Annotated in this window: 111 protein-coding genes (2 of these 111 only partly in view); 58 read left to right on the top strand and 53 right to left on the bottom strand. The window is 67.5% G+C overall.

From position 1 onward, the window contains the following. The 5 genes from AC5Y7E_RS08635 to AC5Y7E_RS08615 all read right to left on the bottom strand — a co-directional run. Positions 1 to 2,106, bottom strand: the 5' portion of a protein-coding gene (locus AC5Y7E_RS08635; protein ID WP_499948505.1) for an MMPL/RND family transporter. Its footprint begins 723 nt before the window's first position; 2,106 of the gene's 2,829 nt are visible here — the first part of the coding sequence; its start codon is at positions 2,104 to 2,106; its stop codon lies off the left edge, out of view. After that, positions 2,103 to 2,546, bottom strand: coding sequence for an MmpS family transport accessory protein (locus tag AC5Y7E_RS08630; protein WP_499920065.1), 444 nt, complete (start codon positions 2,544 to 2,546; stop codon positions 2,103 to 2,105). The genes AC5Y7E_RS08635 and AC5Y7E_RS08630 overlap by 4 nt, the downstream gene beginning before the upstream one ends. Before the next feature lie 206 nt (positions 2,547 to 2,752). Then, positions 2,753 to 3,178, bottom strand: coding sequence for a hypothetical protein (locus tag AC5Y7E_RS08625; protein ID WP_499948504.1), 426 nt, complete (start codon positions 3,176 to 3,178; stop codon positions 2,753 to 2,755). Between the two features lie 123 nt (positions 3,179 to 3,301). After that, positions 3,302 to 4,726, bottom strand: coding sequence for a hypothetical protein (locus AC5Y7E_RS08620; RefSeq protein ID WP_499948813.1), 1,425 nt, complete (start codon positions 4,724 to 4,726; stop codon positions 3,302 to 3,304). A gap of 109 nt (positions 4,727 to 4,835) precedes the next feature. Next, the gene (locus AC5Y7E_RS08615; protein WP_499948503.1) at positions 4,836 to 5,159 is read right to left on the bottom strand and encodes a DMT family transporter; all 324 of its coding nucleotides are present in this window, start codon (positions 5,157 to 5,159) and stop codon (positions 4,836 to 4,838) included. A 104-nt stretch (positions 5,160 to 5,263) separates the two neighbouring features. Between AC5Y7E_RS08615 and AC5Y7E_RS08610 the strand changes: the two genes are divergently transcribed. The 3 genes from AC5Y7E_RS08610 to AC5Y7E_RS08600 all read left to right on the top strand — a co-directional run bounded on the left by AC5Y7E_RS08610 (position 5,264) and on the right by AC5Y7E_RS08600 (position 7,568). Then, entirely contained in the window at positions 5,264 to 5,707 is a 444-nt protein-coding gene (locus tag AC5Y7E_RS08610) for a DoxX family protein (protein WP_499948502.1), read from the top strand. A gap of 103 nt (positions 5,708 to 5,810) precedes the next feature. Then, positions 5,811 to 6,608: an SDR family NAD(P)-dependent oxidoreductase gene (locus tag AC5Y7E_RS08605; protein ID WP_499948500.1), complete on the top strand. Its 798-nt coding sequence runs from the start codon at positions 5,811 to 5,813 to the stop codon at positions 6,606 to 6,608. Further along, positions 6,609 to 7,568 carry a phosphotransferase family protein gene (locus AC5Y7E_RS08600; protein WP_499948497.1) on the top strand — a complete coding sequence of 320 codons (960 nt, stop codon included), beginning with the start codon at positions 6,609 to 6,611 and terminating at the stop codon, positions 7,566 to 7,568. It begins immediately after the preceding gene. A gap of 13 nt (positions 7,569 to 7,581) precedes the next feature. On the opposite strand, the gene AC5Y7E_RS08595 is transcribed toward AC5Y7E_RS08600, so the two are convergent. Continuing rightward, positions 7,582 to 7,791, bottom strand: coding sequence for a hypothetical protein (locus AC5Y7E_RS08595; RefSeq protein ID WP_499920071.1), 210 nt, complete (start codon positions 7,789 to 7,791; stop codon positions 7,582 to 7,584). Between the two features lie 252 nt (positions 7,792 to 8,043). On the opposite strand from AC5Y7E_RS08595, the gene AC5Y7E_RS08590 reads away from it, so the two are divergent. Further along, the gene (locus AC5Y7E_RS08590) at positions 8,044 to 8,691 is read left to right on the top strand and encodes an MspA family porin (protein WP_499948495.1); all 648 of its coding nucleotides are present in this window, start codon (positions 8,044 to 8,046) and stop codon (positions 8,689 to 8,691) included. 14 nt (positions 8,692 to 8,705) lie between these two features. Here the strand turns inward: AC5Y7E_RS08590 and AC5Y7E_RS08585 are convergent, their stop codons facing one another. Continuing rightward, positions 8,706 to 10,001, bottom strand: coding sequence for an acyl-CoA dehydrogenase family protein (locus AC5Y7E_RS08585; protein ID WP_499920072.1), 1,296 nt, complete (start codon positions 9,999 to 10,001; stop codon positions 8,706 to 8,708). 101 nt (positions 10,002 to 10,102) lie between these two features. Beyond that, positions 10,103 to 10,885, bottom strand: coding sequence for an enoyl-CoA hydratase/isomerase family protein (locus tag AC5Y7E_RS08580; protein ID WP_499948493.1), 783 nt, complete (start codon positions 10,883 to 10,885; stop codon positions 10,103 to 10,105). 487 nt (positions 10,886 to 11,372) lie between these two features. Between AC5Y7E_RS08580 and AC5Y7E_RS08575 the strand changes: the two genes are divergently transcribed. After that, positions 11,373 to 12,329 (top strand): LLM class F420-dependent oxidoreductase, encoded by a 957-nt coding sequence (locus AC5Y7E_RS08575; protein WP_499948491.1) that lies wholly within the window; start codon positions 11,373 to 11,375, stop codon positions 12,327 to 12,329. 10 nt (positions 12,330 to 12,339) lie between these two features. Here AC5Y7E_RS08575 and AC5Y7E_RS08570 read toward each other — a convergent pair whose 3' ends face one another. The 5 genes from AC5Y7E_RS08570 to AC5Y7E_RS08550 all read right to left on the bottom strand — a co-directional run bounded on the left by AC5Y7E_RS08570 (position 12,340) and on the right by AC5Y7E_RS08550 (position 19,026). Continuing rightward, positions 12,340 to 13,005 (bottom strand): nitroreductase family protein, encoded by a 666-nt coding sequence (locus AC5Y7E_RS08570; RefSeq protein ID WP_499948811.1) that lies wholly within the window; start codon positions 13,003 to 13,005, stop codon positions 12,340 to 12,342. 14 nt (positions 13,006 to 13,019) lie between these two features. Beyond that, complete coding sequence (locus AC5Y7E_RS08565; RefSeq protein WP_499948490.1) at positions 13,020 to 14,537, bottom strand: Hsp70 family protein; 1,518 nt, start codon at positions 14,535 to 14,537, stop codon at positions 13,020 to 13,022. A gap of 181 nt (positions 14,538 to 14,718) precedes the next feature. Continuing rightward, a complete protein-coding gene (locus AC5Y7E_RS08560) occupies positions 14,719 to 15,006 on the bottom strand; it encodes a hypothetical protein (RefSeq protein ID WP_499948489.1) in 288 nt (95 codons plus the stop codon). 145 nt (positions 15,007 to 15,151) lie between these two features. After that, positions 15,152 to 17,431, bottom strand: coding sequence for a carbon starvation CstA family protein (locus AC5Y7E_RS08555; protein ID WP_499948487.1), 2,280 nt, complete (start codon positions 17,429 to 17,431; stop codon positions 15,152 to 15,154). Positions 17,432 to 17,484: 53 nt separating this feature from the next. After that, entirely contained in the window at positions 17,485 to 19,026 is a 1,542-nt protein-coding gene (locus AC5Y7E_RS08550; protein WP_499948485.1) for an ATP-dependent DNA ligase, read from the bottom strand. A gap of 111 nt (positions 19,027 to 19,137) precedes the next feature. Between AC5Y7E_RS08550 and AC5Y7E_RS08545 the strand changes: the two genes are divergently transcribed. Beyond that, the gene (locus AC5Y7E_RS08545) at positions 19,138 to 19,905 is read left to right on the top strand and encodes an SDR family NAD(P)-dependent oxidoreductase (RefSeq protein WP_067354384.1); all 768 of its coding nucleotides are present in this window, start codon (positions 19,138 to 19,140) and stop codon (positions 19,903 to 19,905) included. 173 nt (positions 19,906 to 20,078) lie between these two features. Next, complete coding sequence (locus AC5Y7E_RS08540) at positions 20,079 to 22,244, top strand: acyl-CoA dehydrogenase family protein (RefSeq protein WP_499948484.1); 2,166 nt, start codon at positions 20,079 to 20,081, stop codon at positions 22,242 to 22,244. A gap of 11 nt (positions 22,245 to 22,255) precedes the next feature. Here AC5Y7E_RS08540 and AC5Y7E_RS08535 read toward each other — a convergent pair whose 3' ends face one another. Continuing rightward, on the bottom strand, positions 22,256 to 22,591 hold the full coding sequence (locus AC5Y7E_RS08535; protein ID WP_499948483.1) for a Zn-ribbon domain-containing OB-fold protein: 336 nt from the start codon (positions 22,589 to 22,591) through the stop codon (positions 22,256 to 22,258). 53 nt (positions 22,592 to 22,644) lie between these two features. On the opposite strand from AC5Y7E_RS08535, the gene AC5Y7E_RS08530 reads away from it, so the two are divergent. The 3 genes from AC5Y7E_RS08530 (at position 22,645) to AC5Y7E_RS08520 (ending at position 26,449) form a co-directional block, all read left to right on the top strand. Beyond that, entirely contained in the window at positions 22,645 to 23,838 is a 1,194-nt protein-coding gene (locus AC5Y7E_RS08530; protein ID WP_499948482.1) for a thiolase family protein, read from the top strand. Positions 23,839 to 23,860: 22 nt separating this feature from the next. Continuing rightward, the gene (locus AC5Y7E_RS08525) at positions 23,861 to 25,318 is read left to right on the top strand and encodes a FadR/GntR family transcriptional regulator (RefSeq protein ID WP_499948481.1); all 1,458 of its coding nucleotides are present in this window, start codon (positions 23,861 to 23,863) and stop codon (positions 25,316 to 25,318) included. A gap of 138 nt (positions 25,319 to 25,456) precedes the next feature. Next, complete coding sequence (locus AC5Y7E_RS08520) at positions 25,457 to 26,449, top strand: anti-sigma factor RsbA family regulatory protein (protein WP_499948480.1); 993 nt, start codon at positions 25,457 to 25,459, stop codon at positions 26,447 to 26,449. A gap of 106 nt (positions 26,450 to 26,555) precedes the next feature. Here AC5Y7E_RS08520 and AC5Y7E_RS08515 read toward each other — a convergent pair whose 3' ends face one another. Continuing rightward, positions 26,556 to 28,037 (bottom strand): cytochrome P450, encoded by a 1,482-nt coding sequence (locus tag AC5Y7E_RS08515; protein WP_499948479.1) that lies wholly within the window; start codon positions 28,035 to 28,037, stop codon positions 26,556 to 26,558. Between the two features lie 112 nt (positions 28,038 to 28,149). Here AC5Y7E_RS08515 and AC5Y7E_RS08510 point away from each other — a divergent pair, with 112 nt between their 5' ends. After that, positions 28,150 to 28,785, top strand: a complete 636-nt coding sequence (locus tag AC5Y7E_RS08510) for a TetR/AcrR family transcriptional regulator (protein WP_499920086.1) — start codon at positions 28,150 to 28,152, stop codon at positions 28,783 to 28,785. 30 nt (positions 28,786 to 28,815) lie between these two features. Next, complete coding sequence (locus AC5Y7E_RS08505) at positions 28,816 to 29,748, top strand: SDR family oxidoreductase (protein ID WP_499948478.1); 933 nt, start codon at positions 28,816 to 28,818, stop codon at positions 29,746 to 29,748. On the opposite strand, the gene AC5Y7E_RS08500 is transcribed toward AC5Y7E_RS08505, so the two are convergent. Together AC5Y7E_RS08500 and AC5Y7E_RS08495 are read right to left on the bottom strand one after the other, a co-directional pair. Further along, a complete protein-coding gene (locus AC5Y7E_RS08500; RefSeq protein ID WP_499948477.1) occupies positions 29,683 to 30,726 on the bottom strand; it encodes a DNA polymerase IV in 1,044 nt (347 codons plus the stop codon). The genes AC5Y7E_RS08505 and AC5Y7E_RS08500 overlap by 66 nt on opposite strands. Beyond that, complete coding sequence (locus AC5Y7E_RS08495) at positions 30,723 to 31,331, bottom strand: TetR/AcrR family transcriptional regulator (protein ID WP_499948476.1); 609 nt, start codon at positions 31,329 to 31,331, stop codon at positions 30,723 to 30,725. Before AC5Y7E_RS08495 ends, AC5Y7E_RS08500 begins: the two co-directional genes overlap by 4 nt. Before the next feature lie 91 nt (positions 31,332 to 31,422). Between AC5Y7E_RS08495 and AC5Y7E_RS08490 the strand changes: the two genes are divergently transcribed. The 6 genes from AC5Y7E_RS08490 to AC5Y7E_RS08465 all read left to right on the top strand — a co-directional run bounded on the left by AC5Y7E_RS08490 (position 31,423) and on the right by AC5Y7E_RS08465 (position 37,810). Beyond that, positions 31,423 to 31,977, top strand: coding sequence for an NAD(P)H-dependent oxidoreductase (locus tag AC5Y7E_RS08490; protein WP_499948475.1), 555 nt, complete (start codon positions 31,423 to 31,425; stop codon positions 31,975 to 31,977). A 504-nt stretch (positions 31,978 to 32,481) separates the two neighbouring features. Next, positions 32,482 to 32,721 (top strand): redoxin NrdH, encoded by a 240-nt coding sequence (locus AC5Y7E_RS08485; protein WP_067124347.1) that lies wholly within the window; start codon positions 32,482 to 32,484, stop codon positions 32,719 to 32,721. 27 nt (positions 32,722 to 32,748) lie between these two features. Further along, positions 32,749 to 33,195 carry a class Ib ribonucleoside-diphosphate reductase assembly flavoprotein NrdI gene (gene nrdI, locus AC5Y7E_RS08480; protein WP_499948474.1) on the top strand — a complete coding sequence of 149 codons (447 nt, stop codon included), beginning with the start codon at positions 32,749 to 32,751 and terminating at the stop codon, positions 33,193 to 33,195. Then, complete coding sequence (gene nrdE, locus AC5Y7E_RS08475) at positions 33,165 to 35,330, top strand: class 1b ribonucleoside-diphosphate reductase subunit alpha (RefSeq protein WP_499948472.1); 2,166 nt, start codon at positions 33,165 to 33,167, stop codon at positions 35,328 to 35,330. The genes nrdI and nrdE overlap by 31 nt, the downstream gene beginning before the upstream one ends. A gap of 61 nt (positions 35,331 to 35,391) precedes the next feature. After that, complete coding sequence (locus AC5Y7E_RS08470) at positions 35,392 to 36,129, top strand: TetR/AcrR family transcriptional regulator (protein ID WP_499948470.1); 738 nt, start codon at positions 35,392 to 35,394, stop codon at positions 36,127 to 36,129. Between the two features lie 139 nt (positions 36,130 to 36,268). Then, positions 36,269 to 37,810: a flavin-containing monooxygenase gene (locus tag AC5Y7E_RS08465; RefSeq protein ID WP_499948469.1), complete on the top strand. Its 1,542-nt coding sequence runs from the start codon at positions 36,269 to 36,271 to the stop codon at positions 37,808 to 37,810. Positions 37,811 to 37,825: 15 nt separating this feature from the next. On the opposite strand, the gene AC5Y7E_RS08460 is transcribed toward AC5Y7E_RS08465, so the two are convergent. Then, positions 37,826 to 38,371, bottom strand: a complete 546-nt coding sequence (locus AC5Y7E_RS08460) for a TetR family transcriptional regulator (RefSeq protein WP_499948467.1) — start codon at positions 38,369 to 38,371, stop codon at positions 37,826 to 37,828. Beyond that, positions 38,355 to 38,801 (bottom strand): SRPBCC family protein, encoded by a 447-nt coding sequence (locus AC5Y7E_RS08455; protein ID WP_499948465.1) that lies wholly within the window; start codon positions 38,799 to 38,801, stop codon positions 38,355 to 38,357. The genes AC5Y7E_RS08460 and AC5Y7E_RS08455 overlap by 17 nt, the downstream gene beginning before the upstream one ends. A gap of 178 nt (positions 38,802 to 38,979) precedes the next feature. Between AC5Y7E_RS08455 and nrdF the strand changes: the two genes are divergently transcribed. The 3 genes from nrdF (at position 38,980) to AC5Y7E_RS08440 (ending at position 41,967) form a co-directional block, all read left to right on the top strand. Then, a complete protein-coding gene (gene nrdF, locus AC5Y7E_RS08450) occupies positions 38,980 to 39,954 on the top strand; it encodes a class 1b ribonucleoside-diphosphate reductase subunit beta (RefSeq protein ID WP_009954743.1) in 975 nt (324 codons plus the stop codon). A 132-nt stretch (positions 39,955 to 40,086) separates the two neighbouring features. Next, positions 40,087 to 40,371, top strand: coding sequence for a hypothetical protein (locus tag AC5Y7E_RS08445; protein WP_499948463.1), 285 nt, complete (start codon positions 40,087 to 40,089; stop codon positions 40,369 to 40,371). Between the two features lie 813 nt (positions 40,372 to 41,184). Then, positions 41,185 to 41,967, top strand: coding sequence for an alpha/beta hydrolase (locus AC5Y7E_RS08440; RefSeq protein ID WP_499948462.1), 783 nt, complete (start codon positions 41,185 to 41,187; stop codon positions 41,965 to 41,967). A gap of 39 nt (positions 41,968 to 42,006) precedes the next feature. Here the strand turns inward: AC5Y7E_RS08440 and AC5Y7E_RS08435 are convergent, their stop codons facing one another. Together AC5Y7E_RS08435 and AC5Y7E_RS08430 are read right to left on the bottom strand one after the other, a co-directional pair. After that, positions 42,007 to 42,255 (bottom strand): hypothetical protein, encoded by a 249-nt coding sequence (locus AC5Y7E_RS08435; RefSeq protein ID WP_499920099.1) that lies wholly within the window; start codon positions 42,253 to 42,255, stop codon positions 42,007 to 42,009. Positions 42,256 to 42,292: 37 nt separating this feature from the next. Further along, on the bottom strand, positions 42,293 to 42,619 hold the full coding sequence (locus tag AC5Y7E_RS08430; RefSeq protein WP_499948461.1) for a hypothetical protein: 327 nt from the start codon (positions 42,617 to 42,619) through the stop codon (positions 42,293 to 42,295). 246 nt (positions 42,620 to 42,865) lie between these two features. Here AC5Y7E_RS08430 and AC5Y7E_RS08425 point away from each other — a divergent pair, with 246 nt between their 5' ends. Next, on the top strand, positions 42,866 to 43,291 hold the full coding sequence (locus tag AC5Y7E_RS08425) for a DUF3349 domain-containing protein (protein ID WP_499920101.1): 426 nt from the start codon (positions 42,866 to 42,868) through the stop codon (positions 43,289 to 43,291). 15 nt (positions 43,292 to 43,306) lie between these two features. On the opposite strand, the gene AC5Y7E_RS08420 is transcribed toward AC5Y7E_RS08425, so the two are convergent. Next, positions 43,307 to 44,347 carry an NAD(P)-dependent alcohol dehydrogenase gene (locus AC5Y7E_RS08420; RefSeq protein ID WP_499920102.1) on the bottom strand — a complete coding sequence of 347 codons (1,041 nt, stop codon included), beginning with the start codon at positions 44,345 to 44,347 and terminating at the stop codon, positions 43,307 to 43,309. A 119-nt stretch (positions 44,348 to 44,466) separates the two neighbouring features. Continuing rightward, a complete protein-coding gene (locus AC5Y7E_RS08415) occupies positions 44,467 to 45,573 on the bottom strand; it encodes an iron-siderophore ABC transporter substrate-binding protein (protein ID WP_499948460.1) in 1,107 nt (368 codons plus the stop codon). 313 nt (positions 45,574 to 45,886) lie between these two features. On the opposite strand from AC5Y7E_RS08415, the gene ctaD reads away from it, so the two are divergent. The 8 genes from ctaD (at position 45,887) to AC5Y7E_RS08375 (ending at position 54,373) form a co-directional block, all read left to right on the top strand. Then, positions 45,887 to 47,647 (top strand): aa3-type cytochrome oxidase subunit I, encoded by a 1,761-nt coding sequence (ctaD, locus tag AC5Y7E_RS08410; RefSeq protein ID WP_499920104.1) that lies wholly within the window; start codon positions 45,887 to 45,889, stop codon positions 47,645 to 47,647. A 15-nt stretch (positions 47,648 to 47,662) separates the two neighbouring features. Further along, a complete protein-coding gene (gene serB, locus AC5Y7E_RS08405; protein WP_499948459.1) occupies positions 47,663 to 48,901 on the top strand; it encodes a phosphoserine phosphatase SerB in 1,239 nt (412 codons plus the stop codon). Positions 48,902 to 48,946: 45 nt separating this feature from the next. Next, complete coding sequence (locus AC5Y7E_RS08400) at positions 48,947 to 49,792, top strand: ABC transporter ATP-binding protein (protein ID WP_499948457.1); 846 nt, start codon at positions 48,947 to 48,949, stop codon at positions 49,790 to 49,792. Next, complete coding sequence (locus AC5Y7E_RS08395) at positions 49,789 to 50,604, top strand: NUDIX hydrolase (protein WP_499948456.1); 816 nt, start codon at positions 49,789 to 49,791, stop codon at positions 50,602 to 50,604. Before AC5Y7E_RS08400 ends, AC5Y7E_RS08395 begins: the two co-directional genes overlap by 4 nt. An 8-nt stretch (positions 50,605 to 50,612) precedes the next feature. Continuing rightward, complete coding sequence (locus AC5Y7E_RS08390; RefSeq protein ID WP_499948809.1) at positions 50,613 to 51,377, top strand: enoyl-CoA hydratase; 765 nt, start codon at positions 50,613 to 50,615, stop codon at positions 51,375 to 51,377. Between the two features lie 10 nt (positions 51,378 to 51,387). Then, positions 51,388 to 52,359, top strand: coding sequence for a class I SAM-dependent methyltransferase (locus AC5Y7E_RS08385; RefSeq protein ID WP_499948455.1), 972 nt, complete (start codon positions 51,388 to 51,390; stop codon positions 52,357 to 52,359). Between the two features lie 75 nt (positions 52,360 to 52,434). Then, complete coding sequence (locus AC5Y7E_RS08380; protein WP_499948807.1) at positions 52,435 to 53,619, top strand: class I SAM-dependent methyltransferase; 1,185 nt, start codon at positions 52,435 to 52,437, stop codon at positions 53,617 to 53,619. 70 nt (positions 53,620 to 53,689) lie between these two features. Continuing rightward, positions 53,690 to 54,373 (top strand): esterase, encoded by a 684-nt coding sequence (locus AC5Y7E_RS08375; protein WP_499948453.1) that lies wholly within the window; start codon positions 53,690 to 53,692, stop codon positions 54,371 to 54,373. A gap of 5 nt (positions 54,374 to 54,378) precedes the next feature. On the opposite strand, the gene AC5Y7E_RS08370 is transcribed toward AC5Y7E_RS08375, so the two are convergent. Continuing rightward, the gene (locus AC5Y7E_RS08370; protein ID WP_499948805.1) at positions 54,379 to 54,771 is read right to left on the bottom strand and encodes a DUF6264 family protein; all 393 of its coding nucleotides are present in this window, start codon (positions 54,769 to 54,771) and stop codon (positions 54,379 to 54,381) included. An 18-nt stretch (positions 54,772 to 54,789) separates the two neighbouring features. Continuing rightward, positions 54,790 to 56,064: an outer membrane protein assembly factor BamB family protein gene (locus AC5Y7E_RS08365; RefSeq protein ID WP_499920229.1), complete on the bottom strand. Its 1,275-nt coding sequence runs from the start codon at positions 56,062 to 56,064 to the stop codon at positions 54,790 to 54,792. Between the two features lie 184 nt (positions 56,065 to 56,248). Between AC5Y7E_RS08365 and AC5Y7E_RS08360 the strand changes: the two genes are divergently transcribed. Beyond that, positions 56,249 to 56,986: an acyltransferase gene (locus tag AC5Y7E_RS08360; protein ID WP_499920110.1), complete on the top strand. Its 738-nt coding sequence runs from the start codon at positions 56,249 to 56,251 to the stop codon at positions 56,984 to 56,986. Here the strand turns inward: AC5Y7E_RS08360 and AC5Y7E_RS08355 are convergent. The 4 genes from AC5Y7E_RS08355 to AC5Y7E_RS08340 all read right to left on the bottom strand — a co-directional run bounded on the left by AC5Y7E_RS08355 (position 56,983) and on the right by AC5Y7E_RS08340 (position 61,681). Continuing rightward, a complete protein-coding gene (locus AC5Y7E_RS08355) occupies positions 56,983 to 57,534 on the bottom strand; it encodes an anti-apoptotic protein (RefSeq protein WP_499920111.1) in 552 nt (183 codons plus the stop codon). The genes AC5Y7E_RS08360 and AC5Y7E_RS08355 overlap by 4 nt on opposite strands. A gap of 257 nt (positions 57,535 to 57,791) precedes the next feature. After that, entirely contained in the window at positions 57,792 to 59,120 is a 1,329-nt protein-coding gene (locus AC5Y7E_RS08350; protein WP_499948452.1) for a cryptochrome/photolyase family protein, read from the bottom strand. 3 nt (positions 59,121 to 59,123) lie between these two features. Beyond that, entirely contained in the window at positions 59,124 to 59,603 is a 480-nt protein-coding gene (locus AC5Y7E_RS08345; RefSeq protein ID WP_499948451.1) for a TspO/MBR family protein, read from the bottom strand. Further along, entirely contained in the window at positions 59,600 to 61,681 is a 2,082-nt protein-coding gene (locus AC5Y7E_RS08340) for an MMPL family transporter (protein ID WP_499948803.1), read from the bottom strand. Before AC5Y7E_RS08340 ends, AC5Y7E_RS08345 begins: the two co-directional genes overlap by 4 nt. Before the next feature lie 148 nt (positions 61,682 to 61,829). Between AC5Y7E_RS08340 and fni the strand changes: the two genes are divergently transcribed. Both fni and AC5Y7E_RS08330 read left to right on the top strand, forming a co-directional pair. Continuing rightward, positions 61,830 to 62,876 carry a type 2 isopentenyl-diphosphate Delta-isomerase gene (fni, locus tag AC5Y7E_RS08335; RefSeq protein WP_499948450.1) on the top strand — a complete coding sequence of 349 codons (1,047 nt, stop codon included), beginning with the start codon at positions 61,830 to 61,832 and terminating at the stop codon, positions 62,874 to 62,876. An 11-nt stretch (positions 62,877 to 62,887) separates the two neighbouring features. Beyond that, entirely contained in the window at positions 62,888 to 64,138 is a 1,251-nt protein-coding gene (locus tag AC5Y7E_RS08330; protein WP_499948448.1) for a glycosyltransferase, read from the top strand. Here the strand turns inward: AC5Y7E_RS08330 and AC5Y7E_RS08325 are convergent. The 13 genes from AC5Y7E_RS08325 to AC5Y7E_RS08265 all read right to left on the bottom strand — a co-directional run bounded on the left by AC5Y7E_RS08325 (position 64,135) and on the right by AC5Y7E_RS08265 (position 74,111). Further along, positions 64,135 to 64,704, bottom strand: coding sequence for a MarR family winged helix-turn-helix transcriptional regulator (locus AC5Y7E_RS08325; protein WP_499948446.1), 570 nt, complete (start codon positions 64,702 to 64,704; stop codon positions 64,135 to 64,137). The two genes, AC5Y7E_RS08330 and AC5Y7E_RS08325, sit on opposite strands and share 4 nt — an antisense overlap. Before the next feature lie 188 nt (positions 64,705 to 64,892). Then, positions 64,893 to 65,225: a DUF3140 domain-containing protein gene (locus AC5Y7E_RS08320; RefSeq protein ID WP_499948444.1), complete on the bottom strand. Its 333-nt coding sequence runs from the start codon at positions 65,223 to 65,225 to the stop codon at positions 64,893 to 64,895. A 27-nt stretch (positions 65,226 to 65,252) separates the two neighbouring features. After that, complete coding sequence (locus tag AC5Y7E_RS08315) at positions 65,253 to 65,468, bottom strand: hypervirulence associated TUDOR domain-containing protein (RefSeq protein ID WP_499948443.1); 216 nt, start codon at positions 65,466 to 65,468, stop codon at positions 65,253 to 65,255. Further along, positions 65,465 to 65,902 carry a hypothetical protein gene (locus AC5Y7E_RS08310; protein WP_499920119.1) on the bottom strand — a complete coding sequence of 146 codons (438 nt, stop codon included), beginning with the start codon at positions 65,900 to 65,902 and terminating at the stop codon, positions 65,465 to 65,467. The genes AC5Y7E_RS08315 and AC5Y7E_RS08310 overlap by 4 nt, the downstream gene beginning before the upstream one ends. A 312-nt stretch (positions 65,903 to 66,214) precedes the next feature. After that, entirely contained in the window at positions 66,215 to 66,604 is a 390-nt protein-coding gene (locus AC5Y7E_RS08305) for a DUF2784 domain-containing protein (protein WP_499948441.1), read from the bottom strand. 25 nt (positions 66,605 to 66,629) lie between these two features. Next, entirely contained in the window at positions 66,630 to 67,640 is a 1,011-nt protein-coding gene (locus tag AC5Y7E_RS08300; RefSeq protein WP_499948440.1) for a Rieske (2Fe-2S) protein, read from the bottom strand. Continuing rightward, complete coding sequence (locus AC5Y7E_RS08295; protein WP_499948438.1) at positions 67,637 to 69,163, bottom strand: FAD-dependent oxidoreductase; 1,527 nt, start codon at positions 69,161 to 69,163, stop codon at positions 67,637 to 67,639. The genes AC5Y7E_RS08300 and AC5Y7E_RS08295 overlap by 4 nt, the downstream gene beginning before the upstream one ends. Further along, positions 69,160 to 69,879, bottom strand: a complete 720-nt coding sequence (locus AC5Y7E_RS08290; RefSeq protein WP_499920123.1) for a class I SAM-dependent methyltransferase — start codon at positions 69,877 to 69,879, stop codon at positions 69,160 to 69,162. Before AC5Y7E_RS08290 ends, AC5Y7E_RS08295 begins: the two co-directional genes overlap by 4 nt. Next, entirely contained in the window at positions 69,866 to 70,177 is a 312-nt protein-coding gene (locus tag AC5Y7E_RS08285; RefSeq protein ID WP_499948436.1) for a lycopene cyclase domain-containing protein, read from the bottom strand. Before AC5Y7E_RS08285 ends, AC5Y7E_RS08290 begins: the two co-directional genes overlap by 14 nt. Further along, complete coding sequence (locus AC5Y7E_RS08280; protein ID WP_499948435.1) at positions 70,174 to 70,497, bottom strand: lycopene cyclase domain-containing protein; 324 nt, start codon at positions 70,495 to 70,497, stop codon at positions 70,174 to 70,176. Before AC5Y7E_RS08280 ends, AC5Y7E_RS08285 begins: the two co-directional genes overlap by 4 nt. Beyond that, positions 70,494 to 71,447: a phytoene/squalene synthase family protein gene (locus tag AC5Y7E_RS08275; protein WP_499948434.1), complete on the bottom strand. Its 954-nt coding sequence runs from the start codon at positions 71,445 to 71,447 to the stop codon at positions 70,494 to 70,496. Before AC5Y7E_RS08275 ends, AC5Y7E_RS08280 begins: the two co-directional genes overlap by 4 nt. Beyond that, the gene (gene crtI, locus AC5Y7E_RS08270) at positions 71,444 to 72,964 is read right to left on the bottom strand and encodes a phytoene desaturase family protein (protein WP_499948432.1); all 1,521 of its coding nucleotides are present in this window, start codon (positions 72,962 to 72,964) and stop codon (positions 71,444 to 71,446) included. Before crtI ends, AC5Y7E_RS08275 begins: the two co-directional genes overlap by 4 nt. A gap of 28 nt (positions 72,965 to 72,992) precedes the next feature. Further along, complete coding sequence (locus AC5Y7E_RS08265) at positions 72,993 to 74,111, bottom strand: polyprenyl synthetase family protein (RefSeq protein WP_499948430.1); 1,119 nt, start codon at positions 74,109 to 74,111, stop codon at positions 72,993 to 72,995. A gap of 307 nt (positions 74,112 to 74,418) precedes the next feature. Here AC5Y7E_RS08265 and AC5Y7E_RS08260 point away from each other — a divergent pair, with 307 nt between their 5' ends. After that, positions 74,419 to 74,919, top strand: a complete 501-nt coding sequence (locus AC5Y7E_RS08260) for a MarR family winged helix-turn-helix transcriptional regulator (RefSeq protein ID WP_499948429.1) — start codon at positions 74,419 to 74,421, stop codon at positions 74,917 to 74,919. Between the two features lie 23 nt (positions 74,920 to 74,942). On the opposite strand, the gene AC5Y7E_RS08255 is transcribed toward AC5Y7E_RS08260, so the two are convergent. After that, on the bottom strand, positions 74,943 to 75,374 hold the full coding sequence (locus AC5Y7E_RS08255; protein ID WP_499948427.1) for an STAS domain-containing protein: 432 nt from the start codon (positions 75,372 to 75,374) through the stop codon (positions 74,943 to 74,945). A gap of 418 nt (positions 75,375 to 75,792) precedes the next feature. On the opposite strand from AC5Y7E_RS08255, the gene AC5Y7E_RS08250 reads away from it, so the two are divergent. From AC5Y7E_RS08250 to AC5Y7E_RS08240, 3 genes are all read left to right on the top strand, one after another. Next, positions 75,793 to 76,521, top strand: a complete 729-nt coding sequence (locus AC5Y7E_RS08250; protein ID WP_499948425.1) for an Rv1815 family serine proteinase — start codon at positions 75,793 to 75,795, stop codon at positions 76,519 to 76,521. Positions 76,522 to 76,599: 78 nt separating this feature from the next. Next, positions 76,600 to 77,283: a phosphodiesterase gene (locus AC5Y7E_RS08245; RefSeq protein ID WP_499948424.1), complete on the top strand. Its 684-nt coding sequence runs from the start codon at positions 76,600 to 76,602 to the stop codon at positions 77,281 to 77,283. A 24-nt stretch (positions 77,284 to 77,307) separates the two neighbouring features. Continuing rightward, complete coding sequence (locus AC5Y7E_RS08240; RefSeq protein ID WP_499948422.1) at positions 77,308 to 78,387, top strand: NAD-dependent epimerase/dehydratase family protein; 1,080 nt, start codon at positions 77,308 to 77,310, stop codon at positions 78,385 to 78,387. A 9-nt stretch (positions 78,388 to 78,396) separates the two neighbouring features. On the opposite strand, the gene AC5Y7E_RS08235 is transcribed toward AC5Y7E_RS08240, so the two are convergent. The 4 genes from AC5Y7E_RS08235 to AC5Y7E_RS08220 are packed head-to-tail and all read right to left on the bottom strand — an operon-like array spanning position 78,397 to position 83,428. Further along, on the bottom strand, positions 78,397 to 79,752 hold the full coding sequence (locus AC5Y7E_RS08235; RefSeq protein ID WP_499948420.1) for a TIGR01777 family oxidoreductase: 1,356 nt from the start codon (positions 79,750 to 79,752) through the stop codon (positions 78,397 to 78,399). A gap of 16 nt (positions 79,753 to 79,768) precedes the next feature. Then, complete coding sequence (locus AC5Y7E_RS08230) at positions 79,769 to 81,013, bottom strand: glycosyltransferase family 4 protein (protein WP_499948418.1); 1,245 nt, start codon at positions 81,011 to 81,013, stop codon at positions 79,769 to 79,771. Positions 81,014 to 81,026: 13 nt separating this feature from the next. Beyond that, complete coding sequence (locus AC5Y7E_RS08225) at positions 81,027 to 82,607, bottom strand: 1,4-alpha-glucan branching protein domain-containing protein (RefSeq protein ID WP_499948416.1); 1,581 nt, start codon at positions 82,605 to 82,607, stop codon at positions 81,027 to 81,029. Then, the gene (locus AC5Y7E_RS08220) at positions 82,604 to 83,428 is read right to left on the bottom strand and encodes a class I SAM-dependent methyltransferase (protein ID WP_499948414.1); all 825 of its coding nucleotides are present in this window, start codon (positions 83,426 to 83,428) and stop codon (positions 82,604 to 82,606) included. The genes AC5Y7E_RS08225 and AC5Y7E_RS08220 overlap by 4 nt, the downstream gene beginning before the upstream one ends. Positions 83,429 to 83,715: 287 nt before the next feature. Here AC5Y7E_RS08220 and AC5Y7E_RS08215 point away from each other — a divergent pair, with 287 nt between their 5' ends. Both AC5Y7E_RS08215 and AC5Y7E_RS08210 read left to right on the top strand, forming a co-directional pair. Beyond that, positions 83,716 to 84,507, top strand: coding sequence for an electron transfer flavoprotein subunit beta/FixA family protein (locus tag AC5Y7E_RS08215; RefSeq protein ID WP_067356298.1), 792 nt, complete (start codon positions 83,716 to 83,718; stop codon positions 84,505 to 84,507). 35 nt (positions 84,508 to 84,542) lie between these two features. Continuing rightward, positions 84,543 to 85,499 (top strand): electron transfer flavoprotein subunit alpha/FixB family protein, encoded by a 957-nt coding sequence (locus AC5Y7E_RS08210; protein WP_067356295.1) that lies wholly within the window; start codon positions 84,543 to 84,545, stop codon positions 85,497 to 85,499. Between the two features lie 169 nt (positions 85,500 to 85,668). Here AC5Y7E_RS08210 and AC5Y7E_RS08205 read toward each other — a convergent pair whose 3' ends face one another. Together AC5Y7E_RS08205 and AC5Y7E_RS08200 are read right to left on the bottom strand one after the other, a co-directional pair. After that, positions 85,669 to 86,046 carry an SRPBCC family protein gene (locus tag AC5Y7E_RS08205; protein WP_499920231.1) on the bottom strand — a complete coding sequence of 126 codons (378 nt, stop codon included), beginning with the start codon at positions 86,044 to 86,046 and terminating at the stop codon, positions 85,669 to 85,671. Further along, positions 86,046 to 87,542, bottom strand: coding sequence for a cryptochrome/photolyase family protein (locus AC5Y7E_RS08200; protein WP_499948411.1), 1,497 nt, complete (start codon positions 87,540 to 87,542; stop codon positions 86,046 to 86,048). Before AC5Y7E_RS08200 ends, AC5Y7E_RS08205 begins: the two co-directional genes overlap by 1 nt. A 193-nt stretch (positions 87,543 to 87,735) precedes the next feature. On the opposite strand from AC5Y7E_RS08200, the gene AC5Y7E_RS08195 reads away from it, so the two are divergent. Genes AC5Y7E_RS08195 through mnmA form a run of 4 tightly spaced genes read left to right on the top strand, consistent with a single transcriptional unit; the run spans position 87,736 to position 91,757 of the window. Continuing rightward, the gene (locus AC5Y7E_RS08195) at positions 87,736 to 88,572 is read left to right on the top strand and encodes a GNAT family N-acetyltransferase (RefSeq protein ID WP_499948409.1); all 837 of its coding nucleotides are present in this window, start codon (positions 87,736 to 87,738) and stop codon (positions 88,570 to 88,572) included. Next, on the top strand, positions 88,569 to 89,459 hold the full coding sequence (locus AC5Y7E_RS08190; RefSeq protein ID WP_499948408.1) for a lysophospholipid acyltransferase family protein: 891 nt from the start codon (positions 88,569 to 88,571) through the stop codon (positions 89,457 to 89,459). Before AC5Y7E_RS08195 ends, AC5Y7E_RS08190 begins: the two co-directional genes overlap by 4 nt. A 33-nt stretch (positions 89,460 to 89,492) precedes the next feature. After that, a complete protein-coding gene (locus AC5Y7E_RS08185) occupies positions 89,493 to 90,680 on the top strand; it encodes a cysteine desulfurase family protein (protein ID WP_499948407.1) in 1,188 nt (395 codons plus the stop codon). Then, positions 90,681 to 91,757: a tRNA 2-thiouridine(34) synthase MnmA gene (mnmA, locus tag AC5Y7E_RS08180; protein WP_499948405.1), complete on the top strand. Its 1,077-nt coding sequence runs from the start codon at positions 90,681 to 90,683 to the stop codon at positions 91,755 to 91,757. Between the two features lie 6 nt (positions 91,758 to 91,763). On the opposite strand, the gene AC5Y7E_RS08175 is transcribed toward mnmA, so the two are convergent. Then, entirely contained in the window at positions 91,764 to 92,408 is a 645-nt protein-coding gene (locus tag AC5Y7E_RS08175) for a sensor domain-containing protein (protein ID WP_499920143.1), read from the bottom strand. Positions 92,409 to 92,507: 99 nt separating this feature from the next. Between AC5Y7E_RS08175 and AC5Y7E_RS08170 the strand changes: the two genes are divergently transcribed. The 6 genes from AC5Y7E_RS08170 (at position 92,508) to AC5Y7E_RS08145 (ending at position 101,043) form a co-directional block, all read left to right on the top strand. Then, positions 92,508 to 93,533 carry a uroporphyrinogen decarboxylase/cobalamine-independent methonine synthase family protein gene (locus AC5Y7E_RS08170; protein WP_499948404.1) on the top strand — a complete coding sequence of 342 codons (1,026 nt, stop codon included), beginning with the start codon at positions 92,508 to 92,510 and terminating at the stop codon, positions 93,531 to 93,533. A 138-nt stretch (positions 93,534 to 93,671) separates the two neighbouring features. Further along, positions 93,672 to 95,753 (top strand): NAD-dependent DNA ligase LigA, encoded by a 2,082-nt coding sequence (gene ligA, locus AC5Y7E_RS08165; RefSeq protein ID WP_499920145.1) that lies wholly within the window; start codon positions 93,672 to 93,674, stop codon positions 95,751 to 95,753. A gap of 4 nt (positions 95,754 to 95,757) precedes the next feature. Beyond that, positions 95,758 to 96,870: a cystathionine gamma-lyase gene (locus AC5Y7E_RS08160; RefSeq protein WP_499948403.1), complete on the top strand. Its 1,113-nt coding sequence runs from the start codon at positions 95,758 to 95,760 to the stop codon at positions 96,868 to 96,870. Positions 96,871 to 96,931: 61 nt separating this feature from the next. Continuing rightward, entirely contained in the window at positions 96,932 to 97,540 is a 609-nt protein-coding gene (locus AC5Y7E_RS08155) for a TetR/AcrR family transcriptional regulator (RefSeq protein ID WP_499920232.1), read from the top strand. 150 nt (positions 97,541 to 97,690) lie between these two features. Next, complete coding sequence (locus AC5Y7E_RS08150) at positions 97,691 to 98,137, top strand: MmpS family transport accessory protein (protein WP_499920147.1); 447 nt, start codon at positions 97,691 to 97,693, stop codon at positions 98,135 to 98,137. Further along, complete coding sequence (locus tag AC5Y7E_RS08145) at positions 98,134 to 101,043, top strand: MMPL/RND family transporter (protein WP_499948401.1); 2,910 nt, start codon at positions 98,134 to 98,136, stop codon at positions 101,041 to 101,043. The genes AC5Y7E_RS08150 and AC5Y7E_RS08145 overlap by 4 nt, the downstream gene beginning before the upstream one ends. On the opposite strand, the gene AC5Y7E_RS08140 is transcribed toward AC5Y7E_RS08145, so the two are convergent. Then, positions 101,040 to 101,696, bottom strand: coding sequence for an ACT domain-containing protein (locus AC5Y7E_RS08140; protein WP_499920149.1), 657 nt, complete (start codon positions 101,694 to 101,696; stop codon positions 101,040 to 101,042). The two genes, AC5Y7E_RS08145 and AC5Y7E_RS08140, sit on opposite strands and share 4 nt — an antisense overlap. A gap of 116 nt (positions 101,697 to 101,812) precedes the next feature. Between AC5Y7E_RS08140 and gatC the strand changes: the two genes are divergently transcribed. The 5 genes from gatC (at position 101,813) to gatB (ending at position 107,634) form a co-directional block, all read left to right on the top strand. Further along, positions 101,813 to 102,112, top strand: a complete 300-nt coding sequence (gene gatC, locus AC5Y7E_RS08135; protein ID WP_499920150.1) for an Asp-tRNA(Asn)/Glu-tRNA(Gln) amidotransferase subunit GatC — start codon at positions 101,813 to 101,815, stop codon at positions 102,110 to 102,112. After that, positions 102,109 to 103,611, top strand: a complete 1,503-nt coding sequence (gene gatA / locus AC5Y7E_RS08130; RefSeq protein WP_499948400.1) for an Asp-tRNA(Asn)/Glu-tRNA(Gln) amidotransferase subunit GatA — start codon at positions 102,109 to 102,111, stop codon at positions 103,609 to 103,611. The genes gatC and gatA overlap by 4 nt, the downstream gene beginning before the upstream one ends. Before the next feature lie 38 nt (positions 103,612 to 103,649). Further along, positions 103,650 to 104,681 (top strand): ATP-dependent 6-phosphofructokinase, encoded by a 1,032-nt coding sequence (locus tag AC5Y7E_RS08125; protein ID WP_067355742.1) that lies wholly within the window; start codon positions 103,650 to 103,652, stop codon positions 104,679 to 104,681. 123 nt (positions 104,682 to 104,804) lie between these two features. Beyond that, entirely contained in the window at positions 104,805 to 105,920 is a 1,116-nt protein-coding gene (locus AC5Y7E_RS08120) for a MinD/ParA family ATP-binding protein (protein WP_499948399.1), read from the top strand. A gap of 199 nt (positions 105,921 to 106,119) precedes the next feature. Continuing rightward, a complete protein-coding gene (gatB, locus tag AC5Y7E_RS08115; protein ID WP_499948397.1) occupies positions 106,120 to 107,634 on the top strand; it encodes an Asp-tRNA(Asn)/Glu-tRNA(Gln) amidotransferase subunit GatB in 1,515 nt (504 codons plus the stop codon). Positions 107,635 to 107,669: 35 nt separating this feature from the next. Here the strand turns inward: gatB and AC5Y7E_RS08110 are convergent, their stop codons facing one another. Beyond that, complete coding sequence (locus AC5Y7E_RS08110; RefSeq protein WP_499948395.1) at positions 107,670 to 108,800, bottom strand: PQQ-dependent sugar dehydrogenase; 1,131 nt, start codon at positions 108,798 to 108,800, stop codon at positions 107,670 to 107,672. A 260-nt stretch (positions 108,801 to 109,060) separates the two neighbouring features. Between AC5Y7E_RS08110 and AC5Y7E_RS08105 the strand changes: the two genes are divergently transcribed. After that, the gene (locus AC5Y7E_RS08105; RefSeq protein ID WP_499920155.1) at positions 109,061 to 109,918 is read left to right on the top strand and encodes a DoxX family protein; all 858 of its coding nucleotides are present in this window, start codon (positions 109,061 to 109,063) and stop codon (positions 109,916 to 109,918) included. Here AC5Y7E_RS08105 and AC5Y7E_RS08100 read toward each other — a convergent pair whose 3' ends face one another. Beyond that, a complete protein-coding gene (locus AC5Y7E_RS08100) occupies positions 109,919 to 110,275 on the bottom strand; it encodes a PH domain-containing protein (RefSeq protein ID WP_499920233.1) in 357 nt (118 codons plus the stop codon). Positions 110,276 to 110,631: 356 nt separating this feature from the next. Between AC5Y7E_RS08100 and AC5Y7E_RS08095 the strand changes: the two genes are divergently transcribed. The 3 genes in view from AC5Y7E_RS08095 to ilvC are tightly spaced (at most 33 nt apart) and all read left to right on the top strand, a layout consistent with a single transcriptional unit that may run on beyond the window. Continuing rightward, on the top strand, positions 110,632 to 112,500 hold the full coding sequence (locus tag AC5Y7E_RS08095; protein ID WP_499948392.1) for an acetolactate synthase large subunit: 1,869 nt from the start codon (positions 110,632 to 110,634) through the stop codon (positions 112,498 to 112,500). Continuing rightward, entirely contained in the window at positions 112,500 to 113,000 is a 501-nt protein-coding gene (gene ilvN, locus AC5Y7E_RS08090; RefSeq protein WP_499920157.1) for an acetolactate synthase small subunit, read from the top strand. Before AC5Y7E_RS08095 ends, ilvN begins: the two co-directional genes overlap by 1 nt. Positions 113,001 to 113,033: 33 nt before the next feature. After that, positions 113,034 to 113,398, top strand: partial view of a ketol-acid reductoisomerase gene (ilvC, locus tag AC5Y7E_RS08085; protein WP_499920234.1) — the 5' portion only. The gene runs 637 nt beyond the window's last position; the window shows 365 of its 1,002 coding nt (coding positions 1-365); the start codon lies at positions 113,034 to 113,036; its stop codon lies beyond the right edge, outside the window.

The following is a 113,398-nucleotide window of genomic DNA, read 5'->3' as shown; positions in this document are numbered from 1 at the left end:
CGGCGACATCATCAGCTTCATGCCCGCCTTGAGGTCCTCGTTGTCGAAGGCTTCGTGCGGGATATAGAAGAAGTCGTCGCTGCGGGACTTGTCGAAGTCGTTGCCGACGTTGATCGAATCGTCGTAGGTCTGCTCGGTTTGAATGGACTGTAGATCCGCCGAGCCGTAGCTGTTGACCAACTTCGACTGAAGGGCTTCCGTGTCGTCGGCGGTGGCTTTCAGCTGGGCGATGATCTGCGGGAAGGCCTTATCGACCTCCACGAGGGAGATCCTGGCGTACTTGATGTCCTCGGCCAGGTGGTCGATCTGGTCGAGCCCGTCGAACAACGATCTGAACGACCAGCAGATCGGAATGTCGAAACAGTGCTTCTCCCAATAGAAATAGCTTTTGATCGGGCGGAAGAAATCGTCGACGTTCGCGATCTCCTCGTTGATTTCGTTGCTGACCCTTTCCAGGTCCTCGACGGTGAGCACCGTCTGGTGCAGTTCGTCGGACACCTTCTGGAAGAAGCCGATCTCCTTGCGCAAGACGGCAACAGAGTGCGCCTGGATCTCCGCCTGCGCGTCGGTGTTCGAATTCTGCTCCCTGTTGAAGGGGAGTTGTTGACCATTGCCGCTGCCTTGCGTGGTGAACAGGTAGGGAATGCTGGCGTGCTCGAGCGCCCGGCCCAACGGCCGCGTCATGCCTTGCACCATCGCCACCCCATGCAGGCGGATCAAAGCCCTGGCGACGCGATCGAGCGAGATGAAGTCGGCCGAGTTGCGCATGTCGTGGTCGGTCTCGATCATCAGCATCTCGGAAAACAGCTTGCTCTTGGGGAAGTGCCGATCGGCGGCCTGAAAGCCGAGATTCGCTGGGGCACTGGCCGGCTGGTATTGCCGGTCGTCGTAGTTCTGCCGGTAGCTCGGCACGAAGATCGCGCCGAGCATGACGACGGCGGAACTGGCCACCAGGATCGGCACCGGCCAGCGCACGACGCTCGCCCCGATGCGCCGATAGAGATACCCTTTGGCGCTGGTTCTCGGGTCGAACATCCCGAACAGGCTGCCGACGGTCAAGACCGCCGGACCCAGCGTCATCGCCGCCGCGATGGTGAACAGCATGGTGATCGCGACGGCCGGCCCCATGGTGTGGAAGTAGTTGAGGCGCGCGAACGTCAAGCAGTAACACGCGCCGGCGATGGTGAGGCCGGACCCGATGATGATGGGCGCGACACCCGTGTATGCGATGTAGAAGCTGTCCTCCCGGCTTTCGCCGGCCTGTCGGGCCTCGTGGTATCGGCCCATCAGGAAGATGCCGTAATCCGTTCCCGCACCGAGGGTCAACGCGATGACGATGTTCACCGCGAACGACGAGAGTTCGATGTACCCGTAGTGCCCCAGGGTCGAGACGATGCCCTTCGCGACGAGCATCTCGATGAGGACTCCGAGCAGGGGCACCAACAGCGTGGCGGGCGTGCGGTACACCAACAGCAGCATCACGACGATGAGGATGATCGTGACGATCGTGACGTTGTTCAGGCTGGCATTGGCGATGGCGAGTGTGTCGGAGGCCAGCGGAGCCGCACCGCTGACGTAGACCTTGAGCCCGGGCGGCGGCGTGTCTTTCTTGATGATGTCGCGGACGGCGTCGACGGACTGGTTGGCTTGAATCTGGCCGATGTCGCCGGCGAGACGCAAGAGCACGTAGGTGCACTTGCCATCGACGCTTTGCGCCCCGGCCGCGGTGAATGGCTTGCCCCACAGATCCATCACGTATTGCACGTGTTTGGTGTCGCGCTCGAGGCGGCGCATCAAATCGTCGTAGTACCGGTGGTCCTGGTCGCCCAGTTGGCGGTTCGCCTCGAACACCACCATGGTCAGGTTGGTCGAGTTGGACTCGTGGAACTTCTCGCCGATGTGCAGCAGCGCCCGCTGCGAGGGTGCGTAGTGCGGGACCATCGGCCCGGCGAGCTCTTCTGCGACCCGTTCCACTTGGGGCATAAAGGTATTCGTGGTGACCGCGAGAAGCCCCCAGAAGAAGATGATCGGTATCGCCAGTGCGCGGACCATCCTGGGGATGAAGGGACGTTTGACCCGGGGCTCGTCGAGGCGGTGCTCGGTCATGCCGACTTCACCCTGCACTGGACGTCGGCGTCCTGATGGTCACCGGATTGCTCGTCGCGGACAACGCCGTCGACCAGCATCCGGCAACCCACTTGACCGCCATGAACGTGCACCGAAATGCTGCCGGATGCCACCGTAAGCGTGGTGGTCTCCGTGTGGGACCAGGGCAAAGACGTGATATCGACCTCGTGCGGATGGCCATCGATGTCGACGTAGACGAGCTTCCCGCCTCGCCCGGCGGAACCGAACACCTCATAGGTGATCCGTTTGAGGTTGAACTCTTCGGGTGCCTGCGGACCGTTGACGGTGATGACCGGCTCCGGTTCGGAGAACTGATGCACCTTGTACATGCACAGCAGGCCCACACCCACCGCGACCACCGCGACCAACGGCATCCAGATACGCGAAAGCACTGTCCGCCCGACTGAACGAGGGCTCATCGGATCATCTCTCGCGACCCGGTACGGACATCGTGTTCGTGCCCCCCCGCTCTCGCCCTGGTGCCCGCCAAATAGTAGACGGTCATGTGCCCAATTGACACATCATTGTGCAAGACCAGAAACACCGCAACCCGGACCCGGCCGGTAAGGCGCGCCGGCCCATCCGGCGGCCCGTGAGCGCACGGGATGCCTGGCCTTGTCTTCGGTCAGGACACTTTGTTCAGCCGCCGCTTCAACCCTGCGTGGCGGCGGATTTGAATGGCGAGGTTCGTCGAGGTCAACATCGGGATCACCCCGAGGAAGGTCCGCTCGGAGGGAGTCGCTCCATGCAAGTGGTAGAGACTGCCGAAGACATAAAAACAGCCCAGCATGAACAAGGCGCCCGGGATGCAAAGGGTCAGCAAGGAGCCACGATCGGCAACGAGTTGCTTCGCGTAGTTCAACTCCTGCCGTGACATCGGTTCGCCTTTCCGCACTTTGTGCAGGACCGCTTTGGCGCTCCGGATGTCTTCACCGACGGGAGCAGCCGTGCGGCGCTCCAGGCGATTTACGTACACGGCGGCGACGGCCGCCAACGACAGCGCCAGGACAAGGGTTAGTGCGGTCAGCAGACCATATAAAGACGAACTCATGCTGCGATCCTTGCTTCGCCGTGGGATTACCGAAGGCTCGCGAAGAACGCTACCCCAGTCGTTGCGACACCGTACGTGAGCGCTTTCTCCGAAAGTCCCGGCTGATGATCACATCCCGGGCGATCAAAATCCGAAGTCGCCGCCACCGCTCGAATCGGACCCGCCGCCGAAGTCCGATCCGCCGCCGAAATCGGAGCCGCCGCCGAAATCGGAGCTGCCGGAGTCCCAGCCGCCGCCGGAGTCCCACCCGCCGCCAAAGCCGACGTCGCCGCCGCCGGAGAATGCGGCGTCGCCGCCGGTGAACCCCACGTCCGCCGACGGGCTGTCATAACCGGCTGCCTGGCCATCGTCATAGCCATAGCTATTGGCATCGGTGAAGGCGGAATCGCGGCCGGCCTCGAAGCCGCGCTCGTAACTGCCGCCCCAATGGTCGTCCAGGAGCGCGTCCATCAGCAGCACGTCGGTCAGCGCCCACGTCCAGCCCGGGCCCCAGAACGCGTACGGGTAATAGCCCGGGTAAAAGAACATCCCATTGTGGTAGCCACCGCCGTAGTAGTACGGGTAACCGGGCTGCGCTGCGGTGCTGTAGTTGTTGTTGTTGATCGTCACCGACTCACCGGTGTCGGGGTTCGTGGTGCGCACCGTGGCCTGCTTACGATCGGCGGCCGGCACCGAATTCACGGCGGCGACGTCGGGCGTGCGCCGCGGGTCCAGCTTCCGGTTGGCCTTCGCGACCGTGGACTCCACCACCCGCAGATGCGCCCGTGCGGCCCCGTAATCGCCTTTCTCATAAGCGTTTCGGGCGTCGTACAAGCTGGAGTTGGCTTTCAACGACTCGGCGCTGACATCCGCGCCGCTATCGGTCAGCACGGCGTTGTCGAGATCGCTGACATTCGACGTGGCCACGATCAGCTCCTGCTTGATCTCCTCGCGCGCCTCATTGTCCTTGCGGTGCTTACGATTTCGGCGCACGCCGAACCAGAGCAAGCCGGCCATGGCCAGCGCGATGCCCGAAATGACCAGCGTCGCCTTCAGCCAGGTCCAGTCGTCGTGCTTTTGGTGAGCGACGGGAGAGGTGGTCACCGGTCCGCGGGACACCGCGTTGGCGCTCGCCAGCTTGCCGACGAAGGCACTCGTGGCGCCGTACGGGTCGTTGTGGTGATCTTTCGCCGACTGATTCATGAATTGATCAACGTTGTCGGCAATGGCCTTGGGCACGTTGTAGGCGCGCACGTGGTAGCCGCGGGAGTCGATGACCAGGATGACGCCGCTGAACCTGGGGTTGCGGCTCAGCATGGCGGCGTGAACGGCGTCGGGCGTGGTCACGCCGCTCTGGGCGGGGGACACCACCGCCACCCAGACCGGAGGGTCCGAGCTCCACGTCCACGAGCTGGTGAGGATCTGCTGGTTCAGCTTGTCGGGATTCTGCAGCGGCGGCCGGGCCCCCGGGTCGACCACCACGTGCGTCTCGCTGTCGAACCTGCTCACCAGCTGGTCCGTGTAGGTGTCGGCGGACGCCGACGGGGCGAGCAGCAGCGCCAGCACCATGATCACCGGAGCCAGGGCGAGTTCGCGGAAGCGTAGGTTCACATCTCTCCTGCCGTCGTTGCGTGCGCGCCCACCCTAGTCCGTTTCGGACGGCTCTCGCAGGACGCGGTCAGTGCGCACCGGCGAGGTTCAGCGTGACCACGCCGGCGATGATCAAGCCGACCCCGACGATCTTGGACAGCGATATCGAGGAGCCGAGAAACAACACGGCGATCAACACGATGAGGGCGGTACCGATGGCCGACCACAACGCGTAGGCGACGTCGGTCTGCATACCGCGCGAAATCGACACCGCCAGCAGCGCGAACGAGACGGCATAACCGATCAGGCACACCACGGTCGGCCACAGGCGGGTGAAGCCTTCGGTGCCCTTGAGCATGCTGGTCGCTATTACCTCGGCGAATATCGCGCCGAGGAGAAACAGATAGGTCACAACGCCTCCTTGCCTGCCTGGGCACACGTACGTATTTACCTGACGGTGCGTCGAATGGCGTCGTCTCCGCCGATCGCCCGGGTGGCAACCGTAACCTTGCCAGCGTGACGACGAACCTCGACCAAAGACTGGCCTACTACGCCCCGGCCGTACTGAGCCTGTTTCGGTGCGTCTACGGTTTGCTCTTCGCCGCATACGGGTCGAGGAGCCTCTTCGACTGGCCCGTCCCATCGCCCGTTGTCGTCGAAGTTGGATCCTGGCCCGGCTGGTATGCCGGGCTGATCGAAATCGTCGCGGGCCTGCTCATCGCCGGCGGGTTATTCACTCGCGCCGCCGCGTTCGTCGCCTCGGGGGAGATGGCGGTCGCTTACTTCTCGAGTCATCAACCCGAGGCGCTGTGGCCCGTCGCCGATCCGCCCGCAGGCAACGGCGGAGCGCTGGCCATCCTGTTCTGCTTCGGATTTTTCCTGCTCGTCTTCGCCGGGGGCGGCGCCTACTCCCTGGATGCACTACGCCGGAAGGCGGGCCGGTCGCGGCTTCGGCGCTGACGAAACGCGTCGAGCCCAGACTTTCGCTCAACCGGCGATAATGGCATTCTCTGATACGGAGAAGCCGTTTTCAGATCGACGGACGGGTTCGGAGAGGCGGATCATGAGCGCGCAACGCTGCGACGGGCTGGTGGCCCTGGTCACCGGCAGCAGCCGGGGCTTGGGCAGGGCAATCGCCGCGCGCCTGGCCGAACGCGGAGCGACGGTGGCGTTGACCGCCCGCACGATGGACCCCGATCCGAAGTACCAGGGGTCGCTGAGCCAAACACGCGACGAGATTGTCGCGGCGGGTGGGAAAGCCATTGCGGTTCAAGCAGATCTGTCCCAAGCGCAAGACCGGGAACGGCTTTTCGCCGAGGTGGTCAACGGCGTGGGCGCACCCGACATCCTGGTCAACAACGCCGCGGTGACGTTCCTGCGGCCTCTCGACGGGTTTCCCGAGCGGCGCGCCCGGCTGATGATGGAGATGCATGTGCTCGGGCCACTGCATCTGTGCCAGCTGGCGATACCCGCGATGCGCGAGCGCGGGCGCGGCTGGATCTTGAACCTGACCTCGGTGGGCGGCGACCTGCCGCCAGGGCCGCCGTTTTCGGAGTTCGACCGGACCGCTGGCTTCGGCATCTACGGCACGGCCAAGGCCGCACTCAACCGATTGACGAAAAGCCTTGCGGCCGAACTGTATGACGACGGAATCGCGGTCAACGCCGCCGCCCCGTCCAACCCCGTGGCCACGCCCGGCGCCGGCACGCTGGATCTGGCCAAGACCGGCACCGAGGACATCGGGCTGATCACCGAAACGGCGTTCCGGCTATGCACGGGTGATCCGAAGACCCTGACCGGTCGCATCGCACACACCCAGCCCTTCCTCGCCGAGGTCGGCTGGTCCGCGCCGGCGGGCTGAATGGCCGAGCTCGATGCCGCCGAGCTGCGTCGGCGACTCGACGGTGCCGGCGTCGTCGACGTCGCTCCGCTGTCCGGGGGAGCCTCCAGTCTCACCTTCGCGGGCACCAGGGCCGGCCAACGTGTGGTGATCAAAGTCGCCCCGCCGGGTGTCGAACCCGTTGGGCATCGCGACGTGCTGCGCCAGGCCCGCATCATCAAAGCGCTTGCAGCGAACGATGTTCCGGTGCCGACGGTGCTGTGGGAGGACGCGGGGGATCCCCCCGGCACGCCACCGCTCTACGTGATGACGCACGTCGAAGGCGAGTGCGTGGAACCGCTGTTCGACGATTGCGCGCCGGTGCCCGCTCTCGGCGATCGGTATCGGAATGCCTGCCGCGCCATGGCCGCGTTGCACAGACTCGCGCCGACGGAGCTCGGACTGGGCGACGAACCGGTGGTCGATCCGGTCGCCGAAGTCCAGCGTTGGTCCGACACGCTGCGGACGGTGGACCCGGCGATGGTGCCCGATTGGCCGAACGTGCGCGACGAGCTGCTGGATTGCGCACCGAGCGCGATGACGCCCCGCGTGGTGCACGGCGACTTCCGGCTGGGCAACCTGCTCGCGGCAGGGTCGCATGTCAACGCGGTCATCGACTGGGAGATCTGGTCGATAGGCGATCCCCGCGTCGACGCCGGCTGGTTCCTGATCAACTGCGACCCGGACACCTACCGGCGGGTCGACCCGGCTGACGGCATCGCGCCGCCCATCGCCGAGCTCATCGAGCTCTACCGGTCTGAGATGGGTTGCGAGGTCGGCGAATTGGCGTGGTTCACGGCGCTGGCGTGCTTCAAATCGGCGGCGACGTGGTCGCTGATCGTCAAACACAATCGGCGACGCGCCGCGCCGCGAGCCGAATGGGAAGCCATGGCAGCGGTTTTGCCGCGACTGCTGGACCGCGCCAGGACCACGCTGGCTTAGCAGGGACAGCTGATCAGCCGCAGTGGGCTGATAGATTTTCGCAAATCATTCCCACCTTGTTCCAGTCGCTCGGCAAACCGTTTTCATCATCGTCGACCGGGTTGGTCAAGGTGGTCGGAAACTGTATCGGCCATTCGTCGATCGAGGGAAGGTCGGGCTGCTGACCGGCGTCAGGGTCTGCGAGCGCTGTGCCCGCGCCGCAGGTCAAAGCCGAGATGACCATCGAACCCGCGACCAGTACGCGAGCGCACCTGTGAGATGTCATTGCCCTGCTCTCCGTAATCCGTCCGGATACTGGAGATTGTCGAAACGCTGATGCCGATTCTACATCGCGGCAAAGTCACGAACGAACAACAAGTTCGGATTGCAAGCCAGCAAATTTCACGCGGCTGACTCGACCCTGCGTACGGTTTCGCCCGTGAGGCCGGTAGCCATTGTCGTCCGTCGTGCCGCCGCGATTGCCATGTGCCTCGCCATGTCCGTGATCGCGGCGCCTTCGGCCGGCTCTGAACCTCAGTCGGGCGCCGCCCCTCCCGATGCGGCGCCACCGGCCGAAGGGGCGGTGCCTTCGAATCCTCCCGCGATCCTCAACACCCCTGACGGCTGGACTCTGGGAGTGGGCGCAAAGGACGAGATGCAGGTTACGGTGGCACCGCTGACCACGGCCATCTCGTCCCGCGAATACATGTCCAGCGGCATTTTCGTCGGCTCGCTCAGAGGGCCCGAGGAGCCCCACGGCGTCCTGGAAGTGGGATACCAGATCGGCTGCGGAATCGACATGAGTACCTCCAACGGCGTGATCATGGAGGGCGGCGCCGGCATCATCCCCGGCGTCAGCCCCACCTTCGACGCGACCGGCACGCTGCCGCCGCTGCTCCCATTCGTCTCGACGCCCATCAACGGTGTGATGAGCGTGGGACTCAAGCCCGGTTTGGTCATCGTGGTGCCGGTGGTCAAGAAGCAGTTCAAGGGTGCAGATCCGTGGGTGATGATCAGCAACTTTCACGTCAAGATCGACGGGTGCGTGGGCCAGTCGTTCATCCGCTCCTATGCGGTGCTGACCCGTACGACCGACCTGTCCGATGTGGTGCTGTCCTACGTCGGTGTCACCAAAGCCGTCTGATCGGTTGTTCGCGCTCAGGGGCGGGGGATGCCGGCCAGCTTGTCGGCGAACTTGGCCTCCGCGGCCGCGCGCAACCGCAGCAGATGCTGCGAGGGAAACAGGTCCGGTGCGGGCTCACGATCTTTCAGCAGCAACCGCGCCAGCGTGACCTTGTGCACTTCGGTCGGACCATCGGCCAGCCCGAGCACGAACGACTCCACCAGATACTGTACGAACGGCATCTCGTGGGTGGTGCCCAACGACCCGTGCACCTGAAGCGCGCGAGACGACACGTCGTGCAGGACCTTCTGCATCATCGCCTTCACCGCCGAGATGTCGGCGCGAACGGCCTTGTAGTCGTTGAATTGGTCGATCTTCCAAGCTGTTTGAAGGGTCAGCAGCCGGAACGCCTCGAGCTCCATCCACGAGTCCGCGACCATCTCCTGCACGAGTTGCTTGTTGGCCAGCGGCTCACCCTGGGTGTAACGCGACACCGCACGCTCGCAGATCATGTCGTAGATCCGGCGGACCAGGCCTACGGTGCGCATCGCGTGGTGAATCCGCCCTCCGCCCAAGCGGGTCTGCGCGACGACGAAGGCCCCGCCCCGCGGGCCCAACATGTGATCGGCCGGCACGCGGACGTTTTCGTAACGTACATAACCCTCACGCCCACCGCCGGTCGGCTGATAACCCAGCCCGACGTCTCGCAGCACGTTGATGCCGGGGGTGTCGCCGGGGACGACGAACATCGAGTACCGCTCGTAGGGTGGGGCGTCGGGATCGGTCATCGCCATCACGATGATGAACGACGCCATCGAGGCGAACGATGAAAACCACTTCTCCCCGTTGATGATCCAATGATCGCCGTCTTGTACCGCGGTGGTGCGAAACACTTTCGGATCGGCCCCGCCCTGTGGCTCGGTCATCGAGAAACACGAAATGATGCGGTTGTCCAACAGCGGCTCCAAGTAGCGCTCCTTGAGCTCGGGTGTGCCGTAGTGCGCCAGGATTTCGCTATTGCCGGAATCGGGAGCCTGCGAGCCGAATACGATCGGCGCGCATTCCGAGCGACCCAGGATCTCGTTGAGCAGCGCCAGCTTTACCTGTCCGAAGCCCGGCCCGCCCAAGTGCGGGCCCAGGTGGGTCGCCCACAGGCCACGCTTTTTCACGATCTGCTGCAGCGGCGGGATCAGCGCCTGACGCACCGGGTCGCCGAGGTCGTGAGATTCCTTGACAATCAAGTCGATCGGCTCGCACTCTTCGCGCACGAAGGTTTCGACCCACTGCAGTTGTGCTGCCCACTCCGGTTCGGTGGAGAAGTCCCACGACATGCGTCGTCCTCTCTTGGTTGGTCACTCTGAGTTGCTGTGGGCCACCAGGCCGGAGTCCTCGAGCGCGGTGATGACGTCGGCGTCCCGGGCGGCGGGACCGGTCATGAAGACCACTTCTTGCGGCGCTCGGCCGCCTCGTCGGTCGCGTGGGAAATCACCTGATTGCGGTTTTCCAGTTCCATGGCCGACGCCAGGCTCGTGGCGTCGGTGTTGACTTGTAGGGCGCGCTTGGTCAGTTGCGCACCCAGCGGGGCGTGGCTCGCGATCAGCGACGCCAATTCCACCGCGCGATCGGACAGAGCATCCGGCTCGATGACCTCGCTGATTAGACCGCGCCGGTCCGCCTCGATGGCGGACACGGTGCGGCCGGTGAGCATCCAGTCGGCGGCAACGCTGGTGCCGACGATGCGGGGCAGGTGGTAACTCATGCCCATCTCGGCCCCCGAGAGCCCAAGCAGGATTGCGGCATTGCCGAAAGAGGCTGCCGCCGAGCAGATTCGGATGTCGGCGGCCAGGCACAGCGCGAGCCCCGCCCCCACGCAGGGGCCGTTGACGGCCGCGATGACGGGCTGCGGCAATGCCCGCACCGCCTCGGCGAGGGCGGCCATCTTTTCCTGAAAGCGCATCCGGTCCAGTGCGGGCGCGCTCGCGTCCAACATCGAGGGCCCGAAGTCGCGCATGTCGATGCCCGCGCAGAACCCGCGCCCGGCGCCGGTCAGCACGACGGCCCGCGCCGCGTGATCGGCGGCCAGATCGTTGAGCGCATCATGCAATTCGGTCTGCATGGTCTCGTTGATGGCATTGAGCCGCTGCGGGCGGTTGAGCCGCAGAATGACGACCCCGTCGCGGGGCCGCTCGAGATTCACGGTTTCGGGCACGGTCACACCCGCTCGGTGATCGTTGCCGTGCCCATCCCGCCCCCGGGGCGGTCGCGCCCGCGCGTGGTGCGGACGCCTTCGAGAATCCAGGCGTCGATGATGGACTCCGATCGTTGTGGTTTGGCTTGCTCCGGGCGTCACGCCGGCACAAGGTCACCTGCGATCGTAATCTGTCTCTCGACTGCGGAGAACCACCTTCTCCGGATCGGCGAAGCTATTCTCGCGTGCGTGGCGTTTGCCCGCCTTCGAGCGACAACGACGCGGACCATCGGAGTTGTCGCTCAAAGGCGGGCACTTCACACTGTCCTTCCGCGGCGCACCCGAAGGGCCTGATGGAAGCCGCGCCCGCTGACGTGGAGAAGTGTTGGCTTGCAAACTAATTGGCGCCACAACGGGACGTGCATCGCCGCGGTCGGCTCTGGCTTTCGGCGCGCAGCGGGGCCTATGCGTCCTCCTGACGCATAACCGGGCGCGCAGCGGGTAGCCGGGCGCCATGACCAAGATCGGATACTTTCTCACCTGCGAGCAATTCGGCCCGAAAGAACTCATCGACCAGGCCAAGCGCGCGGAGGACGCCGGATTCGACGCGTTGTGGATCTCGGACCACTATCACCCGTGGAACGACGAGCAGGGCCAGAGCCCGTTCGTGTGGGGGGTGATCGGTGCGTTGTCGGAGGCAACGTCGCTGCCGGTGAGCACCGCCGTCACGTGCCCGACAATCCGCATCCATCCGGCAATCATCGCGCAGGCGTCGGCCACCGCGGCCGTGCAACTCGGCGGACGCTTCGTGCTTGGGCTTGGCAGCGGCGAGGCCCTCAACGAACACATCCTGGGCGATCCCTGGCCGTCCGCCGGTGTGCGCCTCGAGATGCTGGAGGAGGCGATCGACGTCATTCGCAAGCTGCACAAGGGCGGCGAGGTCAGCCACCACGGCAAGCACTACGAGGTGCAGGAGGCGCAGGTATACACCCGGCCGGAACAGCCGGTGCCGATCTACGTCTCCGCGTTCGGGCCGCAGGCCGTCGAGCTGGCCGCCCGCATCGGCGACGGATACAGCATCGCCATGCCCGACGGCGACCTGGTCAAGCAATTCCGCGAATCCGGCGGCGGCGACAAGCCGGTGCAGGGCGGTACCAAAGTCTGCTGGGACCAAGATGCCGACGCCGCGCTGAAGACCGCGCACCGGTTGTGGGCTAACGAGGGGCTGCCCGGACAGACCTCGCAAATCCTGCCGCGACCCAAGGATTTCGCCGCCCTGCAGTCGCTGGTGCCGCCGGAGACGGTCGGCGAGAGCGTGGCCTGTGGCCCGGACCCCGACAAGCACATCGCCCAGGTGCGCGAGTACATCGACGCCGACGTCGACGAGATCTACGTTCAGCAGATCGGCGCCGACATGGACGGGTTCTTCGCCGCATGGCAGCGTGACGTCTTGCCCCAGGTCCGCGGCTAGGGTTCAGGCCTCAGCCGTCGAAAGCCGGACCATCGAACCGATCACGAGTGATGAACTCGACGACCGGCTTTCGGCGCAGTTTGGTCAGCTGCCGCGCCGGTCTGCCGAGCGGCACCACCGCGGTCACCGCGTGCGTGTCGGGAATGCCCAGCAGTCGGCGGACGTGTTCTTCGGCCGCGATGGCCATCGTGGTGATGGTGCCGCCGTAGCCCTCGCTGCGCGCGGCGAGCAAAATGTTCCAGATCAACGGGTAGACCGATGCCCCGCCCGCTATGCCGACGCGGTCCAGATCTTGGTCGATGGCGGCGACGACGGTCAGGTCCACCGAAACGACCAGAACCACAGGTGCTTTGGCGATCGGCGCGACGAACGTGTCGGGGATCTCGGTCGCGTCGATGACGTCTTGCGGAACCCCGCTGGGATGAACCGAATTCCAAGGGTTTTCACCCGCCTGCAACTGGGCGAAGTAGCGCCGAGCGGCCGGCCTGCCCAATTCGGCCAGCTCGCGGCGGACCGTCTCGTCGCGCACCACGGTGACGTGTGCGCCCTGGCGGTTGCCGCCGCTGGGAGCGAACCGGGCGTTGTCGAAAATGCGGCCCAGCACGTCGTCGGGCAACGGATCGTCGGTGAACTCGCGTGCCGCGAAAGTCGTTCGCATCACGTCGTATAGCCGCATGACGGAGCGGCCCATCAACTCGAGGACCCGCACCGCTCCAGCCGGAACGTGCGTTCGAACCCGGCCGGCTGCGTCGTCAAGGTCACTTCTACCGCACCGTTGGGGGCGATGACGTAGCGCTCCTCGACGTCGGGCCCGTCGACCCACCGGCCGACCGGCTGACGCCCCAGGTCGTCGCGGTCGTGCAGTGCGGGGTCGAAGGGGAAAAGCACCGGGTCATACGGCGTGACGTCGCCGTCGGGCCGCCCGTTGACCAGGCGGCTGCACTCCACGAACCGGAAGTGCCCGATGTTGTGTGCCGCTCGATATTTGCGTTTCACCACCAGCGGGGATTGCCCGTCGGCCGGGAGCGAAACATCCTTGCACACGATCGGGTCGAAGACGACCCCGGCGCCGGCCTCGGCCTCGCGGAAAACTCCGAAATTTCTCGAGAAGCGTTCGGAGATCGCGAAATTGGATTCCTTGTCCAGAAAGACGGCGAGTCCGATGGCCGTGGCGGCGAAGGGGTGCGGCGAGCGTTTCACCCGCTTCTCGCCGAAGGTGCCACGCAGCATCCGAGACACCAGCGGAAAGCCCCCGGCCCCGCCGACGACGTAGATGCCCGCCACCTCCGACCAGTCCACGTCGTTGCGGCCCCGCGCCGGATCGTGCAGGACCCGAGTGAGCAGCCGCATCGTCTGGTCGACCAGCGGCGCGCACACCGAGTAGACGTCGTCGATGGGGCAGGAGAATGGCGGCCGATCGACCGGGGACAGGTCGACCAGGAAACGGCGCGTCTGCGGCCCGACCGCCTCCTTGCGGGTGGCGCACTCCTCGGCGAGCAGGTCGCGCTGGGCGGTGTCGAGGCCGGGCAGGTTGGCGCCGGCGAGCACCAGCTCGACGATCGCCTCGTCGAAATCGTCGCCCCCGAGGCGCTGGATCCCCTCGCTGATGACGACCTCGTTCGCGTGCCCGGTCATTTTCAGCAGTGACGCGTCGAACGTGCCGCCGCCCAAGTCGTAGATGAGGACGTACTCGCGTTTGGCGGTGATGGTGGACCGGTAGCGGTGGGCGTATTCGAGGCTGGCGGCGGACGGCTCGTTGAGCAGCGCGACGACGTGAAAACCGGCCGCGACATAGGCATCCAGAGTGAGCAGGCGCTGGGCGCTCGACGCGTTGGCGGGCACGCTGATCGCGGCTTCGATGGGTTCGCCCGGGGCCAGGGCCACGTTCGAGTGCCGCCGCAGATCGGCCTTCAGTTGGGCCAGGAAGCCGGTGAGAAGGTCGGCCAGGCGATAAGCACGGCCCGCCAGGGTGACCTCGGTTTGGGGTCCGGCGTCGTTGAGTAATCGTTTGAACGAGCGCAGCACCGACCAATTCGAATCGTGGCGCACGGCGGCGGCCTCCGCGCCGAACCGCAGGTCCCCGGCGGCATTGGCGGCGATGAGCGACGGCCACGCATCCATGCCCTCGAAGGACACGACGGGATAGTTGCCTCGGTCGACGGCCGCGACGACGGTGTGCGTGGTGCCAAAGTCGATACCGACTCTCATCGCGCAAGTTTAGGACCGCGTCGCGTCTTTCGGCACGACCTCTTCGCGTGGCGTGCCCTCGCGTTCGGTCAGTCCTCGAAGTGGCGCTCGTAGTCGTTGCGCTCGAGCCACCACTGCAGGTTGTAGGTCCCCACTGCGAGCACCATCATCAATCCGACGCAGGCGACGCTGATGAGTACGTTCACAGCCTCTCCATTTCGCGTGCCATGCGGGCGTTCTCGAGGTAGGCGTAATGCCTCAGGTAGGGCTGCCGCGGCCGATTCGCATCAGCGACCATCTGCCGCAGCCCGGCGGCGATCCGGCTGCGGAGCGGGGAGCGGCGCGTTCGCTGGACGACGGCGGTGTCGAAGAGCACCTGCTGGGTACTGATCAGGACCGGTGCGGGTGCCGCCTCGACGGCGGGCGTCGCCGACGACGGTTGCGGTATGGGCTCGGGCGCGGTCCGGAGTCCCGTTGACGTGACCAGCATTTCGTCCACCTTCTTCGTGTCGCGGTCCCGTTGACCAGGTAGGTCGGCCGGTGATGGACTCAACGTAGGGTCGGCGATCACCATTACGCACGCGTAGTCGACTACCTATTTGTGCGCGGCGGCTATCGCACTTCGGGGGGTACCGTCATCGCTTTTGAGCGCCGACGACCCTGGGAGCCGACGTCGTCGGCTGGGCCCATTGCCGCTGCACCCCTCGCTCCGCGGCCGTGGGAATCAAGCCCGCGGGCGCGAACCGCTTCGACGGCACCGGGTCGTCCTCGGTCAGGGGCCGGCCCAACTTGCTGGCCGGTCCGCGAATCGCCCCGAGCGCGACCACGATCCCGGAGATCACCACGATGACGACGGTCGCCGCGAACAGAATCGACAGCGTGCCCTGGATGAAGGTGTTCCTGATGACCTCGTCGAGCTGATGCGCGTCTTTGGCCGAACCGAAGGCCGTCCTGCCCGCTTGCTTGGCCGCCAGGTACGTCGAGTGCTGCGTCAAATAGCCGACGGCGGGATCCGCGGACAAGATCTTCTGCCACGACGCGGTCAGCGTGACCGCAAGATCCCAGAGCAGGGGAATCCCCGGAATCCACGCCCACTTCAACTGGCCCTTCTTGATGACCACCACGGTGATGACGGTCAGTGAGATCCCGGCAAGCAGCTGGTTGGCGATACCGAACAGCGGAAACAGCGTGTTGATGCCGCCGAGCGGGTCGCTCACGCCCATCAGCAGGATGCCGCCCCACGCGGCCACCACGGCCAGGCTGCAACCCCAAACGCCGGGGCGCCAACTGGGGTTTCGCAGCTTGGCCAGCGGGCCGCGCAGGTTGCCCAGCGCGTCGGAGAGCATGAAGCGGTTGACCCGGGTGCCCGCGTCGAGGGTGGTCAGGATGAACAGCGCCTCGAACATGATCGCGAAGTGGTACCAGAACGACTTGAGGCCCGCCCCGCCGAAGATACGCTGCAGCACGTCGGCCATCCCCCAGGCCAGCGTCGGTGCTCCACCGGTGCGCGACACGATCGACTTCTCGCCGACGCTGCTGGCGGCCTGGCTGATCTGGTCCGCGTCGGTCGGGGCGCCCGGCAATCCGAGTCCATTGACGTAATGCGCGGCGCCGGCCGCGGTGCCGCCGGTCTGCGCCGCCGGCGCGTTGATGGTGAAGTACAGATGCTGGTTGATGATCGCCGCCGTAATCAGCGCCATGACCGCGACGAACGACTCGGTGATCATGCCACCGTAGCCGATCATTCGCATCTGGCTTTCCTTCTCCAGCAGCTTGGGCGTCGTCCCCGACGAGATCAGCGCGTGAAAGCCGGACAGCGCGCCGCACGCGATGGTGATGAACAAGAACGGGAACAGCGAGCCGGCGAACACCGGGCCGTTGCCCCTGGTGGCGAACTGTGAGATCGCGGATGCCTGCATCTCCGGCCGGGCGATGCAGACCCCGACGGCGAGCAGCCCGATGGCGCCGACCTTCATGAACGTCGACAGGTAGTCACGCGGCGCCAACAAAAGCCAGACCGGCAGCACGGACGCGGCGAAACCGTAGCCGATGAGGCACCAGCACAGCGTGACCGGAGAAAGTGTGAACCAGGCTGCGCCCCAAGGTGTTTCGGCGACCCAATGGCCGGACACCACCGCGAGCAGTAGCAGCGCGAAGCCGATCACCGATACTTCCGAAACACGCCCGGGACGCAGGAACCGCAGGTAGCAACCCATGAACAGGGCGATGGGGATGGTCATGGCTATCGAGAAGACACCCCACGGGCTCTGGGCCAGCGCCCGCACCACGATCAGCGCCAGCACCCCGATCAGGATGACCATGATGACGAGGACCCCGACGAGGGCGGCGGCCCCGCCCGCGGCGCCCAGCTCGTCGCGGACCATCTCGCCAAGGGAACGGCCACGCCGCCGGGTGGAGATCCACAACACCAGGTAGTCCTGCACGCAGCCGCCGAATACTGCGCCGATGACGATCCAGATGCTGCCCGGCAGATAGCCCATCTGCATGGCCAGCACCGGACCGACCAGCGGACCGGCCCCGGCGATGGCGGCGAAATGATGGCCGAACAGCACCCGCCGGTCGGTCGGCACGAAATCGGTGCCGTCCTCGAGAAACTCGGCAGGCGTGGCGTAGTCGTCGCGCGGGCGGACGATCTTCATCTCGATCAACCGCGCATAGAACCGGTACCCGACGATGTACGTACAGATCGCCGCGACGACGATCCACACCGCGTTGACCGTCTCGCCCCGGGCGAACGCGATGATCGCCCAGGCGACGGCGCCGAGCACCGCGATGACGCCGAACACGATTTTGTGTCGCGCGGTGATAGGGGAGCGGTCGATGATGGCCACGGGTGGCAGGCCTTCGTCGGTATGGATGTAGCTGACGTCGTCGCGGTGCTCTCTGACTGCCACGGCGGAAACCCTACGCGCGCCGAAGCGACTGCGCCTGTTGGACAAAGCCCGGTTCAGTACAGCGCGCGCACGGCGTCGATGGTGTCGGCTTCGGCGGGGCTCTTGTCGTCGCGATAGCGCACCACGCGGGCGAACCGCAGCGCCAGCCCCCCGGGGTAGCGCGACGACTTCTGCACGCCGTCCAGTGCGATTTCGACCACCTGCTCGGGCCGCACTCGGACGACGTAACCGTCCGTTTCGCCGATGGCGAGTTCGCTGAATCGCGCGGTCTGCCAGTCCAGCATGGCGTCGGTCATGCCCTTGAAAGTCTTTCCCACCATGATGAATTCGCCGCTTGCCGGGTCGCGTGCGCCCAGGTGGATATTGGAGAGCTTGCCACGGCGGCGCCCCGACCCCCACTCCACCGCGAGCACCACCAGATCCAGGGTGTGCACGGGCTTGACCTTCAACCAGCCCGCTCCCCGCCGGCCCGCCTGGTACGGCGCGCCGGGCGCCTTGGCCATCACGCCCTCGTGGCCGGCGGCCAGCGTCACGTCCAGGAACGCGCCCGCCTTCGCGGGGTCGCTCGTGAGCAGCCGATCGACCCGCTGCGCCGGCGGCACCAATGCGTCCAGCGCGGCCAGCCTCTCGGCGGTCGGCGCGTCGAGCAGGTCGACGCCGTCGCAGTGCAGGATGTCGAAGAAGAACACCGAAAGCCGTTGTGCTGCAACGGCTGCGGCGATGTCGACGGAGCGGCCGAATCGTGAGGCGGTGACCTGGAAGCGGTGCGGCCGGTTGTCGGGCCGCAGCGCGATGGCCTCGCCGTCGGCGATGAGGTCGTCCACCGGCAGCGCCAGCGTCGCCTCCACCACTTCGGGCAGCCGCGCGGTGACGTCGTCGAGGCTTCGCGTGTAGACGGTGACCTCGTCACCGGCGCGGTGGATCTGCACCCGCGCGCCGTCCAGCTTGGCTTCGAAAATCGTTTGCCCGCCGTGGCGTTCGATCGCATCGGCCACGCTCGTCGCGGTCTGCGCCAGCATCGGGCCAACCGGCCGGCCGACCCGCAGGGTGAACGCGTCCAGCGCCGAGGCCGAGCCGGACAACGGACCGGACAGGGTTGCCGCCGCCACCGCCGGCAGGTCCCCGCCCAGCATCGCGGCGCGCTGCACCGCGGCCGCCGGGATGCCGGCGGCCTTCGCCACCGCGTCGGCCATGATCCCGGCCAGTGCGCCCTGGCGTAGTTCGCCGCCGAGCAGCCGCAACAGAAAGGTCTGTTCGATGTCGGTGGCTGCGGCGAACAGGCCGCTCAGCAGCGCGGCGCGGCGTGCCTGCGCGCCCTTGCCGGACACCGCGCCGATGTCGGAGAAGGTGGCATCGACGCCGGAGACGGTCAGCGAGGCGTCCGACGCCGCCGGCGGCCGCGAGCGCAGCGCCGCCCACCCCACGCCGATCTGGCGCTGCCGCAACTCACCGGAAAGCCACGACACCACGATGGCGACCGCCGCGGCGTCGGGTGCCGCACGGGTCAGCAGGCCGGCGATGTGGGCGACTTTGGTCAGCCGCGACGACGTCTCCCCGACGTCGTCAGACGTCGTTGCCACGTCGAGAAGGAGCACGGTCGCCAGCTTGGCATGGCTCGGTGACAGGCCTGAGGAGCGGACACGCTAGCGTGCCTACGTAACGTTACAGATCGCAGGGATTCTGACAACCACGAAGGAGACGCCCGGATGGAGATCAGTGGGAAGAAGGTCGTCGTCATCGGCGGCGCATCGGGAATGGGCCGTGCCAGCGCCGAGCTGCTGCACGAACGCGGTGCGGATGTCGCCATCCTCGACCGCGAGGGCTCCGACGGTAAGACCGTCGCCGAGGGCGTCGGGGGTACCTTCTACCCGGTTGACGTCACCGACTTCACCGGCACCGAAGAGACGCTGCAGGCCGCCGTCGACAAGCTTGGCGGGCTGCACGTCGTGATCACCACCGCGGGTGGCGGTATCGCCAAGCGGACGCTGACCAAGTCGGGGCCGCACGACCTCGAGTCCTTCCAGTCCGTGATCGACCTGAACCTGATCGCCACCTTCAACATCAGCCGGCTGGCCGCCGCGCACATGGCCAAGAACGAGCCCGAAGACCCGGACACCGGGGAGCGCGGCGTCATCATCAACACCGCCTCGATTGCTGCCTTCGAGGGCCAGATCGGCCAGGTCGCCTACACCGCCGCAAAGGCGGGCATCGCCGGGATGTGCCTGACGATGGCCCGCGACCTGGGCTCGGTGGGCATCCGCGTGCTGGGAATCGCCCCGAGCCTGTTCGCCACCGGGTTGACCCAGGGCATTCCCGACGAGTTCGCCACGCAGCTGACCAAGGACGCGGCCTTCCCCAAGCGCCTCGGCCGTCCCGAGGAGTACGCGAAGCTGGTCGCCGCCATCGTGGACAATCCGATGCTCAATGGCCAATGCCTGCGCCTGGACGCCGGGCAGCGGTTCGCGCCCAAGTAGGCGCCCCCGATTGGGGCCCTCCCCGCATTAAGTACACTCTTTAGCCAGCCGCCCCGCTTCCCCTCGGAGCGGGGCAGGCCACCCAGCTTCAGCTCCGACGATGCGGATCGCGCGGCGGTCCGAGGGGAGCGGACAATCGAACCCGGCTGGCATGCGGCGCGAGGAGGGCCCTCATGGGTATCGCAATAACCGACGACCATCGTGAACTCGCCGAAGTAGCCCGCGGGTTCTTGACCTCCCAGAAGGCGCGCTGGGCGGCGCGATCGCTGCTCGACGCCTCCGACGAGCCACGGCCCGGGTTCTGGCCGAGCCTGGTCGAGCTGGGTTGGCTCGGCCTGCACGTCGACGAGGAATACGGCGGCTCAGGATTCGGGCTGCCCGAACTCGTGGTGGTGATCGAAGAACTCGGTCGCGCGGTGGCGCCCGGGCCCTTCGTGCCCACCGTCATCGCGTCCGCGGTGATCGCCAAAGACGGTACCGCCGAACAGAAGTCGCGGCTGCTACCCGGCCTGATCGACGGGACCGTCGTCGCGGGCGTCGGGCTGGACGGCCAGGTGCAGGTCAATGACGGCACGGCCGACGGGGAGGCGGGAATCGTCCTGGGCGCCGGGCTGGCCGAGCTGCTGCTGATCGCCGCGGGTGACGGCGTGCTGGTGCTCGAGCGTGGCCGTGACGGTGTCTCGGTCGAGGTGCCGGAGAACTTCGATCCGACGCGCCGATCCGGACGCGTCCGCCTGCACAACGTGCGCGTCTCCGACGACGACGTCGTGCCGGGCGCGCGCCAATCGGCGTTGGCCCGGGCCCGCACGTTGCTGGCCGCCGAGGCCGTGGGCGGGGCGTCGGACTGCGTCGATGCCGCCGTCGACTACGCCAAGGTGCGCCAGCAATTCGGGCGCACCATCGCCACTTTCCAGGCGGTCAAGCATCACTGCGCGAACATGTTGGTGGGCGCGGAGTCCGGGATCGCGGCGGTCTGGGACGCCGCCCGCGCGGCGACCGAGGACGAGGAGCAGTTCCGGCTCATCGCCGCGGTGGCGGCGGCGCTGGCCTTCCCGGCCTATGTCCGCAATGCCGAACTCAACGTCCAGGTGCACGGCGGCATCGGCTTCACCTGGGAGCACGACGCGCACCTGCACCTGCGCCGGGCGGTGGTGAGCGCGGCGCTGTTCGGCGGTGACGCGCCGGCCGCCGACGTTTTCGAGCGCACCGCCGCCGGCGTCGCCCGCGAGAACAGCCTCGACCTGCCGCCCGAAGCCGAAGAACTGCGCACCGCCATCCGCGCCGACGCCACCGAGATCGCCGCTCTGGATAAAAAGGCCCAGCGCGACAAGCTGATCGAGACCGGCTACGTGATGCCGCACTGGCCCAAGCCGTGGGGACGCGCGGCCGACGCCGTCGCGCAACTCGTGATCGAGGAGGAATTCCGGGCGGCCGGCATCAAGCGGCCCGACTATGGGATCACCGGCTGGGTGATCCTGACCCTGATCCAGCACGGAACCCCTTGGCAGATCGAACGATTCGTGGAGAAGGCGCTGCGCAAGGACGAGATTTGGTGCCAGCTTTTCTCCGAGCCGGACGCCGGCTCCGACGCCGCCTCCATCAAGACGCGCGCGACCCGGGTGGACGGCGGCTGGAAGATCAACGGCCAGAAGGTGTGGACCAGCGGGGCGCACTACTGCGCGCGCGGCCTCGCCACGGTGCGCACCGACCCCGACGCCCCGAAGCACGCCGGCATCACCACGGTGATCGTCGACATGAAGGCGCCCGAGGTGGAGGTGCGCCCGCTGCGACAGATGACCGGCGGCTCGGACTTCAACGAGGTCTTCTTCAACGACCTGTTCGTTCCCGACGAGGACGTCGTCGGCACGCCCAACTCGGGCTGGACCGTTGCGCGCGCGACGCTGGGCAACGAGCGGGTCAGCATCGGCGGCAGCGGATCGTTTTACGAGGGGCTGGCCGACCAACTCGTGCAGCTCACCGAGCAGCGCCCGGATCGGTTGGCGGGCGGGCGAATTCGAGTCGGCTCGTATCTGGCCGAGGAAACCGCGCTGCGGTTGCTGAATCTGCGCCGCGCCGCGCGCAGCGTCGAGGGCGCGGGGCCCGGCCCGGAGGGCAACGTCACCAAGCTGAAGCTGGCCGAACACATGGTGGAGGGCGCCGCGATCATGGCGGCGCTGCTGGGTCCGGACGTCGCGCTCACCGACGGTCCCGGCGCCCTGGCAGGCCGGCTGATGATGGGGGCCCGCGGCATGGCGATCGCCGGCGGCACGTCGGAAGTGACGCGCAATCAGATCGCCGAGCGGATCCTCGGCATGCCGCGTGACCCGTTGATCAACTAGCCCGCGCCGAATCAGGCCGGCGCGAACTGCGCCGCGCCGCCGCTGCCGCGTTCCGGTCGCAGCGCGACGGGCATCCCGCAGCTCACCGAATCCGGTTCGCAGTCAACGATATTGGCGGCGACCCGCAGGCCGCTCTGTTCGGCGAGCTCGACGATGGCAATGACGTATGGGGTGGGAATCTCCGGGTTGTACGGGTGATGGTTGACCGTGTAGGTGAACACGGTGCCCCGCCCGGAGACTTCCCGCGCCTCCAGCGTGCCCCCGCACTTGCGGCATTGGCCGCTGGCCGGATGCACCCAGCGCGCGCAGCGGTCGCAGTACTCGATGAGCAGCGGCCCGTCCGACACGACGAATACAGTACACTCAATTGATTCGATGCTTGGTCTGACGGGCGGTGTGCATGACACATTTCGAAAAAGACGCGATCTTGTCCGGCATCGGGATCTCACGAATCGGCCGCCGCACCGGCATCCCGGGCCTGGACCTGACCATGGAGGCGGTGCGCGCCGCCATCGAGGACGCCGGGCTGACCCCGACCGACATCGACGGCATCGCCACCCTGGGTGACACGCCCGCTGCGGACGTCAACGCCCAGCTGCGCATCGATGCCGCGGACTGCGGATCAGGCTTCGGCACCGGCGGCCTGCTTTCGCCGGTGATGTCGGCCTGCCGCGCGGTCGCCGAACGCCGCGCCCGCCACGTGGTGGTGTACCGGACGATCCAGATGCTCGGCGGCACGGTTCCCGTCAAGCAGGACGAGAACGCGCCGGCGCCGCCGCTGGCGCGGATGTTCGAGACACCCGAGGGTGAGCCGAAGCCGGCTGTCGGTGCGATGGACGATGTCAACGATCTGGTTGCGGCGCATGCCTATTCGGCCGCCAACTGGCTGGCGCTCAACTGCCGTCGCCACATGGAGCTGTACGGGACCACCAAGGAGCAGCTGGGCTGGATCGCGCTCAACGGCAGGCGCAACGCTGCGCTGAATCCCCTTGCGGTGTACCGGGATCCGATGACGATGGCCGACTACTCGGGCGCGCGGTTGGTGTCCACGCCACTTGGGCTGCTCGACTGCGACGTCCCGATCGACGGATCGATCGCGGTGGTGGTCTCGCACGCGGAGCGCGCCGCCGACTGTCCGCACCGCGCGGTGCAGGTCGAGGCGATCGGCGGGTCCGACGGAGCGGGCGGCTGGTTTCACCGCGCGGACTACCCGAAGATGGCGATGTCGGATGCGGCGGCGCAGATGTGGTCGCGCACGGCGGTGAAGCCCGCCGACCTCCAAGTCGCCGAGTTATACGACGGGTTCACCTATCTCACCCTGGCGTGGCTGGAAGCGCTCGGAGTGTGCGGCGACGGCGAGGGCGGCCCGTTCGTCGAGGGCGGGACGCGGATCGCCCGCGACGGGCAGCTGCCGCTGAACACCTACGGCGGCCAGCTATCGGCGGGGCGCATGCACGGCTACTGGGCGCTGCACGAAGGGTGTCTGCAGCTGCGCGGCGACGCGGGGGAGCGGCAGGTGTCGCGTCGCCCCGAGGTGGGCGTCGTCTCCGTCGGCGGTGGTCCCGTCGCGGGGTGCATGCTGCTGACCTGCTGACCGAGAGCGCGATCGAGCTCTCATGACTCAGGAGCCAAGGACCGGCCAGGCGAACAAGCTCGCTTCGATCCTCGCCCGCGACATCGAAGCCGATATCGTTCGCCGCGGCTGGGCGGTGGGCGAATCACTGGGCTCCGAACAAGATCTGCAGCAGCGCTTCGGGGTGAGCCGTTCGGTGCTGCGGGAGGCCGTGCGGCTCGTCGAACATCATCAGGTCGCGCGGATGCGCCGCGGCCCCAACGGGGGGTTGTACGTCTGCGAGCCCGATGCGGGGCCCGCCACCCGCGCCGTCGTCATCTATCTCGAATACCTGGGCACGACGCTGGGCGACTTGCTCAACGCGCGACTGGTCCTCGAGCCGCTGGCGGCCTCGCTCGCCGCCGAGCGCATCGATGAGGCCGGCATCGCGCGGCTGCGTGCGGTGCTGCACGCCGAGGAGCAGTGGAGGCCCGGCCTACCGGCGCCACGCGACGAGTTCCACATCGCGCTGGCCGAGCAATCCAAAAACCCGGTGCTGCAACTGTTTATCGACGTCTTGATGCGGCTCACCACCCGCTATGCCCTGGCGTCGCGAACGGATTCGGAGACCGAGGCATTAGAGGCGGTCGACCATCTGCACGCGCACCACTCCGCGATCGTCGCCGCCGTCACGGCCGGCGATGCCGCCCGCGCCAAGACGCTGTCGGAGCGACACGTCGAAGCGGTCACCGGCTGGCTGCAGCATCATCATGCGGGGGACGAAAGCCGTGGGCGAGAAAGGCGCCGCCGGCTCGATTCCGAGTCGCCCGGCGGCAAACTGGCCGAGATGCTGGCCGCCACCATCGGTGACGACATCGCCGCCAGCGGCTGGCACGTGGGTGCGGTCTTCGGTACCGAGACGGCCCTGCTGGAGCGCTACCGGGTGAGCCGCGCGGTGCTTCGCGAGGCGGTGCGGCTGCTCGAATACCACTCGATAGCCCACATGCGCCGCGGCCCCGGTGGCGGCCTGGTCATCGCCCGACCCGCGGCGCAGGCCAGCATCGACACGATCGCCTTGTACCTGCAGTACCGCGGGCCGAGCCGCGAAGACCTGCGATGCGTCCGCGACGCCATCGAGATCGACAACGTGACCAAGGTCGTCAAACGGTTGGCCGAGTCGGAGGTGGCGGCGTTTTTGGGCACCCATCGTTCCGGGCTTGCGGAGAACTCCCAACCAACGGCCGACGACGTGCGGCAGGCGATCGCGGAGGAGTTCAACTTCCACGTCGGTCTGGCGCAACTGGCCGGCAACGCGCTGCTGGATCTGTTCCTGCGGATCATCGTCGAGCTGTTTCGCCGGCACTGGTCCAGCACCGGGCAGGCGCTGCCGACCTGGTCGGACGTGCTGGCCGTGCACCACGCCCACCTGCGGATCGTCGAGGCGGTCGAGGCCGCCGACGAGAGCGTCGCCTGTTACCGCCTCCGCCGTCATCTCGACGCGGCCGCCTCGTGGTGGCTGTGACAGTGCGATCGCGAGCCGACGACGTGGCCCACCAGTGCGGCAAACCTAAATGGGACCCGTTGCGCGGTATAGCGAAGGCCCGTCTTGGGTACTGGAACAGAGGGAGGCGTCAGCCTGCCCAACAGGGGGTTGGCGCAAGTGATCGAAAGCGAGAGCGCTGAAGTGAAGGCGGCTAACGAAACCAGGCAATACGGTTTCGTCCATTCCGCGTCGATTTATCACTCTCAGCAGGAGTTTTTGGACTTGGCAAGCCGTTTCGTCGGCGATGGTTTGGCGCTGGACGAGGCGGTGCTGCTTGCCGCCCCTCCCGAGACTCTGGCGCTGCTGCACGACGGGTTGTACCCCCGTGATGATCCACCCGCGGACGTGCGCATGGTTGATATCACCGAGGTGGCCCGCAATCCCTGCCGATTCATGGCGATGCAGGGTGCGTTCATCGACGAGCACCCGGATCAGCGAGTCCGGATCGTCAGCCAGCTCGCGTGGCCGGGCCGCACCGACGAGGAGTTCGTCGCCTGCATCGAGCACGACGCACTCGTCAACGAGGCCATGGACGGCTACCCCGCGTCGTGCCTGTGCCTCTACGACGCGGGCCGGCTCGGCGACGGCGTGCTGTCGGATGCGCGCGCGACACATCCGCTGCTGTGGGAACGCGGAACGCTGCAGCACAACTCGGACTACGCTCCCGCCGACGTCCTGGAACGCTGCAACCAGCCGCTGGCCGCCGGTCCCGGGGCCGTCACATACATGGTCCGCAAGTCGGCCGACCTTCGCCCCGCGCGATCCTTCGCCGTCGACTACGCGGGCTGGATGGGGTTGAGTCAGGAGAGCATCGAGGATCTACAGCTGGTCGCCACGGAGCTGGCCACCAACAGCCTGATGTACACCGGGGGCGCCTGCCGGCTGGCCTTCTGGCAAGACGACGGACATCTGGTCTGCGAGGCACGCGACACCGGACGATTCGACGACCCGATCGTGGGTCGTCTGGACCCCGGCCCGTGCGGTCCCGCGAGTCGCGGCCTGTATCTGGTCAACGCCATCTCGGACTTGGTGCGAACCCACACCACCAGGGCCGGTACGACGATTCAGGCGTATCTACGGTTCGAGCCCGCACCGGGCCCGGCCGGGTAAGAGGCCGTCGCGATAGGTGAGTTTCATGTGCGCTAGCGACGGTGGTAGCGCACATGAGACTCGGCCCTTGCCGCGGCCACGGCGGCTCGCTGCGGTCGCGCAAGTTCTATAGCGGGCGCAACACGATCGGCATGCCGTCTTTCGGCACGGGCATGCCGCCGTAGTCCCACTCGCACGTGTAACCCGGGCGCGGCGGCTCCAGCCGATACCTGCGCAGCAGGCGGTGCAGGATGGTCTTGATCTCCAACTGCCCGAACGTCATTCCGATGCACTTGTGCGCGCCGCCACCGAAAGGCGTGAACGCATAGCGGTGCCGCTTGTGCTCGTTGCGGGGCTCGGTGAATCGCTCGGGGTCGAATTTCAGTGGGTCGGTCCACAATTCGGGCAACCTGTGGTTCATGCCGGGGTAGGCGATCACGTTGGTGCCCTTCGGGATGAAGTAACCCAGCAGATCGGTATCGCGCACCGTCTGGCGCATGGCCCACTGCACCGGCGTCACGATGCGGATCGACTCGTTCATCACCAGATCCAGCGTCTCGAGCTTCTCCAGCGAATCGATGTCGAGCGGCCCGTCGCCCAGCCGATCCGATTCCTCGCGGCAGCGCTGCTGCCACTCCGGGTGAAGGGCCAGGTGGTAGGCCATCGTTGTCACCGTCGAGGTGGATGTGTCGTGCGCGGCCATCATCAAAAAGATCATGTGGTTGACGATGTCGTCGTCGGAGAACTTGTTGCCGTCCTCGTCTTCGGTCTGGCACAACACCGACAACAGATCCGTACCGGGATTCGCGCGCTGCTCCTTGACCCGCTCGCGGAAGTAGTTCTCCAGCAGCTCGCGCGCCTTGAGGCCGCGCCACCACGTGAACGGCGGCACGGAAGTGCGGATGATCGCGTTGCCCGCGCGCGTGGTGACCGCGAACGCCTTGTTGACCTTGGTCACCAATTCGTGGTCGGTGCCCGGCTCGTGGCCCATGAACACCATCGAGGCGATGTCGAGCGTCAACTCCTTCATGGCCGGGTAGAGCAGGAACCGCGCGTCATTGGTCACCCAGTCATTGGCGACCGTTTGCGAGACCACCTGGTCCATCTGTTCGACATAGCTGACCAGGCGGGACCGGATGAAGGCCTCCTGCATGATCCGCCGGTGGAACATGTGCTCTTCGAAGTCCAGCAGCATCAGGCCGCGGTTGAAGAACGGCCCGATTACCGGCACCCATCCCTGCTGGGAATAGTCCTTGTTGCGATTCGAGTAGATGACCTGGGCGGCGTCCGGTCCCAGGGCGGCGACGCCCGGCAGGACGGGCGAGTCCCCGAAGATCACCGGACCCTTGGTCTGGTACATGTGCAGCAGGTAGTCGGGGCCGCCGCGCAGCATCTCGATGATGTGCCCGATGACCGGCAGGCCCGCGTCGCCGATGACCGCTTTGAGCCCACTGCCCGGTGGCGGCTCGGCGAGTTTGCGCTCTGGGAAGTCGGTGTTCAGCAGCCTGCGCTCGACCATCCCCATGCCGGGAAAGTTGTTGATGGACGGCGTGAACCGGCGCCGCGCCTGATCCAGCAGGTACTGCGGGGTGCTGATGGTGGCGGTCATAACGCTCCTTTGCGTGCCCTCCCGGTGACGGCCGTCACTGATTCATACCTTCGCTGAAAAACTTGACGGCTGTCAAGTTTGCATTTTCCGTGGCGTGGTGCAAGGTCAGGGAGTGACCAGCGAACCCGCCACTCCCGAGCCGGGCGCACGACGGCGTGGCGACAAGCAACGCCAGGCGATCGTGCAGGCGGTGCGTGAATTGCTGCAGGAAAAGCCATTTGCGGAGCTGTCGGTCAGCACCATCAGCCTGCGGGCCGGCGTGGCGCGATCCGGCTTCTACTTCTACTTCGACTCCAAGTACGCGGTGCTGGCACAGCTCATGGCCGAGGCCGCCGAAGAACTCGAGGAACTCACCGAGTACTTCGCCCCCCGGCAGGCCGGCGAGTCACCCGAGCAGTTCGCCAAGCGAATGGTCGGCAGCGCCGCGGCCGTCTACGCGCACAACGACCCGGTGGTGACGGCGTGCAATGAGGCCCGCAACACCGACGTCGAGATTCGCGACCTGCTCGATCAGCAGTTCGAGGTGGTGCTGGGCCAGATCGTCGGAATTGTCGAGGCCGAGATGAAGGCCGGGACGGCCAATCCGATCAGTGACGACCTGCCGACGCTGATCCGCACGCTGGCCGGCACGACCGCGCTGATGCTGACCGGCGACCCGATTCTGACCGGACGCGACAGCGATCGTGACCGACGGGTGCGCCTCCTCGAGCAGCTTTGGCTGCACGCGCTGTGGGCGGGCCGTCCCTAGGGCGCTGTTACCGCCGGTATCGTCACGGCCATGGCGCAGAGGGGAATCGGGCGGTCTTTCGCGGGAAAGCGGTGCCTTGTCACCGGAGCGGCGAGCGGCATCGGCCGCGCCACGGCGTTGCGGCTGGCCGCGCAGGGCGCCGAGCTCTACCTGACTGACCGCGATAGCGACGGCCTCGAACAAACCGTGGCCGACGCGCGGGCGCTGGCCGCCGAGGTTCCCAAGCATCGGGCGCTCGACATCGCCAACTATGACCAGGTGGCCGCGTTCGCCGCCGATATCCACGCCGCGCATCCCAGCATGGACGTCGTTCTCAACATCGCCGGCGTATCCGCGTGGGGAACCGTCGACCGGCTGACCCATGAGCAGTGGCGCAAGATGATCGCCATCAATTTGATGGGTCCGATCCACGTCATCGAGACGTTCGTGCCGCCGATGGTGGCGGCCAAGCGCGGCGGGCATCTGGTCAACGTGTCCTCGGCGGCCGGGCTGGTGGCCCTGCCGTGGCATGCCGCCTACAGCGCCAGCAAGTACGGGTTGCGTGGCCTGTCGGAGGTGCTGCGCTTCGACCTGGCCCGCCATCGCATCGGGGTCTCGGTCGTGGTGCCGGGCGCGGTGAACACCCCGCTGGTGGGCACCGTGGAAATCGCCGGGGTGGACCGGGAAGACCCCAACGTCGACCGGTGGGTGAAGCGGTTCGCCGGCCACGCCGTATCGCCGGAAAAGGCCGCCGACAAGATCCTGGCCGGGGTGGCCAAGAACCGATACCTGATCTACACGTCGGCCGACATCCGCGCCCTGTATGCCTTCAAAAGGCTTGCGTGGTGGCCCTATAGCGTGGCGATGCGCCAGGTGAACGTGATCTTCACCCGTGCGTTGCGGCCCGGCCCGGCGCCCCTAGCGCGGCATCACCAGCTCGAGGCGCACCCCGAGCAGGCGGACCGGCCGGTCGAGCTCGAATAGGTCGAGCACGCGAAGGGCCGCGGCCACGATGACGTCACGATCGGTGCTGGGCGCATCGAGCTTGCGAATCTTGGTGCGCGTGTAGAACGTTGCCGTGCGCACGGTGACCGCCACCCGGATCACGACTCGGTCCGCCGCGAGGACGTCCGTCAGCGCCCGCTCGGCCAAATCCGTTACGGCCGCGGCCATCTCGGACCGATCGGTAAGATCGCGCGGAAAGGTCACCGCGTGGCTGCGCGAGCGCGGCACCCACGGCTCGGCGCTGACCTGGCTGTCGCCGCCGCCCTTGGCCAACAGCAGCAGCCACAGCCCGGTGCGCGGGCCGAAGGTGGCCGTCAGCAACTCCGCATCGCAGTGGGCCAGCTGCCACACCGTCGTAATATCAAGATCCGCAAGCTTTTTCGCCGTCTTGGGGCCCACGCTCCAGAGCGCTTCGACCGGACGATCGGCCATCAGGGACATCCAGTTCGCGTCGGTGAGCACAAAGATGCCGGCCGGTTTCGCGAAGCCGGTCGCGACCTTGGCGCGCTGCTTGTTGTCGCTGATCCCGACGGAGCAGGACAGCCCGGTTTCGGAAAGGATGACGCTGCGGATCTGCTCTGCGACCTCGCTCGGGTCCTGCGCGGTCACCGCGACATAGGCCTCGTCCCAACCCCAGACTTCGACCGGATGCCCCAGATCGCGCAGCACGCCCATCACCTGATCGGACGCGGCGTCATAGGCGGCCGGGTCCGACGGGAGGAAGGTCGCTTCGGGGCAGCGACGGGCGGCGGCACGCAACGGCATGCCCGCCCGGACACCGAACTCGCGCGCCTCATACGAGGCGCAGGTGACGACCTTGCGCGGTTCGTTCGGGTCGCCGCTGCCGCCCACAATGACTGGCAGACCGGCCAATTCGGGGTGCCGGCGCAACTCGACCGACGCCAGGAACTGGTCGAGGTCCACATGCAGGACCCAAGCCGGTTCCGTGGCGTTCATCGCCCGCAGAGCTTGCGCGCCAGGCTTTCCCACGCGTCTCCCAGTGTCGCCAGGGTGTGACCGCCCTCGGCCAGCTGATGCTCGACGTAGTCCACGTCCAGCAGCGCGAGCAGCGCGTCGGTCTGGGCGTCGAGATCGCCGGTGGATTCGGCCGCCTTGAGCAGGACGCGCACGTGCGTGCGCAGCACCGTGGCCGGTGCGTTGTGCCGGTTTTGCGGGTCGCGGTTGGCCGCGGACAGCAGTTCGCAGTGGTCGTGCGCGAACCGGATCCGTTCCCGGCCGAACGCGACCAGCCGATCGGCGGGCGGGGCGCCCGGCCCCAGCGGGGGCGGGCCGAAGAGGAACGCTTGCTGAACGGCTTGTTCGTCCTCGTCCAGCAGCACCATCATCAGGCCGGCCCGGCTGCCGAAGCGACGGAACAGCGTACCTTTGCCGACCCCGGCGGCCGCCGCGATGTCATCGGTGGTGACGGCTTCGGCGCCGCGCTCGGCGACCAGGTTTCGGGCAGCCTGGAGCAGCAGGGCGCGGTTGCGCGCCGCGTCGCCCCTTTCCTGGTGCACCGCTTGGGGGGCGAACACGTGTAACTCGCCCGACCGCTCGCTCACTCCTGCACTTTAACGCCGCCGGAATAAAACGGACTATAGTCCGGTTAGCTCGTGCGAGGATGTACGCAACGATCGAAGGGAAAGTGCAGCAGTGGCAATCAAAATCTTGGCGTTAGTGGGGAGCCTGCGGGCGGCGTCGATCAACCGCCAGATCGCCGAGTTGGCGGTGGCGGTCGCCGCCGACGACGTGACCGTCACGATCTTCGAAGGGCTCGCTGAACTGCCGTTCTATAACGAGGAGATCGATGATGCGATGAACGCCGACGTGCCGCAGCTGGGCCCGGTGGCCGCGCTGCGCGCCGCGGCGGCCGACGCGGACGCCGCCCTGGTGGTGACCCCGGAGTACAACGGGAGCTACCCGGCCGTCATCAAGAACGGGATCGACTGGCTGTCCCGGCCGTTCGGCGACGGCGCGCTGAAGGGCAAGCCGCTGGCGGTCATCGGGGGATCCTTCGGCCAGTACGGCGGGGTGTGGGCCCACGACGACACCCGCAAGTCCTTCGGCATCGCGGGCGCGCGGGTCGTGGAGGCGATCAAACTGTCGGTGCCGTTCAAGACGCTGGAGGGCAAGGCGCCGGCCGAGCACGCCGAGCTGTTGGCGAACGTGCGTGATGTGGTGGGCAAGCTCGCCGCCGAGGTCGGCTGATTGGCAGAAGTCGACAACCCGCCCACCGGGCGACCAGCGAGGTTGGGACAACCGAATAGCCAAAGCCGCCAGGCGCGCCTGGCGGCTTTGCTGGCCCTGGGCCGGCCCGCCGCCGCCGGCGGTGCTGTCGGTGCTCGCTGATATACCGGAGCGCATGATTCCCTGCGGTGCGATCTGTGATCTGCGACACGCCGAGTCGAGTTCCGGATTTGTTCACGACCGGGCTCACGACCAGGGAATTTCAAAATTGTTATTCAGAACATCTTGTATCTCGACATCTTGTCACCCACTAGGTGTAGTGTTTCGAGCACCGGCAGATCCCAGGGCCACCAAGCAAGCCAGACTCGGTGAACTCCCCGAAATCGGCACCCGCAGGTCATTCGACCTCGGCCACCGGACGACGGGAATCAGGGGGCCTGACGGATCGCTGAACCTAGCAAAGACGCAGTCCAAAAGTAGTTGCCAGTCCGTTGGGTCCCCTCTTCCGCAAAGGAGCGGCATTCTATGAGCATCACCGTGTACACCAAGCCGGCATGCGTGCAGTGCACCGCCACCTACAAGGCGCTGGACAAGCAGGGCATCGCCTACGAGAAGGTCGACATCTCGCTGGACGCCGAGGCGCGTGACTACGTGATGGCTCTGGGATACCTGCAGGCCCCCGTGGTGGTGGCGGGCAACGACCACTGGTCGGGTTTCCGCCCCGACCGCATCAAGGCGCTGTCCGCCGCGGAACTGAGCGCGTAAGGCAAGACGTTAGGTAAGGAGGTTGCGGTGCAGTCGCGCAACCTGGTCTATTTCTCCTCGGTGTCGGAGAACACCCACCGCTTCGTGGAGAAGCTGGGGATCCCCGCCACGCGGATACCACTGCATGGCCGCATCGAGGTAGACCAACCCTACGTCCTCGTCCTGCCGACTTACGGCGGCGGGCATGCGACGCCCGACCTCAACGCCGGCGGTTACGTCCCCAAGCAGGTCATCGCCTTTTTGAACAATGAGCACAACCGGTCGCTGATCCGCGGCGTGATCGCCGCGGGCAACAACAACTTCGGCGCCGAATTCGCCTACGCGGGCAACGTGGTCTCGCGCAAGTGCGGCGTTCCGTACCTCTACCGCTTCGAACTCATGGGAACCCAGGACGACGTGGAAGCCGTCCGCGCGGGCTTAGCCAATTTCTGGAAGGAACAGACGTGTCACCAACCGTCGCTGCAGAGCCTGTAACCACCGGAGCCCACGCCTTGCCGGGGGAAACGGACTATCACGCGCTCAACGCGATGCTGAATCTCTACGACGCGGACGGCAAGATTCAGTTCGACAAGGACCGCGAGGCCGCGCATCAGTACTTCCTGCAGCACGTCAACCAGAACACGGTGTTCTTCCACAATCAGGACGAGAAGCTCGACTACCTGATCAAGGAGAACTATTACGAGCGCGAGGTTCTCGACCAGTACAGCCGTAACTTCGTCAAGACGCTGCTGGACCGCGCGTACGCCAAGAAGTTCCGGTTCCCGACGTTTTTGGGCGCGTTCAAGTACTACACCTCCTACACGCTGAAGACGTTCGACGGGAAGCGTTACCTGGAGCGCTTCGAGGACCGCGTGGTCATGGTCGCGCTGACCCTTGCCTCCGGTGACACCGTCCTGGCCGAGAAGCTCGTCGACGAGATCATTGACGGGCGATTCCAACCAGCCACCCCGACGTTTTTGAACTCGGGCAAAAAGCAGCGCGGCGAGCCGGTGAGCTGCTTTCTGCTGCGCATCGAGGACAACATGGAGTCGATCGGGCGGTCCATCAACTCCGCGCTGCAGCTGTCAAAGCGTGGCGGCGGAGTTGCGTTGCTGCTGAGCAACATTCGCGAACACGGCGCCCCGATCAAGAACATCGAGAACCAGTCGTCGGGCGTCATCCCGATCATGAAGCTGCTCGAGGACTCGTTCTCCTACGCCAACCAGCTCGGCGCCCGGCAGGGCGCGGGTGCGGTGTACCTGCACGCGCATCACCCCGACGTCTATCGGTTCCTGGACACCAAGCGCGAGAACGCCGACGAGAAGATCCGCATCAAGACGCTGAGCCTGGGCGTGGTGATACCCGACATCACCTTCGAGTTGGCCAAGAAGAACGAGGACATGTACCTGTTCTCGCCCTACGACGTCGAGCGGGTTTACGGCCTGCCGTTCGCCGACATCTCGGTCACCGAGAAGTACTACGAGATGGTCGACGACGCCCGCATCCGCAAGACGAAGATCAAGGCCCGCGAGTTCTTCCAGACGCTGGCCGAGCTGCAGTTCGAGTCCGGTTACCCGTACATCATGTACGAGGACACGGTGAACCGGGCGAACCCGATCGACGGCAAGATCACCCATTCCAACCTGTGCTCGGAGATCCTGCAGGTGTCCACGCCGTCGGTGTTCAACGACGACTTGTCGTACGCCAAAGTGGGCAAGGACATTTCGTGCAACCTTGGGTCGCTGAACATCGCCAAGACGATGGACTCGCCGGACTTCGCGCAGACCATCGAGGTCGCGATCCGCGCGCTGACGGCGGTGAGCGATCAGACGCACATCTGGTCGGTGCCCTCAATCGAGCAGGGCAACAACGAGTCCCACGCGATCGGGCTCGGCCAGATGAACCTGCACGGCTATCTGGCCCGCGAACGCATCCTCTACGGGTCCGAAGAAGGCGTCGACTTCACCAATATCTACTTCTACACCGTGCTCTACCATGCGCTGCGCGCGTCGAATCGCATCGCGATCGAGCGGGGAAGCAAGTTCGGGGGCTTCGAGAAGTCCAAGTACGCCTCGGGCGAATTCTTCGACAAGTACACCGAGCAGGTGTGGGAGCCGGCCACGCCGCGGGTCCGGGAAATCTTTGCCGAAGCCGGCATCCGCATTCCGACACAAGAGGATTGGCAGCGGCTGAAGGAGTCGGTGCAGCAGCACGGCATCTACAACCAGAATCTGCAGGCCGTCCCGCCGACCGGCTCGATCAGTTACATCAACAACTCGACCAGTTCGATCCACCCGGTGGCGAGCAAGATCGAGATTCGCAAGGAAGGCAAGATCGGCCGCGTCTACTACCCGGCGCCGTATCTGACCAACGACAACCTGGAGTACTACCAGGACGCCTACGAGATCGGTTACGAGAAGATCATCGACACCTACGCCGCGGCCACCCAGCACGTGGACCAGGGGCTGTCGCTGACGCTGTTCTTCAAGGACACCGCCACCACCCGCGATGTGAATAAGGCGCAGATCTACGCCTGGCGCAAGGGAATCAAGACGCTGTACTACATCCGCCTTCGCCAGATGGCTTTGGAGGGAACAGAAGTCGAGGGCTGCGTGTCCTGCATGCTCTAATCGTCGGGCCGATCGGACAGTCTGCCCAGGTCAGAAGCTGCTACCAGGTAAAGTGCTTGACGTGGTGAGAGTGCCCCGACCTTCCATACCCCACCCCAGCGTCAAGCCTGGGGGCAAGGTCGACGCGCGCAGCGAACGCTGGCGCGAGCACCGCAAGAAAGTGCGCAACGAAATCGTCGACGCGGCCTTCCGTGCGATCGACCGCCTCGGGCCCGAGCTGTCCGTGCGGGAGATCGCCGAGGAGGCCGGCACCGCCAAGCCGAAGATCTACCGCCACTTCCACGACAAGTCCGACCTGTTCGAGGCGATCGGGGAGCGGCTGCGCGACATGCTGTGGGCGGCGATCATCCCGTCCATCGACCTGAAAACCGACTCGGCGCGCGAGGTGATCCGGCGCAGCGTCGAGGAGTACGTGGTCCTGGTCGACAAGCACCCCAACGTGCTGCGCGTGTTCATCCAGGGCCGGTCGGCCGCTACCCCGCAGGTCCTCAACGAGGGACGCGGAATCACCCTGGCGGTGGCCGACATGTTCGACAACGAGCTGCGTGAGATGGAGCTCGACCACGCGGCGGTCGAACTGGCCGGGCACGCGGCATTCGGCTGTGCCGCGTCGGCGACCGAGTGGTGGCTGGGCCCGGAGCCCGAAAGCCCGCGGCTGATGTCGCGTGAGCAGTTCGTCGCGCACCTGACGACCATCATGATGGGGGTGATCGTCGGCACCGCCGAGGCGCTCGGCATCAGCATGAACCCTGACCTGCCGATTCACGACATGGTGGCCGGCAACCCGGCCGCGAGCTGAGCGCGCCGCGGCGTTGACAACCGCCGCGGCCATCGATAACACTCGTCCCAACCGATACCCTGGGTACTGGGTATCTGCCTCAGCCGGGCCGCAGCCGAAACGCCGACCCGACAGGCCTGGATAGAAAGATCGATCGACCGTGACCGACGTCGTAACACAAACCGAGGCAATCCCGGCGGCTAGCGCCCACAAGCCGGTCCACACGCGCGCCGTCATCATCGGGACCGGATTCTCCGGCCTCGGGATGGCGATCGCGCTGCAGAAGCAGGGCGTGGGCTTCGTCATCCTGGAGAAGGCCGACGACATCGGCGGCACCTGGCGAGACAACAGCTATCCCGGGTGCGCCTGCGACATCCCGTCGCACCTGTACTCGTTCTCGTTCGAGCCCAAGCCCGACTGGAAGAACCCGTTCTCTTTCCAGCCAGAGATCTGGGACTACCTCAAAGGGGTCACCGAGAAATACGGGCTGCGCCGCTACGTCGAGTTCAACTCGCTCGTCGATCGCGCGCACTGGGACGATGACGAAAACCGCTGGCACGTGTTCACCGCCGACGGCCGCGAGTACGTCGCGCAATTCCTGATCTCGGGCGCCGGGGCGCTGCACATCCCGTCCATGCCCGACATCGAGGGACGCGACGAATTTCGCGGCGCCGCCTTCCATTCCGCGGAGTGGGACCACAGCGTCGACTTGACCGGCAAGCGCGTGGCGGTGATCGGAACCGGCGCCAGCGCGATCCAGATCGTGCCGGAGATCGTCGGGCAGGTCGCCGAACTCCAGCTCTACCAACGGACTCCGCCGTGGGTGGTCCCGCGTTCCAACCCCGAGATCCCGCCGGCGGTGCGCCGGGCCATGGAGAACGTGCCCGGCCTGCGCGCGTTGGTTCGGCTCGCGATCTACTGGGGGCAGGAAGCCCTGGCCTTCGGCATGACCAAGCGGCCGAACCTGCTCAAGTTCATCGAGTCCTACTGCAAATACAACATTCGCCGGGCGGTCAAGGACAAGGAGCTGCGGCGCAAGCTGATACCGAACTATCGCATCGGCTGCAAGCGAATCCTGAACTCCTCCACCTATTACTGCGCGGTCGCCGACCCCAAGACCGAGCTGGTCACCGACCACATTGCGCGAATCACCGCCGACGGCATCGTCACCGCCGACGGCACCCAGCGCCAGGCCGACGTGATCGTGTATGCCACCGGCTTCCACGTCACCGACTCCTACACCTACGTCCAGATCAAGGGCCTGCACGGCGAGGACCTGGTGGACCGGTGGAACCGCGAGGGCATCGGTGCGCACCGCGGGATCACCATCGCCGACGTGCCCAACCTGTTCTTTCTGCTGGGGCCCAACACCGGGTTGGGGCACAACTCGGTGGTGTTCATGATCGAGTCCCAAATCCGTTACGTCGCAGACGCGATCGCGACCTGCGACAAGCTGGGCGCACAGGCGCTGGCGCCGACCCGCGCCGCCCAGGACAAATTCAACGACGAGCTGCAACGCAGACTCGGCCCGTCGGTGTGGAACAGCGGCGGCTGCAGCAGCTGGTATCTGGACGAGCACGGCAAGAACACCGTGCTCTGGGGCGGCTACACCTGGGAGTACTGGCGGGCGACGCGTTCGGTCAAGCCGGACGAATATCAGTTCTACGGCGTGAGCATGGGCAGTTCCGCCGCCGCGTCCTGACTGCGGTTGCCCGAATCATCGCCGGCGCGTGAGGAGTTCGGCGAAGACTCGTGCGGCCGCGTCTACACCGGCGTCGTCATCGGTGGCCACCAGGTCGAGTAGCAGGCCGCGTACGACGGCCAACCCCAGGCGCGCCAAGGCGGCGTCGACCGGAGCCTCGGCGACCGCGGCGACCTCGGCCAGCCAGTCCGTGACGGCCCCGGGAATCATTCGTGCATAAGGCTTTTCGCCCTGGGCGGCGCGGGCGTAGCACTCGAAGAACAAGCGTTCGGATTCGCGTAGTTCGGGTCGCCGAAGGTCGGCCCACATCGCCGCGAAGCTCTCGGCCGGTTCTGTCGGCAGGTCGGGCAGCAAGCCCATCTGACGGCGCTCGACCGCCTCGACGACCGCCAGCAGCAGATCATCCCGAGACCCGAAGTGATGCAGTAACATTCGGTGACTCGTGCCGATGGCTTCGGCCACCTCGCGCAGCGAGCGGTCGCCGATGCCCGCGCTGGCGAATTCCTGGATCAGTGCGTCGAGGAGCTGCCGGCGCCGCGCAACATCAGGAGTGCGAGCCATCGGCGCGACTGAGCTGCTCCGAGCGGGCTTTGAGTCCTCGGGCCTCCAGGGCGAGGAAACGCTTGGTCTTCTTGACCATCAACCTCCCGACGAGAGCACCGAGCACGCCACGCTGGTCGAGTTGCTGACGCACCAGCGTGCCCCCGTCGGGACGAGCGGTGACGTCGTGGCGGGCGCTGACCAGCACCCCGGGAGAGCGTTGCACCCAGGTCCAGGACCTACCGGGGTCGATCTCGGTGACCTTCCAGACCAGCTTGGCCATGCCGGGCTGTTTGATCGCGAACCGCCTCCCGACGGCAAGGGTGGGCGCGTCCAGTCCGACCAGCGAGGTCACCGACGCGGTCCAGTCTGGCCAGTGCTCGACGTCGGTGAAGACATCCCAGACGAGTTGGGGCGGTGCGTCGATCTCGACGCCGTCTTCGGTAAACATGTACCAAATGGTACATCAAAGCGCGTGATACGGGAGCATGGATTCGGATCCGCCTGGAATCCGGCATCCCGCGACACGTAAACACAAGCTCTTGTGTTCCGCTGCGTTGTCACACCCCAGGGGTAGTGTCGAGAGCCGGAGATTCATCCGGTCAAACGGTGTGTGAAGTGGGGTTCTGGTGACCGAAAACATGAAGCTGATCGACCGCGTTTCGGCGATCAACTGGAACCGGCTACAAGACGAAAAAGACGCCGAGGTGTGGGACCGACTGACCGGCAACTTCTGGTTGCCCGAGAAGGTGCCGGTGTCCAACGACCTGCCGTCGTGGGGCACATTGACCGCCCACGAGAAGCAGATGACCATGCGGGTATTCACCGGCCTGACCCTGCTGGACACCATCCAGGGCACCGTCGGGGCGGTCAGCCTGATCCCGGACGCGCTGACCCCGCATGAGGAAGCGGTCTACACCAACATCGCCTTCATGGAATCCGTGCACGCGCGCAGCTACAGCAACATCTTTTCCACGCTGTGCTCGACCGCCGAGATCGACGACGCGTTCCGCTGGTCGGAGGAGAACCCCAACCTGCAGCGCAAGGCCGAGATCGTCATGCAGTACTACAAGGGAGACGAACCGCTCAAGCGCAAGGTCGCCTCGACCCTGTTGGAAAGCTTCCTGTTCTACTCCGGCTTCTACCTGCCGATGTACTGGTCGAGCCGCGCCAAGCTGACCAACACCGCCGACATGATCCGGCTGATCATCCGCGACGAGGCCGTGCACGGTTACTACATCGGTTACAAGTTCCAGCGCGGCCTGGCGTTGGTCGACGACGCGCGCAAGCAGGAACTCAAGGACTACACCTACGAGCTGCTCTTCGAGCTCTACGACAACGAGGTCGAGTACACCCAGGACCTCTACGACGAGGTCGGGCTGACCGAGGACGTCAAGAAGTTCCTGCGCTACAACGCCAATAAGGCACTGATGAACCTCGGTTACGAGGCGCTGTTCCCGCGCGACGAGACGGACGTCAACCCGGCGATTCTGTCGGCGCTCTCGCCCAACGCCGACGAGAACCACGACTTCTTCTCCGGCTCGGGTTCCAGCTACGTGATCGGCAAGGCCGTCGTCACCGAAGACGAGGACTGGGACTTCTAACTCCGCTCGTCAGTGACTCAGAACATCGTGTAGGCGGCTAATCCGGCGCACGCACGCTTCGGCGCCGTGGCCCAGCGGGCCGAATCGTGGTTCAGGCCACCAACCTTGCCGGCCCCATCTATCGTGCTGGTTATGACACGGTCCGACGACAACCGTGCGACGGAAGTCAGCACATTGGAAGCCCAGCGCCAAGACGAGCTAGCCGAGTTGCACGAGGTGTTCGCTGAGGAACACGAGTCGGCCGCGGAGTCATTGTCCGGCGATCTCGCCGCCGCCCACCGAGGTGCCGCTGAGAAGCACGAGCAGGCCGCCCGCGAGGTTCGCTCCCAGGTTTCCGGGGATGCAACCGCGGATAACCGCGGCTCCGTGACGACTGCCGGGCCAGAACGCGACGATCCACCTCGGAAGACGACGTGAAAAGTTAAGTGGTTTCGCAGTGCTCGCTCACGGCGGCGGCGCCGGCGGATTGTCCCAACTCCCCGGCGTGCCTGCGGGAACCTGCATTCCGAGCCAGTTGCACGGCATCATCGACCGCCACGCGATGAATGCGCACTGTTCAGGTGTCAACGGCCCCGGACCGGCGCATGGCGGTGTCCCGGCAGCGCCGCATACGGGGTCGGCGGAAGCGGTCGGCATGCCGGCAAAGGTGCCGGCGCCGACCGTCAACGCGATAGCGACCAAAAATGCGGTGACGAAGAGTCGTATGCGATTCATGGCGAACTCGGATCCGTAAACGCCGCTTCTGAAATTGGTGACGGCCCGGTACGTCGTCCTGAGCGTAAACGGTTGCGCACTTATTCACACCGGGAATTGTGGGAATTCCCGCGCGGCCGACGGTTGGCGCAGAACGGATTAGCTCGCGGCCTGCACAGTGCAGGATGGCCGCGACCTCCTGGCGCTGCTGCTGTCATTGCAGGTCTGGCGGACTTGGCGGCCAGGTGGCTCCGCTACCGGCAAGCGGCAGAAATAGCAGAGATCGAGGCCGAGCGTCAGATAGCCGCACACGAGGCAGACTTCGGGACAAACGTCGGTGGTCATCATCCGCACCTCCTAGTGGCGCATATCCAATGCTCCACCCAGTCGGCTAATCCCCGCTTATCGACACGCGGCGTCGGCCTCGATTTCGAGACGATTAATCCAGCAACGAGCAAATCCGCAAATCGAGCGCGGCAAACGGTTCGCGCCTGAGAATATGCTCAAGCGGCGCGGTAGGGGACGGAAGTTGAGACCATGCTCGAAGTTATCGACAAGGGGTCTGTCACCGAATCACATCCCGTTCCGCTCCTTTTCGTCCACGGCGCCTGCGGCACAGCAGAAATTTGGGACGACCATTTTCTGGGCTTCTTCGCCGACAAGGGTTACCGAGCCGTGGCACTGAGCCTTCGCGGGCACGGCGCCAGCAGCTTGTCCCAGCCCCTGCACTCATGTTCGATCGCCGATTACGTGGAGGACGTACACGCTGTCGTCGCGGAGCTTGGAACCGCACCGGTGCTCATTGGTCATTCGATGGGCTGTTGGGTGGTGCTGAATTATTGCCAGATGCACGGTGCCCCGGCGGCGGTTCTCATGGCACCCGGCACACCGCAGGGCTTACGGCGGTGGGCAGTTCGCTCTGCCCTCCGTCATCCACGGATCATCTTGCGCAGCAGCACTTTCGGTAATCCCGCCGACTTATTCAGCACCGCGGCTCTGACCCGTGAGTTCATCTTCTCCGCGCATACCCCCGAATCGACAGTCAGGTCGTGTGCAGTCCGTTTGCAGCCCGAGAGCAGGCGCGCTGCTCGAGAAACGGTGAATCGACTTCCCGACGTTGGCCTCGTGAACGCCCCCATGCTCGTTCTGGGAGCACAAGACGACGGCATGCGAATCGACGGGGATGCTTCTGCCGTAGCGCGCATCTACCAGGCAGATGTGGCAATTTTTCCCGATATGGGGCACGTCATGATGCTTGAGCCGGGATGGCCGACGGTGGCCGAAAAAATCGACGGCTGGGTGTCCATGCGCGGGCTATGACGACCCCGCGAGGTGGATCGCGCTGCTGTCCGAGGCTCGTTAGCCCTCGGCGGTGCCCGGTGATTTCCCGTCCGCCGGCCGCGCGTCGCCGGCGTCGTTGCCGAAGATACTGGCGATGGCCTCCCTGAACGAGGTACGGCCGACGTTCTCGCCACCCGGCAGCTCACTGTGGATGTGGAGCGCCCCGCAGGTGAGAAACGACATGACCACGCTGAACACCTCAATACCTACGTTCAGGGCCCTTGTGACGATGGTTTCGTCGCTTGATCCGGCGGGGTTACTCACCATGCGCCCGCACCCTTGATCGATTTGGTTGCCATGCCACTTAGGACGAGAGGTGTTGCGCCTGCGTCGGCGAATAGATCCTCGGCTTGAACGTGGCCATCACTGGCAACCGCAGCGTCACGCCACCGGCCACCGGCACGCGGACCGTGAAGTAGACCACCTGCATGTCCAGGCCCATTTGTAGGCGCATCTCCCTGAGTGGCTGGGTCTGCACCCCCAGGCCCATGTCCTTCAAGCGCGCGCCGATGCCGCGTTGAAACGACTCGGCCGGATCCGTCGGCTTCGGAACGCTCGGTGCAGGAACATCCTGACTGCCAATCTTCAGAGAAAAGACGGGTGGCGGGTTCTTCGAAGTCGGAGTCGTCATGGCTCGACTCTACTCCGCAGGAACGGTGCCGAACGGTGAAAATCTCGTTGACCAGTGCAAGCAGCCCTGCGAAGGCCCTGCGCGCGGGGCCCGGTCCGCGGAATCGCGCGCTCGAAGACGATGGCGCCCAACCGTTGCGGGTGGGCACGACCAGGCCGGCTGATCGAGGTAAACGGCGTATGAATTGTCGGGACGCCAATTGCCCCGCGGTAGCGCGGGTGACACGGCTGCCCTGACACTGGTGGGGTGACGAATACCGCCGCCTCTGCCACCGCCAACTTCTGCCGTTCGGTGCTTCGCTGGCTGCGCGCCGGCTACCCCGAGGGCGTCCCCGGGCCCGACCGGGTGCCACTGCTGGCGCTGCTGCGCAGCACCCCGCTGACCGAGGAGCAGATCGCCGAGGTGGTGCGCAACATCACCGCGGACGGATCCCCGGCGATCGCCGACGGTGTGATCGACCGCGACGAGATCGCCCACTTCATCTCCGACATGACGCATTACGACGCCGGACCGGAAAACGTCATCCGGGTGGCTGCCACGCTCGCCGCGGTCGGCTGGCCGCTGGCCGGCATCGACGTCAGCGAGGTCATCCCGGGCGACGAGTGGGGTGAGGCCGCGGAGATCGCCGCGCGCGGTGCGGCATCCAGCAGCGCGCCAGGTGTCGCGCGGTAGGACGCGTCGGGGACCCTAGAGCTTCGAAATATCGATGACGAAGCGGTAGCGCACGTCGCTGGCCAGTACGCGCTCGTAGGCCTCGTTGATGTAGTCGGGCTCGATGAGCTCGATTTCCGGCGTGACGTTGTGCTCGGCGCAGAAGTCCAGCATCTCCTGGGTTTCGGCGATGCCGCCGATGTTCGACCCGGACAGGCTGCGGCGCGCCAGCGCCAGCGAGAAGGCGCCCACCTCCATGGGGTGTTCGGGAATGCCCAATTCGACGAGCGTGCCGTCGACGTCGAGCAGGCTCAGATAGTCGTTGAGGTTCAGGTTCGCCGAGACGGTGTTCAGGATCAGGTCGAAGCTGTTGCGCAGTTTCTTGAAGGTCTCGCGCTCGGCGGTGGCGTAGTAGTGCTTGGCGCCCAGCCGCAGTCCGTCCTCCATCTTCTTCAGTGACTGCGACAGCACCGTCACCTCGGCCCCCATCGCCGCGCCGAGCTTGACGCCCATGTGGCCCAGCCCGCCCAGGCCGATGATCGCCAGGCGGGTGTCCTTGCCGGCTTTCCAGTGCCGCAGCGGCGAGAACAGGGTGATGCCCGCGCACAGCAGCGGCGCCGCCTTGTCCAGCGGCAACGAGTCGGGAATGCGCAAGACGAAGTTTTCGTCCACGACGATCGCCTGACTGTAGCCGCCCTGCGTCGTGGTGCCGTCTTTGTCAGTCGCGTTGTAGGTGAAAATCGTTCCCCGGCTGCAGTACTGCTCGAGGCCGGCCTTGCAGCTGCTGCACTGTCCGCATGAGTTCACCATGCAGCCGACGCCGACGTGGTCGCCCACCTTGTGCTTGGTGACCTCGGAGCCGACTGCGGTCACGACGCCGGCGATCTCGTGGCCCACGACCAGCGGGTAATGCGGTGTGCCCCACTCGCCTTTGGCCGTGTGGATGTCGGAGTGGCAGATTCCGGCGAACTTGATGTCGATGGCCACGTCGTGCGGACCCGGGTCACGCCGTTCGATCGTTGTCTTGGTCAGCGGTGCCGTCGGCGAGGTGGCCGCGTACGCCGAAACTGTGCTCATGGAAATCCCTCTTCGATTCGGTACGTCATCAAGAAGTTTAGCTAAGGTAAATGTTATTCCGCCAACGGGCGGGGCGAAGATCACGTTGTGGCGATGTACCCGTTTTCGGCCGGCCGCCGCTAGTTGATCGGGGCGTTCACCAGGCGCAGGTCGTCGACGATGCCGCGGGCGGCGATCAGGCCCTGGCCGGCTTGCCATATCTCGTTGTTGACGATGTAGACCCGGTTGTCACGGTTGGCCGAGAGCTTGCGCCACGGGTCGCTGTCCAGGATCGTGGCGGCCCGGTCGGCGGCGGCCGGGGTGTCGCAGGACACGTAGACCACGTCCGCGTCGGCCATCGAAAGGTCAGGATTCTTCGCCAGGTCCGCGTCGCTGGCCCCGATCTCGATGTAGGGCTTGTCGGTGAACCGCTGCGAGGCCGGCCGGTCCACGCCGACCGCACCGAGCACGCTCGCCGGGAAATTGTTGGCGCCGTACACCCGGATCGTGTCCGCCGTCAGCTGCACTATCGACGCCTGGAAGTGGGAGGCGTCATGTCGCGCGCCGATGTCCGCGGCCCGCTGGGAAAACCCGCTGATCAACGAGTTCACCGCGGCGCCACGGCCGGTCGCGGCGCCGACGGCGCGCAGGTTGTCCTGCCACGCCGCACCTGGGGCGGCCGTGAACACCGTCGGGGCGATCGCGGTCAGCTGCGGATACAGCGTGGCCGTCAGCGCCTGCGACCCCAGAATCAGGTCGGGGTGGGCGGCCGCGGCCGCTTTCAGGTCCGGGTGGGAGCGGTTGCCGACCGCCGGCAATGCATGCACCGCGCCGCCCAGGTAGGCGGGCTGACTCGAGGACCCGTCCGGCAATGCCGCGCCGACCACCCGCGACTGCAGGCCCAGCGCGCACAACGCGTCGAGCTGGTCGCCGGAGAGCACCACGATGCGCTGCGGGTCGGCGGGCACCTGCACGACGTCCGGGTCGACGCCCGCGGCGTTGTGGACCGGCCGCTTCGCGGCGCCGGGGTCCGCCGCTGCGGCGTCCCGCGCACACGAGTCGTCGGGGCGGCGGTCGTTCCCGAGCACACCGGCGCCCGCGATCTGGGTCGTGGGGGTGATCAGGGGACGGGCCGGCGGCTGGCCGGCGGGCTTGTCGGAGCCGCAGCCGCTGCATGCCAGGATGACTGCCGCCGTCACCGCGGTCGCCACGGCCGGCCGGCCGGGTCTGATCACGCCGAACAACACGCGTTCGACGCTAACATTCGGCCAGCGTGGCGATCGCGAGCGCGCGGTGGGGGCACCTCCCGCTTGCGGGGGACCGGGCGAAGCGGGTCGCCGCCATTCGGCCAGCGTGGCGATCGCGAGCGCGGGGGACCGGGCGAAGCGGGTCGCCACCATTCGGCCAGCGTGGCGACGTCGCGCCGAGGGACACGCCGCCCCGGCGAGTCATTTACGACAGTTTGTAGGACCAGCCCTGACGGCGCCATGATCGACGGCTAAGATTCCTCTCAATACCGATTTTTGGGCCAGTGTCCGATCTGGATGTTTGGAGAAGCTGTTGACAGCCGAAGCGCCCCCCTTGGGTGAACTCGAGGCCGTTCGTCCGTACCCGGACCGCATGGGCCCCAAAGGGAACCTCGTCTACAAACTGATCACCACCACCGATCACAAGATGATCGGCATCATGTACACCGTCACCTGCTTCGCCTTCTTCTTCATCGGCGGGTTGATGGCGTTGCTGATGCGCACCGAACTCGCCGCTCCCGGGCTGCAGTTCCTGTCGAACGAACAGTTCAACCAGCTGTTCACCATGCACGGCACGATCATGCTGCTGCTCTATGCCACCCCAGTGGTGTTCGGGTTCGCCAACTTGGTGCTGCCGCTGCAGATCGGTGCGCCGGACGTGGCCTTCCCGCGGTTGAACGCCTTCTCCTACTGGCTGTTCCTGTTTGGCGGGCTGATCGCGGCCTCCGGCTTCATCGTCCCGGGTGGGGCCGCCGACTTCGGCTGGACCGCCTACACACCCCTGTCGGATGCCGTGCACTCGCCCGGCGCCGGGGGAGACTTGTGGATCACCGGCCTGATCGTCGCGGGTCTGGGCACCATCCTGGGTGCGGTCAACATGATCACCACCGTGGTGTGCATGCGCGCGCCCGGCATGACGATGTTCCGGATGCCGATCTTTACCTGGAACATCCTGGTGACCTCGATCCTGATCCTGATCGCATTCCCGATCCTGACCGCGGCGCTGTTCGGGCTGGCCGCCGACCGACATCTGGGCGCCCATGTCTACGACGCCGCCAATGGCGGAGTCTTGTTGTGGCAACACCTGTTCTGGTTCTTCGGCCATCCCGAGGTCTACATCATCGCGTTGCCGTTCTTCGGCATCGTCACCGAGATCTTCCCGGTGTTCTCGCGCAAGCCGGTCTTCGGTTACACCACCCTGGTTTACGCGACCCTGTCCATCGCCGCTTTATCGGTCGCGGTGTGGGCGCACCACATGTTCGCCACCGGAGCGGTTCTGCTGCCGTTCTTTTCGTTCATGACCTACCTGATCGCGGTGCCGACCGGGATCAAGTTCTTCAACTGGATAGGCACAATGTGGAAGGGGCAGTTGACGTTTGAGACACCGATGCTGTTCTGCATCGGCTTCCTCATCACCTTCCTGCTGGGCGGTCTGACCGGCGTGCTGCTGGCCAGCCCGCCGCTGGACTTCCACGTCACCGACAGCTACTTCGTGGTTGCCCACTTCCACTACGTGCTGTTCGGCACCATCGTGTTCGCCACGTTCGCCGGGGTGTACTTCTGGTTCCCGAAGATGACCGGCCGGCTCCTCGACGAGCGCCTGGGCAAGCTGCACTTCTGGTTGACGTTCATCGGGTTCCACACCACCTTCCTGGTGCAGCACTGGCTGGGTGACCTGGGCATGCCGCGTCGCTACGCCGACTACCTGCCCAGCGACGGATTCCAGCCCTACAACGTCGCCTCGACGGTGGGCGCCTTCATCCTGGGCGCATCGATGTTCCCGTTCGTCTGGAACGTCTTCAAGAGCTGGCGTTACGGCGAGGTCGTCACGGTCGACGACCCGTGGGGCTACGGCAACTCGCTGGAGTGGGCGACCAGCTGCCCGCCGCCCCGGCACAACTTCACCGAGCTGCCCCGAATCCGTTCGGAGCGCCCGGCATTCGAGTTGCACTACCCGCACATGGTGGAGCGGCTTCGCGCCGAGGCGCATGTGGGCCGCCATGCCACGGCTCTCGAGTCGCCGAAGGGCTTCGGTCCGCGAACCGAACCCGATCGCTCGACTCCTGAGCAGTAGCGACAGCTGTCGGGAGTGAGCCCACCACCGAAGGTTTCGGTGCTGATCACCGTCACCGGCGTGGACCAACCGGGCGTGACGGCGAACTTATTGGAGGCGCTGTCACCGCACGGCGTCGAGCTGCTCAACGTCGAGCAGGTCGTGATCCGGCACCGCCTGACGCTCGGCGTGCTGGTGTGCTGCCCGGCCGAGGTCGCCGATAGCCCGCAATTGCGCGATGACGTGGAATCGGCCATCCGCAAGTTGGACCTCGAAGTCAGCATCGAGCGCAGCGACGACGTGGCCATCATGCGGGAACCCTCGACCCACACCATCTACGTGCTGGGCCGGCCGATCACCGCCAGTGCGTTCGGCGCGGTGGCCCGCGAGGTGGCGGGGCTGGGCGTCAACATCGACCTGATCCGCGGTGTCTCCGACTATCCGGTGATCGGCCTGGAGCTTCGCGTGTCGGTCCCGCCTGGCGTGGACGGCGCGTTGCGGACCGCCCTGAACCGGGTGTCCAGCGAGGAACAGGTCGATGTGGCGGTGGAGGCCGTCAGTCTTGAACGACGGGCCAAGCGGCTCATCGTGTTTGACGTCGACTCGACGCTGGTGCAGGGCGAGGTCATCGAGATGCTGGCGGCCCGGGCGGGCGCGGAGGGCAAGGTCGCCGCGATCACCGATGCCGCTATGCGCGGCGAGCTGGACTTCGCGCAGTCGCTCGAACAGCGGGTGGCGACGCTGGCGGGTCTGCCGGCCAGCGTGATCGACGAGGTCGCCGACGCACTGGAACTGATGCCGGGCGCGCGCACCACGATACGAACTCTGCGGCGCTTGGGTTATGCCTGCGGCCTCGTGTCCGGGGGGTTCCGCCGGATCATCGAGCCGCTGGCCGAGGAGCTGATGATCGACTACGTCGCCGCCAACGAGCTGGAGATCGTCGACGGCACGCTCACCGGCCGGGTGCTCGGGCCGATCGTCGACCGGGCCGGAAAGGCCTCGGCGCTAAGGGAATTCGCAAGCCAGGTCGGGGTGCCGATGGCGCAGACCGTCGCGGTGGGCGACGGCGCCAACGACATCGACATGCTGGCCGCCGCCGGATTGGGGATCGCGTTCAACGCCAAGCCGGCGCTGCGCGAGGTTGCCGATGCGTCCCTGAGCCATCCCTATCTGGACACGGTGCTGCTCCTGCTGGGTGTGACCCGCGGCGAAATCGAGGCCGCCGACGCGATCGACGGCGAGGTCCGCCGGGTGGAGATTCCGCCCACCCCATAGCGACCCGGCAGGTATTCGAGCGTCGCGGTACGGCACGATGGTCGGGTGCCCGAAAACGGAGACGAGACAGCCGACCCCGATCTGCTGCTCGACTTCAGGCAGGTGTCACTGCGGCGCGGCGGCAACGTCTTGGTCGGCCCGCTGGACTGGGCGGTCGAACTCGACGAACGCTGGGTGATCGTCGGGCCCAACGGCGCCGGCAAGACCTCGCTGCTGCGGATCGCCGCGGCGGCCGAACATCCTTCGTCCGGCATCGCTTTCGTGCTCGGCGAGCGACTGGGCCGGGTCGACGTGACCGAGTTGCGGTCGCGGATCGGGCTCAGCTCCTCGGCTTTGGCGCAGCGGATACCCACCGACGAGGTGGTTCGCGATCTCGTTGTCTCGGCCGGCTATGCCGTGTTGGGCAGGTGGCGGGAGCGCTACGAGGACGTCGACTACCAGCGCGCGACCGACATGCTGGAGAGCCTGGGCGCCGAGCACCTTGCGGACCGCACCTACGGGACGCTGTCGGAAGGCGAGCGCAAGCGGGTGCTGATCGCCCGCGCGCTGATGACCGACCCCGAGCTGCTGCTGCTCGACGAGCCGGCCGCCGGGCTGGATCTGGGCGGCCGCGAGGAGCTGGTCGCGCGGCTCGCCGACCTGGCGGCCGACCCCGAGGCCCCCGCCCTGGTGCTGGTCACCCATCACGTCGAGGAGATTCCGCCCGGGTTCAGTCACTGCATGCTGCTCTCGGAGGCCGAAGTGGTCGCTGCGGGACTGCTCACCGACGTGCTGACCTCCGAAAACCTGTCGACGGCATTCGGCCAAGCGATCGCACTCGACGTCGTCGACGGGCGCTACTTCGCGCGGCGAGTCCGTACCCGCGCAGCCCACCGCAGGAGGCTGGAATGACCACCACCCCCGAGCCGCTGCCGACCCGGCCGGCCGCGACCGTGATGCTGGTCCGCGACGTGCCCGGCGGCTTGAAGATCTTCCTGATGCGCCGCCATTCGAAGATGGAGTTCGCCCCGGGTGTCATCGTGTTTCCCGGTGGCGGCGTCGACGACCGCGACCGCAGCGCCGACATCGCGTGGGCCGGTCCGCCGCCGGAATGGTGGGCACAGCGCTTTGGCATCGACACCGAACTGGCCGCGGCGCTGGTGTGTGCCGCGGCTCGGGAGACCTTCGAGGAGTCCGGGGTGCTGTTCGCCGGCCCGGCCGGCGACCCGGACGGCATCGTTCGCGACGCCTCGGTCTACGCCGATGCCCGGCGCGCCCTGGACGATCGGACGCTGTCGTTCGCCGATTTCCTGCGCACCGAAAACCTGGTGTTGCGTTCGGACCTGCTGCGGCCATGGGCCAACTGGGTGACCCCGGAGGCCGAGCGGACCCGTCGCTACGACACCTACTTCTTCGTGGCGGCCCTGCCCGAGGGCCAGCGCGCCGACGGGCAGAACACCGAATCCGACCGGTTCGGCTGGGCGTCGCCCCAGGATGCCATCGCCGACTTCGAGGCCGGCCGCAACATCCTGCTGCCGCCGACCTGGACCCAGCTGGATTCGCTGGCCGGTCGCAGCGTCGCCGACGTGCTGGCCGTCGAACGCCAGATCGCACCCGTGCAGCCCCTCCTCGAAAAGCGGGGCGACAACTGGGTTTTCGAGTTCTTCGATTCCGATCGCTACCACCAGGCGCGCATCTCGGGCGGCATGGAGTGGCCCTTGTGAACGCTCAAGTGCGCGAGTTCGTCAGCGTGGTGGTCAGCGACGGCTCGCAGGACGCCGGGCTGGCCATGTTGCTGCTGTCGCGCCCGCCGACGAACGCGATGACCCGCCAGGTCTATCGGGAGGTCATCGCGGCCGCCCACGAGCTGGGCCGGCGTGACGACGTGGCCGTGGTGATTCTTTTCGGCGGCCACGAGATCTTCTCCGCGGGTGACGACATGGCCGAGCTGCGGACGCTGCGGGGTTCCGAGGCGGAGAGCGTGGCACGGGTCCGCCAGCAAGCCGTCGACGCCGTGGCGGCGATCCCCAAACCGACCGTCGCCGCGATCACCGGCTACGCATTGGGCGCAGGGCTCACGCTGGCCCTGGCCGCCGACTGGCGGATCAGCGGAGACAACGTGAAGTTCGGGGCGACCGAAATACTGGCCGGCCTGATGCCCGGCGGCGACGCGATGGCGCGCCTGACCCGGGCGGCCGGCGCGAGCAAGGCCAAGGAGCTGGTGTTCAGCGGCCGCTTCTTCGACGCAGAGGAGGCCTTGGCGCTGGGCCTCATCGACGAAATGGTGGCCCCCGACGACGTGTACGACGCCGCCGCCGGCTGGGCGCGCCGCTTTCTCGATGGTCCGCGGCATGCGCTGGCCGCCGCCAAGGCCGGGATCAACGACGTTTTCGACCTGGAGCGTTCCGAGCGGCTCGCCGCCGAACGCCGGCGCTACATCGAGGTGTTCACTGCTGGTCAGGGCGGTGGCGGTGGGACGGATCCCGTCGGCCGTTAGGCTGCCCTTCATGACCAGTTCGACCGACGCCGTTCCGACGCCGCACGCCACCGCCGAGCAGGTGGAAGCCGCCCGGCACGACAGCAAGCTGGCCCAGGTCCTCTACCACGACTGGGAAGCCGAGACCTACGACGACAAGTGGTCGATCTCTTACGACCAGCGCTGCATCGACTACGCCCGGGGCCGCTTCGACGCCATCGTGCCCGACGAGGTACTGCGTGAGCTGCCCTACGACCGGGCGCTGGAATTGGGCTGTGGCACAGGGTTTTTCCTGCTCAACCTCATCCAATCCGGCGTCGCGCGGCGCGGATCGGTGACCGATCTTTCGCCCGGCATGGTCAAGGTCGCCACCCGCAACGGCCAGTCGCTGGGCCTCGACATCGACGGCCGGGTCGCCGACGCCGAGGGCATCCCGTACGAGGACAACACCTTCGACCTGGTCGTCGGGCACGCGGTGCTGCATCACATTCCCGACGTGGAGCTGTCGCTGCGCGAGGTGATCCGGGTGCTGCGCCCCGGTGGCCGGTTCGTCTTTGCCGGCGAGCCGACCAGCGCGGGCGACGTCTACGCCCGCGAGCTGTCGACCCTGACCTGGCGCATCGCCACCAACGTCACCAAGCTGCCCGGCCTGGGTTCCTGGCGGCGCCCGCAGGCCGAGCTCGACGAATCCTCCCGGGCTGCGGCGCTGGAGGCGATCGTCGACCTGCACACCTTCACTCCGGCTGACCTGGAGCGGATGGCCGGCAACGCCGGCGCCACCGAAGTTCGGACCGTCAGCGAAGAGTTCACCGCCGCGATGTTCGGCTGGCCGGTGCGCACCTTCGAAGCGTCGGTGCCGCCCGGGCGCCTGGGCTGGGGCTGGGCGAAATTCGCGTTCAACGGCTGGAAGGCGTTGAGCTGGGTGGACTCCAACGTATGGCGCCGCGTGGTCCCGAAGGGCTGGTTTTACAACGTGATGGTGACCGGGGTCAAACCCTCCTGAATCCGTCTTTTCCAGGGCTGCGGTTCGGCCCGGCGACGATGCTTGCCGCGCAGCGGCGTGAGGAGGAGCCGGGCAATCAGGTTTAGCACCGACGACGTCGGCTATCTGCGGTCGCGGGCGGGTGCCGCGGCGCTTGCGGTGGTCGCCGAACTCGAACTGACCGACGCGACCCGGGTCGGCGACGTCGCTGCGGCGCGCGGCCGATTCGGCGACCGGGCCGCGGTGCTGGTGGAGACGGTCCTGTTGCGCCGCCGCGCCGCGGACAAGCTGGGCGAGCTGGGCGTATCGGATTGGCTGTTCACCGACGAGGCGCTGCAGCAGGCCACCGCCGCGCCGGTGGCCTTGCACCGGGCCCGGCGGCTGGCCGGTGGCGGCAGCGGCGTCGTCGTGCACGATGCGACCTGTTCGATCGGCACCGAGCTCGCCGCGCTGAGGGTCTGCGGGATCGGCGCGGTGGGCAGCGATATCGATCCGGTGCGGGTGTCGATGGCGCGTCACAACGTGGGGGAGTCGGCCTGGATCTGCCGCGCCGACGCGCTGCACCCGGTCACCCGCGACGCTGTGCTCGTCGTCGACCCGGCCCGGCGAGTCGAGGGTCGGCGCCGCCTGCGCATCGACGAATACCAGCCCGCATTGGGCTCGCTGCTCGACGCCTACCGCGGCCGGGAATTCGTCGTAAAGTGCGCTCCCGGAATCGATTTCGGTCAGGTGCGGCGTCTCGGCTTCGGTGGGGAGATCGAGGTGACGTCGTATCGCGCCTCGGTCCGGGAAGCCTGCCTGTGGTCGGCCGGACTCGCGCAGCCCGGTGTGGGCCGGCGGGCGAACCTGCTGGATCGCGGCGAGCAGCTCACCGACAACGACCCCGACGACTGCGGGGTACGGCCGGTGGGGCGATGGATCGTCGACCCCGACGGCGCCGTGGTGCGGGCCGGCCTGGTGCGCCACTACGGCGCGCGGCACGGACTGTGGCAGCTCGATCCCGACATCGCCTACCTCTCCGGCGATCGGCTGCCCGCGGCGGACCGCGGGTTCGAGGTGCTCCAGCAGCTGGTCTTCGACGAACGCCGGCTCCGGCAGGCGCTGTCGGTGCTCGACTGCGGGTCGCTGGAGGTCCTGGTGCGCGGGGTCCGGGTAGACCCGGACGCGTTGCGCAGCCGGATGCGGTTGCGCGGGAACCGGTCCCTGTCGGTGGTCATCGCCCGCATCGGTGCACGGACCTCCAGCCGGGCGATGGCGTTCGTTTGCCAACCCTCCCGATAGCGACGGGTACGCTGGCGGCGTCACTTCTGCGGGTCACCGGCCCCGGCTAGTCTGCGAGGACACTTCCACGATGCGCTTTCTGATAGCCGCCGCGCTGGTCGCGGCGGCGGTCTTGGTGGGCTGGCCTGCCGCGGCCGAGCCGCCGTCGTGCGCCAGCCTGGGCGGCACCCTCGAGGCCGGCCAGATGTGCCGCCTGCGCGCCACCGGCCCCAACTACACGCTCAACCTGAGCTTTCCGGCCGACTATCCCGACGAACAGGCCCTGGCCGACTACATCACCCAGAACCGGGACGGCTTCGTCGCCGTCGCGCAGAGTTCCGGGGGGCGTGACCAGCCCTACCAGCTGGAGGCGACCACCGAACAACACGGCGCCGGGCAACCGCCGCACAACACCCGCAGCGTCGTGCTCAAGTTCTTCCAGGACGTCGGGGGAGCGCACTCGTCGATCTGGTACAAGTCGTTCAACTACAACCTCGGGACCAAGCAGCCCATCACCTTCGACAACCTCTTCCTGCCGGGCGCTTCGCCGCTGGACGCCATCTACCCGATCGTGCAGCGCGACCTGGAACGTCAAACCCCCTTGGGCGCCGCGGTTTTGCCGTCGACGGGACATGACCCGACGCACTATCAGAATTTCGCCATCACCGACGATCAGCTGATCTTCTACTTCGCCCCGGGCGAGATTCTGCCGGCGCTCGGCGGGCCGCTGCAGGCCCAGGTGCCGCGCAACGCCATCCCGCCGCTGGCGGTCTAGCGGGCTCAGACCGGCCCGGCCTGCAACTCCATCGCGACTGCGGCGAGCGCCAGCGCCACCTGCGCGACACAACCGATCAGCGGGACGACGAAGGCCCGTCGTCTGCGCCGCGCCAGGAGATACCCGGCGACGACGATGTCGGCGACCAACAGGGCGGCCCCGCCCCAGGTGCCCAGCGTCATGGCCCGGTCGATCCAGGCGGGATCGCCGCACTTACGAGACCCGCAGGCGTCGGTGGTCATCACGAGCAGGCCCAGCAGCGCAAAGCTCGCCGCGTACAGCCCGCCATGGATGACCAGCAGGACGGACGTCGCCACGATGTCGGCGGCGCTGCTCGGTGGGTTCCCAGTGGGGTTGGTTGTCGCGGCGCCTCGCGCGGCGGGCTCGTCGATCGGCACCATAGAGGTATGTCCGGGTCAGGCCGGGCCGAAACCGTAAACCTGGCCGTCGCTGGTGGCCGCCACCACCCGGCGATCGGTGCCGACCGACACCCCCACCGGATACCCGGTGGCCGCCGGCAGCGGGTAGCTGTCCAGCGTGCGGCCGCTGCCCGGATCGAAGAGCAGCAGCGACATGCCGGGGGCGCCGTTCGCCGGGGGCCCGCTGGCCACCGTGTAGCCGACGCCGGTACCGGCCAGGCTCGACGTCGACAGGGGCAGGACGTCGTCGCGGCGCCAGGCCTGATCGGCGTGATCACCGGCATCTTTGAACGCCACCAGCTTGGTGTCGGGGCCGCCGCCGGCCACGATCAATCCCTGCGGGGTGACCGAGGGCGGCGTCTGCGCCAAGAACCCCAGCGGCACCGACCATTTCACTTTCGCGTCGGCCGCGCGCAGCGCCCACAGCCGTTGGTCGCGGCCGTTGACATAGACGGTCGACCCGTCGGCCGACAACACCGGGCTGGCGATGACACCGGCACCCACCGCGTCGCTGGTCCATTCCCGGGTCAGCACCGGCGTCTGCCCGCGGTGGTACTTCAGCCCGACCAGACCCGCGGCGGGAGTGCCGGGCTGCCACACCCCCAGCACAGCCATCCCGGTGGCGGTCGAGAACGCCGGGGCGGCCGCGACGGGACAGCCCTGAAGGGCCGGCGCGCAATCGGCCAACCCGCGTGCTGCGTCGGTGGGGTCGACGCCATCGACCAGGTCGAGTGGGCTGCCGACCACCTGGCCGCGATGGGAGTCGAAGACGAGCACCTGACCGAGGTGGGTGGCCACGAGCAGGTCGCCTTGCCCGACGAATCGCGGCGTGGTGGGCATGCCGATCACCGGCTGGCGCCACCGCGTCCACTGGGTCACCGGAAAGGACAGGAACGCTCCGGGCTGGCCGACGTAGAGGTTGTCGAAACCGTCGAGCAGCGGGCCGGCGAACCCGCCGCCCTGGACCAGCCGCACGCACCAGCGTTGCCGCCCGTGGTCGTTGTTCTCCCACTCCATCAGCGAGCATCCGGCCGAGGTCTGGGCGTTGAGGGCCAGGTAGCCGCGCGCGCTGAGCGCCGGTCCGGCGGCCAGGCTTCCCTTCACCGACCGGGTCCACTCCAGCGAGAGCTTCGTGGCGCCGCCCGTGGCGGTGTAGCTGCTGTTGGCCGCGTCGGCGTACTGCGCAGGCCAGCCCTGCGCGGCCGAGGCGTCGACCCAGGAGTCGGTATTGCCGCAGGCGCCGAGCAGAACCGCGAGCGCGGCCGCCAGCACTACCGATGACCAACGCCGGAGCTCACTGACGAGTTGTCGGGCAAGCACCTTCGGTTTTCCAAATCCTTCTTGGGAGGCGGGCCGCTCGCGCGCAGACCCGGCCGTTCGGCGGCAATCGAGTACAGGTGAGGGTAACCCGTGGCGGTTCGCGGGCTCGTATATGACCGAGTTAGGCTGTCCGGCCATGACGAGCATGTGGGGTGCCCCGGTCCATCGCCGCTGGCGTGGATCGAACCTCCGGGACCCGCGCCAGGCCAAGTTCCTCACGCTGGCCTCGCTGAAATGGGTGCTGCGCAACCGCGCATATACGCCGTGGTACCTGGTGCGCTATTGGCGGCTGCTGAAGTTCAAACTGGCCAACCCGCACATCATCACCCGCGGCATGGTGTTTCTCGGCAAGGGCGTGGAGATCCACGCGACGCCCGAACTCTCGCAGCTCGAGATCGGCCGGTGGGTGCACATCGGCGACAAGAACACCATCCGCGCGCATGAGGGCTCGCTGCGGTTCGGCGACAAGGTGGTGCTGGGTCGCGACAACGTCATCAACGCCTACCTCGACATCGAGCTCGGTGACTCGGTGTTGATGGCCGACTGGTGCTACGTCTGCGATTTCGACCACCGCATGGACAACATCGACATGCCGATCAAGGACCAGGGCATCGTCAAGTCCCCGGTCCGGATCGGCCCGGACACCTGGGTGGGCGTGAAGGTATCGGTGCTGCGCGGCACGTCGGTCGGACGGGGTTGCGTGCTGGGGTCCCACGCGGTGGTCCGCGGGGTGATCCCGGACTACTCCATCGCGGTCGGCGCGCCGGCGAAGGTGGTCAAGAACCGCCAGCTCGCCTGGGAGAGTTCGGCCGCGCAACGCGCCGAACTGGCCGCCGCGCTGGCCGACATCGAACGCAAGAAGGCCGCCCGCTAGCCTGCGGCCTGCGGCTGCTCGTCGACCTTGAAGTGGAAGTTGACGTCGCCGGCGTCGACGTCCGTCACGGTCACCTGCACGCCGTACTTGTCATTGCCGTCCGTGAGCTGACACCGTAACGTCGCTCCCGCAACGCCTTTCAAGTTGTCGGGGCAGGTGACCGCATCCGGCTTTCTGCCCACCTGCTGGCCCACCTGGGTGCTGATCGCGTTGGCGACCTGGTTCTTGTCGACGGTCTCCACCATGTCGAACTTGACGTCGTTCCCGTCGACGCTGGTCACCGTGACGTTGACGTTGAAGGGCCGGCCTTTGACCTTCATGTCGCAGTTGATCTGCGCCCCGACCTTCCCGGGCAGGTCGCTTGGGCAGTTCACCGACTCGGGTTTGTTGCCGGCCGCGTCGGTCATCTTGGCGGTGATCTGGCCGGCGACATCGCTCTTGCTCACCGAGCGCGAGGTCCCGACGGAACACGAACAGGCGCCGATGCTCGCGATGAGACCGGCGGCCGCGCCCGAGACGAGCAGCGTCCGGATGGTGAAGTTGGTCATTGTCGCCTCCCGAGTGACGGTGAATTGGCTGATCCTGTCACGCCCGATCGGCCTGCGGACGACGATTCAGCAAACGCCTGGGAGCCGGTCCGCCCGTTGCTGAGATCCGGACCACCAAACGCCACTCAGACCACATCTGTAACGTCAGCCCACCACAAACCGCTTTTCGGCCCAGTGAGTGCGGGCGCTAGCGAATCCGACCGGGCGCACATCAGTTCGCGGAGAGGGCGTTCGGGCCGAGATGGCGAATATCGCGGTCAGATGCCCTGATAGCGCCGCAGCGCCTCGGTGCGCTCGGCGGCGTGGTCGACGATCGGCGCCGGGTAGCCGTCCGGGCGCTCGCCCTTGCGCAGGTGTACGTCGACGGCAGAGCGCAGTTCGGGTACCCAGCGCCGGATGTAATCGCCCGACGGGTCGAACTTCTCGCCCTGTGTGATCGGGTTGAATATCCGGAAATAGGGCGCTGCGTCGGTACCGCAGCCCGCGCACCACTGCCAGCCGTGCTGGTTGTTCGCCATGTCGCCGTCCACCAGCTGGTCCAGGAACCATTCGGCGCCCCATTGCCACGGCAGATGCAGGTCCTTGACCAGAAACGAGGCCACGATCATTCGCACCCGGTTGTGCATGAAGCCGGTGTCGCGCAGCTGGCGCATCCCGGCGTCGACGAAGGGAAAACCCGTCTCGCCCGCCTTCCACGCCTCGAAGCGACGTTTGGCCTCGGCGCCGGTGTCGGTCTGGATGCCGTCGAAATCGCGGTTCCAGTTGCGCCAGCTGCTGGCCGGCCAGTGGTGCAGCACGTCGGCGTAGAAGTCGCGAAAAGCCAACTCCCGCAGAAAAGTTTGCGCCCCGTCGCCGCGCAGGTCCAGGCCGGCGACCAGGGTGCGCGGATGAATGGCGCCGAACTTCAGGTGCGCCGACATGCGGCTGGTGCCGGTCAGGTCCGGCCTGTTGCGGTCCGTGGCGTAACTCCGTAACCCGTTGTCGACAAACGACTTCCACAGTTTGCGCGCCGCAGCCTCGCCCGCCGCGACCTCAAGGGCGATCCCGGGATCGGGGATCTCGCACTGCTTGATCCGCAGCTGCGCCGGATCCAGCCAGCGTGCGGAGTTTGCGTCCGACTTCGCCGGCTCGCGCCAGCCGGTTCTCTGCCACTGACGCAGAAACGGGGTGAACACCTTGTAGGGCGAGCCGTCCGGCTTGGTGACGCGGCCCGGTGAGACCAGGTACGGCGATCCCGTCGCCACCAGCGGCACCGAATTTAGCGCGGCGCGCACCCGCTCGTCACGGCGCTTGCCGAAGGGTGCGAAGTCTTCGGAGATGTGGACCGAAGACGCGCCGATCTCCTTGGCGATGCGCGATATCTGGGTGTGGGGCTGCCCGCGGACGATCAGCAGCCGGCCGTCGAGGTCGTCGCGCAGCCGTCGCAGCGAGTCACCCAGGTATTGCAGCCGTCGTTGTCCCGAGGACTTCTCGAGGCGCGGGTCGAGCACGAAGCAGGCGAGCACCTCATCGTTGTCGGCCGCGGCGACGAGCGCGGGATGGTCACGCAACCGCAGATCGCGGCGAAACCACAACAATGCCGGCATGATCTACCGGTTGAGTCGCCAGATGTGCGTGGACAGGATGGTCGCGAAACCACACCACAGCGGGTAGGGCAGCAATGCCAGCCCGCCGCGCGGCGTGGCCTGGGCCGTGCGCCTGACCAGATCGGCGCTGCTGACCGTCAGCGCCGCGGCGCCGACTGCGGATGCGCCGAGCTTGTGGTAGCCGAAGAACAGCCAACTCCATCCGGCGTTGAGGAGCAGGTTCGCCGCGAGCGCCACGGTGTAGTCGCGCGCCTTGTCATGGCGCCCTGTCGCGCGAAACCGATCGATGGTCATTGCCGACGTGGCCGCGATGTCCCCGTAGAGCGCGGTCCACACGGTGGGGAACGCCGCGCGCGGCGGCTGATAGGGCGGCTTGCGAAGCCGCGCATACCACCGGGGAATGGCGTTGCTGCTCGCGATGCTCCCGCTGCCGGCGGCTGCGGCGACGGCCAGGCTGGTCGCCACCAGTATCGACCTGTTCACGGTGCGCTCCGTTCTGGTTGTTTCCGGTCAGCTTGTTGCTCAACGGATTTGGCGGCTGGGCTGGTAGGCCACCAGATGCGGTCGCCGATGAGTGCGAACAGGGCCGGGATGACCAGCGTTCGCACCACGAACGTGTCGAGCAGGATTCCCAGGCTCACGATGATCCCCAATTGGGTCATGACGATCAGTGGCAACACTCCGAGAACGCAGAACACCGCCGCCAAAACGATTCCCGCGCTGGTGATTACGCCTCCGGTGGCCGACACCGCGCGCACCATCCCCGCGCGGGCACCATGCGGTGCGGCTTCCTCGCGGGCCCGGGTGACCAAGAAAATCGTGTAGTCCACCCCGAGGGCCGCCAGGAAAAGGAACGCGAACAACGGTGTGGTGTTGTCCAGGGCCGGGAAGCCGAAGACGTGCACGCTCGCCCAGCCGCCCAGGCCCAGCGCGGCCAGCGCACCCAGAATCGTTGCGGCCAGCAGTGTCGGCGGGGCCAGCGCCGACCGCAGCAGCAGGTAAAGAACGATGAGGATGACGGCCAGGATCGCCGGGATCAGCAGCACCCGGTCATGCGTGGCCGCGTCGCGAACGTCCAGGGCCTGCGCGTCGGCGCCGCCGACGAGCGCGTGGGGGTCGGCGGCCCGTGTCGAATCTCGCAGCGCCGCAACGATGCTGAATGCCCGCGTCGATGACGGCGGTGCGTCGATGACCACCGACCACTTCGTCAGCCCGGATGCGGATCGGCCGGATTCGGTCACCGACACCACGCCGGGTGTGGCCGCGATCGCCCGCTGCACCGGCGCCGCGTAATCGCTGCGGCCGATGACCAGTGTCGGGTTAGCCAGACCGGCCGGAAAGTGTTCGGCCACAACGTCATACCCGGTCACCGAGTCGGCGCGGATGCGGAACTGCTCAGTCTGCGACAAGCCGATCCGGGTTCCCAACAAGCCGGTGCCAAGGGCCGCCAGCACCGCGATCGCGACAGCCGCGACCAGTGCGGGTCGCCGGCCGACCCAGTCCGCGACGCGATGCCAGCCGCCGGAACCCAAGGTTTCGTCGCCTCCGGGCCGCGGGATGAACGGCCAAAACAATCGCCGGCCGCACACGGCCAGCACGGGCGGCAGTATCACCAGCACCGAAAGCGCGGCGACCGCCAGGCCGCACGCCGCCAACGCGCCCAGGCTGCGGGTGCTCGGCGTGGACGCGAAGAGCAGGGTGAGCAGCGCCAGCACCACGGTGGCGTTGCTGGCGACGATGGCCGGGCCCGCCCTGCGGACGGCCTCGCGCAACGCCGCGCGATGGCCCCTATGGCGCCGGAGCTCTTGGCGATATCGAGAAATCAGCAACAGCGCGTAATTGGTGCCGGCGCCGAAAACCAGCACGCTGGTGATCCCGGATGTGGCACCGTCGAAGCTCAACCCGGTCAGCGAGGCCACCGCGGTGCCTACCGCCGCGGCCACCCGATCGGCGAATCCGACCACGAGCAGCGGGACCAGCCAAAGCACCGGGGAGCGGTAGGTGGCGATCAGCAGCAGCGCCACCACCGCCGTCGTCACCGCGAGCAAGGTGATGTTGGCGCCCGCGAACGCGCCGGCGATGTCGGCGCCGAACGCCGGGCCGCCCGTCACGTGAGCCTGCAGGTCCGCGGGCAGACCGTCGGCCGCGGCCGTGCGCAGCGCGGCGACGGGGTCGCCCAGGGCAAGCCCGGACAAGCCGGCGCTGATCGGCACGACTCCGAGGGCGGCTTTGCCGTCGCGCGACGGCAGCACCGGTCCGGGCCGGGCCGCCTGGACTCGGTTCACAGCGGTCTGGGCGCCGGCGATGTCGGACGGGCTGAGGACCCCGCCGTCCGTGCGGCTCACCACCACGATCAGCGGGGCTTTGTCGCCCCCCGGAAATTGCTGGGCCAGGGCGTCGACCTGCGCCGATTGCGCATCGACTGGAAGTGACTGCGGCGATTGGCCGGCCGCGGCATTGCCGCCGACGAGAAGGATGAATGCGACCCCCAGCAGGACCGTGACAAGCGCGAGCGGCCATGAGCGCCGGCCCGTCACTGCGGTGGCCACGCAATCCCACATCACGGACACAAGCCTTTCAGTTTGTTAAACATTAATCAACTGAAATGACGCACCGGCACGCGCCAGCGCCTGCGGTGCGTAACAGGGGGCACTATGGACATTATGAATGTGGGTCAGGAGCAGTGTCGGATGCGAGGGGGTAGCTGCGATGACCGCTGACCGGGGGGAGATGACGAGCCGCAAGAGGCGGCACATCGACGTGTGCCTGAACGAACCGGTCGGCTACGAGGGCCTCAGCACCGGGCTGGATCGCTACCGATTGCCTTACAACGCCCTGACCCAGACGAATCTGGGCGACATCGACTTGTCCACCAGCTTTTTCGGCGTCAACCTGCGGTCTCCGATACTCATCGGTGCGATGACCGGGGGCGCCGAGCTGTCTCGGACGATCAACCGCAATCTTTCCGCGGCCGCCCAACAGCTGGGCCTGGGGATGATGCTCGGTTCGCAGCGGATCATGCTGGACAGCGCGCTGGGGGAGCACGCCGCGGATAGCTTCACGGTCCGCGATGTCGCCCCGGATGTCTTGCTGTTCGGCAACATCGGCCTGGCTCAGCTGACGAAGTCCGCGGTGCCGGATCTGGCGAAGGCCCTCGACCGGGTGGGCGCCGATGCGCTTGCCGTGCATACCAATCCGCTGCAGGAAGCGGTGCAGCGCGACGGCGATACGGATTTCTCCGGGTCGCTGAACAGGCTGCGCGAGGTGGCCGACGCCATTGACCGTCCGGTGCTGCTCAAGGAGGTCGGGCACGGGATAGGTGGTGCGGCGGCCGCGGAGCTCATCGGCGCTGAAGGCGAATTGCCGGTCGCCGGAATCGACGTCGCGGGTGCCGGAGGCACGTCGTGGGCGCGGGTCGAGCAGTTCGTGCGATACGGCGAACTGCGCTATCCGGACCTGGCCGATTGGGGTATCCCGACCGCGCGCGCGATCGTGGAGGTGCGCGAGGTCCTGCCGGCGGTTCCGTTGGTGGCGTCCGGCGGCATACGCACCGGTATGGATGCGGCCAAGGCGATCGCGTTGGGCGCCGATGTGGTGGCGGTGGCGCGGCCGCTGCTGCCCGCCGCGATCGAATCGACTGCCGCCGTGGTCGATTGGCTGGAGCCTTTCATCGACGAGCTTAGGATCTGCCTGCACGGCTGTGGTGCCGCGAAGCTGGCCGACCTGCGCGACGTCGAACTCGTCGGCATCGACTAGGTACCCGCGACGTGGCCGTAATCCTGGCGTACGGGTCGCCTGCCTTGGGGCATCTGTTGCCGACCGGGGCGCTGCTGGCCGAGCTGGCCCGGCGCGGCCACGACGTTCATCTGCGCACCATGTCGGCCGGCGTCTCGACGATGCGGTCGGCCGGCGTGCACGCCGAGCCGGTCGACCCGGCCATCGAAGCGATTGTCGGCAACGACTGGGAGGCGCGAAACGCTCTGGGAGTGCTGAAGTTGTCGATCGACGTGCTGTGCCGGCGAGCGGTGCTGGAGGTCGACGACTTTCGGCGCGCGTCGGAAGCGATCCGGCCGGATGTGCTCATCGTGGATGCGAACTGCTGGGGGGCTTTGTCGGTCGCGGACGCCGGGAGCATTCCGTGGCTGCTCTTCTCGCCGTTCACCCCCTACCTGCGCTCCCGTGGAGTGCCACCATTCGGTCCCGGAATGCGCCCGCTACCCGGCATTGCCGGCGGCATCCGCGACGCCGGGCTGCGACCGATCGTCCGGCACGTGTTCGACCGGCCAATGTTGCCTCGTATCAACGCCATTCGTGCTGGGCTGGGTGTGCCGCCGGTGACATCGGTGGACGGCTTCATCCGGCGCGCCCCACTGGTATTGGCCGTCGGCGGCGAGCCGTTCGAATACCCGCATCCCGGGTGGGCCGGCCTGGTACACCACATCGGCGCCTGCGTGTTCGAGCCCGCGCCGACAGCAACACCGAAGTGGATCGACGCCATCGATCGACCGATGGTGTTGGTGAACACCTCCTCGCTGCGGCAGGCCGACGAGATTCTGGGACGAACCGCCTTGCGCGCGCTGGCCGACGAGGACGTTCATGTGGTGGCGACGTTCCCCGCCGGTGTACCCACCGATCTGCCCCGGCCGGCGAACGCCACCGTGTGCGAATTCGTGCCGCACGCGGCCATACTCGACAAGGCCAGTTGCGCGATCACACACGGGGGGATGGGCACGACGCTCAAGGCCCTCGATCGCGGCGTGCCGGTCTGCGTCGTGCCCTTCGCCCGCGACCAGGCCGAGGTGGCGCGGCGAGTGGAGGTCGCCCGGTGCGGTACCCGCCTGGCCGCCAAGAGGATCACCGCGGCGCGGCTGCGGGCGAAGGTGTGCGAGGCGATGACGATGGTCGACGGCGCGCGCCGGGTGGCCGCCGGATTCGCCGCAACCGGAGGCGTTGGCCGCGGTGCCGACCTGGTCGAGCAGCGGCTACTGGGCCGCGTTGTCGAGGGGCCGGTTCACTAGTCGCCGCGTTTCGCCGGACCGCGACGGCCTTTCGCCGTCGGGCGCTTCGCCTCGGCGGCCGGCGCTTTGGAACTTGCTGCGGCAAGCCGAGATTCGAAGCCGGCCATCGCCTCGATCATGGAGGCGAACACCCGATGTGCCGCGGCCAGGTCGCGATCGGGAAGATGGGCCAACGCAGTATGTAGTTCGGCGCCAAGGGGAGTGAAGAACGACCGGGCCAGGGCCATCCCGGGCTTCTCGTAGCGCAGCAGGGTCTTGCGCCGGTCCTGAGGGTCGGGTTCGCGCCGGACGTGGCCGGCGTCGATCATGCGATCGACGAGATAGGTGATGGCGGCCGGTGACACGTCCATGCGCCGCCGCAGCTGCGCGGCGGTCAACGGTTCGCCGGCGGTTTCGGCAACCATGATGTGCAGCAAGGCGTGGAAGTCAGTGCCACTGACATCGTTTTGGCGGGCGAAGTGCCGGCCGATGCGGTCGGACTGCGCGGTGATCGCGCGCATGTCGGCCGACATCAATTTCTCGAGTTCGGCCCGGTCTAATCGCCGGTCAGCGGCGCGCTTGGTCACTTACCCGCATCCTTCTTGAAAGATACGCCGGCCAGCGTATCGGCGGCCGTTGATCGCGGCCGCCGAAACGCTCGGGCGTTTGTCCTTTGTAGCCCATTTCGGGTACACGCTGAGTGCAAACACGCCCGCAGCGTGCGCGGTGCAATCGATGGCCCTCAGCCTACGGCACCCCCAACCAGCAGGGGCTATCAGGACTTCGCCGGGTCGTGGCCCCAGTTCATCAACGAGTATCGCCACGGGCTCTCGTCGATCTCTCCGTGCGGACGCTGCGCCAGGTGGCGTTTGGCGTAGCCGACCACCTTTCGCATGTGGGCATAGTCGGCGTCGGTGAGGTCGGCACGTTTCGCCTTGAGGATCTGAACGATGTGCCGGCCACTGGCGTGGCCGGTGGACTCGTCACCGCCCTGCTTTTGCCCAACGCTCTTCGATTCCTCGGTGCCGAGCCACTTCTCCAGCTCGCGTGCGGTCATGTTGACGGTGTCCTGGAATCGTTCCCAGGTGGTTCCTTTGTCGTCGGTCATGCTGAGTCCTGATCCTGTTGACGCGCATCACTTTGCGCGGCGTAGTGCGTCCGGCTTGTGGACCGCGTCGGCACCCGTCTTGTCGCTGCGCACCTTGTACTGCGGCTCGTCTTCGGAAGCCCGCACCGTGCGTCCGGCGGCTTCGGTGTCGGAGGTGATTTTGGCCTCGACAGTGCCGCGGACCGTGGTGCCGTGACTTTGCCACTCCACCTTGTCGCCCTTGTTGAATTCATTGCTGCTCATAGGGATTCACCTTTCGCCGATTCATCACTGGGGGACGCGGTGTGCGCCGGATTGCCGACGGTGCGCCGTCGCTCCTTCAAGGCCATCTCGTGAACGTGGCGGCGACCGTTGGCGAGTCGGGTTCGGACCAGCCGCTCGGTCTCTTCGAAACAGCGGTAGTAACCGTCGTCATACTCCTCGACTACCTGGAAGCTCCACCGGCCCGGCAGGACGTTGCGCCCGATCAGCTCGCGGCTGATGTGCTCGGCCAGGTCGCCCTGGCCGATTTCGTTCAGCCGCGCCACGGCCTCGTCGAGTTGCAGGTCGGCGCGACCGGTCAGCTGATGGAAGGAATACAGATGTCCGCGGGCGCGCTCGACGGTTTCCAGCGCCTCGGTCACTCGTCCTACCGCCTGCGCAACGCCGTCGATCTCGGTGCCGGCCCCGTCGCTCATCAGGTTCCTCCCCGCGTAGAGCTATGGCATTCCCTGCGCAGGCGGGCCCGAATCCTCGATACGGCGATTCAGTAAATGAATAGTTAAGTTTTCAGAAGGGTGGAGAGCCGCGTGGCGGTTTGAATGGGTGCGCGGTGGGTATCAGGTCTGGCGATGACTGTGCTCGAGACTTCCCGGCGCCTGGGGCGTGCGGAGCGGAAGATGTTGCGCCTGCAACGACGTTTGTGGCTCGCGCAGTTGGCGATGTGGCCCGCCCTGATCGTGCTGGCGGTCCTGCTGGTGGGTGGTGTGCTGTGGGCGGTGCGGCGGCGGTCAACCGGCGGTCGGCATGCCGCGGCACCCGCGGCCGGTTACCCGGCGGCCGAATACACCCCATGAGATGGCGGCGGCGGTGAACGCGAGCGCCTGCGCAGCGCCCACGCGCCCGGGCGGCACGAAACGTCCCGTCACATAACGGTCGACGAATCCGGACGTGGGCAGCAGATCCATATCCGCGCGACGGCGGGCCCACGATTCCACGGACGTCAGTGGGCAGCGCAGCCCGAACACCACCACCGCGACGCCCCAGGCCACCGCCGGCACGTGCAGCGCGATGGACCTGGGCCGGCGCAACGCGAGGAAACCACCGCACGGCACGTACAGCAGGTAGGCCAAATGAACGCCGACGGTCACCGCGACCACGGCGACGTAGAGCTTGCGCACGCTGGGAATTCTTGCACGCGCAGGGCTACCCGACGCCCGCGCGGACCTGGTAGCGGCGTTCGGCATAGGCGAGATCATCGCGCCAGAGTTTGGTGGAGGCATAGCGCATGAGGGGCGTGATCAACGGCGCCGCCCGCGAGGCCCTGGTGAAACCGGGCCGGTCCGAATGCGCGACGGTGGCTTCCAGGACGGCGGTGCGCGGTCGGCCATCGGGACCCGAACCCATTGGCGTCGCGTGGGTTTCGACGACGCTGCCGGTGCCCTCGCCGTCGACGATGCGCATGACGATGGTGCGCGCCTCCGGGCAGCTGAACTCCGCGACGACGGGCACCCCCAGGCGTCCCATCCGGAAGGTCACCGCAACCAGGAACCGGTCGGCCTGCTCGGTGGGCGTGGTAAGCACATCGAGCCGGGTGAACGAGTAGGGGTGAAACCACGCGCCGTGCCACGGATCGAGGCGGTTGGCGATGATGTCGCTCGGCTCGCACACACCCACCATGCGGGCGACCGCGCTCAGCGTGTCGCCGCTCGGCCGCTGCGGAATCACCGGCCGATCCAGCGGCTGCTCCTTGCCCACCGCGTCGAGCCGCACCCATGCCAGGACGCCGTCGTCGTGACTGGGCAACGGGCTCCAGCCGAATTCGCGAGCGCGCCCGTCCAGAGTCAGGCCGTGCCAGCGGCAGATCAGCGCGCCCCGGTGCACAGTGCCGGTGGCCAGGTCCGCCCCCAGGTGCGGACAACTGCGCGGCCCCACGCACAGCCGGCCTCGCTCGTCGCGCCAGGCGACGAGGTCGACACCCGCGACGCGCGTGCCGACGGGCCGCCCGCCGGGCACCCGGTCGCTGGCCGCGAACGCGTACCAGTTGCCGGTGGGTTTGCGCTGCGAGCGCCGCAGCGCGCCCTCGATGATGGTGGGCTGTGCGTCGCGATACGTCGGGCGCTGATCGGCCCATGACGCGCGCGGGATCACCTGCAGCGGCCAGTCTTTGGCCCGGGCGGCCGACAGGCGTTGTCGAAGTTGTTCGCGAATCCTCATGATCGGGTGGCTCTTTCGCGGTCGGCAAGCCATCGCAGCAGTGGTGACCGGCCTTGGGTGGGTACCGTGGCCAACGAGTGTCCGGCTAACCCCCATCGTTGCAGGAGTTGGTTCGCGGCGCACCAACCGGTGGTGGCGGCCCGCTCCATGAGTGCCACCGGCAAGTCGATGCGGATGGCGTCGCCGGCCAGCAACAGACCCGGCGTGGGCGTGCTGACCGGCGGCCGATGGGGATAGGAGCCGGGCGGAAACAGCGGGCAGTCGCTGCGATGCAGCAGCTTCTCGTGGACGATCTGTGCCGCAGCGGTTTCCGGATAGATCCTGTGCAGCTGTCGCAGCGCGGCGGGGCGGGACGGCACGGAATCCAAAGCGTAAGAATGCAGTTCGACGACGGAACCGTGATTCGCGGCTGCCCACGCGCGGGCTTCGCATTCGTAGCGCTCCAGCACGCTGATGTTGTCGAGCGGCTCGTGGCCGGCGGTGCCCAGAAACGCCGGCCGGTGCGCCGCCACCGGGCGGTCGAGCCACAACCGGTGCACGGCGAACGGCGGCGCGGTGCGCAGCCGCGATATCTGCGCGCGCCACTCGTCGGTGCCCAGGTCGCTCGATGCCGCAACGATCCGTTTCAAACCCTCGATGTCGGCGGCCAACACGACGGCGTCGACGCCGGAGTGGTCACCGGAATCGGTGCGCACCCGGAATGGCGTCGTCGATTCCGTGTCGATGCTCAGCACTTTGGTGGCGAGCCGGAACCGCACGCCCCGCCCTTCGAGGTAGCCACGCAACGGCTGCCACAGGGCGCTGTCGTAGTTCGCGCACGGCACGTCGAAGATCAGGCCTTCGGACGACCCCAGGAAGTAGATGTGAAACATGGTCGCCAGCTCGGCCGCCGAGAGCTGGGAGGGATCGGCGAAGAAGCTGCGGGAGAACACCTCGAACGCCAGATGCCGTGCGGCCTCGGGGAAGCGGATGTCTTCGAGAAACGTCGCGGCGTCGGTGTGGTCCAGGCGCTGGTAGGTGCCGGGCACCGAGACGGCGGCCAGTGGTGCGGCGGCGCGGGCGTCGATGCGGGTGAAGTCACGCAGCCGGAACGTGGGGCTGCGCGCCGCGAACATCACGGCGTTCCACGGTGGGGTGCGCGGCAGCCCGCGGAAGCTGTCGCGCCGGCCTGCCCCGTCGATCAGCGGGTAATCCGTTACGGGAGTGAGCATCCGAAGCTGCGGGTCGATTCGACCCAGCAGGGCGCGTAGGTTGTAATACTGCCGGAAGAACGCGTGGAAGCCACGGTTCATCGCGAGCTCGGCGCCGCCGTCCCGCTCGGTCCATCCCCCCACCCGGCCGCCGAGGTAGGGCTCGCTTTCGATGACCTCGACGTCGACACCGCGCTCGGCCAGCCCGGTGGCGGCCGCCAGCCCGGCGATACCACCGCCGACGACGGCCACCCGCGGCCGCGACGCCAGCGCACCCGCGTCCGCCAATCCCGTTGGCGCGGGGAACGTTCGGCGACGCCGGTCGGGGCTCATCGCGGCGCATCCGCCAGGAAAGTGTGCACGATGTTGGCTTCCCAGCCGGGCATCGTCTCGCTGTGCACCGCGGTGAAACCGGCGTCGGCAAGGCGAATCCGAAAGCGGGCCGCGCCGTCGAACGCCAGCACGCTGCGCCACAAGTAGCGATACAGCCCGGCGTCCCGGGTGCGCCACCACCCGGCGGGGATGATGATGCCCCAGCACACGGCGTGCCAGATCCGCGTCGCCGCGGCCGAGTCGCGCACCGAATATTCGTGCACCGCCAGCGTGCCGCCCGGACGCAACAATTCGCGGAACTTGCGCAGCTGTGCGTCGCGGTCGGCGACGTTGCGGATCAGGTAGGCGGCCAGGATGCCGTCGAACGGGCCGGTGATCCCGTGCTCGGCCAGCTGTTCGACGGGCGTGTGCACGAAGCGCACCGAGTCGGGCCAGCGCTTCGCGAGCGCCGCATCGAGCATTCCGCGCGACGCGTCGACGGCGACGATGTCGGCCTCGGGCGCGACGGCGAGCAGCGCGGCCGTCGAGGCGCCCGTGCCGCATCCGGCATCGAGCAACCGTAACCCCTTGCCGCGGTCGGGAATCCGCATCCGTCGAGCCGATAACGTCAGCTGCGCGTGATAGCCGGGGCTGGCACCCACCAGGCGGTCGTAGGCCGGCGCGCCGGCGTCGAACGCGGCCGCCAACTCGGCGGGGCCCGCATCACCGACGCGCACGTTGCCGCTCCCACAGCAGCAGCACCGCGGTGACCAACGCGAAGCCGAACAGAAAATCTTCGACCGGGATGTCGAACGGGAAACGCACGCCGCTCAGCTGTTTGTCGTCATAGCTGACGATGGGGGAGCTGAGTTTGGTCAGCCAGCCGTCCACCGGGATCTGGAATCCCAGCACGATCAACATCGACAGCCAGTACGCCGGCCGCCGGAACAGCCCGGTCCGCAGGACCGCCAATTCCATTGCGCAGACCAGCAATACCGCCACCGCGGCCGGCAGGGTGTAGCCGAGGCCGGTCATCGGCGGTGCACCTTTGCCAGGATGGTGGTCACGGCGTTGTAGGTCAGCAACGCGCACACCGGAATGACGAGGAAGAACAGCACCTCCTCGATGGGCACCCGGAACGGGATGCTCAGGCCGCACAGGTACGCGCGGTCATACGTCCACACGTGCGCGGCAACCGCGATCTCATCCCAGACCAGGAACACGACAGCGACCGGCACGACCGCCTTGATGACCCGGCGCCACTGTCGGTAGACGCCGGGGCCGAAGATCTCCAGCGGAGCGGTGATCACCAGGCATGCGGCGAGCACAGCCAGGTACTGCCACCGATCGCTCATGCGGCCCCCGATTGACGAACGCCCCGCGCGCCGTTCCGCGCTCGCCACGACCGTATCAGTCCCGCACCGGCGACCCGAAGCCGTCGCGCCTTACCGACGGTGGCGCGGTGATCGAACACCGCGAAGTCGCTCCGTTCGATGCAGTCCAAGATCTCTGAGTACAGGGCGGCCGCGGTCGCCACGCACGGTCGCGACCGGGCCGCCAGCGTGGCGATCCCCGCCGTGGCGAATCGGTAGGTTTGCCGGGCGATCTCATGCTGGGCGATCAGGGCCCGGCGCACCCGCGCATCGGTGCGCCGATGCGCGTGGCACCAGGCCAACAGCTCTCGGTCGACGCCCTCGGCGGCCAGTTCGTCGGCCGGCAGGTACACCCGGCCACGCTGCAGGTCCTCGTCGATATCGCGCAGGAAGTTGGTCAACTGGAAGGCACGGCCCAGTGCCGCGGCGTACGGCGCGGCTTCCTCCGCGGGCGTCACCGTGCCCAGTATCGGAAGCACTTGCAGCCCAATGGCTTCCGCGGAGCCCCGCATGTACAGGTTCAGGGCGGTGCGGTCGGGATAGTCGGTGACGGTGAGATCCATCCGCATGGAAGCCAGAAAGTCCTCGAACAGCCCGGCGCTGATCCGATAGCGCCGCACGGTGTCGGTGACCGCGGCCACCAGCGGATCGTTTAGGTGGGCACCGCCGTAGAAGAATCGCTGCGACAGCTCCTGCAGCCGCCGGCCGCGGACGTCGGCGCCCACCTGCGGGTCGAGATCGTCGAGGATGTCGTCGGCGTATCGCGCGAAGCCGTACAGTGCGTGCACCGGCGGCCGCTGGTCGGGCGCGAGCAAGCGGGTGGCCAGAAAGAACGTGCGGCCGTGCGCGGCATTGAGTTCGCGGCATCGGCGGTATCCGTCGCGCAGCCGCGGATCGTCGATTCCGGCGGCGGCCAACTCGCTGCGCATCACGGCAAACCGGCTTTCATGTCGAAGTGCGCGCTCGATCGGGTGGGGATGCCGGTGACGCGGTCGGCGGCGAGCCGCCCGGAGATCAGCGTGGTCGGAACCCCGACTCCGGGAACCGTGGAGGACCCGGCCAGCACCGCGTTGTCGATGCCGCGCACCATGTTGCCGGGACGAAACGGTCCCGTCTGACCGAACGTGTGGGCGAGCGCGAACGGGCTGCCGGCCGCCATCCCCTGCCGTGCCCAGTCGGCCGGTGTGACGACGCCCAAAACCGTTGCGTCGTGCGGCAAACCGGGCAGCATCCGGTCAGCCACGTGCGAGATCATGTCCTCGACGTAGGCGCCGCCGGTGCCGGCCCAATCGATGGTGCCCCGATCCAGGTTCGGCGCCGGGGCGAGCACGTAGAGCAGGTCGCGTCCCTCGGGGGCCAAGGTCGGGTCGCTGGCCGTCGGGCGGGTGACCAGTAACGACGGGTCCCGCATGAGTCGTCCGTCGTCGACGATGTCGGTGAACGTCTGATCCCACGCCTCGCCGAACAGGATGGTGTGGTGGGCCGTCCCGGATGCGACGGCGGGACAGCCCAGGTGCGCGACCACGGCCGAGGGCGAGGGACGCAGCCGCAGCGCGCGACGCGGTGTGCGGCCCAGCAACGCGTAGGTCTGCGGCAGCTCGGTGGTCAGCACCACCGCGTCACAGGCGATGGATCCGGACTGCTCGGTCACCACGGCGGTGATCCGCCCGCCGCTGCGTTCGAGTGCGGTAACGGTTGCGCCGTAACGGAATTGGACGCCGGCGTCGGCGGCGGCCGCGGCCAGTGCGTCGGGCAGCGCCCGTACGCCCCCGCGCGGGAACACCACCCCCGAGATGGTGTCCATGTAGGCGATCACCGCGTATACCGCCAGGGCGTCACGCGGCGCCACGCCGGCGTACAGCGATTGGAAGGTGAAGATCCGCTGCAACCGTGGGTCGGTGATGTACCGCTTGACCATCCGGTCCCACTTGCGGAAGCCGCCGATCGCGGTCAGCTGCGCCAGCCGCGGGGTGAGCAGCGACAGCGGCGAATCGAAGTTCGCGGCGATGAAGCCGTCGAATTCGGTGCGGTACAAGCGCGTCAGCCACCGTCGAAGCCGTAGGTAGCCCGCTGCCTGCCCGAAGCCAGCGAACTCCGCGACGGCATCGGCCATCCGGTCGGCATCACTGTGCACGGCGAGTGCGCTGCCGTCGGCGAATACGGCGCGGTACGCCGGATCGACCGTCAACAACTCCATGCGGTCACAGAGCCGTTCGCCCACGGCCGCGAACGTCTCGTCGATGATGTCCGGCATGGTGAGCACCGTGGGTCCGGTGTCGATCCGGTAGCCGTCGACGTCGAGGCGGCCGGCCCGGCCGCCCGGCCACGGCTCGCGCTCGACCACCGTGACCGCGCGCCCGCGGCCGGCCAGGTGCAGTGCCGCGGAAAGCCCCGCCAGCCCGGCGCCGATCACCACCACGTGGTCTCCGCGCCCTTCGATGGTCCGCATGATCAACAGGCTCCCCCGTCGGCGCTACTCATTCAACGCGATCCGTGCAGACGGCCGCCATTTCGTCCAGCGCGGTGCGAACGGGTTCGTCGATCGGCAGGTCGCTGACGTGGTCGCGCGCGGAAGCGACACGGTCGCCGATCATCTGCTCGATCAGCTGCACCGCGCCCGTCTCGACGATCAGCGTTTTCCACCGGTCGATTGCATTGTCGTCGAGGGTTTCACGATTCGCCAGCTCGACGAGTTCACGCCGGGTCGACGCATCGGCCAGTTGGTGGGCGGCCACCACCACGCTCGTCGCCTTGCGCTCGAGCAGATCGCCGGCACTCGGCTTCCCCGTTACCGCCGGCGAGCCCAAAACCCCGAGCACGTCGTCGCGAAGCTGGAACGCCTCGCCGACGACGGCGCCGTAGCGGCCCAGTTGGGACAACGTCCGGTCGTCGCACTCGCCCATCGCCGCGCCGATCTCCAGCGGCCGGCGCACGGTGTAATTGCCGGACTTACGCCGTGCCACATCGAGCACGGCCTCCAGCCCAGGAACGTGCCGCGCGTCGTTCGTCAAGTCGGCGAACTGCCCGATCGCGAGCTCGGTGCGCATGGCGTCATAGCGCGGCCACGCGCGTTGCAGGCGCCGGGGCTCGACGCCGCTCTCGCGCAGCATCTGTTCGGCCCAGATGAGGCAGAGGTCACCCAGCAGGATGGCCGCCGATTCACCGAATCGCCGTGACGATCCGGACAATCCGCGCTCGCAATGCCATTGGCCGAATTGCCGATGCGCCGAGGGGCGGCCGCGCCGTTCGTCCGAACTGTCCATGACGTCGTCTTGGAGCAGGGCGAAGGCGTGCAGCAACTCGAAACTGGCCGCCGCTCGCACGGCCGCGTCGTGGGGCGGCGCGCCGCACAGCCAGCCCAGGTAAACGAACGTCGACCGCAGGCATTTACCGCCGGAGACGAACTGAACCAGAATGTCGCCGGCGGCGTCGATGCGCACCCCGTCGAGGTCGCCGGCACGGCGGGCTGCGATGAAATCGGCGACACCGTCCCACACCATCCGCCGCAAATCCGACCGCCACGATTCGAAGTCGTCACCGCTGAGCCAACCGATCGCCGCCGGCGCATCGGCGGGTGAAAACGACAAAGCTCTCATACTGCCCAAGCGCTCCCTCCCGGACGGCCTGGAATGGTCGAGGCCTGCGCGGCCCAAGCACACGCGTCATACCCGCCGATGAAGCGGGCAAAACCACAGCGAGGACCGACAGGCGCGCCCCCGCGCCGCCCGCTACGACATACCACCTTGTTCAATAACTTAAACATTAATTTAATGAACTTCACCGGTGGGCGCCAGTCGAGGCGACCGATTCGTGTCGTGTCCATCAAGTGCCTGACACCAGCGGCTGTGGGTGAAAGTTTAAGTAACTGAAATGTCACCCGATCGGCGATATGCTCACAGCGTTATGGACGCTGATGGGCAGCGCTGCGGCCGAGACGAGCTGGAGTCGCTGATATCGGCCGATCTGCGGGAGCTGTCAACCGAGTCCGATCAGATCGGTCGGTTGTTCGCGTTGATACATAGCCTGCGGCCCAACGATTTCCGTGCCTTGCTCTACATCATGGTGGCGGAGATGGGCGGGCGGCCGATGACCTCGAGCGACCTCAGTCAGCGGATGGGTCTGTCGGGCTCGGCGATCACCTATCTGGTGGACAGGCTGATCGACGCCGGTCATATCCGTCGGGACGACGACCCGGCCGACCGCCGAAAGGTGGTGTTGCGTAACGATGAATCCGGTCTTGCCACCGCCCGGTCGTTCTTCAGCCCGCTCAACGCGCATACCCGAGTCGCGCTCGCCGAGCTACCCGATACGGACCTGAGCGCCGCGCATCGAGTCTTCGCCGCGGTGATCGACGCGCTGCGTCGCTTTCAGCACGAACTGGTCGACGGGTCGACGAAACCCTAAGCGCTACAGCGGGCCACCGACGATTATGACGCGGCGCTGCGAGCAGGTTGCGTCCGCGCCGGTCTCGGCCGCGCCAGCTCGGACAGGAACCGTTGTCGCGCCCTCAGCATGTCTTCAAGGTTCTGAAATGCCTCGGGCACCGAACCGGCGATCGGCAGCCCGTTGTGATGCACGATCCGTAACAGGGGACGAACCGCCGCGCCGCCGACCACGCTGCAGTACACGCGCGCCTTGCGGAGCTCGTCGTTGAGTAATAGCAACGAGCGGAACCCCTCGACACTGACGAAACGCAGCTGGCTGAGGTCGAGCACCAGGGGGGTCTTGAGCCGGGCGAAGTTTCGGATCGCCTGGGTGAGGTCCGTTGCGTTCGAGGCGTCGACCTCGCCGTCGACGCGCAGGACCGTGCCGAGATTGCGCGCGTAGACGAAAAGGTTTGCCCGGTCGAAGTGAGCCATGTACCGGCACCGTGCGGGGTCGTATTGGTCCGCTGAATTTGCGGAGTTAATAGCAGCCATGAGACCGCCTATCGATCTTGGTGACGAGGGAGTGAACGGTGTTTTGCACACCGCTCCCGTTAGAGACGCAGCTGTGAACTCAACCTGTTCGGCAGCCTACCGCCCAGGTGAGCGTCCAGATGTCGATTCGCCGAACTGGCCCGGGCCGCGCGGCGAACCTGGCGCGAACCGGACCAGCGCTTTCCACCGCAGGTCGACGGATGTGGACCCGTGAAGTCTTCGTTTGCCGGCCTTCTGGCAACCAGCGCTTGTTCGCTTACCGGCCGACCGGAAAACGGTTTGGCCGCGCAGGCCGCGGGTATACGCGTGTCAAGTAGCAAACGCGAAGGGCCCCGGACGTGAGGGGTGATGCGTCCCAATGGAAGAGCTCGGCTGCCGCCTACGTCGGTTAGCGGCCGCATCCGCATTCACGACACTGCTTGTTGGCGTTCCGGGTCAGGCGGCTGCCGATCCGGGCGGCACGGTTTTCCCCGGAATGGAGATCCACCAAGGCAGCACGGTCTGCATGGTGGGATTGGTCGAGCCGCGGTTACGGGTCGCCATGACCAGTGGCCAATGCGATGGTGGGCAGTCGGTGGTAACCGACCGTGACCGCAGGCCGATCGGCAACGTGGTCTTGGGCCGGCGCCAAGTGGACGCGGATTCGGCCGCCGACACACTGCCGCCCGTGGAATACGAAGTCATTGCGATCGCGCCGGATGTGGCAGCGACCGATGTGCTGCCGACGGGGCGGCATCTGGGATCCGCGCCGGACACGCGCGCTCAGCCCGGGATGCCCGTATGCCAGCTGCGCGCCACCGGCCAGCGATGCGGCTCGGTCAGCTCGGTCGGCGACGGCCGCTTCGCCATCACCGGCATGGTTTCGGACAGCCGAGACTTCGGCGGCCCGGTTTACACCCTGACCGATGAACACAACGCTTTGATCGTGGGATTGGTCGAGGGCATGTGGAAGTCCGTACCCCAGATCGAGTCGTGGCAGGCGGTCATGGCGCAGGTCTACATCGACAGCCACACCTACAGCCCGCAACAGCATCCGCCCGCGCTGCGAATGATCGGCCGGCACGCAGGCGCTGCCGTCTCGCCCTGATCGACGCCGCCCACACCGCCGGCACGGCGGATTTGCGCGGGCCGGTTTTCACCGCCGCAGAATGGGAATCCGCCGCCGGTGAACGTTTTCGATCTTGTGGCGCTGCCCTTTCAGTGGGGCTCCGCGATCCGGGGTAAGCGGTTCTTCCATCCGATGGGGGTACTCGCGGAGGGCTTCATCGAGCGCGTTGCCCCCGCGGCCCAGGGCTTGCCGATCGCGTCTTCGGAAATCGTTGCGCGCGTGTCGAAGGCCAGCGGCACGCCCGGGGCGCTGCCCGACTTCATCGGCCTTGCCGTGCGGCTGCCCGCGTCGCAGCCGGCCGACAAGCCGTGGGACATCCTGCTCGTCTCGTCCGGGTCGGGGGTGCTGTCGCGTGCGCTGGCGCTACGGCCTGCCACATCGTGGAACGGTCAAACGCTGACCACACTGATGCCGTTGCACTACCGGGGCAACAACTGGTGGCTTCGGGCCCGGACCTCGAGCGAGATCGGCGGGTCCGGGTTGTCCCTGGACAGCGTGCGGTCCAAGCTCGAGCGCAGCAACATCGAGGTGGCGCTCGATCAAGCCTGCGGCCGAGGCGATTTCACAGCCTTGGCCCGTATCACGCTGACCACCGCCATCGATCCCGACGCCGACGGGGACGTGTCGTTCGACCCCGTCCTCAACACCGCACCCGGCTTGAGCCTGCATCCCCGCTGGCTCGCGGACCTGCGCGCCCGCGCCTATCAGCACAGCCGCGACGGCAGAGACGCCGAAGAGTAGCCGCCCGCTGTCAAGGAGGTAGCCGTGTCCAAGCGGATCGTCATCACCGGAGCCAGTGGCAACGTCGGCACCGCGCTGCTGCGCCGACTCGCCGAAGGCGGCACTGACTATGAGATCGTCGGTGTCACCCGCAGGCGCCCGCCGCCGGAGGGCGTGTATGGATCCGTCCAATGGCAGGAGCTCGACCTCGCGGACCCGGGCGTGGAAATCCAGCTGCTCAACGTTTTTCGCGGCGCACAGTGTGTGATCCATCTGGCGTGGGGGTTTCAACCCACGCGTAATACGCGCTACCTGGACGCGGTCGCCATCAACGGGAGCTCCGCCGTGCTGAGCGCTGCGCACAACGTCAAAGTTCCTCAGCTGGTGCACATGTCATCGGTGGGCACCTATGCACCCGGACGGTACGGGGAAAAGGTCGACGAATCGTGGTCGACGGCGGGCATCAGGTCGTCTGCCTACAGCCGGGCGAAATCCACGGTGGAGCATATGCTCGACGACTACGAGCGCCGCAATCCCGACGGCGTCGGCATCACCCGGATGCGGCCGGGATTCATCATGCAGCGCGACGCCGCGCCGGGTCTGCGCCGCTACACCCTGCCCGCATACCTGGACTCGCGATGGCTGCGCTGGCTGCCGGTGCTGCCGCTGGACCGCTCGCTGTGCGTGTCCGTGGTGCATGCCGACGACGTCGCCGACGCCTGCGTAAAGGCGATCGAGCGTGGCGCCACGGGTCCGTTCAATCTGGCCGCGGAACCGCCCGTGTCCCGCGACGACATCGCAAAAGTGTTGCGGGCACGCCCGATTCACGTGCCCTCGGGCCTGCTCGGGTTGGCGGTGGAGGCCTCGTGGCGTGCCCGATTGCAGCCGATCGACCGCGGCTGGCTCGATATGGCGTTTTCGCTGCCGCTGCTGGAGACCGGCCGGGCGCGCGGCGTGCTCGACTGGTCGCCGCACTGGGAATCGGTGGCCGCACTGGGCGACCTCATCGACGGGTTCCTGCACGCGTCGGGGACACCGAGCCCCGTGCTGAGGTCCCGGTCGTTGGTCGAGGCGCTAGGGCGCGACGTCACCGCCGGGCCGCTCACCGTCCGGCGGGTGCCGTGACGAGCATCGTCAACCGGTGCGTCCCAACAGGTGACGCAGCGCCTGATCCAGGTCCGGTTGGCGGAACCGATGCCCGGCTGCGGCGAGTTTGGCGGGCGCCACTCGCTGGCTCGCGCACGCCAGCTCGCGGGCGCCCTGCCCACCCAGCAGCAGCCGTGGACCCAGCGACGGCACCGGCAGCACCGCCGGCCGGTGCAACACCGCCGCCAGGGTAGTGGTGTAGTTGCTGTTGCGAACCTGTTGCGGTGCAACGGCATTCACCGGACCGGACAACGTGGCGTCCCACAGGGCACGGTGATAGACCTCCACCAGATCGTCGATCCCGATCCAGGACAGCCATTGTCGACCGTCGCCGAGGCGGCCACCCAGCCCGGCGCTGAACAGCGGACGCATCAGCTTCAACGTCCCCCCGGCGGGCGACTGCACGATGCCGGTGCGCACATGGACGACCCGCACCCCCGATTGCTGGGCGGGCGTGGTCGCCTCCTCCCAGTCGGTCACGACGTCGGCCAGGAACCCGTCGCCGCGATCGCTGTCCTCGGTAAGCGTTTCATCGCCCCGGTCGTATCCGTAGTAGCCGATCGCCGACGCCGAGATCAGCGTGCCCGGCCGGGACTCGCGGCGGCCCAGCAGTTCGGCGAGCCGTCGAGTCGGCCCAATCCTGCTGTCCCGGATAGCCTTCCGGTGCTTGTCGGTGAATCGGCCGGCGATCGAGGCGCCCGCGAGGTGGATCACCGCGTCGATCCCGTCGAACAGGTCCTGGTCGGGATCGTCGGGACTCCACCGTCGCTCATCGTCGCCGCCTGCGGAGTGGCGGACCAGCTTGATCACCCGATGCCCACCGGTGCGCAGGAAGGCGGTCAACGCCGAACCGACCAGCCCCGACGATCCGGTGATGGCGATCGTCAGGGATCGCAGTCCGTTCTCGGCGGCCAGCCGGTGGGCGGCCAAGTCGTCGGACAGCTGGCGATGCCGGTAATCGAACATGGGCCGCAACAGCGAACCGGGCACTGGTGTGTCGACCCTGTCGATCACCCTGGTGCGATTGTCTGGAAGATCTTCGAATTCGTGGGTGTGCCGCCAGCGCACCGCAATTCGCGCCGGGAGCGCGGCCAGGCCGTCGCCGCCGATGGCGTCGACGAAACGCCGCGGCGGGTCGTAGCCGTCGGGCTGATGGACCGCGACCCAGCGCAGACCCCCGGGCAGCGCCAGCGTGGCCCGCCCATCCTCGAGTGAGGTGGCCTCGGTGACCAGCCGCATCGGCTGCCACGGCGGCGAAAGCCGGGCGAACGCACCCGGCCTGCCATGCCAATCGAAAACGTCGGTGATGGGAGCGTCCACGACGCTCGAATAGTCCAGCCCCATGCCTCGAAGGTAGCCGCTACCGGTCCGGCAGGGCGTGTTCGATGATCGGCAGCCGGGCGTGCGGCTGCCGCACGCCACGCTTGGCCGACAGATACACCTGCGCGGTCTTGTCCGCGACCGTGTGCCAGTCGAAATCCGACGTGAGCCGTTCGCGGGCGGCGTGGGCGCGCCGCTGCGCGGCCTGCGGGTCGTCGAGCACGGTGCGCACCGCGGCTGCCAGCCGGGCCACGTCGCGGGGCGGGCACGAGACACCGGTCTGACCGTTGATCACCGCCTCGCCCAGGCCGCCGATGTCCGACGTCACCAGGGGAGTGCCCGCCGCGGCCGCCTCCAGCGCCACGATCCCGAACGGCTCGTAGTGACTGGGCAGCACCGCGGCGTCGGCGCGATGCAGGACGGCCAGCAGCTCGGCATGATCGAGATGCCCGACGAACCGAATCGCCTTGAGCACCCGGTGTTTACGGGCCTGCTCGATCAGCCAGGCCTGCTGGGTGCCCTCACCCGCGATGGTCAACGTGGTGCCCGGGTGGCTGCGCCTGATGCGGGGCAGCGCGGCGATGACGTCGTGCACACCCTTCTCGTATTCCAGCCGGCCCAGGTAGAGCAGCTCGGCCGGCCCGATGCGCGGCCGGCGCCGGGCAAACGGCCATCGTGCCGTCTCGATGCCGTTGCAGATCACGGTGATCTCGGCCAGGCCGGGGCCGAACAGCTCGGTGATTTCGTCGGCCATCGACGCCGAGCAGGTGATCAGCGAGTCGGATTCGCGCACCAGCCACGATTCGACCGCGTGCACCTGGCGGCTGATCGCACCGCTGACCCAGCCGGAATGCCGGCCGGCTTCGGTGGCGTGGATCGTGGAAACGATTGGCGCATCGTAGAACTGGGCCAGCGCTATCGCCGGATGGGCCACCAGCCAGTCGTGGGCGTGCACGACGTCGGGCCGCCAGGCGCGGTTGGTGCCCGGCTTCGTCAGGGGCAGACCGGCGCGGATCATGGAGTGGCCCATTGCGAGCGTCCACGCCATCATGTCGGTGCCGAAGGTGAATTCGTGCGGGTCCTGGGCGGCGGCGATCACCCGGACGCCCTCGCTGATGTGGTCCGACGACGGATGGCTGCGGGGATCGGTTCCGGTGGGACGCCGCGACAGCACGACGACGTCGTGACCGGCGGCGGCCAGCGCGGTCGACAGATGGTGGACGTGCCGGCCGAGGCCGCCGATCACCACCGGCGGGTATTCCCACGACACCATCAGGACTTTCACGCCGCGGCCCGCCTCATCGGGGCAGCCTGCGGGCGTCGAGGGCGCCGAACAGGCCGTCGGCGCGGTTCCATCCCTGCGCCAGCCGCTGCGCGGTCTCCCGCCGCCCGGACGCCAGTGCGTCGGCGATCTCGCGGGTGGCGTGCGCGTGCAGGTGCGCGCGGTAGCGGGCGTAATCCGTGGCCGAGTCCTTGCTGACCATGAAAGGCCAGTCACTGGAGACGGTGAGCAGCGTTTCGCGCAGGATCTGATCGGCGACGTGGTCGCGGGGGATGGGCCCGTCCAGCGACGCCGTCTGGGACAGCGCCTTGTCGACGGTGCTCAACGCCATGTCGACCACTTCGCTGTTCAGCGCGACCAGATCGGCGACCTGGTCGCCGGCCCAAACCTGCCAGTCCTTGCCCGAGCCCCACGAGCTGGGCGGCAGGTCCACCGGGGTCCCGACGAAACCGTCGGCGAGGGCGTCAGTCAGCGTGCCCACTCGGACGCCGGCCTCGGGCAGGGCCCGCAGCACCCGCTCCAGCCACGTCGGGCCCTCGTACCACCAGTGGCCGAACAGCTCGGTGTCGAAGGCGGCGACCACATGAGCCGGTCGCCCGATGCGGTCGGACTCCGAGAGCAGGCGGTTGCGGACCACGTCGACGAAGTCGGCGACGTGGATGTCGACAGCGTGGTCGGCGCGCTCGGGGTCGTAGGGCGCCTTGTCCTGCGAGGACACGTTGCGGCCGGTCACCCTGGCCGGCTTGAGTCCGGTGAGGTGGTCGTAGGTGTGGAAATCGCGGTACGCGGCGTGCCCGGGGTAGCCGGATTTCGGTGACCACACCCGGTAGCTGACCTGCAGGTCACGCCCGAACGCGACCACCTCGGTGTCGCCGACGGGCCGGCCCAGCGCCGTGTCGCCGTGCAGCGACGGACCGTCGACCATGAAATGAGTGACGCCCGCGGCGGAATAGTCGTGCTCCATGCCGGGCGCGTAGGCGCATTCGGGCGCCCAGATCCCGCCCGGGCGGTGCCTCAGACGAGCATGCGCATCGGCCAAACCCTCGCGCAGCGCGAACTCACGCAGCCGCGGCGCCAGCAGCGGCTGGAACGGATGGGCCAGCGGGCCGCCGAGCAGCTCCACCGCGCCCGCGTCGAGCAGGTTGCGCAGCAAGGGGCTGCCGCCGTGCCGCCACAGCGTGGCGAAGTCGTCCAGCGCTCGCTGCGCCTCGGCGGATTCGCGAATCCCTAAGGCGCGCAACGCTTCCGGTGTGCATGACTGGTAGCCGACCGACTTCGAGCGGGGAGCGGACCGCACGCTGGTGGCCTCCAGGCCGCGCAGCCGCCAGTTGGCCAGCCAGTGATGCATGCCGTCCAGGCAGTAGGGGTCGTCGAGCTGCGCGTTCACCACCGGGGTGACGCCCAGTGTGAGCACGCCGCGGCGCTCTTCGCCGGCCAAGGTGTTCAGCACGCGCATCAGCGGCAGGTAGGCCGCCGCCCAGGATTGATACAGCCACTCCTCGCCGACCGGCCAGCGGCCGTGGTGGGCCAGCCAGGGCAGGTGGGTGTGCAAAACCAGGGTGAAGAGGCCGGGAACGCGGTTCTGCGGCGCGCTCACGGGGCTACCGCGATTGCGATCAGGTCGAGGCTGTCATCGATGGGGTAGCCCGTGCGGGTACCCGCATCGGCCTCGACCAGGTCGAAGTCCCCGATGGTGACGGCGGCGACGTCGGCCACCAGCTGCGGCGGCCACGGCGCATCGGCGACCGCCCGCGCGATCTGCGCGTCGATGATCGAGCCGCCGTGCCGGGCATCCATCTCGCGAAGCCTCGGGCCGTGGAACAGGCCGCTGATCGACACGTCGGTGAAGCCGCCGTCGATGAGCAGCTGGGTCAGTTCCGCGGCGTCGAGCTCCCGGGTGTGGAACGGGTTGACCGGGGTGTCGCGACCCGGGGAGAAGGTGATCCGATTGGGCGTCGACATCATCAGAAGGCCCGACGGCCGCAGCACTCGGGCGCACTCGATGACGAACTGTGTTTGGTCCCACAGGTGTTCGATCACCTGGAAGTTGACCACAACATCCACCGACGAGTCGGGCAGCGGCAGCCGCGCGAGGTTCGCCTGCATGACGTCCACCCGCGGGTAGCGGCTGCGGACATGGGCCACCGCGGCCTCGTCGTAATCCACCGCGATGACCCGGCGGGCGACCCCGGCGATCAGATCGGCGCCGTAACCCTCGCCGCAGCCGGCCTCGAGTACGTCGGCGCCCACGCAACGCTCGGCAAGCCGCTGGTAGACGACCTCGTGGCGGCGAAACCAGTAGTTCTCGATGTCCAAACCCGGGATGGTGCGCTCGCCCGTCAGCATCATCACGGCGTCACCCGCCGAGGCGGTGTCGCCGGGGGTGTGCTGCGGGACGTCAGGGACCGGTGCGCTCATTGCATAGGCAGGCTAACGCGAAGTGTCGGATTCGCGAACCGGGGAAGCGGACCCCCGCGTACTCAGGCGGCGGACGGGCTGCGAGAACGTGCCGCCCGGCGACGACCCCGACCGCGGCAGTGGACGAGGGAGGAGCGGGCAATATGGCCTGAGCGACCAGCTATGGTGTGAATGCATACCGCACAAAGTTACCGGGTAGTAACACGGCCGTGCGTTGCGAAAAACGCGTACCGAGGTTTCGCAGTCGATTGCTGCGAGCCCCCCTTCTAGGAGGACGAACCACACTCATGACGAACATCGTGGTCCTGATCAAGCAGGTCCCAGACACCTGGTCGGAGCGCAAGCTGTCTGACGGCGACTACACGTTGGACCGCGAGGCCGCCGACGCGGTGCTCGACGAGATCAACGAGCGCGCGGTGGAAGAGGCGCTGCAGATCCGCGAGCGCGAGGGCGGCGAAGGCTCGGTGACCGTGTTGACCGCGGGTCCTGAGCGCGCCACCGAGGCGATCCGCAAGGCGCTGTCGATGGGCGCCGACAAGGCCGTCCATCTCAAGGACGACGGCCTGCACGGCTCGGACGTGGTGCAGACCGGATGGGCCCTGGCGCGCGCGCTGGGCACCATCGAGGGCACCGAGCTGGTCATCGCCGGCAACGAGGCCACCGACGGGACCGGCGGCGCGGTGCCGGCCGTGATCGCCGAGTACCTGGGCCTGCCGCAGCTCACCCACGTGCGCAAGCTCTCCATCGAGGGCGACAAGGTCACCGGCGAACGGGAGACGGACGAGGGCGTGTTCACGCTCGAGGCCACCCTGCCCGCGGTGGTCAGTGTCACCGAGAAGATCAACGAGCCGCGCTTCCCCTCGTTCAAGGGCATCATGGCCGCCAAGAAGAAAGAGGTCACTGTGCTGACCCTGGCGGAGATCGGGGTCGAGAGCGACGAGGTCGGGCTGGAAAACGCCGGATCGACCGTGCTGTCGTCGACGCCGAAGCCGCCGAAGACCGCGGGCGAGAAGGTCACCGACGAGGGCGAGGGCGGAAACGACGTCGCCAAGTACCTGGTTGCCCAGAAGATCATCTGACCGATTCCCTCAAGACGAGAAGAGCGAAATAACCCATGGCTGAAGTACTGGTGCTCGTCGAGCACGCAGAAGGTGCGCTGAAGAAGGTCACCTCCGAACTGATCACCGCCGCCCGCGCGCTGGGCGAGCCCGCCGCCGTCGTGGTCGGCGCTCCCGGGACCGCCGCGCCCTTGGTCGACGGGCTCAAGGAGGCCGGCGCCGCCAAGATCTACGTCGCCGAGTCCGATGACGTCGACAAATACCTGATCACCCCGGTGGTCGACGTGCTGGCCTCGCTTGCCGAGTCCAACTCGCCCGCCGCGGTGATCCTGTCGGCCAACGCCGACGGCAAGGAGATCGCCGGCCGGCTCGCGGCCCGGATCGGATCCGGCCTGCTGGTCGACGTGGTCGAGGTCAAGGAAGGCAACAAGGCGACCTACTCCATCTTCGGTGGCGCGTTCACGGTGGAGGCGCAGGCCAACGGCGACACCCCGGTGATCACCGTGCGCGCCGGCGCCGTCGACGCCGAACCGCAGGCCGGTGCCGGCGAAGAGGTCAAGGTCGAGGTCCCGGCCCAGGCGGAGAACGCCACCAAGATCACCGCCCGCGAGCCCGCGGTCGCCGGTGACCGTCCGGAACTGACCGAGGCCACCATCGTCGTCTCCGGTGGTCGCGGTGTCGGCAGCGCGGAGAACTTCAGCGTCGTCGAGGAGCTGGCCGACTCGCTGGGTGCGGCCGTCGGTGCGTCGCGCGCCGCCGTCGACTCCGGCTACTACCCGGGCCAGTTCCAGGTGGGCCAGACCGGTAAGACCGTCTCGCCGCAGCTCTACATCGCGCTGGGCATCTCGGGTGCCATCCAGCACCGCGCGGGCATGCAGACGTCCAAGACGATCATCGCGGTCAACAAGGACGAAGAGGCGCCCATCTTCGAGATCGCCGACTACGGCGTGGTGGGCGACCTGTTCAAGGTCGCGCCGCAGCTGACCGAGGCGATCAAGACTCGCAAGGGCTGAGCCTCTCGGCCGCACGGCCCCCGGCACCGCGGTGCCGGGGGCTTTTGCGTTCGGTCACGGCACAGGGGCGCCGTGTCCACACCGTGAACCGGACTCCGAATCCGCTAGCGCCCGTGCTAGTGGATTGCCAAGCCGCGCAATGGTTCTCGGGGCCGGGCGTCGACCTCCGCTAGGCGCCGGTCAGCATCGCGTCGATGCGGCGCACCGCGACGGAACACACCGTCAGGTAGGGGGCGGACCACCACGGCACCGAAATGCTCACCCGCGAGCCACCACCCACCGCGTCCACCCGATGCCGGGTCGCCGGCACACCGGCCACCTTCCACGCCCAGTGGCGCCCCGGCTCGTACTCGGTGACTTCGAACGGCACCGCGATCAGCAGGGAGGTCTGCACGGTGCCGGTGGCATGCAAGGCCAGCTCGGTGTGTGGCGCGTCGAGGCGGGCGCGGCGAATCGTCGGGCCCCACTTCGGCCACGCGTCCAGGTCGACCAGCAATTCCCACACCGCGGCCGGGGGCGCCGCGGTGTATTTGTCCACGGTCAACATCACGGCGCGGCCTGCCCGAGCCGGTGCTGTTGTTCGACGACGTCGTCGAGATCGGTGAGTCGCCGCAGGCCCGCCAACGGTTGGATCATGCGCCGGTTGCCCGCCAGAGACTTCTCGTTGCGGTTCAGGAACGACCAGTAGCCGCCCGTGAAGGGGCAGGCGCGCTCACCCACCCGCTCGGTGGGGCGATACGAGCAGTCCGCGCAATAGTCGCTCATGCGGTTGATGTAGGCACCCCCCGCGGCGTAGGGCTTCGTCGCCATCAGGCCGCCGTCCGCGTGCTGCGACATGCCCACGACATTGGCGACCATCACCCACTCGTAGCCGTCGACGAAGCACCGGTGGAACCAGTCGGTGACCGCCGTGGGATCCCACCCGCGCTGCAGCGCGTAGTTGGACAACACCATCAGCCGCGGGATGTGATGCGCCCAGCCGTGGTCGCGCACCTGGGCCAGCACGTCTTTGAGGCAGCGCGCTTCGACCGCGTCGGCGTCGAGGTCGGCGAACCAGTTCGGCAGCCCCGCGCGCGCGTTGAGCGCGTTGCGGTGCCGATAGTCGGGTCCGAAATGCCAATAGACGTGCCAGATGTAGTCGCGCCACCCGATCAGCTGGCGGATGTAGCCCTCGACGCTGTTGAGTGCGGCGTCGCCCGCCCGGTAGGCGTCTTCGGCCGCGTACGCACAATCCAGCGGGTCCAGCAGGCCCAAATTCATCGGCGCGGACAGCAGGCTGTGCGCCATGAACCGGTCACGCGAGAGCATGGCGTCCTCGTGAGGGCCGAAGTGCGGCAACCGATCCCGCAGGAACACCCGCAGGGCGGACTGCGCTTCGGTTGCGGTGACGGGGAATTCGCGCGGCCCGTCGCGGCCGACGAAGGTGACGGCGCCGTCGCGTTCCCAGCGGTCCAGGTCGGCGCGCACCTGCTCGTCGATGTCGTCCTCGACGGGGCGCCAGGGCGCGGGCACGTCCAATGTCTTCGCGTGCTTGGGCGCCGGCTCGCGGTTGTCGGCGTCGAAGTTCCACCGACCGCCCGCGGGCTGGCTCCCGTCCATCAACAGGTCGAACCGGCGGCGCGCGTCGCGGTAGAAGTTCTCCAGCAGCAGCGTGCGCTGCCGCTTGGCCCACTCGTCGAACTCCGCGCGGTCGGTGCAGAACCCGCGCGGGGGCAGCACGTCGATCGCCGGCTTCGACCGCACGAAGCGATCCGCCGCCCAGGTGGTGGGCTGACACACGCTGATTCGCTCCGGCACCCGTTCCAGGGCTTCGCCGTAGGTACGGGTCTGCAGGAACTGTGCCTGGTCGCCCAGTTCGGCCGCGCGGTGGCGCAGTGCGGACAGCACGAGGTGGGCCTTGCGGCGGTGGAATCGGCGGCGTTCGAAGACCGCGCGGGACTCGATCAGCAGCACGGGCTGGGCGGGGTGATCCAGGAAGTGCGGGCCCAGTTGATCGGCGAAGCACCAGCGGCGAGGAGTCCGGATCGTCGACGAACTAGTCACCCTGCACGTGCTACCCGGTGCGGTGCGGGCTCAACCGTGGGCAATCGGCAACGCAGCGTTCATCCCGCCGTCGCGTGCTGTGTGAGCCGCGTCGCACCGCTGGGGCCTGCGCGCACAGTTCGTCATCTGACGTGCACCGACACGTCACAGCGGCGATGCCGACTAGCTCATCCACTAAGCCACGTTGGGGTTCATGAGCGTTGCTTCGGTCCTCATACCCAGCGAAAAGCCCACCGGCTCGCCGGCCGCACCCCGCTACTCCCTGTTGCTGTCCACCGACCCCGCCATGATCGAGGCCGCGCAGCGACTCCGGTACGACGTGTTCACCAGCACGCCGGGCTTCGCACTGCCGGCGGCCGACCCGGGTGGCCGGGACCTCGACCGGTTCGACGAGTTCTGTGACCACCTGCTGGTGCGCGACGACGACACCGGTGAGCTGGTCGGTTGCTACCGGATGCTGGCGCCCGCGGGGGCCATCGCGGCCGGCGGGCTCTACACCGCCACCGAGTTCGACATCCGCGCGCTCGACCCACTGCGGCCGTCGCTCGTGGAGATGGGACGCGCCGTGGTGCGCGAGGGGCATCGCAACGGCGGCGTCGTGCTGTTGATGTGGGCGGGCATCCTGGCCTATCTGGACCGCTACGGCTACGACCACGTGACCGGCTGCGTGTCGGTGCCCATCGGCGGCGAATCCGACGTGGCCCCCGGAAGCCAACTGCGCGGTGTCCGCGACTTCATCCTCAGCCGGCATGGGGCGCCACCGGAATATCGCGTGTACCCGTACCGGCCGGTGGTCGTCGACGGGAAGGGCATTGACGACATCGAGGCGCCGGCGCGCCCCTCGGTCCCCGCCTTGATGCGGGGTTACCTGCGGCTGGGCGCCCAGGTGTGCGGCGAACCGGCGCACGACCCGGACTTCGGCGTGGGCGATTTCTGCGTCCTGCTGGGCAAAGCGCACGCCGACACCCGATACCTGAAGCGACTCCGATCGGTCTCCGCGGCGTCGGAAATGGCGGGCGGCCGGCGATGAACGCGGGGCACTCGTGGCTTCCGCGCGCATCGTGCGATGCACGCTGTGTGGGTGCGAGCGCCGTGGTGACGTCGAGCCCGCTGCGCAGCGCGCTGCGGATGACCCTGCGCCTGTCGCTGGCGCTGCTGTTGGCGCCCGGACTGCCGCTGCTGGCGGTGCCGTTGCCGGGCCGCACCCGAGTGCAGCGCATCTATTGCCGGTTGGTGCTGCGTTGCCTGGGCGTGCGAATCACCGTGACGGGCAACCCGATTCGTAACCTGAGTGGGGTGCTGGTGGTGAGCCCGCACATGTCCTGGGTCGACGTCTTCGCGATCGGGTCGGTGCTGCCCGGATCGTTCGTCGCGCGCGCCGACATGTTCACCGGCCCGGCGACCGGGATCGTCGCGCGCTTCCTGAAGATCATCCCGATCGAGCGGTCCAGTCTGCGGCGCCTGCCCGGTGTTGTCGACGCCGTCGCCCGGCGGCTGCGGGCCGGCCAGACGGTGGTGGCCTTCCCCGAGGGCACCACCTGGTGTGGTCAGTCCGGCGACGATGCCGCCCGCGTAGCGGGCGGAGGTGGAGCCGGACCATCCCACAGAGGTCGTGGCGCCTTCTACCCGGCGATGTTTCAGGCCGCCATCGACGCCGGCCGCCCGGTGCAGCCGCTGCGGCTGACCTACCACCACGTCGACGGCAGCCCCTCGACGGTGCCGGCCTTCGTCGGCGACGAGACCCTGCTGAGCTCGATCCGCCGGCTGCTCGTCGTGCCGCGCACGCTGGCGCGGCTGCACGTCGAGTCTCTCCAGCTCCCGGGGACCGACCGGCGCGCCCTGGCCGGCCGGTGCCAATCCGCGGTGGGTGCAACAACCGCCCCGGGCGCTGGTCACGGGCACATGCTGGTGGCCTGAGCAAACCGGCGGGCCGGTATCGTGGGTCGCGTCATGGTCTACCTCGATCACGCCGCCACCACCCCGATGCACCCCGCCGCCGTCGAGGCGATGACGGCTGTGCTGGGCACGGTCGGCAACGCGTCGTCGCTGCACACCAGTGGCCGGGCGGCGCGGCGCCGCATCGAAGAATCCCGTGAGCTGATCGCCGACAGGCTGGGCGCGCGCCCCTCGGAGGTCATCTTCACCGCCGGCGGCACCGAGAGCGACAACCTGGCGGTCAAGGGCATCTACTGGGCACGCCGCGACGCCGAGCCACGCCGGCGGCGCATCATCACCAGCGAGGTCGAACACCACGCCGTGCTGGACTCGGTCAACTGGCTCGTCGAACACGAGGGAGCCGAGGTCACCTGGCTTCCCACCGCCGCCGACGGTTCGGTGTCGGCGACGGCGCTGCGCGAGGTGCTCTCGCGCCACAGCGACGTCGATGACGTGGCTCTCGTGTCGGTGATGTGGGCCAACAACGAGGTCGGCACGGTCATGCCCGCCGCCGAACTCGCCGCCGTCGCCGCCGAATTCGGCGTGCCGATGCACAGCGACGCCATTCAGGCGGTCGGGCAGTTGCCGGTCGACTTCGCCGCCAGCGGATTGTCGGCGATGAGCGTGGCCGCGCACAAATTCGGCGGACCGCCGGCCGTGGGTGCGCTGCTGCTGCGTCGCGACGTCGCCTGCGTGCCGCTGGCGCACGGCGGTGGGCAGGAGCGCGACATCCGTTCGGGCACCGCCGATGTCGCCGGTGCGGTCGGGATGGCGGCGGCCGCCCGGATCTCGGTCGACGGGCTCGAGGCCAACAGCGCCCGGCTGCGCGCGTTGCGCGACCGCCTGGTCGACGGCGTGCTGGGCGGCATAGAGGACGTCACACTCAACGGTGCCCGCGATCCGCAGCGCCTGCCCGGCAACGCGCATTTCACGTTCCGCGGCTGTGAGGGCGATGCGCTGTTGATGCTGTTGGACGCCAACGGAATCGAGTGCTCGACGGGGTCGGCGTGCACCGCCGGTGTCGCGCAGCCCTCGCACGTGCTGATCGCCATGGGCGCCGACGCGACCAGCGCTCGCGGGTCTCTGCGACTCTCGTTGGGCCACACCAGCGTTGACGCGGACGTAGACGCGGTGCTGCGGGTACTGCCCGGGGCGGTCGACCGCGCCCGTCGCGCCGCGCTGGCCGCCGCGGGGGCGTCCTAAGTGAAAGTGCTTGCTGCCATGAGCGGTGGCGTCGACTCGTCGGTCGCCGCCGCCCGGATGGTCGACGCCGGACATGACGTGGTCGGCGTGCACCTGGCGCTGTCCAGCGCGCCCGGCACGCTGCGCACCGGCTCGCGCGGGTGCTGCTCGAAGGAAGACGCCGCCGACGCGCGCCGCGTCGCCGATGTGCTCGGAATCCCGTTCTACGTCTGGGATTTCGCGGAAAGGTTCAAATCCGAAGTCATCGACGAATTCGTGTCGTCGTATGCGCGCGGCGAGACCCCCAACCCGTGCGTGGTCTGCAATCAGAAGATCAAGTTCTCGGCGCTGTCGGCGAAAGCCGTTGCACTCGGGTTCGACACGGTGGTCACCGGCCACTACGCCCGGCTGCAGGACGGCCGGCTGCGTCGCGCCGTCGATCACGACAAGGACCAGTCGTACGTGCTGGCCGTCCTGAGCGCCGAGCAGTTGCGCCACGCGGCGTTCCCGATCGGGGACACCCCCAAGCCGCAGATCCGGGCCGAAGCCGCCCGGCGCGGTCTGACGGTCGCCGAAAAGCCGGACAGTCACGACATCTGCTTCATCCCCTCGGGCAACACCCGCGCCTTCTTGGGCGAGCGCATCGGGGTGCGCCGCGGTGCGGTGGTCAATGCCGACGGAACCGTGCTCGCCGAGCATGACGGCGTGCACGGTTTCACTGTCGGACAGCGCAAGGGCCTCGGCATCGCCGGGCCGGGGCCCGACGGCGGCCCGCGCTACGTGACCTCGATCGACGCCGAGACCGGCACCGTGCACGTGGGCGAGGCAGCCGATCTCGAGATACGCGAAATGGTCGGCCGGACACCGGTTTTCACCTCGGGCGTCACGCCGTCCGGCCCGGTGGAGTGCGCGGTGCAGGTGCGCGCGCACGGCGAAACAGCAGACGCGGTAGCCGAACTGGTCGACGACGAGCTGGTCGTGCGGCTGCGCGCGCCGATGCGCGGCGTGGCCCGCGGCCAGACGCTGGTGCTGTATCGGCCCGATCCCGACGGGGACGAGGTGCTCGGCAGCGCCATCATCGCCGGCACCACCCGCTGATCCGGGCTATCGCGGCATGTTCGCGGAGATATTCGTCATCACGATGTCGGACACCGATTGCGCGAACCCGCAGAAGGTGACCTCCAGCATGGCCACCGACAGGATCCGGTAGTCGCGGCCGCACCCGCCGGGCCGCAGGTGCAGCGAGGTCGCGTCGGCGTTCCAGTCACCGACGTAGAGCTGCCCGCTCGAGCCGTTCGCACAGTCGCCGACGGTGCTCACCAGCGCGCCGAAGGCACGGCGGGCGGTGTCGGCGTCGCGATAGGCCGCCGCGCCCTCGGAGATCAACGCGCCATCGGGTGGGTCCTGAAACGTCGTCTTGTGGAAGGCCTCGAGGTCGCGCCCGAACGTCGCCGTCTCGGCGTAGACGAACCGGCACTCGCGCGGCGCGTTATCGGCCAGCGCGTCGATGTCCACCGGGCTGGTGCCGTCCATCGACGGGATGATGGTCAGATGCTCACCGGCGCCGGTGATCGCGCGCATCCGCGACTGGTCCAGCAGGATCGTGTCGACGTCGACGCCCTGCACCACCCTGCGGCCCGCGCCGGATCCCGCCACGGCCGCGCCGTCCACCACCCGCGAGCACGACGCCACCAGCGCCACCACCGCGCACAGCAGCGGTAGCCACGCGGATTTCGCCTTCTGCGACACGTCTTCGCACCCCTTTGGCGTTGAACCTACCCGCGCCGCCCCGCCGCACACAGACCCCTGCCAGCAGGCGGACGGTGCGACGTCGAATACGGTTGTCCGGTGAGTGTTTTCACCCATCCCTTCGCGAGCGCCAGCGGCGTCGGGTCGTGGCCCGGCGTCGCAGCGCGCCGAGCGGCCGAAGTCGTGGTGGGTGAGCTCGGGGGCGCGCTGGCGCACATCGTCGAGCTGCCCGCGCGCGGAGTCGGCGCCGACCTGATCGGCCGGGCCGGCGCGCTGCTGGTCGACGTGGCCATCGACACGGTGCCGCGCGGCTACCGGCTTGCCGCCCGGCCCGGGGCGGTCACCCGCCGCGCCATCAGCCTGCTCGACGAGGACATGGACGCGCTCGAAGAGGCATGGGAAGCGGCCGGCCTGCGCAGCGACGGCCGGGTGGTGAAGGTGCAGGCGCCGGGCCCGACCACCCTGGCGGCCGAGATCGAGTTGGGCAACGGCCATCGGGCGATCACCGACCCCGGGGCCCTACGCGACCTGGCGGCGTCGCTGGCCGAGGGCGTGTCGGCGCATCGCGCGGGGCTGGCCCGCCGGCTCGAGGCGGAAGTGGTTGTGCAGTTCGACGAGCCGTCGCTGCCCAAGGCCCTGGGCGGCGCGCTGAGCGGGGTGACCGCGCTGAACCCGGTGGCGCCGATCGACGAGGAGGTGGCCGCTGGGCTGCTGGACACCTGCGCCCGAACCGTGGGCGGCGAGGTGCTGCTGCACTGCTGCGCTCCCGGCCTGCCATGGGATCTCCTGCAGCGCAGCATGTTTCGGGCCGTCTCGGTCGACGCCAGCGCACTGAACGCGGCGGATCTGGACGGTGTCGCCGAGTTCGTGGAGTCCGGCCGCACCGTCGCGCTGGGGGTGGTCGCGGGCAACGCTCCGCCGCGTCGCCCGTCGGCGCGGGAGGTGGCCGCCGCGGTGGTCGCGGTGACCGATCGCCTCGGCTTCGCCCGTGCGGCGCTGCGCGACCGCATCGGTGTGACGCCCGCGTGTGGTCTGGCCGGCGCGACGCCCGAGTGGGCGCGCACCGCGATCGAGCTCGCCCGCACAGCGGCCGAGATGTTCGCCGAGGATCCGGACGCCATCTGATTGCGTTCGGTGCGCCGAGATTGCCCCGATCGCTGTCACCCGGCCTCCTCGCGCAACCGCCACGGCAATCTCGCCGGGCCTACGAAGGGGAGTGCACGCGCCCGGTTTCGCGTCGGTGTCCTCGGATAGCCTGCCAAGGTGAGCGCAGCAGAAGCCGATTCGGTATCGCCCGAGGTTCGCCGGCAGTGGCAGGACCTGGCCGAAGAGGTTCGTGAACACCAGTTCCGCTACTACATCAAGGACGCGCCGATCATCTCGGACGCCGACTTCGACGCGATGTTCAACGAGCTTCTCGCGCTGGAGGAGCGTCATCCCGAACTCCGGGTGCCCGATTCGCCGACGCAGCTGGTCGGCGGGGCGGGTTTCGCCACCGAGTTCGCCGAGGCGGCGCACCTGGAGCGGATGCTGAGCCTCGACGATGTGTTCGATCGCGACGAGCTGGTGGCCTGGAGCAACCGCGTCGAGAACGAAGTCGGCAAGCAGCCGTACTACCTGTGCGAGCTCAAGATCGACGGGGTTGCCCTGGCGCTGGTGTACCGAGACGGCCGGCTGGAACGCGCCGCGACCCGGGGCGACGGCCGGGTCGGCGAGGACGTGACGCTCAACGCCCGCACCATCGACGACGTCCCGGAGCGGCTGTCCGCCAGCAAGGACTTCCCGATTCCCGCCCTGCTCGAGGTGCGCGGCGAGGCGTTCTTCCGGCTCTCCGATTTCGAGGCGCTCAACGCCAGCCTGGTCGAAGACGGCAAGCCGCCGTTCGCCAACCCCCGCAACAGCGCCGCGGGCTCGCTGCGCCAGAAGAACCCGGCCGTCACCGCCCGGCGCAAGCTGCGGATGATCTGCCACGGCATCGGCCGCACCGAGGGGTTCGCGCCGAAGACTCAGCACGAGGCCTACACCGCGCTGAGCGCGTGGGGGCTGCCGGTGGCCGAACAGACCGCGCGGGTGCGCGGCCTTGCCGCCATCGAGGAGCGGATCGGCTATTGGGGCGAGCACCGCTACGACCTCGAGCACGAAATCGACGGCGTGGTGGTCAAAGTCGACGACGTGGCGCTGCAGCGCCGGCTCGGCACCACTTCTCGCGCGCCGCGCTGGGCCGTCGCGTACAAGTACCCGCCCCAGGAGGCACAGACCAAGCTGCTCGACATCCGCGTCAACGTCGGACGCACCGGGCGCGTCACCCCGTTCGCGTTCATGACGCCGGTGAAGGTGGCCGGGTCGACGGTGGGGCTGGCCACCCTGCACAACGCCGCCGAGGTGAAGCGCAAGGGCGTGCTGATCGGCGACACGGTGATGATCCGCAAAGCCGGCGACGTGATCCCCGAGGTGCTCGGCCCCGTCGTCGACCTGCGCGACGGCTCCGAACGCGAATTCGTCATGCCCACCGCGTGTCCCGAGTGCGGCACCACGCTGGCGCCGGCCAAGGAGGGCGACGCCGACATCCGCTGCCCCAACGCCCGGTCGTGTCCGGCGCAGTTGCGGGAGCGGGTGTTTCACGTCGCCGGCCGCGGGGCGTTCGACATCGAGGGACTCGGCTACGAAGCCGCTACCGCGTTGCTGAAGGCCGGCGTGATCGCCGACGAGGGCGACCTTTTCACGCTCACCGAGGACGACCTGTTGCGCACCGAGCTGTTCCGGACGAAGGCAGGTGCCTTGTCCGCCAACGGCAGACGGCTGCTCGACAACCTGGACAAGGCCAAGAAGGTGGCGCTGTGGCGCGTCCTGGTGGCGCTGTCGATCCGGCACGTCGGGCCGACGGCCGCGCGTGCCCTGGCGACCGAGTTCGGCGATCTGGACTCGATCATGTCGGCGTCGACCGAGCGGCTGGCCGCCGTGGAAGGCGTCGGCCCGACGATCGCCGCCGCGCTCACCGAATGGTTCACCGTCGACTGGCACTGCGCGATCGTCGACAAGTGGCGGGCGGCCGGCGTGCGGATGGCCGACGAACGCGACACCAGTGTGCGGCGCACGCTGGAGGGGCTGACGGTGGTGGTCACCGGTTCGCTCGCCGGCTTCTCCCGCGACGACGCCAAGGAGGCGATCCTGACGCGTGGCGGAAAGGCGGCGGGCTCGGTGTCGAAGAAGACCGACTACGTGGTGGCCGGCGATTCGCCGGGTTCCAAGTACGACAAGGCGATCGAGCTGGGGGTGCCCGTCCTGGACGAGGACGGCTTCCGGAAGCTGCTGGCCGAGGGCCCGTCGGAAACCCCGGCGGAGTGAGGCGATGAGCGGCCGATACGGCGATTCCACCCGAAGCCTCAAAGCCGTTGATGTGCAAGCTGTTTCGGGGCAGCCGGTAGCACCGCAGGCGGTGCTCGCCGCCACCTACCACCTGTCCGACGACGAGACGGGCGCGCTGGACAGCTATGGTCGCAGCTCCAATCCGACCTGGCGGCAACTGGAGTCGGCGCTCGCCGAGCTCGAGGGTGCCACGGGCGCGCGGGTGTTCGGCTCGGGCATGGCGGCCATCAGCGCCGTCTTGCGCGCGCTGGCGACGCCGGGGTCGACGGTGGTGGTGCCGGCCGACGGCTACTACCAGGTGCGCCGCTACGCCCGCGAAGACTTGGCGCCCGGGGGTGTGACGGTCATCGAGGCGTCCAGCTCGCAGATCTATGACGCCGCCGCGGAAGCCGACGTGGTGCTGGCCGAAACGCCCACCAACCCGGCGCTGGACGTGATCGATGTGCACCGGTTGGCCGCCATCTGCCGGGGCCGCAACGCGCGCTTGATCGTCGACAACACCGCCGCGACCCCGCTTGGGCAACAGCCGTTGTCGTTGGGTGCCGACGCGGTGGTGGCCAGCGCGACCAAGGCGTTGTCGGGTCACGGTGACCTCCTGGCCGGCTACGTCGCCACCAACGAGCCCGAACTGCTCGCCGCGGTGGAGCGACACAGGCTGCTCGCGGGTGCGATCGTGGGCGGGTTCGAGGCATGGCTTCTGTTGCGCAGCATGGGAACTGCCGGTTTGCGCTTCGAACGCCAATGCCAGAACGCCCGGGCTCTGGCGACCATGCTGGCCCGTCACCCGGCGGTGCGGGCGGTGCGCTACCCCGGATTGCCCGACGACCCGGCCCATCCGGTGGCGATGGCGCAAATGCGCCGATTCGGGTCATTGGTCTCGATCGAATTGGCCGACGCGGCCGCGGTGCACGCGCTGGTGGACCGCAGCGAACTGTTGATCGCGTCCACTAGTTTCGGCGGCCTGCACACGTCGGTGGACCGCCGGGCGCGCTGGGGAGACCCGGTCGCCGACGGATTCGCGCGCATCTCGCTGGGCATCGAAGACACCGACGACCTGCTCGCCGACATCGAACGCGCGCTGATGGGCCTCTGCTGACGAAGTCACATTCGTCGCGTTCGACTGCGCCGAAATTGGTCCGCATCGCCTGAGCGGCTCTATCGTGGGCTCTATGACCCAGACGGCCGACCGGTGCGAGCAGGCATCGCCGTGGTCGCCGCGCGAGGCCGAGATATTGGCCGTGACCCTGGCGCTACTGCAGGAACACGGCTATGACCAGCTGACGGTGGACGCGGTGGCCAACGCCGCGCGCGCCAGCAAGGCCACGGTTTATCGCCGCTGGCCGTCCAAAGCCGAATTGGTGCTGGCCGCCTTCATCGAAGGTGTCCGTCAGGTGGCCGTGCCGCCGAACACCGGCACGCTGCGCGGCGACCTGCTGAGCCTGGGGGAGACCATCAGCCAGGAGTGTGGCCAGCACGCCGGCACCATCCGCGCGGTGATGGTCGAGGTGTCGCGGCACCCCGCGCTCAACGACGCCCTTCAGCACCAATTCCTCGATCAGCGCAAAGCCATGATCCAGCACGTGCTGCATCAGGCCGTCGACCGTGGCGAGATCACCGAGGACGTCATCACCGACGAACTCTGGGACCTACTGCCCGGTTATCTCATCTTCCGGTCGATCATTCCCGGTCGCCCGCCTACGCGGGGAACCGTCAAAGCGTTCGTCGACGGGTTCCTCATTCCCGGCCTGACCAAGTCCGCCGGATAACACACCGCCTTTTCCGCCCGGACCGGAGAATATACGCGCGCGTCTCTTGTACAGTACGGTCCCGTACCGTACTGTCATAGCTGTCGATCACGATCCCGGGTTGGCAGGTGGACTGTGATCCTCCTCGCCCGATCTTTGAAAGGCTCACGGGTGAAAGGCTTTTCGATCGCATCCCTGGTGAGGCGGGGGTGGATGGTGCTCGTCGCCGTGGTGGTCGTCGCGCTCGCGGGATTCGGAATCTATCGGCTGCACGGAATCTTCGGGTCGCACAACAACACGTCGGCCAACAGCGGCCTGGCAGGCGAGATCGTCCCGTTCAACCCCAAACACGTGGTGCTCGAGGTGTTCGGCGCCCCGGGGGCGACCGCCACCATCAACTACCTCGACGTCAACGCCCAGCCGCAGCAAGTCAAGGACGCGCCCTTGCCGTGGTCCTTCACCATCACCAGCACCGAGCCCGCGGTGATCGGCAACGTGGTCGCGCAGGGCAACGGCGACACCCTGGGCTGCCGCATCACCGTCAACGGTGAAGTGAAAGACCAACGCACCGTCAACAAAGTCGACGCCTACACCTTCTGTCTGGATAAGTCTGGATGACAAACGATCACCAGTCGCGGCCGTTCGTGCCGCGCACCATCCGCCGGCTCGCGCTGCCGATTCTGCTGTTCTGGATCGGGCTGGCCGCCATCACGAACATCGCCGTGCCGCAGCTGGAAGACGTGGGGAAGACCCACAACGTGGCGCTCAACTCGCCAGATGCGCCGTCGCTCAAGGCGATCAAGCGCATCGGTGAAAAGTTCGGCGAGTTCGACACCGACAGCTCCGCGATGATCGTGCTGGAGGGCGACAAGCCGCTGGGCGCGGACGCCCACCGCTTCTACGACGAGATGGTCCGCAGAATCGAACAGGACCACAAACACGTCCAACATGTCCAGGATTACTGGGGCGACACCCTCACCGCGGCCGGATCGCAGAGCAGCGACGGCAAGGCCGCCTATGTTCAGGTGAACCTTGCAGGCAACCAAGGCTCGGCGTTGGCCAACGAGGGCGTCGGCGCCCTGCGCGACATCATCGACCGCATGAAGCCGCCGCCGGGTGTCAAGACCTATGTGACCGGCGCGGCGCCTCTGATCTCCGACCAGTTCGACGTCGGCAGCAAGGGCACCGCGAAGGTCACCGGGATCACCGTCGGGGTGATCGCACTCATGTTGTTCTTCGTCTACCGCTCGGTGCTCACCACGCTGCTGGTGCTCGCCACCGTGCTCATCGAAATGTCCGCGGCCCGAGGTCTTGTCGCGTTTCTGGGCAACGCGGGAGTGATCGGGCTGTCGACCTATGCCACGAATCTGCTGACCCTGTTGGTGATCGCGGCGGGAACGGACTACGCGATATTCTTCGTCGGCCGCTATCAGGAGGCGCGCGGCACCGGGCAGGATCGCGAAAGGGCCTTCTACACGATGTATCACGGCACGACGCACATCGTGCTGGGTTCCGGGCTGACCGTGGCCGGTGCGGTAGCCTGCCTGAGCTTCACCCGATTGCCGTACTTCCAAAGTCTGGGCGTCCCAGCCGCGTTGGGAATTCTCGTCGCGCTGTTCGCCGCGCTCACCCTGGGTCCGGCGATCCTCACTTTGGGCGCCATGGTGGGCATCTTCGACCCCAAGCGCGCGATCCGAACGCGTGGCTGGCGGCGGATCGGCACCGCCATCGTCCGCTGGCCCGGCGCCGTGCTCGCGGCGGCGTGCGTGCTGGCCCTGATCGGTCTGATCGCCTTGCCCGGCTACAAGACGAGTTACGACACTCGGCCCTATATGCCGGCCAGCGCGCCGGCCAACATCGGTTACACCGCCGCCGAGAAGCATTTCTCCAGGGCGCGGCTGGAGCCCGAGCTGATGATGGTCGAAACCGATCACGACATGCGCAACCCGGAGAGCATGCTCGTCCTGGACAAGGTGGCCAAGGCGGTGTTCCACGTTCCCGGGGTCGCGCAGGTGCAGACCATCACCAGGCCGTTGGGCACCCCGCTCGTGCACAGCTCGCTCGCCTTCGTGGTCAGCAATTCCAGCGCGGCGCAGCAGCAAAACCTGACCTACCAACGTGATCGGGCCGACGACGCCCTCAAGCAGGCCAACGAACTGAACAAGACCATCAACATTTTGAAGCAGCAGTACGAGCTACAGCAGCAGCTCGCGGGCACCACCCACGACGAGACGCAAAGCTTTCACGACACGCTGGGCACCATTCAGGACCTGCGCGACAAGATCGCGAATTTCGACGACTTCTTCCGGCCGGTGCGCAGCTATTTCTATTGGGAGAAGCATTGTTACGACATCCCCGTCTGCTTTGCGTTCAGATCCCTGTTCGACGCGCTCGACGGCATCGATCAGCTCACCGAGAAATTCGAGAACCTGACGGCGTCCCTCGACAAGCTCGACGCACTGCAGCCGAAACTGACGGCGCTCATCCCGCCGCAGATCCAAAGCCAGCAGACCAACCGTGATTTGACTCTGGCGAATTACGCCACGCTGTCCGGCATTTACGCACAGACTGCCGCGGCGATCGACAACGCGACCGCGCTGGGGCGGGCCTTCGACGCGGCCAAGAACGACGACACCTTCTACCTGCCGCCCGAGGTCTTCAACAACCCCGACTTCAAACGCGGCCTGAAACTGTTCCTCTCGCCGGACGGCAAGGCCGCCCGCATGATCGTCACGCATGAAGGCGATCCCGCGACGCCCGAGGGTATTTCGCACATCGATCCGATCGCCAAGGCGGCGCATGAGGCGTTGAAGGGCACGCCCATGGCCGGTGCGGGAATCTATCTCGGCGGGACCGCCGCGACATACAAGGACATCCAAGACGGCGCCAAATACGACCTGATGATCGTGGCGTTCGCCGCGCTGAGCCTCATCCTGCTGATCATGATGATCATCACGCGCAGCCTGATCGCCGCGCTGGTCATCGTGGGCACGGTGGCCCTCTCGCTGGGGGCGTCCTTCGGTCTGTCGGTTCTGGTGTGGCAGTACATCTTCGGCGTCCAGCTGTACTGGGTCGTGCTCGCGTTGGCGGTGATCCTGTTGCTGGCGGTCGGATCCGACTACAACTTGCTGTTGATCTCCCGTTTCAAAGAGGAGATCCATGCCGGCCTCAACACCGGCATCATCCGGGCGATGGCCGGGTCCGGTTCCGTCGTCACCTCCGCCGGCATCGTTTTCGCCGTCACCATGTGTGCGTTCGTGTTCAGCGGTTTTCAGGTGCTCGGCCAGATCGGCACGACGATCGGCCTCGGCCTGCTGTTCGACACGCTGATCGTGCGCTCGTTCATGACGCCCTCTGTCGCAAGGCTTCTCGGGCGCTGGTTCTGGTGGCCGCAACGGGTGCGGCCTCGCCCGGCCAGCACCATGCTGCGCCCCTACGGCCCGCGCCCGGCGGTTCGGCAGCTTTTGCTGTGGGACGACGACGATCCGGTCGCGATGTCCGGATCGCACGCGCCCTCGCGCTAACGGAGCATGGTGGCGACGATCCCGGCGAGGTAGCCCAGCCGGGCGACCTCCGAGGGCCGGAATTCCGGGCCGGGGCGACCGAGCACCACCGCGGTGTGCGGGTCGCCCAACGGGGCCGCGACCATCGTCACGTCCATGTCGCGCCACGCCTTCGGCACCCACTCGGCGCTGCCGTCCAGAGTCACGGCCCGCTCCAGCGGCAGCCACGGGGCCGAGTCTGCCTTGGTCTCCGGGGCGCCCGGACTGCCCGCCAGGCGCTGCAGTTCGCCGCCCGAACTGCGCAACACCGTGCACCAACTGACGCGCAGCACCTTGGGCGCCTCGTTGGCGAGGACCTGCAGTCGGATTGCGTTGCCGTTGGCCGCCGCGACGTGGTCGAGCAGCTCGAGCTCGCGATGCGCTTCCAGCAGACCGGTGTGCGGGCGCACGCTGTCCACCCGGACACCGGACAGGGACTCGGCGGCGGTGATCAGCCGGTCCGGCATCGCCCCCGGCGGCAGTTCGATCACCAGGTCGTCGGTCGCGTAGCCCGCGCTGCGGTCCACGACATCGAGGGACAAGATGTCGGCCCCCACCGAACCGAGCGCTACCGCCAGCGACCCCAGGCTGCCTGGCCGGTCGACGAGCTCGATGCGCAACAGATAGGAGGGCACGGCCAACACTGTCGCACAGCCCTGTGTCTTCTGCCCGCCGAGCGTCACGCCAGCGTGACGGTGGTCGCCGAATGTCACACCAGCGTGGCGGACACGGCGGGCTAGGCTTTGCAGTCGTGTCCCAGATCTCCCGCGACGAGGTAGCGCACCTGGCCCGGCTGTCCCGGCTGGCGCTGACCGACAGCGAGCTCGACAGCTTCGCCGGCCAGCTTGACGCCATCCTGACCCACGTCAGCCAGGTGCAGGCGGTCGATGTCACCGGCGTCGAAGCGACCGACAACCCGCTGAAGGACGTCAACGTCACCCGGCCCGACGAGTCGGCGCCGTGTCTGACGCAGGCCGAAGCGCTGGCCGAGGCGCCCGCGGCTGTCGACGGCCGCTTCGCGGTCCCGCAGATCCTGGGAGACAGCGAGTGAACGAGATCATCGTCTCCGACGCCGCCACGCTGGCCACCCGGATCGCCGCCAAAGAGGTGTCGTCGGCCGAGGTCACCCAGGCGTGCCTGGACCAAATCCAGGCGACCGACGATCGCTACCACGCGTTCCTGCACGTGGCGGCCGACGCGGCGCTCGCGGCGGCAGCCGTCGTCGATAACGCGGTGGCCGCCGGGGAGCGGCTGCCGTCGCCGCTGGCCGGGGTCCCGCTGGCGCTCAAAGACGTCTTCACTACCGCCGACATGCCCACCACCTGCGGATCGAAGATCCTCGAGGGCTGGCGCTCCCCTTACGACGCCACCGTCACCTCGCGGTTGCGCGCCGCCGGAATCCCGATCCTCGGCAAGACCAACATGGACGAGTTCGCGATGGGCAGCTCGACCGAGAACTCCGCCTACGGCCCGACCCGCAATCCCTGGGACGTCGATCGGGTGCCCGGCGGCTCCGGCGGCGGCAGCGCCGCCGCGCTGGCCGCGTTCCAGGCACCGCTGGCGATCGGATCCGACACCGGAGGCTCCATTCGGCAGCCCGCCGCGCTCACCGCGACCGTCGGAGTCAAGCCCACCTACGGCACGGTGTCGCGCTACGGCCTGGTGGCGTGCGCGTCGTCACTGGATCAGGGCGGTCCGTGCGCACGCACCGTGCTGGACACCGCGTTGTTGCATCAGGTGATCGCCGGGCACGACAGCCGCGACTCGACGTCCGTCGACGCTGCGGTGCCCGACGTCGTCGGCGCCGCGAAGGCCGGCGCGGCCGGTGATCTCAAGGGCGTGCGGGTCGGTGTGGTCAAGCAGCTGCGCGGCGAGGGCTACCAGCCCGGCGTGCTCAGGGCTTTCGAGGCCGCTGTCGAGCAGCTGACCGCCCTGGGCGCCGAAGTGAGCGAGGTCGACTGCCCGCACTTCGAGTACGCACTGGCCGCCTACTACCTGATCCTGCCGTCGGAGGTGTCGAGCAACCTGGCCCGCTTCGACGCGATGCGCTACGGGCTGCGGGTCGGCGACGACGGCAGCCACAGCGCCGAGGAAGTGATGGCGATGACGCGGGCGGCCGGCTTCGGGCCGGAGGTCAAGCGGCGCATCATGATCGGCACCTACGCGCTGTCGGCCGGTTACTACGACGCCTATTACAACCAGGCGCAAAAGGTGCGCACCCTGATCGCCCGCGATCTCGACGAGGCCTACCGCGCGGTGGACGTTGTGGTGTCGCCCGCGACCCCGACGACGGCGTTCCGGCTGGGTGAGAAGGTCGACGATCCGCTGGCGATGTACCTGTTCGACCTGTGCACCCTGCCGCTCAATCTGGCGGGGCATTGCGGCATGTCGGTGCCGGCCGGTCTGTCGCCGGACGACGGCCTGCCGGTCGGCCTGCAGATCATGGCGCCCGCGCTGGCCGACGACCGGCTCTACCGGGTCGGCGCCGCCTACGAGGCGGCCCGCGGACCGCTGCCTTCGGCGCCCACCGTGGGGACTGTCGGCGGCTAATCGCGCCATTACGCCGCCACCCCAGGCAAGATGAGGGGATGCGGATCGGAGTGCTCACCGGGGGCGGCGACTGCCCCGGGCTCAACGCGGTCATCCGGGCAGTGGTGCGAACGTGCGACTCCCGATACGGCTCGTCGGTGGTCGGGTTTCAGGACGGCTGGCGCGGGCTGCTGGAGAACCGGCGCGTCCAGCTGCAGAACGACGACCGCAACGACCGCCTGCTGGCCAAGGGTGGAACCATGCTGGGCACCGCCCGCGTGAATCCCGACAAACTGCGGGCCGGGCTGAACCAGGTCAAGCAGACCCTCGACGACAACGGGATCGACGTCCTGATCCCGATCGGAGGGGAAGGCACGCTGACGGCCGCGCACTGGCTTTCGGAGGAGAACGTTCCCGTCGTCGGTGTGCCGAAGACCATCGACAACGACATCGATTGCACTGACGTGACTTTCGGTCACGACACCGCATTGACCGTCGCCACCGACGCCATCGACCGGCTGCACAGCACCGCCGAATCGCACCAGCGGGTGATGCTGGTCGAGGTGATGGGCCGCCACGCCGGCTGGATCGCACTGAACGCGGGCCTGGCTTCGGGCGCGCACATGACGTTGATACCCGAGCAGCCCTTCGACGTCGAAGAGGTCTGCCGGCTGGTCAAAAGGCGCTTCCAGCGCGGAGATTCGCACTTCATCTGCGTGGTCGCCGAGGGTGCAAAACCTATTCCCGGATCGATTGCGTTGCGGGAAGGCGGAATTGACGAATTCGGTCACGAAAAGTTCACCGGCGTGGCCGCCCAGCTCGGCGCCGAAGTGGAAAAGCGGATCAACAAAGACGTCCGGGTGACCGTGTTGGGACACGTCCAGCGGGGAGGCACCCCGACGGCCTACGACCGGGTGCTGGCCACCCGGTTCGGGGTGAACGCGGCCGACGCCGCGCATGCCGGGGAATACGGCCAAATGGTGTCGCTGCGCGGGCAGGACATCGGCCGGGTGGCCTTGGCGGACGCGGTGCGTCAGCTCAAGCTGGTGCCGGAAAGTCGCTACGACGACGCCGCCGCGTTCTTCGGTTAACCGTTGGGCGCGTGGCGAATAACGGTGTAACTGTGCGTTGAATTTGTCCGCCGATGAAGAACGTTTCGCGTTTGTCGCAGTTTGGTGGTTTCCGGACTGCTATTTCGGGGTTATACCGGGAGTATGAATAACCGCGGTTCGACTCGCGGATCAGTTCGGCAATCCGCGGCAGCGGCGGGGCCACCGGGCCCGCCGAACCACAAGCCGGGTGGGCACAAGTGGCAAATCGAGGGCGATCCCGCAGCGTCCACCGTGCCGCAGTCGCGCGGTCCGAACCAACAGAGGGACAGACCACCCGCAGAGCCGCCGCCCCGGCGGGTGCCGTCATCGCCACGTCCCGAACCGACGCTGGGTGCCACCGCGCTGGACCGCTTCGACATGCGCGACCCGGACGCCGAAGGGTTCAACTGGCGACAGCTGCTTCAGCGCATCACCGGCATCGAGCTCGGCCCGGGCAAAAACACGGCCTACGAAAACGAGCTGCGGCAACGTATCCGCGCGACCGCAGGCGGTGCCTTTCCCATCGCGGTGCTCAACCTCAAGGGCGGGGTCGGCAAAACGACGGTGGTGGAGGCGCTCGGGTCGACGTTCGCCGCCGTGCGCGACGACCGGGTGATCGCCCTCGACATCGACGCCGGAGACCTGGCGGAGCGCCACGGCCTTCGCAACCCGCACAGCCTGGCCGACCTTCTGCAGGGCAGCCCGGCGGCACAGTACGAGGACATCCGCGCGCTGACGTACATGAACGGCTTTGGGCTGGAAGTGCTCGGGCTGCCCGACACCGACTGGCGCCTGGACCGCCGCGACATGCTGCGAGCCTTCTCGATGCTGCGCAACCAGTATTCGCTGGTGCTGGTCGACTGCGTCAAAACGCTCAATTCCGCTGTGATGGACGCGGTCTTACCTGAATCGCGAGCCCTGGTGGTGGTCACCAGCCCCGCCATCGATGCGGTACGCAAAACACGGGCGACACTGGAGTGGTTGTGCCACAACGGTTATCAATCCTTAATGCAGTGGACCGTGCTGGCGATCAATCACGTCGAGCCGGCCAAGGTGGACGGTGTGGCCGTCACGGAACTGGACCGACTGTCCGCCCGCGTCGGCGCCACGGTAGTGCTGCCATTCGATCGGCACGTGCACGATGGCCGAAAGATTGCGCTGGACCGGTTGAGCAAGGAGAGCCGTCGCTGTTATCTGGAAATGGCGGCGGTGCTGGCCGATATGTTCCCGGGCCGGTAGGGGCGGTTCGCGATCCACGGTGTTGATTGGTGGTGACCCGCTTCGCCCGGCTCCGCCGCGCTCGCGATCACCACGGTGTCGATTGGTGGTGACCCGCTTCGCCCGGCTCCGCCGCGCTCGCGATCACCACGGTGTCGATCGGTGGTGACCCGCTTCGCCCGGCTCCGCCGCGCTCGCGATCACCACTAGGATCGGGCGCATGAGTGTTGCCGCCAGCGCCGATCTGATGGACTACGACGACGTCATCGCGCGTTTCGATCCGGTACTCGGCCTCGAGGTGCATGTGGAGCTGTCCACCGTCACCAAGATGTTCTGCGGCTGCACCACCGCTTTCGGCGCCGAACCCAACACCCAGGTATGCCCGGTGTGCCTCGGCCTGCCCGGCTCGCTTCCCGTGCTCAACCAGAACGCGGTCGAGTCGGCCATTCGCATCGGGTTGGCGCTGAACTGCGAGATCGTGCCGTGGTGTCGCTTCGCCCGGAAGAACTACTTCTATCCGGACCAGCCGAAGAACTACCAGATCTCGCAGTACGACGAGCCCATCGCCATCAACGGCTACCTGGAGGCCCCGCTGGAGGACGGCACCACCTGGCGGGTCGAGATCGAGCGCGCGCACATGGAGGAGGACACCGGCAAGCTCACCCACATCGGCAGTGAGACGGGCCGCATCCACGGCGCGACCACGTCGCTGATCGACTACAACCGCGCCGGCGTGCCATTGATCGAGATCGTCACCAAGCCCATCGAGGGCGCCGGGGCACGGGCGCCGCAGATCGCCCGCGCCTACGTGACGGCGTTGCGAGACCTGCTGCGCGCCTTGGATGTATCCGACGTCCGGATGGATCAGGGCTCAATGCGTTGTGACGCCAATGTGTCCTTGAAGCCGATCGGGACGACCGAGTTCGGTACCCGGACCGAGACCAAGAACGTCAACTCGCTGAAAAGCGTTGAGGTGGCGGTGCGCTACGAGATGCAACGCCAGGCCGCGGTTCTGGCGTCCGGTGGTCGAATCATCCAGGAAACACGGCACTTTCACGAGGCCGGGGGCTACACCAGCCCCGGCCGCACCAAGGAGACCGCCGAGGACTACCGGTATTTCCCCGAACCGGACCTGGAGCCCGTCGCGCCCAGCCGGGAACTGGTCGAGCGGCTGCGCCAGACCATTCCCGAACTGCCGTGGTTGAGCCGCAAACGCATTCAGGACGAGTGGGGCATCTCCGACGAGGTGATGCGCGACCTGGTCAATGCCGGGGCCATCGAGTTGGTTACCGCGACCATTGGGCACGGCGCGTCCAGCGAGCAGGCCCGCGCCTGGTGGGGAAACTTCTTGATGCAGAAGGCTAACGAGGCCAACGTGGCGCTTGATGAGCTGGCCATCACGCCCGCCCAGGTCGCCGCGGTGGTGGCGCTGGTCGACGACGGCAAGCTGTCCACGAAGCTGGCCCGCCAGGTGGTCGAGGGTGTCCTGGCCGGGGAGGGCGAGCCCGAAGAGGTGATGACCGCCCGCGGGCTGGCGTTGGTGCGCGACGACTCGGTGACCCAGGCCGCGGTGGACGAGGCGCTGGCCGCCAATCCCGATGTGGCAGAGAAGATCCGCGGCGGCAAGGTGGCCGCGGCCGGCGCGATCGTCGGCGCGGTGATGAAGGCCACCCGCGGCCAGGCCGACGCGGCGCGGGTTCGGGAACTGGTGTTGGCCGCCTGCGGCCAGGGCTAGCGGGCTGATCGTCCGCCACCACGACGCGCGAGCGGTCAGCTCTTGTCGTCGCTGTTGCGCGGGAATCCGCCGCCCTGCGGGAAGAGCGGGAACACGACGTCGTCCAGCTTCTCGGCGTCCCCGGCCGTCTTGTTAACCGTTGCGCCCCAGACGTTTCCATCAGGCGACATGCGCAGCGCCCAGGCGTGGGCGTGGGTGTCCTTACGGACCACGTCGGGCTCACCGGTGACCGCGCCGGTGGCCGGTGCCAGCCGGACAGCGACCGTCAGCTTGGTGTTGATCAGGTTGACCAACACGGTGCCGTCCATCGCCGCGCAGCCGGCCACGCCCGGCTTGTCCGGCCAGGTCCACACCGTGGAGACGTCCGACGTCTTGGTGATGCGCTGCAAGCGATCTGCGGTCGGGGTGCGGTCGGCGACGTACAGCGAGCCGTCGACCGGATCCGTGCACAGGCCGCCGCCGGAGCCCACCCCGGACAACGCCGTCGTCGGTGGCGCCTGGCCCACGGTGGTGGGCTGCTCGATCCGCAGCACCTTGCCCGCCAGCGATTTGGGGTCGGCGGCCAGCGCCGGGTTGCCCGCGTCGCCGGTCATCACGACCAGCGTGGTGGGGCTGGTGAAGATCAGCGCTCCGGTGTTTCCGGTGGCGCCCTTGGGGATTCCGGTCAGAATGTCCTTGGGGATGTCGCCATCGGCCACCCGGATGACCCGGTTGTCGCTCGGCGTGCTGATGTAGGCGTACATCAGGCGGTCCTGCTTGTAGGTGGGCGACATGACGATGTCCATCAAGCCGCCATCGCCGGAGCCGTCCACCGGGATCACCGTCTTCACCTTCGGCTCGGCGCTGACGGAAATCTCCTTGACCGCGCCGGTGGTGCGCTCGGCGACGAGCGCGGTTTTGCTGTCGGGCCCCATGATCAGGCCGCTGGTGCTCTCCAGGCAGCCCTGCATCACACCGGGGGCGGGACAGGCCTTGGGGAACGGTGTGGGCGGCAGCGGCGGCGGCGGGGGAGGCGTCGAGCTGGGCTGCGGCTTGAGCTCGGGGGCGGTGGTGAACGGTTGCGACTGGGCGTCGTTGAAGCGCGCGCACCCGCTCGTCACCAGCACGATGGCGCACAGCGCGGCGAACCCGCGCCGAACCGACCACCTCGATCGCCCTAGTCGCATGACCGTCAGGCTACGGACAGTGCCAGCGGCGCCGCCACACACGTCCCTCTTGTCCGACGCCGAACCTCGATCCGGTCGCGTCACCACCCCGACCCGCAGCCGACTTCGGTCGGACCGGCGATCGGCCGGGGGCGCCGGGACCGGTTTGCGGGCACATTCGGAGCCCATCAGGACCGGTTTGGCGGGCAAACCGCCGATTGCCAGGCGAAAGCGCCGCTCAAATCCCCAATTCAGGGCCGAATGCCCTTACCCTGACACCCGTGACCAGTCAAGCGAATGACGCACATTGGCAAAGGCCCGGCGAATCCCCGGAGCCGACCCCGGGACGCCCCGCCTCGGCGCGGCTGGTCGATCCCGAAGATGACCTGACGCCAGTCGGCTACCCGGGCGACTTCAACCCGTCGACCGGGACCACCACCGTCATCCCCTACGGCGGCGCCGCCGCAGTCGCCGGCTCCGGCGCGGGGGGCTATCACCTGCTGGAACAGCAGGAGCCCTTGCCCTACGTCCAACCGCATTCGGCGGCCCGGCATGACTCCGGGTCCGTCGAGGTCGACGACGATGAACACCACGACCGGTGGCCCGATGTCGGCCGGCGTGGAACGCAGCATCTCGGTTTGCTGCTGCTGCGTGTCGGGCTGGGCGTGGTGCTCGGCGCCCACGGACTGCAGAAGCTGTTCGGCTGGTGGGGCGGCTCGGGCGTCGCGGGGTTCAAGAACTCGCTGTCCGATGTCGGCTACCAGCACGCCGACATCCTCGCCTACGTGAGCGCCGGCGGGGAGGCCGTGGCGGGAGCGCTGCTGATACTCGGCCTGTTCACCCCCATCGCGGCGGCCGGAGCGCTGGCGTTTTTGATCAACGGCCTACTGGCCAGCGTGTCGGCGCGGCCGCACTCGCGCACCTTCTCGTTCTTCCTGCCCGAGGGCCACGAATACCAGATCACCCTGATCGTCATGGCCGCCGCTGTCGTCCTGTGCGGTCCCGGCCGCTACGGCCTGGACGTGCGCCGCGGTTGGGCGCACCGCCCCTTCATCGGGTCCTTTGTCGCGCTGCTGGCCGGCGTCGCGGCGGGTGTCGGAGTGTGGGTGGCGCTCAACGGGGTGAATCCGATCGGCTGATCACCGGTAGGGGTTGGGCACCCGCCCCGCGCTGGCCTCGGTCAGCTCCGGCAGGGTGGAGAACGTGACCGCGGGCAGCCGCAGCTCGGCGCCGCTCTTGAGCCGCGCGCGTCCCCATGAACCGCGGTGAAAGCGCAGCCCGTCGATTTCGTCCCAGCGCACCTTCTGGCTGCCGAACAGCGTCCGAACGGTCACGCCCTGGTCGTCGGCGACGGTGCGTAACCGGACGATCAACGCCGACAGCAGCACCGGAATGAGCAGCAGCGGAAGCGACGGCGGCCACAGCAGCACCGGAATCAACAGCCCCAGGGTCAAGAATCCGACGGCCAAGTGCGCTATCGGCGACACCTTGATCACGACGGGCGCTGTCGACGGGGTTTGGGGAGACGAACCGGTGGCCACCCCACCATCATTTCATCCGCCACCGGGATTGATCCCGCGAAGCGCTCCGCCGCCAACCCAGCTGGTAAGCCGGGCGCCGGCGGTGACGGATTTGACTGCTGAGCTGTGCGAAGGCTACCGTCGGACGCTATGGATACCTCCGGAAAGCCCGGGATGCTCGTAGTAATTAGTCGGCGCGTTGGTGCCTGACTTGACCTTCAGCATCTGAAGCAATCCAGAACCAACGCGCAACCCTCGTGCAGCAGATGAGCTGTCGGGGGTTTTTTGTTGCCCCCAGCGAGACTCCCGGAATGAATGAGGACTGAACGACAGTGAGCGCTCCCATCAGGCAGCACGCCTCCGCGACACCGGACGCCGCGGACATCGCCACGGACGCGGCCCTGCCCGCCGCGAAGTCCGCGGCCGGCAAGCCGAAACGTATCGGGCCCGAGCAACTCACCGGCGCACAATCGGTGATCCGCTCGCTGGAGGAACTCGGCGTAGAGGTCATCTTCGGCATTCCCGGCGGCGCGGTGCTGCCGGTGTATGACCCGCTGTTCGACTCGAAGAAGTTGCGCCACGTGCTGGTCCGGCACGAGCAGGGCGCCGGACATGCCGCCAGCGGCTACGCGCATGCCACCGGCAAGGTCGGCGTCTGCATGGCGACGTCGGGACCCGGGGCTACCAACCTGGTGACCCCGCTGGCCGACGCCCAGATGGATTCGATTCCCGTCGTGGCCGTCACCGGCCAGGTCGGACGCTCGCTGATCGGCACCGATGCCTTCCAGGAAGCCGACATCTCGGGCATCACGATGCCGATCACCAAGCACAACTTCCTGGTCCGCTCGGGCAACGAGATCCCGCAGGTGCTCGCGGAGGCGTTTCACATCGCCTCCTCGGGCCGACCCGGCGCGGTGCTCGTCGACATCCCCAAAGACGTTCTGCAGGGCCAGTGCACGTTCAGCTGGCCGCCGCGGGTCAACCTGCCCGGATACAAGCCGACCACCAAACCGCACAGCCGGCAGATCCGTGAGGCCGCCAAGCTGATCGCGGCCGCCCGCAAGCCGGTGCTCTACGTGGGCGGCGGTGTCATCCGCGGTGAGGCGACCGAGCAACTCTACGAACTGGCCGAGCTGACCGGCATCCCCGTGGTGACCACGCTGATGGCGCGCGGGGCGTTCCCGGACAGCCACCCGCAGCACATGGGCATGCCCGGCATGCACGGCACCGTCGCCGCGGTGGCGGCGCTGCAGCGCAGCGACCTGCTGATCGCGCTGGGAACCCGCTTCGATGACCGGGTGACCGGCAAGCTGGACACCTTCGCCCCCGAAGCCAAGGTCATTCACGCCGACATCGACCCGGCCGAGATCGGTAAGAACCGCCACGCCGACGTCCCGATCGTCGGCGACGTCAAGGCCGTCATCGCCGAGCTGCTCGAGTTGCTGCGCCAGGACGGGATTCCCGGCAAGCTCGACATGACCGAGTGGTGGGCCTACCTGAACGAAGTTCAGTCCACTTATCCGCTGAGCTACGACCCGCAGAGCGACGGCAGCCTGGGCCCGGAGTACGTCATCGAAAAGCTCGGTCAGTTGGCCGGTCCGGACGCCCTGTACGTCGCCGGCGTCGGCCAGCACCAGATGTGGGCGGCACAATTCATTTCGTACGAGAAGCCGCGCACCTGGCTCAACTCCGGCGGGCTGGGCACGATGGGGTTTGCCATTCCGGCGGCCATGGGCGCCAAGATGGCCCGCCCGGACGCCGAGGTGTGGGCGATCGACGGCGATGGCTGCTTCCAGATGACCAACCAGGAGCTGGCCACCTGCGCGGTCGAGGGCATCCCGATCAAGGTGGCACTGATCAACAACGGCAACTTGGGCATGGTGCGCCAGTGGCAGACCCTGTTCTACGACGAGCGCTACTCGCAGACCGACCTGGCCACGCACTCGCATCGCATCCCCGATTTCGTGAAGCTCGCGGAGGCGCTCGGCTGCGTCGGAATGCGTTGCGAGCGTGCGGAAGACGTCGAGGACGTGATCAATGCGGCGCGCGCGATCAACGACCGCCCGGTGGTGATCGACTTCATCGTCGGCGCCGACGCGCAGGTGTGGCCGATGGTGGCCGCCGGCACCAGCAATGACGAGATCCAGGCGGCGCGCGGAATCCGCCCGCTGTTCGACGACGAGAGCGAAGGCCACGCCTGATGAACACCCATACCCTGTCGGTGCTGGTCGAGGACACGCCCGGCGTGCTCGCCCGGGTGGCGGCGCTGTTCTCGCGGCGCGGGTTCAACATTGAATCGCTGGCCGTCGGTGCCACCGAGCAGAAGGACATGTCGCGGATGACGATCGTGGTCTCCGCCGAGGAGACACCGCTCGAACAGATCACCAAGCAGCTCAACAAGCTGATCAACGTCATCAAGATTGTCGAACTGGACGACGACAACTCGGTGTCGCGGGAATTGGCGATGATCAAGGTGCGCGCCGACGCCGGTACCCGCAGTCAGGTGATCGAAGCGGTGAACCTGTTCCGCGCCAAGGTGATTGACGTTTCCACCGAAGCGCTGACGATCGAGGCGACGGGTGACCGCGGCAAGATCGAGGCGCTGCTGCGGATCCTGGAACCCTTCGGGATTCGCGAGATAGTCCAATCGGGAGTGGTGTCGTTGTCCCGCGGTCCGCGCGGCATCGCCACGGCCAAGTAACACACGAGGAGATATTCAACAGTGGCACTAGAAATGTTCTACGACGACGATGCCGACCTGACCATCATCCAGGGCCGCAAGGTCGGTGTCATCGGATACGGCAGCCAAGGGCACGCGCACTCGCTGAGCCTGCGTGATTCCGGGGTGCAGGTGAAGGTGGGTCTCAAAGAGGGCTCGAAGTCGCGGGCCAAGGTCGCCGAACAGGGCCTGGACGTCGACACCCCGGCCGAGGTCGCCAAGTGGGCGGACGTGATCATGCTGCTGGCGCCCGACACCGCTCAGGCGGACATCTTCAAAAACGACATCGAGCCCAACCTGAAGGACGGCGACGCGTTGTTCTTCGGGCACGGGCTCAACATCCACTTCGACCTGATCAAGCCGCCGGCCAACGTCACCGT

Source organism: Mycobacterium sp. NGS17, assembly GCF_059813205.1.
This window is presented reverse-complemented; position numbering and strand designations above follow the sequence as displayed.

Bases quoted from the DNA above. Each gene is read 5' to 3' on its own strand.
- AC5Y7E_RS08630 (WP_499920065.1), bottom strand. From the start codon at position 2,546: ATGAGCCCTCGTTCAGTCGGGCGGACAGTGCTTTCGCGTATCTGGATG.
- AC5Y7E_RS08625 (WP_499948504.1), bottom strand. From the start codon at position 3,178: ATGAGTTCGTCTTTATATGGTCTGCTGACCGCACTAACCCTTGTCCTG.
- AC5Y7E_RS08620 (WP_499948813.1), bottom strand. From the start codon at position 4,726: ATGGTGCTGGCGCTGCTGCTCGCCCCGTCGGCGTCCGCCGACACCTAC.
- AC5Y7E_RS08605 (WP_499948500.1), top strand. From the start codon at position 5,811: ATGAGCGCGCAACGCTGCGACGGGCTGGTGGCCCTGGTCACCGGCAGC.
- AC5Y7E_RS08600 (WP_499948497.1), top strand. From the start codon at position 6,609: ATGGCCGAGCTCGATGCCGCCGAGCTGCGTCGGCGACTCGACGGTGCC.
- AC5Y7E_RS08595 (WP_499920071.1), bottom strand. From the start codon at position 7,791: ATGGTCATCTCGGCTTTGACCTGCGGCGCGGGCACAGCGCTCGCAGAC.
- AC5Y7E_RS08590 (WP_499948495.1), top strand. From the start codon at position 8,044: ATGTCCGTGATCGCGGCGCCTTCGGCCGGCTCTGAACCTCAGTCGGGC.
- AC5Y7E_RS08585 (WP_499920072.1), bottom strand. From the start codon at position 10,001: ATGTCGTGGGACTTCTCCACCGAACCGGAGTGGGCAGCACAACTGCAG.
- AC5Y7E_RS08575 (WP_499948491.1), top strand. From the start codon at position 11,373: ATGACCAAGATCGGATACTTTCTCACCTGCGAGCAATTCGGCCCGAAA.
- AC5Y7E_RS08570 (WP_499948811.1), bottom strand. From the start codon at position 13,005: ATGCGGCTATACGACGTGATGCGAACGACTTTCGCGGCACGCGAGTTC.
- AC5Y7E_RS08565 (WP_499948490.1), bottom strand. From the start codon at position 14,537: ATGAGAGTCGGTATCGACTTTGGCACCACGCACACCGTCGTCGCGGCC.
- AC5Y7E_RS08560 (WP_499948489.1), bottom strand. From the start codon at position 15,006: ATGCTGGTCACGTCAACGGGACTCCGGACCGCGCCCGAGCCCATACCG.
- AC5Y7E_RS08545 (WP_067354384.1), top strand. From the start codon at position 19,138: ATGGAGATCAGTGGGAAGAAGGTCGTCGTCATCGGCGGCGCATCGGGA.
- AC5Y7E_RS08540 (WP_499948484.1), top strand. From the start codon at position 20,079: ATGGGTATCGCAATAACCGACGACCATCGTGAACTCGCCGAAGTAGCC.
- AC5Y7E_RS08530 (WP_499948482.1), top strand. From the start codon at position 22,645: ATGACACATTTCGAAAAAGACGCGATCTTGTCCGGCATCGGGATCTCA.
- AC5Y7E_RS08525 (WP_499948481.1), top strand. From the start codon at position 23,861: ATGACTCAGGAGCCAAGGACCGGCCAGGCGAACAAGCTCGCTTCGATC.
- AC5Y7E_RS08515 (WP_499948479.1), bottom strand. From the start codon at position 28,037: ATGACCGCCACCATCAGCACCCCGCAGTACCTGCTGGATCAGGCGCGG.
- AC5Y7E_RS08505 (WP_499948478.1), top strand. From the start codon at position 28,816: ATGGCGCAGAGGGGAATCGGGCGGTCTTTCGCGGGAAAGCGGTGCCTT.
- AC5Y7E_RS08500 (WP_499948477.1), bottom strand. From the start codon at position 30,726: ATGAACGCCACGGAACCGGCTTGGGTCCTGCATGTGGACCTCGACCAG.
- AC5Y7E_RS08485 (WP_067124347.1), top strand. From the start codon at position 32,482: ATGAGCATCACCGTGTACACCAAGCCGGCATGCGTGCAGTGCACCGCC.
- AC5Y7E_RS08460 (WP_499948467.1), bottom strand. From the start codon at position 38,371: ATGGCTCGCACTCCTGATGTTGCGCGGCGCCGGCAGCTCCTCGACGCA.
- AC5Y7E_RS08455 (WP_499948465.1), bottom strand. From the start codon at position 38,801: ATGTTTACCGAAGACGGCGTCGAGATCGACGCACCGCCCCAACTCGTC.
- AC5Y7E_RS08445 (WP_499948463.1), top strand. From the start codon at position 40,087: ATGACACGGTCCGACGACAACCGTGCGACGGAAGTCAGCACATTGGAA.
- AC5Y7E_RS08440 (WP_499948462.1), top strand. From the start codon at position 41,185: ATGCTCGAAGTTATCGACAAGGGGTCTGTCACCGAATCACATCCCGTT.
- AC5Y7E_RS08435 (WP_499920099.1), bottom strand. From the start codon at position 42,255: ATGGTGAGTAACCCCGCCGGATCAAGCGACGAAACCATCGTCACAAGG.
- AC5Y7E_RS08430 (WP_499948461.1), bottom strand. From the start codon at position 42,619: ATGACGACTCCGACTTCGAAGAACCCGCCACCCGTCTTTTCTCTGAAG.
- AC5Y7E_RS08420 (WP_499920102.1), bottom strand. From the start codon at position 44,347: ATGAGCACAGTTTCGGCGTACGCGGCCACCTCGCCGACGGCACCGCTG.
- AC5Y7E_RS08395 (WP_499948456.1), top strand. From the start codon at position 49,789: ATGACCACCACCCCCGAGCCGCTGCCGACCCGGCCGGCCGCGACCGTG.
- AC5Y7E_RS08385 (WP_499948455.1), top strand. From the start codon at position 51,388: ATGACCAGTTCGACCGACGCCGTTCCGACGCCGCACGCCACCGCCGAG.
- AC5Y7E_RS08375 (WP_499948453.1), top strand. From the start codon at position 53,690: ATGCGCTTTCTGATAGCCGCCGCGCTGGTCGCGGCGGCGGTCTTGGTG.
- AC5Y7E_RS08360 (WP_499920110.1), top strand. From the start codon at position 56,249: ATGACGAGCATGTGGGGTGCCCCGGTCCATCGCCGCTGGCGTGGATCG.
- AC5Y7E_RS08355 (WP_499920111.1), bottom strand. From the start codon at position 57,534: ATGACCAACTTCACCATCCGGACGCTGCTCGTCTCGGGCGCGGCCGCC.
- AC5Y7E_RS08350 (WP_499948452.1), bottom strand. From the start codon at position 59,120: ATGCCGGCATTGTTGTGGTTTCGCCGCGATCTGCGGTTGCGTGACCAT.
- AC5Y7E_RS08340 (WP_499948803.1), bottom strand. From the start codon at position 61,681: ATGTGGGATTGCGTGGCCACCGCAGTGACGGGCCGGCGCTCATGGCCG.
- fni (WP_499948450.1), top strand. From the start codon at position 61,830: ATGACCGCTGACCGGGGGGAGATGACGAGCCGCAAGAGGCGGCACATC.
- AC5Y7E_RS08320 (WP_499948444.1), bottom strand. From the start codon at position 65,225: ATGACCGACGACAAAGGAACCACCTGGGAACGATTCCAGGACACCGTC.
- AC5Y7E_RS08315 (WP_499948443.1), bottom strand. From the start codon at position 65,468: ATGAGCAGCAATGAATTCAACAAGGGCGACAAGGTGGAGTGGCAAAGT.
- AC5Y7E_RS08310 (WP_499920119.1), bottom strand. From the start codon at position 65,902: ATGAGCGACGGGGCCGGCACCGAGATCGACGGCGTTGCGCAGGCGGTA.
- AC5Y7E_RS08300 (WP_499948440.1), bottom strand. From the start codon at position 67,640: ATGAGGATTCGCGAACAACTTCGACAACGCCTGTCGGCCGCCCGGGCC.
- AC5Y7E_RS08295 (WP_499948438.1), bottom strand. From the start codon at position 69,163: ATGAGCCCCGACCGGCGTCGCCGAACGTTCCCCGCGCCAACGGGATTG.
- AC5Y7E_RS08285 (WP_499948436.1), bottom strand. From the start codon at position 70,177: ATGACCGGCCTCGGCTACACCCTGCCGGCCGCGGTGGCGGTATTGCTG.
- AC5Y7E_RS08280 (WP_499948435.1), bottom strand. From the start codon at position 70,497: ATGAGCGATCGGTGGCAGTACCTGGCTGTGCTCGCCGCATGCCTGGTG.
- crtI (WP_499948432.1), bottom strand. From the start codon at position 72,964: ATGCGGACCATCGAAGGGCGCGGAGACCACGTGGTGGTGATCGGCGCC.
- AC5Y7E_RS08265 (WP_499948430.1), bottom strand. From the start codon at position 74,111: ATGAGAGCTTTGTCGTTTTCACCCGCCGATGCGCCGGCGGCGATCGGT.
- AC5Y7E_RS08260 (WP_499948429.1), top strand. From the start codon at position 74,419: ATGGACGCTGATGGGCAGCGCTGCGGCCGAGACGAGCTGGAGTCGCTG.
- AC5Y7E_RS08255 (WP_499948427.1), bottom strand. From the start codon at position 75,374: ATGGCTCACTTCGACCGGGCAAACCTTTTCGTCTACGCGCGCAATCTC.
- AC5Y7E_RS08250 (WP_499948425.1), top strand. From the start codon at position 75,793: ATGGAAGAGCTCGGCTGCCGCCTACGTCGGTTAGCGGCCGCATCCGCA.
- AC5Y7E_RS08235 (WP_499948420.1), bottom strand. From the start codon at position 79,752: ATGGGGCTGGACTATTCGAGCGTCGTGGACGCTCCCATCACCGACGTT.
- AC5Y7E_RS08220 (WP_499948414.1), bottom strand. From the start codon at position 83,428: ATGAGCGCACCGGTCCCTGACGTCCCGCAGCACACCCCCGGCGACACC.
- AC5Y7E_RS08215 (WP_067356298.1), top strand. From the start codon at position 83,716: ATGACGAACATCGTGGTCCTGATCAAGCAGGTCCCAGACACCTGGTCG.
- AC5Y7E_RS08210 (WP_067356295.1), top strand. From the start codon at position 84,543: ATGGCTGAAGTACTGGTGCTCGTCGAGCACGCAGAAGGTGCGCTGAAG.
- AC5Y7E_RS08205 (WP_499920231.1), bottom strand. From the start codon at position 86,046: ATGTTGACCGTGGACAAATACACCGCGGCGCCCCCGGCCGCGGTGTGG.
- AC5Y7E_RS08195 (WP_499948409.1), top strand. From the start codon at position 87,736: ATGAGCGTTGCTTCGGTCCTCATACCCAGCGAAAAGCCCACCGGCTCG.
- AC5Y7E_RS08190 (WP_499948408.1), top strand. From the start codon at position 88,569: ATGAACGCGGGGCACTCGTGGCTTCCGCGCGCATCGTGCGATGCACGC.
- AC5Y7E_RS08185 (WP_499948407.1), top strand. From the start codon at position 89,493: ATGGTCTACCTCGATCACGCCGCCACCACCCCGATGCACCCCGCCGCC.
- AC5Y7E_RS08160 (WP_499948403.1), top strand. From the start codon at position 95,758: ATGAGCGGCCGATACGGCGATTCCACCCGAAGCCTCAAAGCCGTTGAT.
- AC5Y7E_RS08145 (WP_499948401.1), top strand. From the start codon at position 98,134: ATGACAAACGATCACCAGTCGCGGCCGTTCGTGCCGCGCACCATCCGC.
- AC5Y7E_RS08125 (WP_067355742.1), top strand. From the start codon at position 103,650: ATGCGGATCGGAGTGCTCACCGGGGGCGGCGACTGCCCCGGGCTCAAC.
- AC5Y7E_RS08120 (WP_499948399.1), top strand. From the start codon at position 104,805: ATGAATAACCGCGGTTCGACTCGCGGATCAGTTCGGCAATCCGCGGCA.
- gatB (WP_499948397.1), top strand. From the start codon at position 106,120: ATGAGTGTTGCCGCCAGCGCCGATCTGATGGACTACGACGACGTCATC.
- AC5Y7E_RS08110 (WP_499948395.1), bottom strand. From the start codon at position 108,800: ATGCGACTAGGGCGATCGAGGTGGTCGGTTCGGCGCGGGTTCGCCGCG.
- ilvN (WP_499920157.1), top strand. From the start codon at position 112,500: ATGAACACCCATACCCTGTCGGTGCTGGTCGAGGACACGCCCGGCGTG.